105 protein-coding genes, 1 pseudogene and 1 riboswitch (2 of these 107 only partly in view) are annotated in these 111,630 nt (G+C 68.8%); of the genes and pseudogenes, 57 read left to right on the top strand and 49 right to left on the bottom strand.

What is annotated here, in order from left to right; all coding sequences use genetic code 11:
* Both ACO2Q1_RS08905 and ACO2Q1_RS08910 read right to left on the bottom strand, forming a co-directional pair.
* Positions 1-978 carry the 5' portion of a stimulus-sensing domain-containing protein gene (locus ACO2Q1_RS08905; protein WP_423329148.1) on the bottom strand. It extends 738 nt beyond the left edge of the window, so the window shows 978 of its 1,716 coding nt (coding positions 1-978); it begins with the start codon at positions 976-978; its stop codon lies off the left edge, out of view.
* The gene (locus ACO2Q1_RS08910; RefSeq protein WP_423329149.1) at positions 947-1,651 is read right to left on the bottom strand and encodes a response regulator transcription factor; all 705 of its coding nucleotides are present in this window, start codon (positions 1,649-1,651) and stop codon (positions 947-949) included. Before ACO2Q1_RS08910 ends, ACO2Q1_RS08905 begins: the two co-directional genes overlap by 32 nt.
* A 173-nt stretch (positions 1,652-1,824) precedes the next feature.
* Here ACO2Q1_RS08910 and ACO2Q1_RS08915 point away from each other — a divergent pair, with 173 nt between their 5' ends.
* Positions 1,825-3,537, top strand: a complete 1,713-nt coding sequence (locus ACO2Q1_RS08915) for a hypothetical protein (RefSeq protein ID WP_423329150.1) — start codon at positions 1,825-1,827, stop codon at positions 3,535-3,537.
* A gap of 7 nt (positions 3,538-3,544) precedes the next feature.
* On the opposite strand, the gene ACO2Q1_RS08920 is transcribed toward ACO2Q1_RS08915, so the two are convergent.
* The 4 genes from ACO2Q1_RS08920 to ACO2Q1_RS08935 form a co-directional block, all read right to left on the bottom strand.
* On the bottom strand, positions 3,545-4,732 hold the full coding sequence (locus tag ACO2Q1_RS08920) for an NAD(P)/FAD-dependent oxidoreductase (RefSeq protein WP_423329151.1): 1,188 nt from the start codon (positions 4,730-4,732) through the stop codon (positions 3,545-3,547).
* A complete protein-coding gene (locus ACO2Q1_RS08925) occupies positions 4,729-5,904 on the bottom strand; it encodes a benzoate/H(+) symporter BenE family transporter (RefSeq protein ID WP_423329152.1) in 1,176 nt (391 codons plus the stop codon). The genes ACO2Q1_RS08920 and ACO2Q1_RS08925 overlap by 4 nt, the downstream gene beginning before the upstream one ends.
* Positions 5,905-5,985: 81 nt before the next feature.
* Positions 5,986-6,579, bottom strand: coding sequence for a hypothetical protein (locus tag ACO2Q1_RS08930; protein ID WP_423329153.1), 594 nt, complete (start codon positions 6,577-6,579; stop codon positions 5,986-5,988).
* Positions 6,580-6,718: 139 nt separating this feature from the next.
* Complete coding sequence (locus tag ACO2Q1_RS08935) at positions 6,719-7,516, bottom strand: enoyl-ACP reductase FabI (protein ID WP_423329293.1); 798 nt, start codon at positions 7,514-7,516, stop codon at positions 6,719-6,721.
* Between the two features lie 222 nt (positions 7,517-7,738).
* Between ACO2Q1_RS08935 and ACO2Q1_RS08940 the strand changes: the two genes are divergently transcribed.
* Positions 7,739-9,331 carry an ATP-binding protein gene (locus ACO2Q1_RS08940; RefSeq protein ID WP_423329154.1) on the top strand — a complete coding sequence of 531 codons (1,593 nt, stop codon included), beginning with the start codon at positions 7,739-7,741 and terminating at the stop codon, positions 9,329-9,331.
* Positions 9,332-9,356: 25 nt separating this feature from the next.
* On the opposite strand, the gene fabB is transcribed toward ACO2Q1_RS08940, so the two are convergent.
* The 3 genes from fabB to ACO2Q1_RS08955 all read right to left on the bottom strand — a co-directional run bounded on the left by fabB (position 9,357) and on the right by ACO2Q1_RS08955 (position 11,882).
* The gene (fabB, locus tag ACO2Q1_RS08945; RefSeq protein ID WP_423329155.1) at positions 9,357-10,586 is read right to left on the bottom strand and encodes a beta-ketoacyl-ACP synthase I; all 1,230 of its coding nucleotides are present in this window, start codon (positions 10,584-10,586) and stop codon (positions 9,357-9,359) included.
* Positions 10,587-10,673: 87 nt separating this feature from the next.
* The gene (gene fabA, locus ACO2Q1_RS08950; RefSeq protein ID WP_423329156.1) at positions 10,674-11,210 is read right to left on the bottom strand and encodes a 3-hydroxyacyl-[acyl-carrier-protein] dehydratase FabA; all 537 of its coding nucleotides are present in this window, start codon (positions 11,208-11,210) and stop codon (positions 10,674-10,676) included.
* A 66-nt stretch (positions 11,211-11,276) separates the two neighbouring features.
* Complete coding sequence (locus ACO2Q1_RS08955; RefSeq protein ID WP_423329157.1) at positions 11,277-11,882, bottom strand: SH3 domain-containing protein; 606 nt, start codon at positions 11,880-11,882, stop codon at positions 11,277-11,279.
* A gap of 65 nt (positions 11,883-11,947) precedes the next feature.
* Between ACO2Q1_RS08955 and ACO2Q1_RS08960 the strand changes: the two genes are divergently transcribed.
* On the top strand, positions 11,948-12,934 hold the full coding sequence (locus tag ACO2Q1_RS08960; RefSeq protein ID WP_423329158.1) for a 2-hydroxyacid dehydrogenase: 987 nt from the start codon (positions 11,948-11,950) through the stop codon (positions 12,932-12,934).
* A 13-nt stretch (positions 12,935-12,947) separates the two neighbouring features.
* Positions 12,948-14,972 carry an alpha/beta hydrolase family protein gene (locus ACO2Q1_RS08965; protein WP_423329159.1) on the top strand — a complete coding sequence of 675 codons (2,025 nt, stop codon included), beginning with the start codon at positions 12,948-12,950 and terminating at the stop codon, positions 14,970-14,972.
* Here the strand turns inward: ACO2Q1_RS08965 and ACO2Q1_RS08970 are convergent.
* Positions 14,939-15,721, bottom strand: coding sequence for a HesA/MoeB/ThiF family protein (locus ACO2Q1_RS08970; protein ID WP_423329160.1), 783 nt, complete (start codon positions 15,719-15,721; stop codon positions 14,939-14,941). The two genes, ACO2Q1_RS08965 and ACO2Q1_RS08970, sit on opposite strands and share 34 nt — an antisense overlap.
* 30 nt (positions 15,722-15,751) lie before the next feature.
* A complete protein-coding gene (locus tag ACO2Q1_RS08975; RefSeq protein WP_423329161.1) occupies positions 15,752-16,156 on the bottom strand; it encodes a BLUF domain-containing protein in 405 nt (134 codons plus the stop codon).
* Between the two features lie 144 nt (positions 16,157-16,300).
* On the opposite strand from ACO2Q1_RS08975, the gene hslV reads away from it, so the two are divergent.
* Positions 16,301-16,870: an ATP-dependent protease subunit HslV gene (gene hslV / locus ACO2Q1_RS08980; RefSeq protein ID WP_423329162.1), complete on the top strand. Its 570-nt coding sequence runs from the start codon at positions 16,301-16,303 to the stop codon at positions 16,868-16,870.
* Between the two features lie 57 nt (positions 16,871-16,927).
* Here hslV and ACO2Q1_RS08985 read toward each other — a convergent pair whose 3' ends face one another.
* Positions 16,928-17,362: a hypothetical protein gene (locus tag ACO2Q1_RS08985; protein WP_423329163.1), complete on the bottom strand. Its 435-nt coding sequence runs from the start codon at positions 17,360-17,362 to the stop codon at positions 16,928-16,930.
* A 101-nt stretch (positions 17,363-17,463) separates the two neighbouring features.
* Positions 17,464-18,195, bottom strand: a complete 732-nt coding sequence (locus ACO2Q1_RS08990; protein WP_423329164.1) for a glycosyltransferase family 2 protein — start codon at positions 18,193-18,195, stop codon at positions 17,464-17,466.
* Between the two features lie 90 nt (positions 18,196-18,285).
* On the opposite strand from ACO2Q1_RS08990, the gene ACO2Q1_RS08995 reads away from it, so the two are divergent.
* A complete protein-coding gene (locus tag ACO2Q1_RS08995; protein ID WP_423329165.1) occupies positions 18,286-20,016 on the top strand; it encodes an ArnT family glycosyltransferase in 1,731 nt (576 codons plus the stop codon).
* Positions 20,013-20,930 carry a hydroxymethylglutaryl-CoA lyase gene (locus tag ACO2Q1_RS09000; protein WP_423329166.1) on the top strand — a complete coding sequence of 306 codons (918 nt, stop codon included), beginning with the start codon at positions 20,013-20,015 and terminating at the stop codon, positions 20,928-20,930. Before ACO2Q1_RS08995 ends, ACO2Q1_RS09000 begins: the two co-directional genes overlap by 4 nt.
* A 21-nt stretch (positions 20,931-20,951) precedes the next feature.
* Here ACO2Q1_RS09000 and ACO2Q1_RS09005 read toward each other — a convergent pair whose 3' ends face one another.
* A complete protein-coding gene (locus ACO2Q1_RS09005; protein WP_423329167.1) occupies positions 20,952-21,992 on the bottom strand; it encodes a winged helix-turn-helix domain-containing protein in 1,041 nt (346 codons plus the stop codon).
* Between the two features lie 98 nt (positions 21,993-22,090).
* Here ACO2Q1_RS09005 and ACO2Q1_RS09010 point away from each other — a divergent pair, with 98 nt between their 5' ends.
* Positions 22,091-22,633, top strand: coding sequence for a hypothetical protein (locus ACO2Q1_RS09010; protein ID WP_423329168.1), 543 nt, complete (start codon positions 22,091-22,093; stop codon positions 22,631-22,633).
* Between the two features lie 23 nt (positions 22,634-22,656).
* Here the strand turns inward: ACO2Q1_RS09010 and ACO2Q1_RS09015 are convergent, their stop codons facing one another.
* The 3 genes from ACO2Q1_RS09015 to ACO2Q1_RS09025 all read right to left on the bottom strand — a co-directional run bounded on the left by ACO2Q1_RS09015 (position 22,657) and on the right by ACO2Q1_RS09025 (position 24,117).
* Positions 22,657-23,010 carry a DUF1428 domain-containing protein gene (locus ACO2Q1_RS09015; protein WP_423329169.1) on the bottom strand — a complete coding sequence of 118 codons (354 nt, stop codon included), beginning with the start codon at positions 23,008-23,010 and terminating at the stop codon, positions 22,657-22,659.
* Positions 23,011-23,098: 88 nt separating this feature from the next.
* Positions 23,099-23,590, bottom strand: a complete 492-nt coding sequence (locus tag ACO2Q1_RS09020; RefSeq protein ID WP_423329170.1) for a VOC family protein — start codon at positions 23,588-23,590, stop codon at positions 23,099-23,101.
* Between the two features lie 23 nt (positions 23,591-23,613).
* Positions 23,614-24,117 (bottom strand): VOC family protein, encoded by a 504-nt coding sequence (locus ACO2Q1_RS09025; protein ID WP_423329171.1) that lies wholly within the window; start codon positions 24,115-24,117, stop codon positions 23,614-23,616.
* A 27-nt stretch (positions 24,118-24,144) separates the two neighbouring features.
* Here ACO2Q1_RS09025 and ACO2Q1_RS09030 point away from each other — a divergent pair, with 27 nt between their 5' ends.
* Positions 24,145-24,861, top strand: coding sequence for a winged helix-turn-helix transcriptional regulator (locus ACO2Q1_RS09030; protein WP_423329172.1), 717 nt, complete (start codon positions 24,145-24,147; stop codon positions 24,859-24,861).
* Here the strand turns inward: ACO2Q1_RS09030 and ACO2Q1_RS09035 are convergent.
* On the bottom strand, positions 24,858-25,073 hold the full coding sequence (locus tag ACO2Q1_RS09035) for a flagellar hook protein FlgE (RefSeq protein ID WP_423329173.1): 216 nt from the start codon (positions 25,071-25,073) through the stop codon (positions 24,858-24,860). The genes ACO2Q1_RS09030 and ACO2Q1_RS09035 overlap by 4 nt on opposite strands.
* Before the next feature lie 125 nt (positions 25,074-25,198).
* Here ACO2Q1_RS09035 and ACO2Q1_RS09040 point away from each other — a divergent pair, with 125 nt between their 5' ends.
* Both ACO2Q1_RS09040 and ACO2Q1_RS09045 read left to right on the top strand, forming a co-directional pair.
* A complete protein-coding gene (locus ACO2Q1_RS09040) occupies positions 25,199-25,726 on the top strand; it encodes a hypothetical protein (protein ID WP_423329174.1) in 528 nt (175 codons plus the stop codon).
* 25 nt (positions 25,727-25,751) lie between these two features.
* Positions 25,752-26,075, top strand: coding sequence for an Mpo1-like protein (locus ACO2Q1_RS09045; RefSeq protein WP_423329175.1), 324 nt, complete (start codon positions 25,752-25,754; stop codon positions 26,073-26,075).
* A gap of 2 nt (positions 26,076-26,077) precedes the next feature.
* On the opposite strand, the gene ACO2Q1_RS09050 is transcribed toward ACO2Q1_RS09045, so the two are convergent.
* On the bottom strand, positions 26,078-26,725 hold the full coding sequence (locus ACO2Q1_RS09050; protein ID WP_423329176.1) for a 3D domain-containing protein: 648 nt from the start codon (positions 26,723-26,725) through the stop codon (positions 26,078-26,080).
* A gap of 219 nt (positions 26,726-26,944) precedes the next feature.
* On the opposite strand from ACO2Q1_RS09050, the gene ACO2Q1_RS09055 reads away from it, so the two are divergent.
* The 5 genes from ACO2Q1_RS09055 (at position 26,945) to ACO2Q1_RS09075 (ending at position 31,139) form a co-directional block, all read left to right on the top strand.
* Positions 26,945-27,529 (top strand): glutathione S-transferase family protein, encoded by a 585-nt coding sequence (locus ACO2Q1_RS09055; protein ID WP_423329177.1) that lies wholly within the window; start codon positions 26,945-26,947, stop codon positions 27,527-27,529.
* A gap of 30 nt (positions 27,530-27,559) precedes the next feature.
* A complete protein-coding gene (locus ACO2Q1_RS09060) occupies positions 27,560-28,591 on the top strand; it encodes a S1/P1 Nuclease (protein ID WP_423329178.1) in 1,032 nt (343 codons plus the stop codon).
* An 8-nt stretch (positions 28,592-28,599) separates the two neighbouring features.
* Entirely contained in the window at positions 28,600-30,033 is a 1,434-nt protein-coding gene (locus ACO2Q1_RS09065; RefSeq protein WP_423329179.1) for a sulfotransferase, read from the top strand.
* Positions 30,034-30,069: 36 nt separating this feature from the next.
* The gene (locus ACO2Q1_RS09070; protein WP_423329180.1) at positions 30,070-30,834 is read left to right on the top strand and encodes an RNA methyltransferase; all 765 of its coding nucleotides are present in this window, start codon (positions 30,070-30,072) and stop codon (positions 30,832-30,834) included.
* A 62-nt stretch (positions 30,835-30,896) separates the two neighbouring features.
* Entirely contained in the window at positions 30,897-31,139 is a 243-nt protein-coding gene (locus ACO2Q1_RS09075; RefSeq protein WP_423329181.1) for a hypothetical protein, read from the top strand.
* 45 nt (positions 31,140-31,184) lie between these two features.
* Here the strand turns inward: ACO2Q1_RS09075 and putA are convergent, their stop codons facing one another.
* Entirely contained in the window at positions 31,185-34,331 is a 3,147-nt protein-coding gene (gene putA / locus ACO2Q1_RS09080; RefSeq protein WP_423329182.1) for a bifunctional proline dehydrogenase/L-glutamate gamma-semialdehyde dehydrogenase PutA, read from the bottom strand.
* A 122-nt stretch (positions 34,332-34,453) separates the two neighbouring features.
* On the opposite strand from putA, the gene ACO2Q1_RS09085 reads away from it, so the two are divergent.
* The 3 genes from ACO2Q1_RS09085 to ACO2Q1_RS09095 all read left to right on the top strand — a co-directional run bounded on the left by ACO2Q1_RS09085 (position 34,454) and on the right by ACO2Q1_RS09095 (position 36,519).
* Positions 34,454-34,915: an Lrp/AsnC ligand binding domain-containing protein gene (locus ACO2Q1_RS09085; RefSeq protein ID WP_423329183.1), complete on the top strand. Its 462-nt coding sequence runs from the start codon at positions 34,454-34,456 to the stop codon at positions 34,913-34,915.
* Positions 34,916-34,954: 39 nt separating this feature from the next.
* Positions 34,955-35,353, top strand: a complete 399-nt coding sequence (locus ACO2Q1_RS09090; RefSeq protein ID WP_423329184.1) for a hypothetical protein — start codon at positions 34,955-34,957, stop codon at positions 35,351-35,353.
* An 80-nt stretch (positions 35,354-35,433) separates the two neighbouring features.
* Complete coding sequence (locus tag ACO2Q1_RS09095; protein WP_423329185.1) at positions 35,434-36,519, top strand: glycosyltransferase family 4 protein; 1,086 nt, start codon at positions 35,434-35,436, stop codon at positions 36,517-36,519.
* 23 nt (positions 36,520-36,542) lie between these two features.
* On the opposite strand, the gene ACO2Q1_RS09100 is transcribed toward ACO2Q1_RS09095, so the two are convergent.
* A complete protein-coding gene (locus ACO2Q1_RS09100; RefSeq protein ID WP_423329186.1) occupies positions 36,543-37,511 on the bottom strand; it encodes a cell wall hydrolase in 969 nt (322 codons plus the stop codon).
* A gap of 119 nt (positions 37,512-37,630) precedes the next feature.
* Between ACO2Q1_RS09100 and ACO2Q1_RS09105 the strand changes: the two genes are divergently transcribed.
* From ACO2Q1_RS09105 to ACO2Q1_RS09115, 3 genes are read left to right on the top strand one after another with little or no spacing between them, the layout of a single operon-like run.
* Entirely contained in the window at positions 37,631-38,254 is a 624-nt protein-coding gene (locus tag ACO2Q1_RS09105; RefSeq protein WP_423329187.1) for a type II secretion system protein, read from the top strand.
* On the top strand, positions 38,241-39,305 hold the full coding sequence (locus ACO2Q1_RS09110; protein ID WP_423329188.1) for a general secretion pathway protein GspK: 1,065 nt from the start codon (positions 38,241-38,243) through the stop codon (positions 39,303-39,305). Before ACO2Q1_RS09105 ends, ACO2Q1_RS09110 begins: the two co-directional genes overlap by 14 nt.
* Entirely contained in the window at positions 39,274-40,353 is a 1,080-nt protein-coding gene (locus ACO2Q1_RS09115; protein WP_423329189.1) for a hypothetical protein, read from the top strand. The genes ACO2Q1_RS09110 and ACO2Q1_RS09115 overlap by 32 nt, the downstream gene beginning before the upstream one ends.
* Before the next feature lie 5 nt (positions 40,354-40,358).
* On the opposite strand, the gene ACO2Q1_RS09120 is transcribed toward ACO2Q1_RS09115, so the two are convergent.
* On the bottom strand, positions 40,359-40,922 hold the full coding sequence (locus tag ACO2Q1_RS09120) for a pilus assembly FimT family protein (RefSeq protein ID WP_423329190.1): 564 nt from the start codon (positions 40,920-40,922) through the stop codon (positions 40,359-40,361).
* The gene (gspG, locus tag ACO2Q1_RS09125) at positions 40,894-41,391 is read right to left on the bottom strand and encodes a type II secretion system major pseudopilin GspG (RefSeq protein WP_423329191.1); all 498 of its coding nucleotides are present in this window, start codon (positions 41,389-41,391) and stop codon (positions 40,894-40,896) included. Before gspG ends, ACO2Q1_RS09120 begins: the two co-directional genes overlap by 29 nt.
* Before the next feature lie 108 nt (positions 41,392-41,499).
* Between gspG and ACO2Q1_RS09130 the strand changes: the two genes are divergently transcribed.
* From ACO2Q1_RS09130 to ACO2Q1_RS09145, 4 genes are all read left to right on the top strand, one after another.
* Entirely contained in the window at positions 41,500-42,207 is a 708-nt protein-coding gene (locus ACO2Q1_RS09130; protein WP_423329192.1) for a hypothetical protein, read from the top strand.
* Positions 42,204-42,689 (top strand): hypothetical protein, encoded by a 486-nt coding sequence (locus ACO2Q1_RS09135; RefSeq protein ID WP_423329193.1) that lies wholly within the window; start codon positions 42,204-42,206, stop codon positions 42,687-42,689. Before ACO2Q1_RS09130 ends, ACO2Q1_RS09135 begins: the two co-directional genes overlap by 4 nt.
* Positions 42,690-42,809: 120 nt before the next feature.
* Positions 42,810-45,104 carry a secretin N-terminal domain-containing protein gene (locus tag ACO2Q1_RS09140; protein ID WP_423329194.1) on the top strand — a complete coding sequence of 765 codons (2,295 nt, stop codon included), beginning with the start codon at positions 42,810-42,812 and terminating at the stop codon, positions 45,102-45,104.
* Positions 45,105-45,145: 41 nt separating this feature from the next.
* Complete coding sequence (locus ACO2Q1_RS09145) at positions 45,146-45,652, top strand: hypothetical protein (protein ID WP_423329195.1); 507 nt, start codon at positions 45,146-45,148, stop codon at positions 45,650-45,652.
* Positions 45,653-45,679: 27 nt separating this feature from the next.
* Here ACO2Q1_RS09145 and ACO2Q1_RS09150 read toward each other — a convergent pair whose 3' ends face one another.
* Positions 45,680-46,342 (bottom strand): class I SAM-dependent methyltransferase, encoded by a 663-nt coding sequence (locus tag ACO2Q1_RS09150; protein WP_423329196.1) that lies wholly within the window; start codon positions 46,340-46,342, stop codon positions 45,680-45,682.
* 417 nt (positions 46,343-46,759) lie between these two features.
* Here ACO2Q1_RS09150 and ACO2Q1_RS09155 point away from each other — a divergent pair, with 417 nt between their 5' ends.
* From ACO2Q1_RS09155 to ACO2Q1_RS09180, 6 genes are all read left to right on the top strand, one after another.
* Entirely contained in the window at positions 46,760-48,346 is a 1,587-nt protein-coding gene (locus ACO2Q1_RS09155; protein ID WP_423329197.1) for a hypothetical protein, read from the top strand.
* A gap of 150 nt (positions 48,347-48,496) precedes the next feature.
* Positions 48,497-50,242, top strand: coding sequence for a GspE/PulE family protein (locus ACO2Q1_RS09160; RefSeq protein WP_423329198.1), 1,746 nt, complete (start codon positions 48,497-48,499; stop codon positions 50,240-50,242).
* Positions 50,239-50,919: a hypothetical protein gene (locus ACO2Q1_RS09165; RefSeq protein ID WP_423329199.1), complete on the top strand. Its 681-nt coding sequence runs from the start codon at positions 50,239-50,241 to the stop codon at positions 50,917-50,919. The genes ACO2Q1_RS09160 and ACO2Q1_RS09165 overlap by 4 nt, the downstream gene beginning before the upstream one ends.
* On the top strand, positions 50,916-51,833 hold the full coding sequence (locus ACO2Q1_RS09170; RefSeq protein WP_423329200.1) for a glycosyltransferase family 2 protein: 918 nt from the start codon (positions 50,916-50,918) through the stop codon (positions 51,831-51,833). The genes ACO2Q1_RS09165 and ACO2Q1_RS09170 overlap by 4 nt, the downstream gene beginning before the upstream one ends.
* Positions 51,830-53,032, top strand: coding sequence for a type II secretion system F family protein (locus ACO2Q1_RS09175; RefSeq protein ID WP_423329201.1), 1,203 nt, complete (start codon positions 51,830-51,832; stop codon positions 53,030-53,032). The genes ACO2Q1_RS09170 and ACO2Q1_RS09175 overlap by 4 nt, the downstream gene beginning before the upstream one ends.
* Complete coding sequence (locus ACO2Q1_RS09180) at positions 53,029-53,490, top strand: type IV pilus modification PilV family protein (RefSeq protein ID WP_423329202.1); 462 nt, start codon at positions 53,029-53,031, stop codon at positions 53,488-53,490. The genes ACO2Q1_RS09175 and ACO2Q1_RS09180 overlap by 4 nt, the downstream gene beginning before the upstream one ends.
* A gap of 4 nt (positions 53,491-53,494) precedes the next feature.
* Here ACO2Q1_RS09180 and ACO2Q1_RS09185 read toward each other — a convergent pair whose 3' ends face one another.
* Entirely contained in the window at positions 53,495-54,589 is a 1,095-nt protein-coding gene (locus ACO2Q1_RS09185) for a sulfotransferase family protein (RefSeq protein WP_423329203.1), read from the bottom strand.
* A 190-nt stretch (positions 54,590-54,779) separates the two neighbouring features.
* On the opposite strand from ACO2Q1_RS09185, the gene cysD reads away from it, so the two are divergent.
* The 7 genes from cysD to arfB all read left to right on the top strand — a co-directional run bounded on the left by cysD (position 54,780) and on the right by arfB (position 61,823).
* Positions 54,780-55,682, top strand: a complete 903-nt coding sequence (gene cysD, locus ACO2Q1_RS09190; protein ID WP_423329204.1) for a sulfate adenylyltransferase subunit CysD — start codon at positions 54,780-54,782, stop codon at positions 55,680-55,682.
* Positions 55,682-57,613, top strand: coding sequence for a sulfate adenylyltransferase subunit CysN (gene cysN / locus ACO2Q1_RS09195; RefSeq protein WP_423329205.1), 1,932 nt, complete (start codon positions 55,682-55,684; stop codon positions 57,611-57,613). Before cysD ends, cysN begins: the two co-directional genes overlap by 1 nt.
* Before the next feature lie 3 nt (positions 57,614-57,616).
* Positions 57,617-57,907 (top strand): DUF167 domain-containing protein, encoded by a 291-nt coding sequence (locus ACO2Q1_RS09200; RefSeq protein ID WP_423329206.1) that lies wholly within the window; start codon positions 57,617-57,619, stop codon positions 57,905-57,907.
* Positions 57,908-58,004: 97 nt separating this feature from the next.
* Entirely contained in the window at positions 58,005-59,492 is a 1,488-nt protein-coding gene (locus tag ACO2Q1_RS09205) for an amidohydrolase (protein WP_423329207.1), read from the top strand.
* The gene (locus ACO2Q1_RS09210) at positions 59,492-60,901 is read left to right on the top strand and encodes an amidohydrolase family protein (protein ID WP_423329208.1); all 1,410 of its coding nucleotides are present in this window, start codon (positions 59,492-59,494) and stop codon (positions 60,899-60,901) included. Before ACO2Q1_RS09205 ends, ACO2Q1_RS09210 begins: the two co-directional genes overlap by 1 nt.
* Before the next feature lie 50 nt (positions 60,902-60,951).
* Positions 60,952-61,416, top strand: a complete 465-nt coding sequence (locus ACO2Q1_RS09215) for a YaiI/YqxD family protein (protein WP_423329209.1) — start codon at positions 60,952-60,954, stop codon at positions 61,414-61,416.
* Entirely contained in the window at positions 61,413-61,823 is a 411-nt protein-coding gene (arfB, locus tag ACO2Q1_RS09220) for an alternative ribosome rescue aminoacyl-tRNA hydrolase ArfB (RefSeq protein WP_423329210.1), read from the top strand. Before ACO2Q1_RS09215 ends, arfB begins: the two co-directional genes overlap by 4 nt.
* A gap of 19 nt (positions 61,824-61,842) precedes the next feature.
* Here arfB and ACO2Q1_RS09225 read toward each other — a convergent pair whose 3' ends face one another.
* Both ACO2Q1_RS09225 and ACO2Q1_RS09230 read right to left on the bottom strand, forming a co-directional pair.
* Positions 61,843-62,919 carry a lipid A-modifier LpxR family protein gene (locus tag ACO2Q1_RS09225; RefSeq protein WP_423329211.1) on the bottom strand — a complete coding sequence of 359 codons (1,077 nt, stop codon included), beginning with the start codon at positions 62,917-62,919 and terminating at the stop codon, positions 61,843-61,845.
* Between the two features lie 175 nt (positions 62,920-63,094).
* Positions 63,095-64,990 carry a ribonucleoside-diphosphate reductase subunit alpha gene (locus ACO2Q1_RS09230; protein WP_423329212.1) on the bottom strand — a complete coding sequence of 632 codons (1,896 nt, stop codon included), beginning with the start codon at positions 64,988-64,990 and terminating at the stop codon, positions 63,095-63,097.
* 303 nt (positions 64,991-65,293) lie between these two features.
* Between ACO2Q1_RS09230 and ACO2Q1_RS09235 the strand changes: the two genes are divergently transcribed.
* Together ACO2Q1_RS09235 and ACO2Q1_RS09240 are read left to right on the top strand one after the other, a co-directional pair.
* Positions 65,294-66,082, top strand: a complete 789-nt coding sequence (locus ACO2Q1_RS09235; protein ID WP_423329213.1) for a phosphatase PAP2 family protein — start codon at positions 65,294-65,296, stop codon at positions 66,080-66,082.
* A gap of 91 nt (positions 66,083-66,173) precedes the next feature.
* Positions 66,174-66,357: riboswitch (yybP-ykoY riboswitch) on the top strand.
* Between the two features lie 17 nt (positions 66,358-66,374).
* Complete coding sequence (locus ACO2Q1_RS09240; protein ID WP_423329214.1) at positions 66,375-66,941, top strand: TMEM165/GDT1 family protein; 567 nt, start codon at positions 66,375-66,377, stop codon at positions 66,939-66,941.
* Here the strand turns inward: ACO2Q1_RS09240 and ACO2Q1_RS09245 are convergent.
* Together ACO2Q1_RS09245 and ACO2Q1_RS09250 are read right to left on the bottom strand one after the other, a co-directional pair.
* Complete coding sequence (locus tag ACO2Q1_RS09245; RefSeq protein WP_423329215.1) at positions 66,938-67,717, bottom strand: metallophosphoesterase family protein; 780 nt, start codon at positions 67,715-67,717, stop codon at positions 66,938-66,940. The genes ACO2Q1_RS09240 and ACO2Q1_RS09245 overlap by 4 nt on opposite strands.
* 157 nt (positions 67,718-67,874) lie before the next feature.
* Positions 67,875-68,654, bottom strand: coding sequence for a hypothetical protein (locus ACO2Q1_RS09250; protein ID WP_423329216.1), 780 nt, complete (start codon positions 68,652-68,654; stop codon positions 67,875-67,877).
* Between the two features lie 162 nt (positions 68,655-68,816).
* Here ACO2Q1_RS09250 and ACO2Q1_RS09255 point away from each other — a divergent pair, with 162 nt between their 5' ends.
* Positions 68,817-70,955: a response regulator gene (locus tag ACO2Q1_RS09255; protein WP_423329217.1), complete on the top strand. Its 2,139-nt coding sequence runs from the start codon at positions 68,817-68,819 to the stop codon at positions 70,953-70,955.
* Here ACO2Q1_RS09255 and ACO2Q1_RS09260 read toward each other — a convergent pair.
* Together ACO2Q1_RS09260 and ACO2Q1_RS09265 are read right to left on the bottom strand one after the other, a co-directional pair.
* The gene (locus ACO2Q1_RS09260) at positions 70,919-71,533 is read right to left on the bottom strand and encodes a tetratricopeptide repeat protein (protein ID WP_423329218.1); all 615 of its coding nucleotides are present in this window, start codon (positions 71,531-71,533) and stop codon (positions 70,919-70,921) included. The genes ACO2Q1_RS09255 and ACO2Q1_RS09260 overlap by 37 nt on opposite strands.
* Positions 71,534-71,609: 76 nt before the next feature.
* A complete protein-coding gene (locus tag ACO2Q1_RS09265; RefSeq protein WP_423329219.1) occupies positions 71,610-72,266 on the bottom strand; it encodes a glutathione S-transferase family protein in 657 nt (218 codons plus the stop codon).
* Positions 72,267-72,338: 72 nt separating this feature from the next.
* On the opposite strand from ACO2Q1_RS09265, the gene ACO2Q1_RS09270 reads away from it, so the two are divergent.
* The 3 genes from ACO2Q1_RS09270 (at position 72,339) to ACO2Q1_RS09280 (ending at position 76,084) form a co-directional block, all read left to right on the top strand.
* Positions 72,339-73,508 (top strand): serine hydrolase domain-containing protein, encoded by a 1,170-nt coding sequence (locus tag ACO2Q1_RS09270; RefSeq protein ID WP_423329220.1) that lies wholly within the window; start codon positions 72,339-72,341, stop codon positions 73,506-73,508.
* Positions 73,509-73,932: 424 nt separating this feature from the next.
* Positions 73,933-74,982 carry a ribonucleotide-diphosphate reductase subunit beta gene (locus ACO2Q1_RS09275; protein ID WP_423329221.1) on the top strand — a complete coding sequence of 350 codons (1,050 nt, stop codon included), beginning with the start codon at positions 73,933-73,935 and terminating at the stop codon, positions 74,980-74,982.
* A 13-nt stretch (positions 74,983-74,995) separates the two neighbouring features.
* Positions 74,996-76,084 carry an oxidoreductase gene (locus ACO2Q1_RS09280; protein WP_423329222.1) on the top strand — a complete coding sequence of 363 codons (1,089 nt, stop codon included), beginning with the start codon at positions 74,996-74,998 and terminating at the stop codon, positions 76,082-76,084.
* Here ACO2Q1_RS09280 and ACO2Q1_RS09285 read toward each other — a convergent pair whose 3' ends face one another.
* The 6 genes and pseudogenes from ACO2Q1_RS09285 to ACO2Q1_RS09310 form a co-directional block, all read right to left on the bottom strand.
* Entirely contained in the window at positions 76,085-77,155 is a 1,071-nt protein-coding gene (locus ACO2Q1_RS09285) for a substrate-binding domain-containing protein (protein ID WP_423329223.1), read from the bottom strand.
* Positions 77,156-77,238: 83 nt separating this feature from the next.
* Positions 77,239-77,997: a phosphonate ABC transporter, permease protein PhnE gene (gene phnE / locus ACO2Q1_RS09290; RefSeq protein WP_423329294.1), complete on the bottom strand. Its 759-nt coding sequence runs from the start codon at positions 77,995-77,997 to the stop codon at positions 77,239-77,241.
* 234 nt (positions 77,998-78,231) lie between these two features.
* Positions 78,232-79,080, bottom strand: a pseudogene (gene phnD, locus ACO2Q1_RS09295) (phosphate/phosphite/phosphonate ABC transporter substrate-binding protein); the annotation flags it as partial.
* A 64-nt stretch (positions 79,081-79,144) separates the two neighbouring features.
* Positions 79,145-80,155, bottom strand: a complete 1,011-nt coding sequence (gene phnD / locus ACO2Q1_RS09300; protein WP_423329224.1) for a phosphate/phosphite/phosphonate ABC transporter substrate-binding protein — start codon at positions 80,153-80,155, stop codon at positions 79,145-79,147.
* Positions 80,152-80,955, bottom strand: coding sequence for a phosphonate ABC transporter ATP-binding protein (gene phnC, locus ACO2Q1_RS09305; protein WP_423329225.1), 804 nt, complete (start codon positions 80,953-80,955; stop codon positions 80,152-80,154). Before phnC ends, phnD (ACO2Q1_RS09300) begins: the two co-directional genes overlap by 4 nt.
* 139 nt (positions 80,956-81,094) lie before the next feature.
* Complete coding sequence (locus ACO2Q1_RS09310; RefSeq protein ID WP_423329226.1) at positions 81,095-83,899, bottom strand: M16 family metallopeptidase; 2,805 nt, start codon at positions 83,897-83,899, stop codon at positions 81,095-81,097.
* 242 nt (positions 83,900-84,141) lie between these two features.
* Between ACO2Q1_RS09310 and ACO2Q1_RS09315 the strand changes: the two genes are divergently transcribed.
* A complete protein-coding gene (locus tag ACO2Q1_RS09315) occupies positions 84,142-85,407 on the top strand; it encodes a type III PLP-dependent enzyme (RefSeq protein WP_423329227.1) in 1,266 nt (421 codons plus the stop codon).
* A gap of 119 nt (positions 85,408-85,526) precedes the next feature.
* Positions 85,527-86,579 carry a 1,9-bis(guanidino)-5-aza-nonane synthase gene (locus tag ACO2Q1_RS09320; protein ID WP_423329228.1) on the top strand — a complete coding sequence of 351 codons (1,053 nt, stop codon included), beginning with the start codon at positions 85,527-85,529 and terminating at the stop codon, positions 86,577-86,579.
* Between the two features lie 85 nt (positions 86,580-86,664).
* Here the strand turns inward: ACO2Q1_RS09320 and ACO2Q1_RS09325 are convergent, their stop codons facing one another.
* Positions 86,665-87,258: a PadR family transcriptional regulator gene (locus tag ACO2Q1_RS09325; protein ID WP_423329229.1), complete on the bottom strand. Its 594-nt coding sequence runs from the start codon at positions 87,256-87,258 to the stop codon at positions 86,665-86,667.
* A gap of 158 nt (positions 87,259-87,416) precedes the next feature.
* Here ACO2Q1_RS09325 and ACO2Q1_RS09330 point away from each other — a divergent pair, with 158 nt between their 5' ends.
* The 4 genes from ACO2Q1_RS09330 to ACO2Q1_RS09345 all read left to right on the top strand — a co-directional run bounded on the left by ACO2Q1_RS09330 (position 87,417) and on the right by ACO2Q1_RS09345 (position 90,247).
* Complete coding sequence (locus ACO2Q1_RS09330) at positions 87,417-87,764, top strand: ribonuclease (RefSeq protein ID WP_423329230.1); 348 nt, start codon at positions 87,417-87,419, stop codon at positions 87,762-87,764.
* A gap of 188 nt (positions 87,765-87,952) precedes the next feature.
* Positions 87,953-88,444 carry a hypothetical protein gene (locus tag ACO2Q1_RS09335; protein ID WP_423329231.1) on the top strand — a complete coding sequence of 164 codons (492 nt, stop codon included), beginning with the start codon at positions 87,953-87,955 and terminating at the stop codon, positions 88,442-88,444.
* Between the two features lie 10 nt (positions 88,445-88,454).
* Positions 88,455-89,294 carry a PA-phosphatase gene (locus tag ACO2Q1_RS09340; protein WP_423329232.1) on the top strand — a complete coding sequence of 280 codons (840 nt, stop codon included), beginning with the start codon at positions 88,455-88,457 and terminating at the stop codon, positions 89,292-89,294.
* Entirely contained in the window at positions 89,291-90,247 is a 957-nt protein-coding gene (locus tag ACO2Q1_RS09345) for a right-handed parallel beta-helix repeat-containing protein (RefSeq protein ID WP_423329233.1), read from the top strand. Before ACO2Q1_RS09340 ends, ACO2Q1_RS09345 begins: the two co-directional genes overlap by 4 nt.
* 99 nt (positions 90,248-90,346) lie before the next feature.
* On the opposite strand, the gene aguB is transcribed toward ACO2Q1_RS09345, so the two are convergent.
* The 6 genes from aguB to ACO2Q1_RS09375 form a co-directional block, all read right to left on the bottom strand.
* A complete protein-coding gene (gene aguB / locus ACO2Q1_RS09350) occupies positions 90,347-91,219 on the bottom strand; it encodes an N-carbamoylputrescine amidase (protein WP_423329234.1) in 873 nt (290 codons plus the stop codon).
* A 46-nt stretch (positions 91,220-91,265) separates the two neighbouring features.
* The gene (locus tag ACO2Q1_RS09355; RefSeq protein ID WP_423329235.1) at positions 91,266-91,640 is read right to left on the bottom strand and encodes a four helix bundle protein; all 375 of its coding nucleotides are present in this window, start codon (positions 91,638-91,640) and stop codon (positions 91,266-91,268) included.
* A 30-nt stretch (positions 91,641-91,670) separates the two neighbouring features.
* The gene (locus ACO2Q1_RS09360) at positions 91,671-92,654 is read right to left on the bottom strand and encodes an agmatine deiminase family protein (protein ID WP_423329236.1); all 984 of its coding nucleotides are present in this window, start codon (positions 92,652-92,654) and stop codon (positions 91,671-91,673) included.
* Between the two features lie 158 nt (positions 92,655-92,812).
* Positions 92,813-95,323 carry a TonB-dependent receptor gene (locus ACO2Q1_RS09365; RefSeq protein ID WP_423329237.1) on the bottom strand — a complete coding sequence of 837 codons (2,511 nt, stop codon included), beginning with the start codon at positions 95,321-95,323 and terminating at the stop codon, positions 92,813-92,815.
* A 178-nt stretch (positions 95,324-95,501) separates the two neighbouring features.
* Positions 95,502-96,755: a capsular biosynthesis protein gene (locus tag ACO2Q1_RS09370; protein WP_423329238.1), complete on the bottom strand. Its 1,254-nt coding sequence runs from the start codon at positions 96,753-96,755 to the stop codon at positions 95,502-95,504.
* 280 nt (positions 96,756-97,035) lie between these two features.
* A complete protein-coding gene (locus ACO2Q1_RS09375; protein WP_423329239.1) occupies positions 97,036-98,199 on the bottom strand; it encodes an outer membrane beta-barrel protein in 1,164 nt (387 codons plus the stop codon).
* Between the two features lie 245 nt (positions 98,200-98,444).
* On the opposite strand from ACO2Q1_RS09375, the gene ACO2Q1_RS09380 reads away from it, so the two are divergent.
* Positions 98,445-99,350: an SDR family NAD(P)-dependent oxidoreductase gene (locus tag ACO2Q1_RS09380; RefSeq protein ID WP_423329240.1), complete on the top strand. Its 906-nt coding sequence runs from the start codon at positions 98,445-98,447 to the stop codon at positions 99,348-99,350.
* Between the two features lie 201 nt (positions 99,351-99,551).
* A complete protein-coding gene (locus ACO2Q1_RS09385) occupies positions 99,552-100,754 on the top strand; it encodes an acetyl-CoA C-acyltransferase (protein ID WP_423329241.1) in 1,203 nt (400 codons plus the stop codon).
* A gap of 1,118 nt (positions 100,755-101,872) precedes the next feature.
* On the opposite strand, the gene ACO2Q1_RS09390 is transcribed toward ACO2Q1_RS09385, so the two are convergent.
* Positions 101,873-102,598, bottom strand: a complete 726-nt coding sequence (locus ACO2Q1_RS09390; protein WP_423329242.1) for a helix-turn-helix transcriptional regulator — start codon at positions 102,596-102,598, stop codon at positions 101,873-101,875.
* Between the two features lie 334 nt (positions 102,599-102,932).
* Between ACO2Q1_RS09390 and ACO2Q1_RS09395 the strand changes: the two genes are divergently transcribed.
* Positions 102,933-103,541, top strand: a complete 609-nt coding sequence (locus ACO2Q1_RS09395) for a glutathione S-transferase family protein (protein ID WP_423329243.1) — start codon at positions 102,933-102,935, stop codon at positions 103,539-103,541.
* Between the two features lie 11 nt (positions 103,542-103,552).
* Positions 103,553-103,954 (top strand): DUF1398 domain-containing protein, encoded by a 402-nt coding sequence (locus ACO2Q1_RS09400; protein ID WP_423329244.1) that lies wholly within the window; start codon positions 103,553-103,555, stop codon positions 103,952-103,954.
* A gap of 7 nt (positions 103,955-103,961) precedes the next feature.
* On the opposite strand, the gene ACO2Q1_RS09405 is transcribed toward ACO2Q1_RS09400, so the two are convergent.
* The 3 genes from ACO2Q1_RS09405 to otsB all read right to left on the bottom strand — a co-directional run bounded on the left by ACO2Q1_RS09405 (position 103,962) and on the right by otsB (position 108,071).
* The gene (locus ACO2Q1_RS09405) at positions 103,962-105,392 is read right to left on the bottom strand and encodes an alpha,alpha-trehalose-phosphate synthase (UDP-forming) (protein WP_423329245.1); all 1,431 of its coding nucleotides are present in this window, start codon (positions 105,390-105,392) and stop codon (positions 103,962-103,964) included.
* Positions 105,393-105,471: 79 nt separating this feature from the next.
* Positions 105,472-107,268 (bottom strand): glycoside hydrolase family 15 protein, encoded by a 1,797-nt coding sequence (locus ACO2Q1_RS09410; RefSeq protein WP_423329246.1) that lies wholly within the window; start codon positions 107,266-107,268, stop codon positions 105,472-105,474.
* Positions 107,265-108,071 (bottom strand): trehalose-phosphatase, encoded by an 807-nt coding sequence (gene otsB / locus ACO2Q1_RS09415; RefSeq protein ID WP_423329247.1) that lies wholly within the window; start codon positions 108,069-108,071, stop codon positions 107,265-107,267. Before otsB ends, ACO2Q1_RS09410 begins: the two co-directional genes overlap by 4 nt.
* A gap of 202 nt (positions 108,072-108,273) precedes the next feature.
* Here otsB and ACO2Q1_RS09420 point away from each other — a divergent pair, with 202 nt between their 5' ends.
* Positions 108,274-109,269, top strand: coding sequence for a KpsF/GutQ family sugar-phosphate isomerase (locus ACO2Q1_RS09420; RefSeq protein WP_423329248.1), 996 nt, complete (start codon positions 108,274-108,276; stop codon positions 109,267-109,269).
* Positions 109,270-109,308: 39 nt separating this feature from the next.
* On the top strand, positions 109,309-110,568 hold the full coding sequence (locus tag ACO2Q1_RS09425) for a glycosyltransferase family 4 protein (RefSeq protein WP_423329249.1): 1,260 nt from the start codon (positions 109,309-109,311) through the stop codon (positions 110,566-110,568).
* 106 nt (positions 110,569-110,674) lie between these two features.
* Here the strand turns inward: ACO2Q1_RS09425 and ACO2Q1_RS09430 are convergent, their stop codons facing one another.
* Positions 110,675-111,630, bottom strand: partial view of an LLM class flavin-dependent oxidoreductase gene (locus ACO2Q1_RS09430; protein WP_423329250.1) — the 3' portion only. 52 nt of this gene lie beyond the right edge of the window; the window shows 956 of its 1,008 coding nt (coding positions 53-1,008); its start codon lies off the right edge, out of view; the stop codon is at positions 110,675-110,677.

The following is a 111,630-nucleotide window of genomic DNA, read 5'->3' on the forward strand; positions in this document are numbered from 1 at the left end:
CGTCTCCGTCATCGTCTCCAGAGATTTGGCCAGATCGCCGATCTCGTCGCGACGGCCCTCGAGGTCGGGCAGGGAGATGGCGCGCGCGCGCTGCATGCGCACAGCGTCGGCCGCCGCCGACAGCCTCAGGATCGGCCGGGCGACGAACAGATGGAGCAGGACGGAGGTCAGGATGCTGACGACCACGGCCACGAGGGCGAAGGGCAGCAGGGCCAGGCGCTGCGCAGCCAGAATCTCGGCGACATCGCCGCTTTCCAGGGTCAGGACGCCGAGGATCTGGTTCACGTGACGCACCGGAAGGGAGACGGACACGACCTGGCGGCCTTCCTCGTCGTGCCGGACGGTCTTCTGCGGCGCGCCGTCCAGAGCGGCGGTCACCTCTTCGTACAGTTCGGATCTCGCGCGACGTTCGCGCGTCGTCTCGTTCGAGAGCGTTCTCTCCGACTTCTCCTGGACGGGCGTGCCCGCAGGCCGGGCCGGGGGGAGGGGCCGGCCGGGGATGGCCTCGGTGACGGCATAGGAATCGGCGAAGGGACGCAGCAGATCCGCCGCTCCGCCGGAGATCGCCCCGGCGGAATCGGCGGCCAGAACGCCGTCGGCGTCGTAGAGTCGCGCGCGCTGGCCTTCCGGAATGAAGACGTCGCGGAGCAGCAGCGGCGACTTTTCAATATTGAACCGGGGGGTAGGGACGCCGACGGTATATTCCTTGTCGGCGAGCACATTGGCCAGGAGCTCCGCCTGACCCATGAGCGAATCCTGGCGCGCCTCGACCAGTCCGCGTCGCCATTCATTCAGCGCCAAGGCGCCCACCAGCAGGATCAGCAGGCTGATCAGGTTGAGGACGAAGATCAGCCCGCCCAGGCGCGAACCGCCGAAGCGGTTGAGCCGGCGCGTCAGGTCACGGCGGACCTGGTCCCGTTCCCGCGTCGCCCCCGACGCGCCGGGGTCAGCTTTCGCGGTACCGGTAGCCGACGCCATACAGGGTCTCGATCGCGTCGAACTCGGGATCGACGACCCGGAACTTCTTGCGCATCCGCTTCACGTGGCTGTCGATGGTGCGGTCGTCGACATAGACCTGGTCGTCGTAGGCGGCGTCCATCAGGTTGTCGCGGCTCTTCACGAAGCCGGGGCGCTGGGCCAGAGCCTGGAGCAGCAGGAATTCGGTCACCGTCAGTTTGACGGGGCGGCCGTCCCAGGTGCTTTCGTGGCGCGCCGGATCCATCACCAGCTTGCCGCGGCGGATCGCCTTGCCCGAGCTTTCGCCGGACGGTTCAGGCGCGCCGCCGTCGCCGCCCGTGCGGCGCAACAGGGCCTTGACCCGTTCGATCAGCAGGCGCTGGCTGAACGGCTTGTGGATGTAGTCGTCGGCGCCGAGGTTGAAGCCGAGGATCTCGTCGATCTCCTCGTCCTTGGAGGTCAGCATGATCACCGGCAGTTGCGACGTCTGGCGCAGGCGCCGCAGCACCTCCATGCCGTCCATGCGCGGCATCTTGACGTCGAGGATCGCGAGATCAGGCGGCGTGGCCTCCAGCGCCTCAAGGCCCGAGGCGCCGTCATGATAGGCGGTGATCTTGTGGCCGTGGCTCTCCAGAGCCAGGGAGACCGAGGCGACGATGTTCTCGTCGTCGTCGACAAGGGTGATGTTGGCCAAATCGGCCCTCCTCAGCGCGTCGCGGCCCGCGTGGCCGCCGGTTCGTCGCAATCTAACGCACGACAAGCGTAACCGTTCGCCGTGATCGCGGTGACATTAGGGCGTGGGGTCCGTCGGGCCAAGGGCCGGGCGCATGAACCCGGTCTTAAATCCTTTCGTGCCAGGGGAAGGGTATGGCGGGGCCGATCCATTACGAAGTCTATATCCGCAGGACGCCTCCGTCCGGCTGGACGCTGGCGATCGCGACGGAAGACCGCGCCCACGCGGTGGAGACGGCCGAGGAATTGCTCGGCAGCGGATCCGCAGCCGCCGTGCGTGTGACCAAGGAGACCCTGGATCCGGAGACGATGGAGTTCGCCAGCGTCACCATCCTGACCCAGGGGGCGCCGGAGCCGAAGCGGCGGCGCGCCGCCGAGGAGGCCGAGGTCGCCTCGATCTGCAACTCGCCCCAGGATCTCTACACGCCCATAGGGCGCGAACGCCTGAGCGCGGTGCTGGAAGACTGGCTGCGGCGCAACCGCATCACCGTCTATGAACTGCTGCATCGCGCCGATCTGGTGGAGCGGCTGGAAGCCTCCGGCGTGGAGATGCAGCACGCCATCCAGAAGGTGGCGGTCCCCGAGAGCCAGGCGTCCGGACGCAAGGTCCATGATCTGATCCGTCACTACCAGCGGCTCGCCGAGGCGGCCGTCGCACGGGTGATGACCGCCCATCGCCGCGAGGCCTTCGGTGACGCCGCACAGACGCCGCTGGCCGAGATCGCCGACCGTCTGGCCGGGCGGCCCGACGCCGCCTTCCTGATGGGCGGGACGCTGTGCCGGGCCACGGCGGCCGGAGCCGGACCCAGCGAACGGCTCGGTCTGCTGATGGACATGGCCGACCGCGCCCCGGCCGAAGGTCCGGGACGCGATCTGGTGCTGGGCCAGATCGAACAGTTCCTGAGCGACATCACCGCCCAGCCGACCGGCCTCGCCGGCATCCTCGGACCCGGCCTCACGCCGGGGGCCGCCCTGACTGCGATCGTGCGGATGTGCGCGCCGCACGAGGTTGAGGCCCTGATCCGGGCCGAGCCTCGGATGGGCCAGATGATCCCTGCCGTGGACGGGCCCGCCGGACGCCTGGCCCTGCGCCTCGCGGCGGGGCAGTTCCCGGCCCTCGCCCGCGCCCTCAGCCGAATGGTGCTCAGGGAGCTGGCCGGCACCAAGCGGCTGCAACCCGGAGACGCCCAGGGGGAGATCGCCGTCCTGCGCGCCCTCGCCGCCGCCCTGACCGCCGCCACCGGCCGCCTGGTGACGGCGGAGGAGGTGCAGGAGGCCTTCATCGAGCGGTCCCAGATGCTGGTGACGGCGGATTTCGTCGGGGCCTGCACCGCCGGTCTGGAGACCACCTTGCAGGAGGTCGAGAGCCTGACGCGGCTGTGTGAAAACGTCACCGGCGGTGCGAACAAGCGCGCCGCCGCGCGGTGGTTGTCGGCCAGCGTCACAAGCCTGAGATTCGAGACCGAAATGCGCGCGCCTGGCGTTCATCCGATACAGAAGCTGGCCGTCCTGGCCGGGCTCCAGCGATCGGTCCGCGCCTGTCATTTTTCCGAGACCGATCAGGAAGCCGTGCTCAATGCGATCGGGGTTCTGGGCGGACAGATCGAGGCGGACGCTCGCCTCGTGGCCCTGATGGCGCGGGCCGAGGCGCCTCCGCCGCAGAAGATCGCCGCCCTGCTGCGGCTTGCGGCGGGGCAGACCGCGCCGCTGGGTCCGGCGGCCGATCGGGCCAAGGCGGAGGCCCTGCGGCTGATGCGGACGCCCGAGGCGCGGACCTCCCTGGCCCAGGCGACCGACATCCTTCCCGAAATCCGGGGTCTGATGAAGACGGCGGGTCTGGCGGCCTGACCGCCTGTCAGCACGCCTGGCCGGCGGCCCAGCCCGACGCCCAGGCCCACTGGAAATTATAGCCGCCCAGCCAGCCGGTGACGTCCGCCGCCTCTCCGACCACGAACAGACCGGGGACCGATCTGGCCTGCATCGTCTTCTGGTCCAGGTCGTCAGTGTCGACGCCGCCCAGGGTGACCTCGGCGGTGCGATACCCCTCCGAGCCGGTCGGCTTGACCCGCCAGCGATTGACCGCCTCGCCGAGGGCGTCGAGGGTCCGGTCGGGCAGTTCCGCAAGCTTGCGCGGCGGCGTCGCTGTGCGCTCCACCACTGCGTCGGCGAGGCGGCGCGGGACGATATGGCCGAGCGCCGTCTGCACCGCCTGCTTGCCGTTTTCGGTCTTGGCGGCGCGGAGCAGGGCGGCGACGTCGGCATCGGGCGCCAGATCGAACTCCACCACCTCCCCCTCGCGCCAGTAGGAGCTGATCTGCAGCACCGACGGGCCGGACAGGCCGCGATGGGTGAACAGCAGGGCCTCGCGAAAGGCGATGCGGTCGTTGCGCGCCACGGTCTCCGCCGAAAGACCTGACAAGGGGGCGTGTCGGGCCAGGAAGTCGGGGTCGAAGGTCAGGGGGACGAGGGCCGGACGGGTCTCGGTGATCCTGAGGCCGAAGCGCCGTGCGGTCTCATAGGCCCAGCCGGTCGCGCCCATCCTGGGGATCGACTTGCCGCCGGTCGCGATCACCAGCGAACTGGCGGTGACGCCCGATCCGTCCGAGAGGACGGCGGAAAAGCCGTCGCCCCGGCGATCGACCGACGCGACGCCCGTATCGAGCCGAAGCTCGGCGCCGGCCTCGGTCATCTGATCGGTCAGCATACGGACGATCTGTTTGGCGCTGTCGTCGCAGAACAGCTGGCCCAGGGTCTTTTCGTGCCAGCGGATGCCCGCCCGATCGACGCGGGCGATGAAATCCTTCGGGCCGAACCGCTTCAGGGCCGAGGCGGCGAACCGCGGATTTCCGCCCAGGAACCGGTCGATGCGGTCGGCGTCCAGATTGGTGAAGTTGCAGCGGCCGCCGCCCGATATGCGGATCTTCTCGCCCGGCTTTGCGGCGTGATCGACGATCAGGACGCGGCGGCCGCGTCGCCCGGCCTCGATGGCGCACATCATGCCGGCCGCGCCGGCGCCCACGATCAGGACATCCACGGTCTTCATGCGCGCCTCAGGGTCAGCAGGCGGCGAACCGCGAGCACGGAAAAGCCGGCAACCAGCCCCCAGAAGGCCGAGCCGATCCCGAACAGGGCCAGGCCCGAGGCGGTGGCGGCGAAGGTCAGGATCGCGGCCTCGCGCGAGGGTTCGTCGCCGATCATCTGGGTCAGGGCGCCGGTCAGGGGGGCGATCAGCGCCAGCCCCGTGACGACCGCCAGCGCGGCGGGCGGCATGGCGATGAACAGCCCGGCCAGGGGCGCGGCGAACAGGGCGACGATCAGATAGAGTCCGCCATAAAGCACTCCGACGATCCATCGACGTTCAGGATCGGGATGGGCGTCAGGACCGATGCATATGGCGGCGGTGATGGCGGCCAGGTTGACGCCGTGTGCGCCGAAGGGGGCGGCGATCAGGCTGGCGACGCCGGTCGAGAGGATCAGCCGGTCGGCCGGGGGCGGATAGCCGGCCGACTGCAACACGACCAGCCCTGGCAGATTCTGCGCCGCCAGGGTGACCAGAAACAGCGGCAGTCCCAGACCGATCGCCGTCGCTGGATCGAACGTCGGCAGGATGGGCTCCAGATGGCCGAACAGGCCGGTCCCCGGCGGCAGCGTCAGCTGACCTCTCAGGGCCAGAACGACGAAGGCGACGCCCAGGACCACCGGCATGGCCCAGGCCGGACGCAGGGTCCGCATCACCAGAAAGGCGGCGATCAGACCCAGGGTCAGGGCCGCTTCCTGCGGCAGGACGACGAACAGCTTCAGTACGAAGGGCAGCAGCACCCCCGCCAGCATGGCCGAGGCGACGCCGGCCGGAATCCGCGCCGCCAGGCGTCCGAGCACCGGCAGCAGGCCGGTCAGAATCATCAGGCTCGCCGCGACGACGAAGGCCCCCACCGCCGTCGGCCAGCCGACCACAGGCCCGGCCGAGGCGGCCAGCAGGGCGGCCCCCGGCGTCGACCAGGCCAGGACGACGGGTATCTTCAGCCGCCAGCTCAGCAGCATGCCGGGAAGGGCGATGCCGAGGCACAGGGAGGTGATCATGGAGACGATCTGGCCCGATGAGGCGCCCAGCACCTGACCAGCCTGAACCACCAGGGCCACCGTGCCGCCGAAGCCGATCACCGTCGCCACAGCGGCGGCGGAAAGGGCGGAAGCGGGAAGACGCGGCGCGGTCATGCGACGCGCTTAGGGCGTCGCCTCATCCGGCGATAGCCCTTAACCTTGGCGAGCGCGGGGAATTTATGCTCCGACGAGTCGTCACAATGCGGGTTGTCGTTCCGCCCAGCAGTTCGCCAGACGCGTCTCAACCAGCTTTCCGAAGGCGGCGATCGCACCGCCATTGGAACTGATCGACATCTGGGCCGTCGAACCATCCGCCTGCACGGCTCGCCCTTCGATCGTATAGCCCTGTGCGTGAAGGGGAGGTGGCGTCGATTCAGGCATGCGGGCGCCCTCGGGCGGCAGGCCGTAAGCGCGCCCAGGATTGAAGCGGGGAGCGAACACCGCGTCCAAACCGGCGACCACGCCGATCAAGGCAGGGCAGGTCTGGGTATCTGCCCACCGGTCACGCAGTCCACTGTTGCCGCGTCGAAATCGCGCCGAATACAGGAGCGGATACCGGTCCGGCCGGATCGGGCGGGTCAGATCGACGCCGGAGAAGATGTCGATGGTCCATACCCCATCTTGGTCAGCAGACCTGATCGAGGCCACCTTGACGCCTTGGTCGATATGCTGGGGTGCGGATTGAGCTCGAGCCAATTCGCTTGTCGAAAGGCATGCGAAAACCAGCGCAGAGACCAGGGTGATCACGCGCTGGCCGTGCAAGGAAACAAAGGGCGAGATGGACGCCATATATGAGCCTCTCGCCAACTCGCTCGCTTCCTTTTTGGCAATCGGTGGGTCGGTCTTCGATCGTTCCAAAAAGGGTTAGAAGTTTCCGCGCCGCGTGTGGGTAGGATAATGGAAGAGGGGCACCCTATCGGCGGATAGCTTACCCCTCCTCGTCGCCGGCCAGGCCCATCATGTGGAAGCCGGCGTCGACGTGGACGACTTCGCCGGTGGTCGAGAAGCCGAGGTCGGAGACCAGCCACAGGGCGGCGCCGGCGACGCCTTCCATGGAGGTGTCCTCCTTCATGGCCGACATGGCGCGGCCCTGGGCGATCATGCCGCGACCGCCGGAGATGCCGGCCAGCGACAGCGTGCGCATGGCGCCGGCCGAGATAGCGTTGACGCGAATGCCCCTGGGCCCCAGGTCGCGGGCGATGTAGCGGGTCGCCGCCTCCAGCGCCGCCTTGGCCACGCCCATGGTGTTGTAGTTGGGGATGGCCCGCTCCGAGCCGAGGTAGGTCATGGTCACCAGCGACCCGCCGTTGGGCATCAGTTTCGAGGCGCGCCTGGCGACGTCCACGAAGCTGAAGGCCGAGATGTTCATGGCCAGCAGGAAGCTGTCGCGCGAGGTGTTCTCGACGAAGGAGCCCTTCAGTTCGTCCTTGTTGGCGAAGGCGACCGAGTGGATGACGAAGTCGATCGTGCCGAATTCCTTTTCCAGCTCGGCGAAGGCGGCGTCCATGGAGGCGTCGTCGGTGACGTCGGCCTGGATCAGCAATTTCGCGCCCACGCTCTCGGCCAGGGGACGAACGCGGCGCTCGAGACCCTCGCCCAGATAGGTGAAGGCCAGTTCGGCGCCCTGGGCGGCCAGCTGGGTGGCGATGCCCCAGGCGATGGAGTTGGCGTTGGCCACCCCCATGATCAGGCCCTTCTTGCCCTTCATCAGTTCGCCGGCCGGCATGTTCCAGGCGGATTCGGTGGCCATGGGTCGTCTCCTCACAGTTCGCCGCGAGGGTTAGCAGGGGATCGCTAGGGAAGGAAGCGTCGGGCCGGGCCCGGAGGCGCGGCGGCTGAAAACCGATCCGGATGCGGACATTATGTGATTGATCTGAAAGAAAAATATCATGCTGCGGGAAGGCGATGTTAAGCGCGCCGGTCTAGGTCGTGCGGCGTGGGGAGCCCGATGCGTATCGCACGTTACATTCAGCCGATTTCGCCGGTCGCGCCGGACACCGTCGGCGCGGTCGTCTTCGAGCGCTTTCAGGCCGAGCCGAACCTGATGGTGATCCCGGTGACCGATGCGGACGACCGGCCGCTGGGTCTGATCGAGCGCAACGCCTTCATGCTGAAGATGGCGGCGGCCTTCGGGCGCGAATTGTACGCCGGGCGGCCGGTGTCGGGACTGATGAACGCCCGGCCGGTGATCGCCGAGGCCGACGCCAGCGCCGACGCCCTGTTCGGCGCCTCGGATGAGGCGGACGCCAGCGCCCTGATGGGCGGCTTCATCGCGGTCCGCAACGGCCGCTACTGCGGCGCAGGCAGCACGCTGGAGATTCTCCAGGCCGCCAGCGCGGCCCACCGGGACCGGGCCGAGCAGATGGCGCGCCTGGCCCAGGACCTGGCGGCGGCCGAGGCCGAGGCCCGCGCCTCCAGCCGGGCCCGGTCGGAGTTCCTGGCGGTGATGAGCCATGAGATCAGAACGCCCCTGAACGGCGTCCTGGGCGTCGCGCGCGTGCTGGAGCGCAAGCTGACGCAGGAGGACCTCAGGCCCTATGTGACGGCGATGGTGGGTTCCGGGGAATCGCTGCTGGGACTGCTGACCGACGCCCTCGACATGTCGCGCGCCGAGGCCGGGGTGGCGCAACTGGACATCCAGCCCCTGGACCTGTCCGCCCTGGCGTCGGACGTCGAGGCCCTGTGGCGCGCCCGGGCCGAGGAGAAGGGGCTGCGGCTGATCCTGAAGACTGACATGGCGCAGGCCGCCTGGGTCATGGGCGACCGCGTCCGCCTGAAGCAGCTGCTCAACAATCTGGTCGGCAATGCGCTGAAGTTCACGGACCGCGGGCAGGTCGTCATCGAACTGAACGCGCGGCCTGAAGGGGATCGGATCGCCATCGTCGGCGCCGTGGAAGACACCGGTCCCGGCATCCCCGAAGGCACGGCCGCGCGCATCTTCGAGCCGTTCAACACCGGCGAGGCCGGCCGCACCGGCGCGGGCGCCGGGCTGGGCCTGACCATCTGCCGCCAGATCGTGGAGGCGATGCAGGGGCGGATCGCGGTGCAGGCGGCCCGCGACGGCGGCGCGCGCTTCATCTTCGGGATGACCCTGGATCGGGCGGAGGAGCAGGCGCGATCCGGGGCCGCGCCCGAGCCCACGCCGCACGAGACCCTGCATGTGCTGGTGGTCGACGACAACGCCACCAACCGCTTCGTGGCGACCAAGGTGCTGGAGATGTTCGGCTGCACCTCGGATGTGGCCGAGGACGGGCCGTCGGCGATCGAGGCCGCGCGACAGGGCCGCCATGACCTGATCCTCATGGACATCCAGATGCCGGGGATGGACGGGGTGGCGACGACCGGGCGCATCCGGGCGCTGGGCGGAACGGCGGGGGCCACGCCGGTCATCGCCCTGACGGCGAACGCGGCTGAGGCCGACGCCCGGCGCTATCATGCGGCCGGCATGGCGGCGGTGGTGTGCAAGCCGCTGGATCCGGCGGCGCTGCTGGACGCGATCCGCCGGGTCCTGGCTGTGCCGGGGAGCGCCGCGGCGGCCTGAGCGGCGGCGCCCAGGCGTTTCGGCGTCAGACCCTGGAGATCACCAGGGTCCCGTTGGTGCCGCCGAAGCCGAAGCTGTTCGACATCACAGTGGTCAGCTCGACGTCCTTGCGCTCGCGAAGGATGGGCATGCCCTCGAACTCGGGGTCCAGGTTTTCAATGTGGGCGCTCTCGGCGGCGAAGCCGTTGTTGAGCATCAGGATCGAGTAGATCGCCTCCCACACCCCGGCGGCGCCGAGCGAGTGGCCGGTCAGGGACTTGGTCGAGGAGATCAGGGGCATGTCGGCGCCGAAGACGTTGCGCACCGCGCCCATCTCCTTGGCGTCGCCGACCGGGGTCGAGGTGCCGTGCGGGTTCAGATAGTCGATACGGCGATCGCCGGCCATCTTCATGGCCAGCTTCATGCAGCGTTCGGCGCCTTCGCCCGAGGGCGCGACCATGTCGTACCCGTCCGAGTTGGCGCCGTAGCCGACGACCTCGCCGTAGATGGTCGCGCCGCGCGCCCTGGCCCGCTCATATTCTTCCAGCACGACGATTCCGGCGCCGCCGGCGATGACGAAGCCGTCGCGGTCCTTGTCATAGGCGCGGCTGGCGACCGAAGGGGTCTCGTTGAAGTTGGACGACATGGCGCCCATGGCGTCGAACATGTTGGACATGGACCAGTCGATGTCCTCGCAGCCGCCGGCGAAGACCACGTCCTGCTTGCCCCAGGCGATCTGTTCGGCGCCCGCGCCGATGCAGTGGGCCGAGGTCGCGCAGGCCGAGGAGATCGAATAGTTGACGCCCTTCATCTGGAACCAGGTGGCCAGAACGGCCGAAGGACCGGACGACATGGCCTTGGGCACGGCGAAGGGGCCGACGCGCTTGGGCGAGCCGCGCTCCATGGTCGTCTGGGCGGCCTGCAGGATGACCTGGGTCGAGGGGCCGCCCTCGCCGACGATCAGGCCGATCTTCTCGTTCTGGATCTCTTCCGCCGTCAGGCCGGAGTCCTTCAGCGCCTCTTCGAAGGCGATGTGGGCCCAGGCGGTGCCGTTGGAGAGGAAACGAGCGGCGCGGCGATCGACCAGCGGGGCCCAGTCCTCGGCGGTGTGTCCGAGGGCCGGCGGAGCCCAGACCTGGGAGCGGAAGCCGTATTTGATGTGATCGGGGGCCGCCTTCACGCCCGAACGCGCCTCGCGCAGGGAGGTCAGGACCTCGGACACGCCCGTGCCGATGGAGGAGACGATGCCCAGGCCGGTGACGACGACACGCCGCATGGAGGTTTCCTTCTTCCGGGACGCCGCAAGGGGGCGTCACGCCTTCTGAATCCCGCGTTGCCCGCGGTGTTGTCGAACGAGACTAGACTATTCGCCGGCGGTTTCGGAGGCCGTCGCGCCGAACAGGCCGACCCGCATGTCGTTGCAGGTATAGATCACCTGACCGTCGGCCTCGAGCACGCCGTCGGCGATGCCCATGACCAGCTTGCGATTGATGACCCGCTTCAGGTCGATCTTGTAAACCACCTTCCTGATGTCCGGCGTGACCTGGCCGGTGAACTTCACCTCGCCGACGCCGAGCGCGCGGCCGCGGCCCGGACCGCCGATCCAGCCCAGATAGAAGCCGACGAGCTGCCACATGGCGTCCAGACCCAGGCAGCCCGGCATGACCGGGTCCCCGATGAAGTGGCACTGGAAGAACCAGAGGTCCGGGTTGATGTCGAGTTCGGCCTCGACATAGCCCTTGCCGTGGGCGCCGCCGTCCGAGTTGATCGTGACGATGCGGTCGAACATCAGCATCGGCGGGGCCGGAAGCTGGGCGTTGCCCGGGCCGAACAGTTCGCCCCGGCCCGAGGCCAGAAGGGCGGCGTGGTCGAAGGACGACGGATATTGGGACTGGCTCAAGGCGGGCTCCGCGGAACTGTGGCGGCCCGGTTACACCAGCGGCCCGTCCGGCTCAACCTCGCTGCGTCAGTCCGCCCGACCGGTTCCGGCGGGACGACCGGCGTCGCACAGGGCCCGATCCTGCACCCCGAACAGGGCCGACTGGGGCGCCCAGCCGTGAACCTTGCGCCCGCCCAGGTCGCACCAGCCGTCGCGGCACTGGTCCAGGGCGATGACGGCGCGGGGGGCCAGGCGGGCCCGGACGGCGGCGTCCTCCGAGCGTCCGGCCCGGAGCGGAAGCTCCCGGTGCGACCGGTTGAAGACGGTGCGTCGGCCGGAGACGACGCTGCGGTGAACCCAGGCGACGGCCCCCTCGGGATCGCAGATCTTTCGCCACTCGCGGGTCTCGGCGATGACCTGGACCGGCAGGCCGGCGGCCCGGTACTCCCACAGAATGCGATGGTCGAGACCGGGGCCGTGCCGCGCCCGGACCTCGTCCGATTTCAGAGACAACCAGCGCGGCACGGGCTGGCGGGAGGGCGTGGGCCGGCCGTCCGGCATCACGGCCGTCGGTTCCGCCGCCGCGCCCAGCAGGAGGGCCGAGGCGGCGATCATCAGGGGCAGGGCGCGGCGACGTGGCGCGGCGACGCGCGCGTCGGCCCTTTTGATCCCGCTCGCAGCTTTGCTAGACACGCGTGACGACCCGTCGCGAGCGGCCCGATCCCACAGGTGCGGACCGCGTGAATTCCGAGGCCCAGATGTCCACCCGCAAGCTTAAGGTCGTGTTAACCCGGCGGCTGCCGGACGCGGTGGAAACCCGGATGCGGGAGCTGTTCGACGCTGAGCTGAATCTCAAGGATCAGCCGATGGATCGCGCCGCGCTGGAGGCGGCGGTGCAGCGCGCCGACGTCCTGGTGCCGACCATCACCGACGAGATCGACGCGGACCTGATCAACGGGGCGGGCGAGCAGTTGAAGATGATCGCCAATTTCGGCGCAGGGGTCGACCATATCGACATCGACGCGGCCGTGGCGCGCGGGATCATCGTCACCAACACTCCCGGCGTCCTGACCGAGGACACGGCCGATCTGGGCATGGCCCTGATCCTGGCCGTCAGCCGCCGCATCGTGGAAGGCGCCAATGTCGTCGCCGAGGGCAGGTTCCAGGGCTGGACCCCGACCTGGATGTGCGGGCGCAAACTGTGGGGCAAGCGGCTGGGCGTCGTCGGCATGGGCCGGATCGGCCAGGCCCTGGCGCGGCGGGCCAAGGCCTTCGGCATGCAGGTCCATTATCATAACCGGAAACCCGTCTCGGAGCGGATCGCCGAGGAGCTGGGCGCGACCTGGTGGGACGATCTGGACGAGATGCTGGCCCGGATGGACGTCGTCTCGCTGAACTGCCCGGCGACGAAGGACACCCATCACCTGCTGAACGCCGACCGCCTGGCGCGGCTGCAGCCGCACGCCGTCCTGATCAACACCGCGCGCGGCGAACTGATCGACGAGGCGGCCCTGTCGGAGGTGGTGGCGCGTCGCGGTCTGGCGGGCGTCGGGTTGGACGTGTTCGAGAACGAGCCGGCCATCCATCCGGGCCTGATCGGCCACCCCAATGTGGTGCTGTTGCCCCACCTGGGCTCCGCGACCCTGGAGGCGCGTCAGGACATGGGCGACCGGGTGATCCTGAACGTCATGACCTTCCAGAACCAGCACCGCCCGCCGGACCGGGTCATCCCGGCGATGTTGTAGTCAGGCGTTTGCAATGGATGAGATTGACACGGGCTGCTCGGGTCCTTCGCGCAGAACGGTTCTGACGGCCGCGGCCGCCCTGGCCGCTTTCACCTCGGCGGGGAAGGCCGTCGGCCAGACGGTGCGACCGCACGCGCTAAGCGACTTCTTCACTGACGACCAGACCCTGGACGTGGCCCTGTCGCCGGACGGCAGCCGCATCGCCATCATCAGGGAGTTGCGGTCCGACGGTCGTCGCCGGGCGGTGCTGGACCTGATTTCCGCAGACGACCCTTCGAGGCCGCCGGTGAGGACGCCGCTGGGGGACTTCGATTGCGAGGCGATGCAGTGGGCGAACGATTCCCGGGTCCTGATCCGCATCCTGGTCACGGCCGAGGTGAACGTCGCTCACGACACCGCCCAGACCCTGGTGCGGGCCGGGCGACGCGAGATCAGTTCGCGGCGCATGATCTCGGTCGATCCCGCGACCGGCGCGGCGGTGGTCCTGTTCGACAACGACCGCCGCCGCATGCGTCGGTCGCGGGAGCTGGGGCTGGTGGTCGATACCCTGCCGAACGACCCCGACAACGTCCTGATGATCTCCACGACGTCGGTCGGCATGGCCGCGCTCTACAGGGTCAATGTGATGACCGGCGCGGCGACGCAGTTCGAGCGCGGGGGAAACAAGACAGTCGGCTGGTCCAGCCATGATGGTGTTCCGGTGCTCCGCTACGACCTGTCAGGCCGCCGATATGATCTGATCGACGTCCTGGCGCGGCCGCCGGGCGGGACGGATTGGAAGCTGTTGCGCCGCCTGAGGCTTGAAGACGCGCCGGATTTTTCCTGGATTTCGGGAACGGACCGGCCCGGCGTTGTCGTCGTCTCGGCGCGTCAGGAAGGCGAGAATGTCGAATCCGTGCGCGAACTGGATCTCGGGACCCTGGCGTTCGGCCCGCCGATCGCGGCGCGGGAAGGCCATGACGCCACGGGCGGCCTGAGCGACAACAGGGGCCGCTACATGGCCGCGACCTTCTGGGGCGACCGGCTGGAGTATGAGTTCGCCGACAGGGCGCTGGCGCCGCACCACCGCGCGATGAATCGCTTCTTCGAGGACCGGTGCAATGTCGCGCTTGTGGGGTCCGACGCGAAGACCAATCGCCTGCTGGCCTATGTCAGCGGACCGCAGGAGCCGGGCGCCTGGTACCTGTATGACCGGACTGCGCGCAGCTTCGTCAACCTGACCGCCCGCACCATGCTCGAGGCCGGGCGCCTGGCGCCGATGGAGCCGCTGAGGGTCACGACCCGTGACGGCGCTGCGATCACCGCCTATCTGACGGCGCCTCCCGGCGGAGCGCCAGGGCCGTTGGTGGTGATGCCGCACGGCGGGCCGGAAGTGCGAGACACGGTGGAATGGGACCGGCAGGTTCAGGTTCTGGCCGCTCAGGGCTGGTGGGTGTTGCAGCCCAATTTCCGGGGATCAGGCGGCTATGGCGCAGCCTTCGCCCAGGCGGGATGGCGGCGTTGGGGCGAGCGGATGCAGGAAGACGTCGAGGACGCCGTGGCCCATGCGTTGAAACTGCGCGGGCTGGACGCCAAAAGGGTCGCGATCATGGGCGCCAGCTATGGCGGCTATGCGGCGCTGATGGGGGCGGTGCGGCGGCCGGACCTCTACAAGGCGGCGATCTCGATCTGCGGCGTGGGAGATCTGCCCGACATGCTCAACTGGGAAAAGGTCCAGGACGACGGTCCGGGCCAGCCCAGCTTCAACTTCTGGAGCCGTCGCATCGGCCAACCGGGCGTGGACGACGCCATGATGGTCGCCGCCTCGCCCCGCCGCCGGGCCGGAGAGATCGTTTGCCCCGTCCTGCTGGTCCACGGCGTCGATGACCCGGTGGTGCCGGTAAGCCAGTCGCGACGCATGCACGACGCCCTGCGTGCGGCGGGCAAGACAGTGGAGTTGGTCGAGGTGCCGGATGCCGGGCATGGCGACTGGGAGGACGCCGACGAGAAGGCGCTGCTCGAACGCTACGTCGCCCTGCTGTCCCGCGCCTTCGCCTGATCCGAACAGGCGCCGCACGTCGGATCAGCCGCCACTCGCACCGTGCGGCTCGTTCCCGCCAGGCCGTCGTAGAGCATCAGACGGCCGGTCAGGGGTTCGCCGGCGCCGGTGATCAGCTTGATCGCCTCCAGGGCCGCCATGGCGCCGATGACGCCGGTCAGGGCGCCCACCACGCCCACGCGGGCGCAGGTTTCGGCGTCGGGCGGGGCCTCGGGGACCAGGCACTGATAGCAGGGGCGGCCCTGGAACACAGCGACCTGGCCGGTCCAGCGGCCGAGGGCTGCGGAGACGAGGGGCTTTCCGCCGGCGACGCAGGCGGCGTTGACGGCGAAGCGGGTGCTGAAATCGTCCGTGCCGTCGATGACGAGGTCGTGGGCTGCGATCAGGGCGGCCGCGTTGTCAGGTGTCAGGCGCAGGCCGTGGCCTTCGACCGAGACGTGGGGGTTGGTCCGGGCCAGGCGGGCGGCGGCGGCCTGGACCTTGGGGGCGCCGATGTCGGCGTCGGAGAACAGGATCTGGCGCTGGAGGTTGGACAGGGCGACCGTGTCGTCATCGACCAGACCGATCGTCCCGACCCCGGCGGCCGCGAGGTACAAGGCCGCCGGTCCGCCCACGCCCCCCGCGCCGACGATCAGGACCCGGGCGGCCGCCAGCCTCTGCTGCCCGGGCCCGCCGATCTCCGACAGCACCAGATGCCGGGCGTAGCGTTCGACTTCGGCGTCGGAAAAGGGCGCGGGCGTTTGCGGCATGGCCCTATCTAGGGCTTGGGGGGCCGGATGTCAGGCGGCGGCGTCGAGGCGCTGCAGTTCGGTCAGCAGACTTTCGGCCTCGGCGAGGTCGAGGGAGTCCAGGCCGCGCCCGGCGAGCAAGGCCCGCCCGCCGGTGGTCATCGGCAGGTGGCGCATCGGCTCGTCGCCATAGCGGCGCGCGGGCGTGGGTCCGTCGGTCAGAAAGCGCAGGTTCGAGTGACGCGCGTCCGCCTTGAGCTTGCGGATCAGCCGGTCGAGGTCGACCCGGCCGCCCTCGATCACCTGCAGGAACCGACCTTCGTGGTGCAGCAGGGCGCCGAACAGGCGGTCGCGGCGATTGTTCACCGCCGACACGCCGAGGATTTCCGCGAGCGACTGCAGATTCGAGCCGACACCGGTGGCGGCGTCACTGACGTAGATCGCGCGTTGAAGCACCCGCGAGTCTCCCTGATGGCGAATGTCGGAAATTTAATGATGAATGGTACCGGTTACATTGGGTCAAAATATGGCGAAGCTGCCCCGTTTGGGAATGATATTGCAAAGCTTGAAGCCTCGAGCCCGCCACGCCATCTGCAAGCCATGGAACAGACGCGCTTTTCCGCCGACGCGGCGGCCTCACCCGGCTGGCACGGCACCACCATTCTGGCGGTGCGAAAGAACGGCCGGACCGTCATCGCCGGGGACGGCCAGGTTTCGATGGGGCCGACCATCGTCAAGGGCGCGGCGCGCAAGGTGCGCGTTCTGGCGGGCGGGCGGGTGCTGGCGGGCTTCGCCGGGGCGACGGCCGACGCCTTCACCCTGATCGAACGGCTGGAGGCCAAGCTGGAGCAGTATCCGGACCAGCTGGCGCGCGCCTGCGTCGATCTGGCCAAGGACTGGCGGACGGACCGCTATCTCCGTCGTCTGGAGGCGATGCTGCTGGTCGCCGACGCGAGCTCGATCTTCACCGTCACCGGCGTCGGCGACGTGCTGGAGCCGGAGCATGGGGTGGCGGCGGTGGGGTCGGGCGGCAACTACGCCCTGGCCGCGGCCCTGGCCCTGAGCGAGAATTCCGACCTCGACGCCGAGGCCATCGCGCGCAAATCGATGGCCATCGCCGCGAGCATCTGCGTCTACACCAACGGCAATCTGACGGTGGAGACGCTTTAAGCCCGGGCGCGATCTTCGCGACCCGGTCACTCACGTCATGAGGCGAGAGGGGGTGGGTCAGGCCCCGCCGCCGTTCGAGAAATCCAGGTCCCGCCTGGCGGCGATGATCGTCACGATGAACCCGGCCAGGACGTCCAGCATGACCATGGTCAGGATCAGGAAGAAGGTCGAGGTGGCGAAGCCCCGGATCAGCAGGAACTCCACCAGGCAGACCACGAAGACAATCAGCGAAAGGGCGTGATTGACGATCGCCACCTTCTGGCTGGACGTGGACTTCAGCAGTTCGAAGAACAGCAGGATCAGCGCCAGGAACAGGATCAGGTCGCCGACCCCCACGCTCCAGTTGGCGCCCGAGGTCATCGGGATGCTGAACACCGGATCGCGCAGGATCTCGTCGGCGGCGGCCAGGCCGCCCTGGCCCGAGGCGCCCCACAGGACGACGATGTTGTAGAGCACCACCGGGATGAGCAGCAGCGGCAGGGCGATCAGCATGACGGTTCCCCGAAGGCGACCCCTGGGGGCGCGACGGCCTTAAGGATAACGCGGCTCGCGGCCGACCGCCACGCCTGCTCGCGCGACGGGCGAATCAGGCCTCAGAACTCGGTGACGGCGCCCGGCCGTCGGGAGCGGGTCTTCAGCCACATCACGCCCTGCAGGTCCGACCAGGAGGCCATCAGCCGTCCCCAGTTGGTGTATTTCGACCGCCCGGTCTCGCGGTGCCGGTGATCGACGTCCAGATACCGGTTCTGGAATCCCTCGCGGATCATGAGGGCGGGCAGGTAGCGGTGGATGTGATCGAAATAGGGAAGGGCCAGGAAGGCGTCGCGACGAAAGGCCTTCAGTCCGCACCCCGTGTCGTCGGCGTCGTCGCCCAGCAGCCGTTTGCGGATGCGGTTGGCCCACAGCGAGGCCCATTTCTTGGCGCCGGTGTCCTGACGCCGGGCGCGGACCCCGCCGACCAGGGCCACATCGGGCGGCGCGGCGGCGAGGGCGTCGGCCAGGCGGGGGCCGTCGTGCGGCGGATTCTGGCCGTCGCCGTCCAGGGTGACGATGATCGGGCCGCGGGCCGCCAGCACGCCCGTGCGCACGGCCCGGCTCTGGCCCGCATTCGCGCCGTGGGCCAGCACCCGCAGGGTCGGCAGGTCGGCCATCGCGGCCCGCAGTTCCGCCAGGGTCGAATCGCGACTGGCGTCGTCCACGAAGATCATCTCGTAGCGGCGCCCGGCGAAGGCCTGGGCGATCTCGCGGGCCAGCGGCACGGCGGCGCCGGATTCGTCATGGACCGGAACGACGACGGAAATGTCGGGCGGGACGTCGGATGTCATGAGGGGCTTCTAGCGCAGCGGGAGGCCACGACAAACCATCGTGTCCGGCGCCGCTTCCGGCGACGGTGGCGAGCGTGATACGACGAGCGCATGAAGCGACCCGAACTGGATCATCTCATCGTCGGTTGGCGCGGGCCGCTGCTGGCGGGACTGCTGACCCTGCTGGCCGGTCTGCCGGGCCTGTTGCTGCTGCCGCCGCTGGACCGGGACGAGAGCCGTTACGCCCAGGCCACCTCGCAGATGCTGGAGACCGGCGATTTCGTCGATATCCGCTTCCAGGACGAGCCTCGGTGGAAAAAGCCGGTCGGCATCTACTGGATGCAGGCGGCGTCGGTCGCGGCGACCTCCAACGTCGAGGATCGCCAGATCGCGCCCTATCGCCTGCCGTCCCTGCTGGGTGCGGTGCTGGCGGCGGTGGCGGCGGCCTGGGCGGGCGCGGCCCTGTTCGGCAATCGGGCCGGGTTCCTGGCGGGCGCGATCCTGGGGACCACCTTCCTGCTGTCCAGCGAGGCGGGGATCGCCAAGACCGACGCCATGCTGTGCGGGGCCGTGACCCTGGCCATGGCCGGACTGGCGCGCATCTATATGGCGTCGCGGGCGGGAGAGACGCCGCAACGACCGCACAAGCTGATGTTCTGGATCGGCCTGGGGCTGTCGGTGCTGGTCAAGGGGCCGATCGGCCTGATCGTCATCGTTCCGGCCGTCCTGGCGCTCTGCCTGTGGGATCGCGATGCGCGCTGGCTGAAGCGGCTGGGCTGGGGCTGGGGGCTGCCGCTGACGGCGCTGATCGTCGGTCCCTGGGCCATCGCCATCACCATCGCAACCGACGGCGGCTTCTGGCGCGAGGCCATCGGCGGCGACCTCGCGCCCAAGATCGCGGGCGCTCACGAAAGCCATGGCGGATTCATCGGCCTGTATGTGCTGCTGGCGCCGCTGCTGTTCTTCCCGGCGACCCTGCTGTTGCCCGCCGCTGTGTCGGCCGGATGGCATCGGCGTGCAGAGCCGGCGATCCGGTTCCTGGTGTGCTGGGTCGTTCCCGCCTGGATCATCTTCGAACTGGCCCCGACGAAACTGGCCCACTACACCCTGCCGACCTTCGGCGGCCTGGCCATTCTCGCCGCCGCCGCCGTGGTGCAGCCGATCGGAAAGGTGTCGCGCCTCACCGGCGCCCTGCTGTCGGTCGTCGCCGCCGTGCTGATCTGCGGCATCGCCGTCTATGGCCTGACGGCGTTCGGCGGATCGACGGCCCAGACCTGGGCGGCGATGACGGTGGCGTTCGCGGCCCTGGCGGGCTTCGGCGGCGCCTTCCTGTTGCTGAACAGGGCGGCGGTCACAGCGGTCCTGACCGCGCTGGTCTGCGGCGTCCTGGCCCATGCGGCCCTGTCGGGAACCATCCGGCAGTTGCGGCTGCTGGCGGTGGCTCCGCAACTGGTCAAGGCCATGGATCGGGCCGGTCTGTCGCCGCGTCAGGGCCTGATCCCCGGACCGGTGGCCATCACCGGTTTTCATGAGCCGAGCTTTGTCTTCCTGACCGGACGCGACACCGAACTGACCGACGCGGCCGGCGCGGCGCGGGCCCTGGCCGAGGGCCGGCCGGTCTTCGTGGAGCGGGCCGACCGCACGGCCTTCCTCGCCCTCGTCGGTCAAGGCGGGATGACGCCTCGCGAGGTGGAGACCGTGCGCGGCCACAACTATTCCACCGGCGACGACGTGGCCCTGACCCTGTTCGCCCCGGCGCGACGCGCCGCCGTTCGCGCGCCGGCCGCCGCCGCGCCTGTCGCCCCGCCCGGTGCGTCGGCGGTCGTCGAGGCGGGTGAATGAGCCGCCGCATCGAGATCGTCGAGGTCGGCCCGCGCGACGGTCTGCAGAACGAGGCCACGATCCTGGATCCGGCGACGCGGATCGAGATGGTGCGGCGCCTCGAGGCCGCCGGCGCCCGGCGCATCGAGGCGGTCAGCTTCGTTCACCCCAAATATGTGCCCCAGATGGCCGGGGCGGAAGAGGTCATGGCCGGACTGGCGCCGGAGGCGGGCCGCAGCCGTATCGGCCTGGTGCTGAACGCCCGGGGCTATGACCGCGCCCTGACCACGGCGGTGGACGAGGTGAACGTCTCGGTGGCCGCCACCGACGGCTTCGGCCTGAAGAACCAGGGCCTGGACCGGGCCGGCCAGCAGGCGATGCTGGAGGAGATCATCGCCCGGCGTCACAATGCGGCGGCGGGCCAGGCAGCGCCCGGGTTGTCCGTGACCGTGTCCTGCGTCTGGGGCTGTCCCTTCGACGGCGAGGTGTCGGTCGATCAGGTCGCCGACGTCGTCGGCCGCATCGCCGCCCTGGGCGTGTCTGAGATCGGCCTGGCCGACACCATCGGTGTGGGCGACCCCTGGTCAGTTACCCGCAAGGTCGAGGCCGCGCGGAAGGCGGCGCCGGACGCCGTCTTGAGGCTGCATTTTCACGACACCCGCAACACCGGCCTGGCCAACGCCCATGCGGCGGTCGAGGCGGGGGTGGAGGTGCTGGACGCCTCCGTCGGCGGCATCGGCGGCTGTCCGTTCGCGCCGGGCGCCACGGGAAACATCGCGACCGAGGATCTGGTCTATATGCTGGAGCGGGCCGGGTTCGACACCGGCTATGATCTGGACGGTCTGATCGAATCGGCGCGCTGGATCGGCGAAAAGATCGGCCGACCCGCGCCCAGCGCCCTCAGTCGCGCCGGCGGTTGGCCCAGGGTCGGCTGATCCAGGGGAGCGGGAAGGCCGTCAATCCCGGCCCTGACGCCGCCAGGCCAGGGCGGCGACGACGCAGGCGCCGAACAGGGCGCCCTCGACCAGGCCGGTCGTGGTTCGGGTCAGGGGGCCCAGGCCGGCTTCTCCGAACAGGGCGCCGACGGCGTCGAGATGCAGGCGCGAGGCCGGGAACCGCTCCGACAGGGAGGCCAGGCTGCCGGCCATCAGGCGACCGCCCGACAGCACGATCAGAAGGGCGGCCGCGCCCGTGACCACGGCGCCGAGGGCGGATGCGCGCAGCGGCCCGGCGTCCTGGGCGCGCCAGGCCGCCGCTCCGACAGCGGCCCCGAGCAGCAACCCCTCGAAGGCCCCGGTGATCCGGGCCGGAGCCTGACCGAACAGCAGGGTGAAGGCGTCCATGCCGATCAGCCGGACCGCCGCGCCGGTCGCCAGTCCGCCCAGGCCAGCGCCGAGGATCGCGCGGGAGGTCAGTCGCGCCGTCCCGAAATCGGCGGCGGCCAGGCCCAGGCCGACGCCGGCCCCGCCCATCAGACCCACACCGCCGGTCAGGCAGGCGAGGACGGCCAGGGTCGAGACGCCTCCGCTCTCGGCGCCCAGGCCGACCAGCCCGTATCCGATCCCGCCGATCAGTCCGGCGATCAGGCCTCCGACCGACGTCGTGGCGGCGCGACCCAGGAACCGCCCCCACCGGACGTCGGCGGCGGGAATGTCGAGGGACGGCGGTCCAGCCGTCGGCCGGCTGTCGGCGTCCGTCCTGACCTCGGCGATGAAGCGATAGCCGTGCCGGGGCGCGGTTTCGATGAAGGTCGGCCGGACCGCATTGTCGCCCAGGATCCGACGCAGGGTGCGGATGCACTGGGTCAGGGCCTCGTCGGTGACCGGCACGCCCTTCCAGACCTCGGTCATGAAGCGGTCCTTGGCCACCAACCGGCCGGGTTCGGACGCCAGCAGGATCAGGGCGTCGAGGTACCGGGCGTTGATCGCCACCGGCGTCCCGTCGCGCGTCAGTCGTCGATCTTCGACATTCAGGGCGAACTCGGCGAAGCGGATCACCTCTCCCATCAGTTTTCAGCCCGATCTCAGATTTCCCTCATGCCGCTCAGCCCTCGCCGGCCGCATGACGACGCCTCATACCAACGGGAGACTAGGCGATGGCGACGGTGACGGAAATCCTGCGGCGCAAGACGACGTGGCGGCTGGCGATCTGGGGCGGAGCGGCGGCCCTGCTGGCGACGCCATGGATCGCGATGCAGATCACGGACGAGGTGGTCTGGACCGGGTTCGACTTCCTGGTCTTCGGCGTCATGCTCACGATCGCCGGCGGCCTCTGCGAGATCGGCCTGCGCCTTCCAGGCGGGCTGGCCTATCGCGCGGCCGTGGCGACGACGGCGGGGACGGGCTTCCTGCTGACGTGGGCCAATCTGGCGGTCGGCTTCATCGGCGACGAGGAGAACCCGGCCAACCTGATGTACGCCGCCATCCTCGCGCTGGTTCTGCTCGGGGCGCTGGCCGTGCGGTTCCGGCCCCGCGCCATGGCGGCGCTGACCGGCGTGGCGGCGGTCGCCCAGATGGCGGCGGGGATCGTCGGCCTGGCCATCGACACGCGCGTCGTGGGGCCGACGATCGTCTTCTCCGCCCTGTGGCTGATCGCCGCCTGGCTGTTCCGCATCGCCGCCGAGACCGCGAACGGATAGGCCTGGATCGGGCCCGACGCGTGTCAGGCCGATTCGTCGAAGACCACGTCGAAGCCGCCCCACATCATCCGCTTGCCGTCGAACGGCATGTCCATGTCCTGCCAGGCGGGGTCGGATTCCATCGTGCCGAAACAGGCGTCTGCGGTGGCCTTGTCCGGCCAGATCAGCCACGAGAAGACGACGACCTCGCCGGGCTCCAGCTTCACGGCCATGGGGAAGCTGGTCAGCTTGCCGTCGGGCACGTCGTCGCCCCAGGTCTCGACATGTTTCAGAGCGCCGTATTTCCTGAACAGCGGCCAGGATTTCGCGGCGGAGGCGATGTAGCGATCCTTGTCCTCAGCCTTGACGGGGGTCAGGAAGCCGGAAGCGTAGGTCATGGCGGTGTTCCTCTCGGGTGGCTCTGCTGTGAAGGTTGTGTGGGCGTCATCTTGGCGGGACGTGCGTTCGCCGACTTGTATGAAGACGTCAGCCCGCCGCGTCGGCGGCGGCCTCGAGGGCGGCGATGTCGATCTTCTTCATCGTCATCATGGCGTCGAAGGCGGCCTTGGTGCGGGCCGGCTCAGGGTCGCGATAGAAGGCCATGAGCCGGCGAGGGGTGATCTGCCAGTTGACGCCCCAGCGGTCCTTGCACCAGCCGCACTGGCTTTCCTCGCCGCCGTTGTCGACGATGGCGTTCCACAGGCGATCGGTCTCGGCCTGATCGTCGGTGTAGATCTGGAATGAGATCGCCTCCGACTGGGGGAACATCGGCCCCCCGTTCAGGCCCATGAAGGATCGTCCGGCCAGGGTGAACTCGACCACCAGTTCGTCCCCGGCCTGGGTCGACGGATTGTCGTTGGGACTGGCGATGGTCGCGTCGATGCGGCTGTCAGGCAGGCCCAGCGACATGTAGAAGTCGGCCGCTGCGCGCGCCTGGCCGAGGTCGTACCAGATGCAGGGGGTGATCTTGTCGGGCATGCGATCGCTCCTTGTTGACGAGGTCAGGCGGGTTCAAACGCCTCTGCGCCTTGTGCGGCGGCGGCGGGGTCCATCCACATCACTTCCCAGATATGGCCGTCCGGGTCGGCGTAGCTGCGGCCGTACATGAAGCCGAAGTCCTGGGTCGGGGTCGGGTCGATCGCACCGCCGGCGGCCTGGGCCTTGGTCACGCGAGCGATGACGTCGTCGCGGCTGTCCTCCGACAGGCACAGCAGCACCTGGGCCGAGGCGTGGGCGTCCGGGATGGCGCGGTCGGTGAAGGTGCGCCACTTGTCGTGGGTCAGCAGCATGACGTGGATCACGTCCGACAGGACGATGCAGGCGGCCGTGTCGTCGGAGAACATCGGGTTCTTCACCCCGCCGACCGCTTCGTAGAAGGCGACCGAGCGGCTCAGATCAGTGACGGGCAGGTTGACGAAGATCATCTTGGGCACGGCGTTCACTCCCTTCGGGTCGTGGCGACGTTCAGGACCATAGCGTTCCTCGCCGCCTTCGGTTGCTGACATTGGCGATAAAGATTATAATAGTCAACCATGAAGTTAGAAAAACTAACCAAAGAGGCCGGAGGGCGGAGCGGCCGGCGCTATCACGACGCCTGCGGGGCGGCACACGGGCTGGACCTGGTGGGCGAGCGGTGGGCCCTGCTGGTCGTGCGCGAACTGATGTTCGGACCGCGCCGGTTCGGAGACCTGAAGGGCGATCTTTGCGGGATCTCGGCCAATGTGCTGACCCAGAGGCTGGAGGGGCTGGAGGCGGCCGGGATCGTGCGTCGCCGCAAATTGCCGCCGCCCGCCTCGGTCCAGGTCTACGAGCTGACCGGTTGGGGCTATGAGGCCCAGCCGGTGTTCGAGGTCCTCGGCCGCTGGGCCGCGCGATCGCCGCAGCATGATCCGAGCCTGCCGATCAGCGCCGTGTCGGTGATGATGTCGCTGAGGACCATGTTTGACGCGGACGCCTGGCGGGCGTCGGGCGGCGAAGAGCTCGACGTCGGCTTCGTGTTCGGCGAGCAGGCGTTTCGGGCGCGCATCGCAGACGACGAACTGAGCAATGTGCGGGTCGAGGGCGAAGCGGCGCTCGCGGATTGCGCTGTCGTGTTTGTCGGCGCGCCCGTCGCTGTGCCGCAGTTCGTCTATGGCAAGCGGCCGCTGGCGGAGATGGAGGCTGAGGGCAGCCTGGCCGTCACGGGCGATCGGGCGGCGACGGACCGGTTCCAGACCTGGTTCGGATTGCCGGAGAAGGCGGGGGCTTAGGCCAGCATATCCAGCAGCGTCCCGGTCATCTCGTCGGCCGTGCGCAGGACAGCGACGTTGGCCCGAAGTTCGGTCCTGGCGGTCATCCGCTCGACGGCTTCGCCGGCCAGGTTCGCCAGCGGATCGACCGCCGTGCGGGCGGCCGAGGCGTCCAGTCGGGCGAAGGCGGCGTTGACGCCGGAGGCGGCGCTGGAAACGGCGGAGATCGACATGGCGCCAGTGTGAGGCCGCGCGGTGAATCGGGTGTGGGGAAAGGCGGTTAATCGCGTCGCGCGATCCGAATCGACAACGCCGTTCGCCGCGCTATGGTCGAGCGGGGCGATGGGAGGGATGCGGGATGATCAGCCTGGCGCATCTGAAGACGCGGTTTGGCCAGTACGCGGCCCTGTGGCTGGGCGGGTTCCTGTTCAGCGGGGTCTGCATCCTGATCGGCATGGCCTTCGCCGACCTGATGGACGCGACGGATATGGTCCTCCCGCTGGCGCTGATCGGCGTCGGACTGGGTCTTGGCCTGGGGGTGATCCTGACCCTCGTGTCGCGTCAGACCCTGGGAACGAAGCTGGCGGTGGTGATTCTGGCGCTGCTGCTTCTCTTGCCCCTGCTCTGGGCGCCGGTGTCGGCGGCGGCGGTGATCGCCTTTTTCGCCGATCGGGCCATCGAATATTCGGGCGCCTACGCCGCGTTCCAGATCGGGGTGTCGCGCGTTCTGTTTCCGGTGGCCGAAGGGTTCGGCCAGGGCGATGTGCTGGGTTCGGTCTGGAGCGGTTTCCAGGTGGTGGCCAGCGTGGTCGGGTTCGCCTCGGCCCTGGTCAAGCTGTGGCCGTCGATCCGGCGGCTGCTGGGGCCGGAACCGGCCGAAACCTGAGAGAGCGGAGGCGTCGCGAGATCCCATGACCAGTCAGTTGCAGCCGGGCGAACGATACCAGAGCTTCGCGGCCTTCTACCCCTACTATATCCACGAGCATTCGAACCGGACGTGCCGGCGGATCCATGTGATCGGGACGGGTCTGGTGATCCTGGCGTTTGCGGCGTTCCTGCTGACGTTGAACGCCTGGTGGCTGCTGGCCATGCCGCTGATCGGCTACGGCTTCGCCTGGGTCGGGCATTTCTTCTTCGAGAAGAACCGGCCCGCGACCTTCAAATATCCGCTGTGGAGCCTGATGGGCGACTTCCGCCTGTTCTTCGAGACGGTCGGCGGCCGGCGGAAGTTCTGACCTTACTGGCTGACGCCGGCCGAGGTTTCGGCGGAGGCCATCTGAACGCCACGCACCTGGGCCGGGCGGGCTTCCCAACTGGGCGGGCAGCCGTCGAACCGACCGGCGTCGGCGATGGTCAGGGTGCGCATGTTCAGGCGCTGGGCCGGGCGCATCGAGGCCCGGCCGTGGCCGGTGTAGAGGTCGATCTTGGCGCCCTTGATCGCGCCGCCGGTGTCCGAGGCGTACCAGTAGCCGTCATGACGGGTGCCGTCGGCCAGACGCAGACCGACCGTCTCACGGATGAACAGGCGGGTGCGACGCGGGATGTGGCGCGGATCGACCGCGACGGTGCGCATGGCGATGGGACGGCAGCCCAGGGAATCGTTGCCCGTCGCCCCGCCGCCGCCCGCATGATAGAGGCGCGCCGAAGCCTGCCAGTCGGGATCGCCGCTCATCAGTTCGGACTGTTCGGTCGTGAGATCGGCCGGGGCCGCCTCCGCTTCATCCGTCGTCGCCGTGAAGGAACCGCTCCGGGCGTCGGCCGTTTCCGCATCGGACGCCTCGGCCGCGAGAACGGCGGCGTAGGCGACAGGTTCGCTGGAAGCGGACAAGGGCGCGGCGCCCAGGACGGACGCGGCGAGAGCGGCAGCGACGGCGGCGGCGCGCATGAGGCGGACTCACGGAGGCGCCGGCGGGGAGGCGTACCGGCCGAGGCTGAATGATGCGCGCCTGTGGCGACAATGTGGCGCGGCGCTGCCCGTCTCAGCAACGCCTTGATTCATCCACAGATGAGGCGCGGCGCGATGAATGCCCACGCTTTCCGCTTGGGTTCAGGCGAGGGTCAAACTATCAGTATTCGCGATCCCTGACGACTTGGACTGATCGCGATGTTGACTGTTTTCGGAGATATTCGTTCCGGCAACTGCTTGAAGGTCAAGTGGTTGCTCGACCGCCTTGGGCGAGATCACCAATGGGTCGAGACGGACATCATGTCCGGGGCGAGCCGCACCCCGGAATTCCTGGCGATCAACCCCGCCGGCCAGACGCCGACGGTGGTGCTGGAGGATGGGCGACCCCTGGCCCAGTCCAACGCCATCCTGCTGTATTTCGCCGAAGGGACGCCCTTCATTCCGACAGACGCCTATGCGCGGGCGCGGATGATGGAGTGGCTGTTCTGGGAGCAGTACAGCCATGAGCCCTATGTCGCCGTGGCGCGGTTCCAGCGGCTGTATCTCGGGAAATCCGCAGAAGAGATCGAGCCGCGCCTGATGGAGCGGGGCCGGGCGGCGCTGGAGCGTCTGGAGGACGCCCTGGCCGGTCGGGACTGGCTGGTCGGCGACGCCCCGACCGTCGCGGATCTCGCCCTTGTCGCCTATACGCGGGCGGCGCATGAGGGCGGCTTCGACCTCACGCCCCTGCCGAATCTGCGCGCCTGGATTCAGCGGGTGGAGGCGGCGTTCGCGATCGGCTAAGCGGGAGGCGTTCTTCTGCGGAGCCTGCCCATGAAACGCCTGTTCCTCGCCGCCGCCTGCGCCCTGGCCTTCGCCGCGCCCGCCGTCCAGGTCGAGGCCTGGGGCAACACCGGGCATCGCCTGATCGGCATGGCGGCGGTTCGCGCCCTGCCGGACGATCTGCCTGCCTTCCTGCGGACGCCCGAGGCGGCGGCCGAGGTCGGTGAACTGTCGCGCGAACCCGACCGCTGGAAGGGCGCGGGCCAACCCCACGATCGCGAGCGCGACACCGCCCATTTCGTCGATATGGACGACGAGGGCCGGATCATGACCGACAAGGGCATGTCGATCGACGCCCTGCCGCGGCTGAAGTCGGAATATGACGCCGCGCTGCAGGCGGCGGGCATCAGCGTGAACGACGCGGGCTACCTGCCCTACGCCATCATGGACGGCTGGCAGCAACTGGTGCGTGACTTCGCCTATATCCGCGTCCTGACCGCCCAGGCGGCGCGTGAGACCGATCCGGGCAAGAAGGCCTGGTATCTGGCCGACCTGAGGCGGCGCGAGGCCCTGACCCTGCGCGATCTCGGCGTCCTGTCCCACTATATCGGCGACGGGTCGCAGCCGCACCACACGACCATTCACTACAACGGCTGGGGCGACTATCCGAACCCGGAAGGTTTCACCAATTCGCGCCAGACTCACGGCCAGTTCGAGGGTTCGTTCGCCAGTCGCGTCGCCAGTCTCCAGGCCGTCGAGGCGGGGATGACGGCGCCCGCGCTGGACGGCTTCGACCTGCGTCGCCGAACGGCGGCCTATCTGAAGACGACCCTGGCCGAGGTCCTGCCGTTCTATCGGCTGGAGAAGGCCGGCGGTTTCCGGGATGTCGACGGGCGGCCGGATCCGCGCGGCGCGGCCTTCACCGTGGCGCGTCTGTCGGCGGGCGCCAGCGAACTGCGCGATCTGACGGTGCTGGCGTGGCGCGCCTCGGCTGGCGCCTCGATCGGCTGGCCGGCCGTCAAGGTGGCCGAGGTCGAGGCCGGGACGACCGATCCCTGGCTGTCGATGATCGGCGAGGACTGAACCCCGTCGTGAGCCAGCAGGCCGAAGCCCATCTGCGTCGGGCCCAGGCGGCCCGCGCCGCCGGGCGGGCGGCGGAGGCGGCGGAAGCCTATGAGGCCCTGCTGGAGATCCGGCCGGACCTGTCGGACAGCTGGTTCAACCTCGCCCTGATGCGGCGGGCGGCGGGTCGGCCAGAGGCGGCTCTGGACGCCTATGCGAAGGCCCTGGCGCGCCGGGTGTCCGGGCCGGAAGAGGCGCACCTGAACCGCGCCGTCATTCTGTCGGATGATCTCGGGCGTCCGCAAGATGCGGAGGCAGAACTGCTGCGCGCCCTGGCGCTTCGGCCGGACTGGGTTCCGGCCCTGCTGAACCTCGGCAACCTGCATGAGGACCGGGGGGAGCGGGACGCGGCGCGGGCGACCTACGCCCGGGCGCTGGACAGGGCCGGGCCGCAGGAAAGGGCGCTGGTCCTGGCCCGGCTCGCCAACGCCAGCCGGTTCAAGACTCCGGACGACCCCCTGATCGATCGCCTGCGGCAGGTGCTGGCCGCCTCGGTCGGGGCGACGGATCGCGCCGAGCTGGGCTTCGCGCTGGGACGGGCCCTGGATGAGGCGGGCGCCTACGACGCCGCCTTCGACGCCTATTCGGCGGCCAATGCGGAGGCGCGCCGGTCGACCGGCGCCCGCTACGACCGGGCGGCGCAGGAGGCCTTCGTGGGTCGCGCCATCGCCGCCTTCGACCGGGCCGAGACGGGAGGGGGCGGCGATCGGCCGCCGGTCTTCATCCTGGGCATGTTCCGCTCGGGATCGACCCTGGTGGAGCGCATTCTGGCGGCGCACAGCGGCGTGGTCTCCGGCGGCGAACTGGGCCTGCTGCCTGGGCTGGTGCGGCGCATGGCCGATTATCCCGAAGCGGCGGCGGCGGCCGACCCGGGGAAGCTGGAGGCCTGGCGTCAGGCCTATCTGGACGGCGTGCGGACGGCGCGGGGCGCGTCCGGTCTGGTCACCGACAAACGCCCGGACAACTTCCTGCATGTCGGCCTGATCAAGCGTCTGTTTCCCGATGCGCGGATCATTCACACGGTGCGCGACGCTCGCGACGTCTGCCTGTCGAACTTCTTCCTGCACCTCGATCCTTCGATGGCCTGGGCGATGGATCTGGAGGACGCGGCGCACTGGCTTGGACAGCATGACCGCCTGACGGCGCACTGGAAGACGCTGTATCCCGACATCCTGACGGTGCGGTACGACGATCTGGTCGGTGATTTCGAGGCCCAGGCGCGACGCATCCTCGACTATTGCGGCCTGGCTTGGGAAGCAGGCGTGTCGGATTTCCACTCCGCAGCGGGCGCGGTGCGCACGGCCAGCGTCTGGCAGGTGCGCGAACCGATCTATCAGCGGTCCGCCGGTCGATGGCGCAACTATGAAGCCCGGATCGGAAAGCTGATCGACGCGCTCGGCTGAGCTTCACCCGCCGACCCGGACGGCATAAGGGGAGGCATGGTCCCTCCTGTCGTCATCCTCGATCGCTCGCAACTGGCCGACAACATCGGCGCGGTCGCCCGCGTCATGGCCAACTTTGGTCTCGACCGGCTGCGGCTCGTCAATCCGCGTGACGGCTGGCCCCAGGATCGGGCCTGGGCCACGGCCTCGGGCGCCGACTGGGTGCTGGAGGGGGTCGAGGTGTTCGAGACGGTGGCCGCCGCTATCGCCGACCTGACCACCGTGTTCGCCACCACCGCCCGGCCTCGCGAGACGCGGCTGCCGGTCATCACCCCGCGCGAGGCGTCGGGACAGCTGTATGACGAGGCCCAGTCGGGGCGCCGGGTGGGCCTGTTGTTCGGCGGCGAGCGGGCCGGGCTGGAGACGACCGACATCGCTCTGTGCCAGGGCATCGTCACCATTCCGATCGACCCGAAACATCACAGCCTGAACCTGGCCCAGGCCGTGGCGATCAACGCCTATGAGTGGCGCACGCGCGTTCTGGATGCGCCGCCGCCTCGTTTCCGGGAAGGCGACCCACCCGCGTCCAACGACCTGCTGCTGGGCATGTATGAACATCTGGAGCGGGAGCTGACCGAGGCCGGCTTCTTCCATCCGCCCGAGAAGTTCCGCTCCATGAGCCAGAACCTGCGCGTGATGCTGGGCCGGTCCCGGCTGACCGAGCAGGAGGTGGCGACCCTGCGCGGCGTGGTCGCCGCACTGTCGCGCGGGCGTGGTCAGAGGCTGGCGAAGATGGCGGCCGAGAAGTCCGGCCAGACCTGAGCCGCAGCCCCTCTCCTTGTTGTCACGCTGAAACCCAAGGCGGAGTTCGGGGTTGAGGCTGCATGGCCCTCGATCTCGACGAACTTCTGGAAGGCGCGCCGTCCTATGGCGTCATCGACGCGAGGGACGGCTATCTGATCTACTCCCGCGCCGGCCACCAGGACGCGTTCGACAGGCTCGCCGCCGAGATCGAGGCGTCCGCAGGCGCGTTCGAGGTGATTCCGCTGCGAGAGGACGGCGATCGTTGCGACCGGCTGTTCATCGCGCCCCTGAACGAAGGAAAGTCGTTCGCGCCACGGCGTTAGGGCGAGACCGCTTCGGATGCGTTCGCACCCGAAGCGGCGTCCGCATCAGAGGTTCAACAAGGCCGGGTCGCCGCCCTGGGCGGAGATGTTGTTGCTGATGGCCTTCTCCGCGGCAAAACGGATCAGGCTGTTGGGGCCGCCCGCCTTGGGACCGGTGCCGGACAGACCCTCGCCGCCGAAGGGCTGGACGCCGACGACGGCGCCGGTGATCCCCCGGTTGATATAGACGTTCCCGGCCGGGACCAGTTCGACCACCTCGGCCGCGAAGGCCTCGATGCGGGAGTGGACGCCGAGGGTCAGGCCATAGCCGCGCGAAGCCAGCTTGCCCGCCACCGCCTTCAGGTCCCTGGGCGCATAGCGGTAGATGTGCAGGACCGGACCGAAGACCTCGCGTTCGAGGAAGTCAGGGGTCGGGATCTCGGCGATGGTCGGGGCGAAGACGTGGCCTTTCGCGCCTTCAGACACGACGGCGCGGGCGATGACCTTTGCTTCGCGCGACAGGCGCTCCACGTGGGCGTCCAGCACCGCCTTGCTCTCGGCGTCGATGACCGGGCCGATGTCGGTGGAGGGATCGGCGGGGTCGCCCACGACCTGAGCGGCGAGTGCGCCCTTCAGACCCTCGATCAGGGCGTCGGCGGAATCCTTCGGCGCATAGAGGATGCGCAGGGCCGAACAGCGCTGGCCCGCGCTTCCGAAGGCGGAGTTGATCACGTCGTCGATCACCTGTTCCTTCAGCGCCGTGGTGTCGACGAACATGCCGTTCAGACCGCCGGTCTCGGCGATGAAGGGGATGATGGCGCCGGGGCGGGCCGCGAGGCTGCGGTTGATGGCCGAGGCGGTGTCGGTGCCGCCGGTAAAGGCCACGCCGTCCACGCCCGGATGGTTGACGAGGGCCGCGCCCACCGTCTCGCCGCGTCCGGGGACGAGGGCCAGAAGGTCGGGGTGGAGGCCGGCCTTGTGATAGAGGCGCACGGCCTCGGCGGCGATCAGGGGGGTCTGTTCGGCCGGCTTGGCCAGCACCGCATTGCCCGCCGCGAGCGCCGCCGCGATCTGGCCGGTGAAGATGGCCAGGGGGAAGTTCCAGGGGCTGATGCAGGCGAAGACGCCGCGCCCGTGCAGGACCAGCTGGTTCACCTCTCCGACCGGCCCTTTCAGCGTCTCGGCGCCGCCGAACTGCTTCTCGGCAAGAACCGCGTAGTAGCGCAGGAAGTCGGCGGCCTCGCGCACCTCGGCGACGCCGTCGTTCAGGGTCTTGCCCGCCTCGCGGCTGAGCAGGGCGACCAGACGGTCCATGTCGGCCTCTAGCGCGTCGGCCATCGCCCGCAGGACGGGGGCGCGGCCGGACCCGCCGAGACGATCCCAGCGGATCTGGGCCATGGCGGCCTTGTCGGCGGCGGCCTCGATGTCGGCGGGCGTCGCCTCGGACACATGGCCCAGGACGCGGCCGTCGAACGGGCTGAGCACGTCCTGCGGATTGGTCCCGGCCTTCAGGGCGCCGCCGATGATGGGGCCGGAGGCGAAGCGTTCGCGATCGACCTTCTCCAGGGCCTCGGCGTGGCGGGCGCGGTCGGCGGCCTGGGAATAGTCCCGGCCCATAGAGTTCTGGCGGTCCATGTACATGTCCTTGGGCGTGGGGATCTTGGCGTGGCGGTCGGGGTGAGCCTCGACGGCCGAGATGGGGTCGCCGGCGACGGCGGAGGCCGGCACCCGCTCGTCGAGCAGGGCGTGGACGAACGAGGAGTTGGCGCCGTTCTCCAGCAGGCGGCGCACCAGATAGGGCAGCAGTTCCTCATGTCCGCCGACCGGAGCATAGGCGCGGACGGTCAGCGATCCCGTATCTGGGCCGAACTGGTCGCGGGCGGCGTCATAGAGGGCCTCGCCCATGCCGTGCAGGCGCTGGAACTCGATCTTCACGCCCGCATCCCGCGCCATCCGGTGCACGGCCGCCAGGGAGTGGGCGTTGTGGGTGGCGAACTGGGCGTAGAGGTCCGGCGCGGCGTCGATCATGGCGCGGGCGCAGACGAGGTAGTTCAGGTCGGTCGCGGCCTTGGTGGTGAAGACCGGATAGTCCTCGCGGCCCCCGACCTGTGCGCGCTTGATCTCGGTGTCCCAATAGGCGCCCTTGACCAGACGCACCATCAGGCGGCGATGGGCGCGGCGGGCCAGGTCGGCGACGCGGGTGATGACCTCGTGGCCGCGCTTCTGATAGGCCTGAACCGCCAGGCCCAGACCGGTCCAGTCGCGCAGGTCCGGCTCATGCGCCAGCCGGTCCAGCAGCTTGAGCGACAGGGCCAGGCGGTCGGCCTCCTCGGCGTCGATGGTGAAGTTGATGTCGTGGCGTGCGGCGATCAGGGCCAGACGCAGGATGCGCGGATAGAGTTCGTCCCAGACGCGGGCCTCATGCGTGGCCTCATAGCGTGGGCAGAGCGCCGAGAGCTTGACCGAAACGCCGTGGCCGACCTCGGGCCCCTGTCCTTTCGCCGTCCGGCCGACGGCTTCGATGGCCTCGGCGTAGATATGCTCATAGCGTTCGGCGTCTTCGGCGGTGCGGGCGCCCTCGCCCAGCATGTCGAAGCTGCACAGCCAGCCCTCGCGGTCGGCCCGTTTCAGGGCCGCGCCGATGGTGCGGCCGACCACGAACTGTTCGCCCATGATCTTGACCGCCGTGGCCACGGCCTGACGGATGACGGGCTCGCCCAGACGTCCGGCGATCCGCTTCAGGAAGCCGGGCAGGTCGGTCTTGGCCTCTTCATCGGCGTCGACCAGCTTGCCGGTCAGCATCAGGCCCCAGGTCGAGGCGTTGACGAACAGGCTGTCGGAATTGCCGAGGTGAGAGGCCCAGTCGGCCGAGCCGATCTTTTCGGCGATCAACCGGTCGCGGGTGTCCTCGTCGGGCGTGCGCAGCAGGGCCTCGGCCAGACACATCAGGGCCAGACCCTCGCGGGTGCCGAGCGAGAATTCCTGCAGGAAGCTTTCGACGACGCCCTGTTTCTTCTGGCTGCGGCGGGCGTGTTCGACCAGTTCGACGGCCTCGGCCACCACGGCGGCGCGCCCTGCGGCGTCGAAGGGGATGCGGGACAGGTTGGCGGCCACGGCCTGACGCTCGTCGGCGAACTTGCCGGCGTCGAGCGTATCCCAGTGGGCGTAGGGGCCGGCGTCGAAGCTTTTTGGGTCGAAAGTCGAGGACGTCATATGCGGCGAACCTGTGAAAGCGACTTCTATGATCGGCGTCGTATAGGAGCGGTCTGGCCGAAGGTGCTTTGTATGATGTATCCCTGAGGCGAAGATCGTTCGGTGAAAGGCCGTCTGTTCCGATGATCGAAATCGACGCCACCGACCGGCGCATCCTGCGGGTGTTGCAGGAAGACGCCCGCATATCCAACGCCGAACTGGCCCGTCGGTGCAACCTGTCTCCGGCCGCCTGTTTCGAACGGGTGAGGCGTCTCAGGGATAAGAGCGTCATCACCGGTTATGCGGCGATGGTCGACCCGGCCCTCGTCGGACGGGACCTGCTGATCTTCGTCGAGGTCCTGCTGGACCGGACGACCGGCGATGTCTTCGAGGCCTTCGCCACGGCCGTGCGCCGCCAGCCCGAGGTGCTGGAATGCCATATGGTGGCGGGCGGGTTCGACTATCTGATCAAGGCCCGCGTCGGCGACATGGACGCCTATCGCGCCTTCCTGGGGGATGTTCTGGTTCGGATGCCGGGCGTGCGCGAGACCCGGACCTATGCGGTTCTCGAAGAGGTGAAGTCGACGACGGTGTTGCCGCTTTAGACTTCGCAATCCGGCGTGACTCGATCGGAGGAAACGACCTTGCGTCAGTTGATCATCTGTTTCGTCGCTGTTCTGGCCACGGGGTGCGTCGCGCCGTCTGAAAGGCCGGCGCACGAGACCTTCCTGTTTGACGGCAACCTGGTGTCGATTGCTGGTCAATCCAGCACCGCGAGTATCCGTGTCGAAATCACGGGGCAGGAGGGGGATGCCCGGCCTGTCGCCTACGCAATCACGAGCGGTTGCAGGCTGTCCGGAATTTCAATGGACGGGACGCATTTCAACGGCAGTGAACGACTGTCCCGATGTTCGCTGGTCGAGGTGGAGACCCTCGCACGGCTCGAAGCCATGCTGTCCGGCCCGTCTGAGATGAACCTTTCCATCGACGCAGCAGAGCTTGTCACTCCCGGAGGAAGTATCCGGTTCGAGCGGGTCACGTAGGAGGAATCCTCCGTCTCGCCAACGTCATCGCGACGCGCTAGACCGTTGCGTCCGATCAACGGCGGAGCCTCCCGGCCCAAATGCGCATCGTTCTGGCCACCGACGCCTGGGAGCCCCAGGTCAACGGCGTCGTCCGCACCCTGACCCGGATCGTGGCCGAATGTCGGGCCATGGGTCACGAGGTCGAGGTCATCGAACCCAGCCAGTTCAAGACCATTCCGTGCCCGACCTATCCCGAGATTCGCCTGGCGCTGGGCGCGGAGGAAGAAATCCGCGAGATGCTGCGGGCGTTCGAGCCGGAGGCGGTGCACATCGCCACCGAGGGGCCGATCGGCATCGCCATGCGGCGCATCTGCGTGGAGTGGAAGCTGCCGTTCACCACCAGCTATCACACCAAATTCCCGGAATATGTCTCGGCCCGGTTCCCGATTCCGGTCCAGGTCGGTTACGCCTATATGAAGTGGTTTCACAAGCCGTCCGGGCGGCTGATGGTGGCGACCCCGACCCTCCGCGACGAGCTTGTCGAGCACGGGTTCAAGAACGTCTCGCCCTGGTCGCGCGGCGTGGACACCGAACAGTTCAATCCGGACCTGGCGCGCATCTATGACGAGCTGGGCGGCAAGGACTGGCCTAGGCCCTTCTTCCTCAACGTCGGCCGGGTGGCGGTCGAGAAGAACATCGAGGCCTTCCTCGAAACCGACCTGCCCGGAACCAAGATCATCGTCGGCGACGGCCCCGCCCGCGCCGATCTGGAGGCCCGCTATCCCGGGGCGAAATTCCTCGGCGCGAAATTCGGCGAGGAGCTGGCGCGGTGCTTCCGCGACGCCGACGTCTTCGTCTTCCCCAGCTGGACCGACACCTTCGGCCTGGTGATCCTGGAGGCCATGGCGGCGGGCACGCCGGTCGCCGCCTTCCCGGCGCACGGGCCGATCGACATCATTCCGGGATCGAACGCCGGGGCGATCGACGACGATCTGAAGACGGCCTGCCTCACGGCGCTGGAGTGCGATCGCGGCGCGGTGCGCGCCTATGCCGAGAAGTTCAGCTGGCGCGCGTCGGCCGAACAGTTCGTCCAGAACCTGACGCCCCAGCCCGAGCCCGAGCGGGTGCGGTTCTGGCGTCGGCTGCGTCGCATCGCCCGTCTGCGGCGCCGCGCGGCGGCCTGACGACGATCAACGTCCGGCGCCGCTCAGCGCGCCGGGATAGGCTCTCCATCCAGGTTGACGAATACCAGCCCGCCGGATTTCGGCGTCTCGACCGGCGTTTCATCGGCGCCCGGATTGCGATGGCCGGGCTTGGGCGCGCCATAGAAGATATGGGCCCCGATGCGTCGGACCTGCTCCAGCCTTTGACCCCAGGTCGGACGCACATAGTGGGCGTGGTAGTTCACCGAACTGCCCGGCAGGCTGACGCTCGACCGGCCTTCGTACACCTCGCGCGCGATCCGTTCGGCCCGCGCCCAGGCGGTCATATTGACCCGGCCCCGGCCGATCGAACCGTCGCAGGTGAAGGTGAACTGACAGGTCCGGCTGTTGCGCTGATAGACCACCTGACAGACGTCGCGCGGATAGCGGCCCGAACGCGACCGGTTCATCACCACGGCGGCGACGGCGGCCTGGCCCTCTTCGCTTTCGCTGCGCGCCTCGTAGTAGATGGCCTGGGTCAGGCATTCGACCGGATTGTTCGGCACGACCGGCGGCGTCTTCAGGTCCAGGCGAGGGCGGGTCAGGCTGCCCAGGTTGAAGCCGGACGTCCTTTGCGGCGGAGGCGCGAAACGCGGCGCGGCCTCGCCGCCCCAGGTCAGGCCTGCCACCGTCGGGCCGGCGGCCGGGCCCGCAGCGGCGGGCGGCGTGGCCTGGCGCGATCGCGGCCTAGCGGCGGGGCGGGGCGCGGCGCGGTCTCGCGTGGCGGCGGCGACCGGACGGGGCCGGGCGTCGGACAGTCGGCGGAAGCGCCCGTCCTTCACCATGGCCTGCAGGCGACGATCAAGCTCCGCCCGGCGTTCCGCATCTGTCGGGGCGGCGGACCGGGCGGCGATGGGCGAAACGGTCGGTGCGGCGCGCGGCGCGGGATCGGCCCAGGCGAGCGGCGTCAGGACCGCCGCAGCGGCCGCCACGGCGATCCCGCCGGCAGCGATGACAGGAAGGGCGACGCGCATCCCGGATCCCCGAAAACTCGTGAAAGGCCATACCAGACCGCCCCCTGAAGCGCCAAGCGCGGCCGTGTCGGGCCCGACGCGCGATTGCGGGGCGCGATCCCGACGACTATGCAGACGCCATGGACCGACGCCCCCGCCGGCACGGCTTTTCCCTGATCGAGGCCCTGGTCGTCCTCGCCATCAGCGGCATGGCCCTGGCGATCATCTTCTCGATCGGCGTGAACGCCGGCGACGCCGGCTTCGCGCTCGGCCGCCGCGCCCTGTCCGCGGCGGACCAGGACGTGGCCGTCAGCGATCTCCGCAGTCTGTTCCGCAGCGTGCTGGTCCGACCGGCGCGGGCGTTCCAGGACGGCGTGGACCGCCCGATGATCGGCACGCCGGAGCGGTTCGAGGCCGACGCCGTCGCCGAACGCGCGACCCAGTGCGCCCCGATTGGCTGGTCCGGGCGGCTGGTTCTGACCATCGTCCGGCGCGGTCAGGAGCGCGTGCTGGTCTGCGAGGCCGGCGCACGCCGGACCGAACTACTGGTCAGTCGCGCGCCCGGCGCGGCCCTCAGCTATTCACGCGACGGACGGACGTGGACGCGCAGCTTCACCGACGCGCCTCCGTCCGACGCCGGGTCACGCCCCTTGCTCAGCGAGGTCGTCTATGTGCGCTTCCAGGGCGGCCCCGGCCTGGATGTCGTCGATCGCGCCGTGTCGGGACGGCCCGAAAGCTGGATTCGTCCCCTTGTCGAATTCTGAGCCCGTGGCCGTCGTCAGTCTTCCGCGCCCCGGCTTCGCCCTGCCGGCGGTTCTGGCCGTCACGGGCATGGTCACCCTCATCTTCATCGTGGCCATGACGGCGCTGCAGAGCCTGAACGCCGAGGCCGCCTCGGCGCGGTCGCGGGTGCGGTTCATGCAGAGGGCCCTGACGGTGGAGGCCAATCTTTCCTACATGCTGACCACTGAGCCCTTCTCGTCGCGCGGCCTGCTGATCGGCGCCCCCCGCACCCAGGACCCCATGCAGGCGTTTCTGGAGGGCGAGGAACCGGAGGCCAGCCGACCTACCGGCGAAGTGCGGCTGGACGGTCGACCCTATCTGGTCGAGGCGGACGGCGCGATGCTGGTGCGTCTGCAGGATCAGGCGGGTCTGGTCAATCTGGCCTATCTGACCCCGGAACAGGGGGACCGGCTTCTGGCGCGGGTCGGCGCCGACCCCGCGTTCGCGCGGGTGATGCGGCAGCGCGTGGCCGACTATGTCGATGCGGACGCCCTCAGCCGTCCCGGCGGCGCCGAGGCCGAAGACTATCCGGCCGGCGCCGCGCCGCCCAATCGCCAGTTCGTGCGCCCCGATGAATGGCTGTCGGTTCTGGGGGCCCGCGACGCCGTCGATCCGCGTCGCTGGCGGGATCTGCGCGACAGTCTGGTGGTGGACCACACCCTCGACCGGATGAACGTCAACACGGCCTCGGCCGCCGCCATGGAGGTGCTGTTCGGCGTCCGGCCGGATCAGGCGCGAATCGCTGTGGAGCGACGGGAGACGGCGCCCTATCTGTCGTATGAAGCGTTCGCCTCCATCGCCGGCGCCGCCGATCAGGGGCGACCCGATGCGGTCTACACCTTTCCCGGCGGCAAGGTGGTGTTGATCCTGCGCGACGGCGTTTCGCCCTGGATCTATCGCGCGCGCGTGTCGCTGACGCCGAGCGGCCTGGAGCGTCCGCTGTGGATCGACCAGACGGATATGCTAGAAGCGCCTCGCAGACAGGCCGCAGACACCCGAAATGTCCCTCGACTTCCTTACGCCCCGCGTTGAGCGGCTGTCCGCCGCCGGCGCGTGGACGGTGGAGCACGCCGGCGGCGCGCTCGGCCGGTTCCGGTCGCCCGTCGTCCTTCTGGCGCGGGAGCTGACCGCCTTCTCCCGCTTTCCGGCCGCCCATCTGCCGCGCAGCCGTCGCCGCCAGGCCGCCCGGCTGCACGCCCGGGCCGCCGCGCCCTACGCCGAGGCGGCGTCCCTGCTGACGCCGTCGGGGCCGGACATCGACGTCTGGTGGTGGGACGCGGACCGCGTCTCGGCCCAGGTCCAGGCCCGCTTTCCCGGTGTTCGCGCGGCCCTGCGTCCGGAAACCCTGGCCCAGCCGGCCGGTGACGGATGGCGGATCGTCGCCCTCGCCGACGGCTATGAGGCCCAGGCCTGGCGCGAAGGTCGGCTGATCGCCTCCAGCTGGCGCCGGGATCGTTTCGACGCTTCGGCCTGGAACGCCTTCGCAAGGGCGCAGCGCGACATGGAGGACGCGCCCGTCGCGCCGCCCCCGCCCCAGCGCCTGCCCATCGACTGGGACGGCCCGGCGTTCGCGTTTTCCACGGCGGACGTCACCCGCGAACAGGTGATCGGCGCCCTGGGCGGCGGCCTGGCCCTGGTGGCTGTGGCGATCGCCCTGTTCCTGACCGGCCAGGGGCTGCGGCTCAAGGCCGACGCCGAGGAGATGGAGGCCGAGACCGTCGAGATCGCGGCGACCACGCCGGGCGGCGCTACCCTGGCGGACCTGGAAGGCGACCGCCGCATCCTGGCCGCCTATCGCCAGATCGAGGAACGCACCAGCCCTCTCAGCGCCGCCGGCGCCGCCATCGGCGTTGCGACGCTGCATGACCTTTCCCCCATCGGTCTGGAGGCGACGGAGGAGGGGCTGCGTCTGACGCTGCCCTATTCAGCCCTGTCTTCCGCGGATCTGGTGATCGCCGACCTGGTCGAGTCCGGCTATTTCCACGATGTCCGGCCGCGCACTGACGCCCAGAGCCAGACCCTGGCCATCGAGATGAAGGTGCGTGAGGCCGCTCCGCCGCTCGGCGCGGCCGGCGGCTGAGGCGTTCAGGTCGCAGGCGCGGGGCGCGTGTCGGTCGCGGCCTGTCGCAGGAACCGGCAGTCGCCGCCCGACGTCCGCAGCGTCATCACCACCTGATCATCCTTGACCAGATTGGCCGTCGTCGCGCCGCAGACGCCGCCGCCCGCAATATCCAGCGCCGGGGCCAGGGTGTATCGCCAGGGCGCGCGCAGCAGGATGCGTCGGGGATCCGCGGCGCCGGACGTCTCCCCGGTCAGAGTCGCCGTCGTGATCGGTCGCGCGAAACCCGCATCCGAGGCTGACGACGCCGGCGCCTCCGGGCCTGGACCCGGGTCGATTAGCTGCAACGGCAGGCCCGTGCGGTTGGCTTCGCGCCTCAGATCGTAGACGCCGCGCTGAAACTCGAAGAACACGGCGTGGGCGGCCGTCTGGTCCATCATCCGCGAGGTGCTGGGCATGACCACGGCGACGGCCAGGGCCATGATCGCCAGCACCACGAGAATCTCGATCAGCGAATAGCCGGCGCGCCGCGCCTCCAGAGCCCGGCGTCCGGCCGCCGGATCAGCTGCGGTCCGAGGAGACGTCGGCATTGATGCCCGATCCGCCGGGCTGACCGTCGGCGCCGTAGCTGATGACCCGGGCCCGGCCTTCCGGCGCGCCGGGCGTGCCGTCGGCCGCGGCGGACGGGGCCATGTAGACGTAAGGCCGCGCCCACGGATCGGCCGGCAGGGCCTTGTCCAGATAGGGGCCGGACCAGCCGGCCGTCGTCTGCGGATCGGCCTGCATCAGCAGGTTCAGCCCTTCCTGTTCGGTCGGCAGGCGGCCGATGTCGAGCCGCATCGTCTCCAGCGCGCTTTCCAGCGCGCCGATCTGCAGCCGGGCGGTTTGCGCCTTGGAGCGGTCCAGCTGGGCGAACAGGCGTGGCCCGACGACCGAGGCGATCAGGGCGATGATGGCCAGAACGACCAGGATCTCCAGCAGGCTGTAGCCTTCCCGGCGCCCGGCGCGGTCGTCCCGGCGAGACTTCGGACGCTGGATCAGACGGGTCGAAACGCGCACTTGCTTGATTCCATGACCTGTTGTGGCGAGCGGACGGCTGCTATAACGCACGGCCTTGCGCCCGTCGACGTGAAACGACCTGAGCGCGGCCTAGCGACGGGACGGTTCTTGCGCGAAGTTCTTGCCGGATTCAGGGCGACCGCCCGCCAGCGGACGCAGGCGGTGGTCGCGCGGCTGGCGCGCACGACGCCGCGCGAACGCGTGCTGCTGGCCGTCCTCGTGCTCGGCGCTCTGGTGTACGCCCCCATCGCCGCTTCTGACTGGCGCACCCGTCAGGAGGACCGTTATGTCGCCGCCCTGACCGACCGGGCCTCGGCCGAGCTCGCCGCAGCGGCCGCCCGACGCATCCGCGCGGTCACGGCGGACCAGGCGGCGCTGGAGGACATGCGGACCTGGGGCTTCGAGGCCCTGAACGCGCCGATCGCGGCGGTCGAGATCGAACAACGCCTGTTGCGTGAGGCCGAACGGGCCGGACTGACGGCCTTCGTCATCTCCATGGATTCCGAGCCCGAGGCCGAAGGGCCGACGCAGTGGATGGAAGCCGAGGTCGAGGCCGACCTGCGCTGGACCCCGACCTTCGCCTTCATCGATGCGGTCGCGGCTTGGCCTGAGGGCTTCCGGGTCACCCGTTTCGCCTATGACGTCGGCACGGTCTCCTACGCCCAGCAGCTGGCCGGAGCCACGGCGCCGTCCGGCAAGCTTCGCCTGGGCCTGGCCTTCCCGGTGAGGCTGGCGGAGATCGCCGTCGCTCCTGCGCCGGGCACGGCCGCGGCGGGCGCTTCGGGCGAAGGCGACTTCGATGTGGGTGCGCCATGACCCGCTGGTTGCCCGTCCTCGCCGGTCTGGTGCTGACGATCGCCTTGCTGTGGGGCTGGCTGTCTCCCGGTCGGCCCGAGGCGCCGCCCGCCGTGACGCGAGGCGCCGGTGGCGGGGCGAGCGACGCTGTGCTGCGTCCCGGCGAGACAGCCGCCGCCGCCATCCGCTTCCTCAGAACTCTGAGAGCAGATCCGCCGCCTCCGCCGCCGCCGCCGCCCCCTCCGCCCCCTCCGCCGCCGCCACCGCCGCCTCCGCCGCCCGATGTGGCCGTCGTTTTCCGCCAGGCCCTGGTGGGCGTGCGCCGCGATCCGCAGACCGGCGCGTTCGGCGCCCTGGTCCGGGATTCGACCGGCGGGCCGCAAATACGCCGCATGGCCGTCGGAGACCGGTTCGGAGACGGCTGGCGGATTCGGGAGGTGTCCCAGTTCTCCGTGGTTCTGGAAAATGGACGCGAAACGCGGGTGATCCGGGTGTTCGGCTAGACCCGGAACGGAGTCCCGGCCGGGTTGGACGGCGTCCATCCCGACCGGTTTCGCTCTGGGTAAGCCTTTTGGGTTAATGATGGGCGTCCGGCGAGACGGCGCGGGGGCGCAGGAGCTTCGATGACTGGAATTGCGAACCGAACAGGTGCGGGCCGGGGCCGCTCGGCGGGATCCGGACTGGGGCTGCGCGCGGCCGTCTCCGCCGCGCCCCTGCTCCTGCTCATGGGATGTGCGGGGTTTCCGGCCCTGACGACCGGCGAGGTCAGCATGCGCGACCCCGCCGTTGACGGCGCTTCAGAAACAACCGGAGCGGTCAATGACGGCACCGAGCGTCGCCCGACCCAGAGACTGGAGATCGCCGGCGCCCGCCCGGCCGTCCAGGCGCGCCAGCCCGCCACCCAGGCCCAGATCGACGCCCTGGTTCCGGATGCGCCGGTCGACGCCGTGCTGTCGCCCCAGCCGATTCCCCAGTTCGTGGCGACGGTCTTCAATCTTCTGGAGTTGCCTTACACCCTCACCGGAGACGTGGCCGCCCGCACGGAGATGATCGCGGGCGGCACCGGCGGGAATCTGTCCAAGCGCGCCCTGCTGCGCGTGACCCAGCAGGCCCTGCGCCAGTATGGCGTCGACATCTACATCGACGGTCAGACGGTGACGGTCGGGAATGCAGCGGCCGCCCCCGGCGCGGCGGTCACACGCGGACGTAATTTGCCGACCACAGGCGGGCAGGTGGTGCAGTTCTTCCCGGTCCAGACGATCGAGGTGAACACGATCCAGCCCTTGCTGACCGGTCTGTTCAACAATCCTGGCGGCAATGTGCGGGTCACGCCCGACATCCCGACGAACACCCTGATCATTGCCGGGACGGGACGAGAGGTCGCCCAGTTCGTCCGGGTGCTGAGGGAACTGGATCAGCCGAGGTTCGCCGGCAGTCAGGCGTTGCGGGTCGAGCCGGTCTTCCTTTCCGCCGAGCAACTGGCGACGAGTCTGGAAACGGTCCTGAAGACCGAGGGTTACCTCGTGTCGAACAATCCGACGGTGCCCCGGTCCATCGCCATCCTGCCGTTTCCGCAGTCGAATCAGGTCCTGATCTTCTCCATGGAGGCGGAGTTGCTGGATCGTATCGACGACTGGGTCGCGGAACTGGACCGTCCGGCGGCGCTCGGGGACAAGGCGACGACCTTCGTCTACCAGGTGCGCAACACCGACGCCGCCTCGATCGGCAGCCTGGCCATCGGCCAGCAGCCCCAGACCGCCGAGATCCAGGCGCCGGTCGGGGTCCCTGGAACGCCGCCAGCGACGCAGAATACGGGCCGATCGACCGGGACCTCGTCCGGCGCCGCCGGAGCGAACGGGGCTTCAGGATCCGGCTCGGGCGACTTCCTGGGCGGACGGGTCCTGACCGATCCGATCGGCAATCGCATCCTGTTCACCGGGACGGCGACCGAGTACGCCCAGCTGCGCACCCTGCTGACCACCCTGGACGTTCCCGCGCCCCAGGTGGTGATCGAGGTGATGATCGCCGAGGTCACCCTGACGGACGCGACCAGCCTCGGCGTCAACCTGTTCGGCACGGACCAGCGCGGCGACGGTCTCGCCACCGGTTCGACGGAGGGCATCGAAATCGGCGGCGGCTCGTTCCGGTTCACTTTTGTGGGGCCGGATTATCGCGCCGCCCTTGTCGCCAATGCGTCCAACAACCGCGTCAATATCCTGCAACGTCCGCAATTGGTCGCTCGAAGCGGGGAGGCGGCGCGTTTCCAGGTCGGCACGGACGTGCCGATCATCACGTCCCAGGCGGCGTCGGACTCCCAGACCGGCGGCTCGACCGACATCCTGCAGAGCGTCCAATACCGCCAGACCGGCACGATTCTGGAGATCAAGCCTGTCGTCTACGGCGATCGGGTCGATCTGACGATCAGCCAGGAGCTCTCGTCGGCCGGCGACGCGCCGTCGGGCATCGCCAGTCCGACCATTCTGAACCGAAGCCTCAGCACGCGGATCGCCGTCCGTGATGGCTGGACCGGCGTCCTGGGAGGCCTGATCGGCAACAACTACACCAAGATTAACACAGGCGTGCCGTTCCTGAAGGACGTGCCTGTGGTGGGGTCGGCGTTCCAGAATAATCGCGTCACCGGCGAGCGGACCGAACTTCTGCTGCTGATCACCCCCTATATCGTGCGCGGTGACGAGGATATGGCGGACTTCGCCGAGCGGTATTCCGAAAGCATGGACGCCGCATTCCGCACCGGTCGGGGCTGGTCCTACACCCTGACGCCGTGGTCGGGCGGACGCAGGTTCCGGGGCATCGGCCTGGATCTGCCCAGCCCGGACGCCGCGGGCGACACGCCGTCACTGTTCCCGCGGCGCGGGCGTGAGGCGCCGCCGGCGGCGGCGGACGAAGCGGTCAATTGAATTCGGTTCGCCCCAAGCGGTTCGTCAGTATGAGAAGCGTCGTGTCCCCTAGCATTTTCCCTGTCATTCTTTCGTTCGTCGTCCTGTTGTCCGGCGCCGTCCAGGCGCAGGAGCCGGTCGCCGAGCCGCCGGCTGCAGCGTCCGCGCCGGTGAAGTCGGCGGAGGAGCTGGCCATCGAAGCCCAGGCCCGGGCCTTTTCCGCCAGCACCCAGACTATGCAGGACGAGATTGTCGCCGCCTGGCCTGACGGGGATTTCGAGGCGATCCTTCAGCCCCGTCGCGAAGAGGCGGGGGCCCTCGCCGACCGGATGGAGGCGTTTCTGCGCGCCTATGCGGCCACTCTGGACGGCGAGGCCCGTGCGGCGGAGGATGCGAGGACCACTCGCTCCATCGCGCACGTCAGGCAGTTGCCCGACCTCATCGGCCAGGTCGTGATGCGGGGGCTGAAGGCGCGTGACGAGGCCGCAGCGGCGCTTCCGGCGGACACCCCTGACGCCCCGCCTACAACGCCGGCGCAGACGGCCTCCGGCGATCCTGACGAAACCTGACGACGAGGGCTCTGGCCGTCGTGTGGCTCAGACCCTGGTGAAGCGGGCCATCTGCTGGTTTCGCGGGTGGCCCCAGTCGCCGATCCAGTCGAACCGCCAGCCGTCAGGCGCGGCGCCGGCCAGGGCGCCCTGGCTGAAATGGAACGGGTCGCGGTCCGGGTGGCTGACGATCCCGTGCGGATGCTCGAGCCGCGCCTGGCTCGCCTCGCCCTCGAACACCGAGAAATAGAAACGGCCGCCGGCGTCCATCTCGGAGCCGAGCCGGTCCAGGCATCGTGTCAGATAGTCAAGCGTCAGATGTGTGAACAGCGACACCGCCAGGGCGAAGTCGAACCGTCGCCCGAACGCCACGTCGAAGTCGTCTGTGACTCTCAGATGATGGCGCGGCAGCCGATCGGCCAGACCGGCGGGCGTGATCTCGTTGACGTATCCCGCCTCGATCAGGGCCGCGGAAATGTCGACCCCATAGTAGTTTCCGGGATCCAGATAGGCCGTCAGCGGCACGCCGCCCCTCAGGGCGCCGCACCCGATGTCGATCATGGCGTGATGCGGCGCCAGCCCCTGGGCGATCAGGAAATCGCGCTGCAACGGGCCGATCGCATCCCACATGCCGCCCACGACTCCGCGGTGGCCGCCTTCCTGGATGCGGGCGACATTCAGGGCTTCGTCGAAATAGCGATTGATGGACATGAAATCTCGTCGGCGGGAGGACTCGGCTTTTCCGACAGAAACGTCAGAAACGCCATAGGCGGGCGACTCGCCCTGCGAGCGCCGCATTTCACGCCCATTTCGCCTGTTCGGCGAACCGGGTCCGGCCCGTGCGGAATCGATCGTGCGTCGTTCATATGCACAAGTGTGTCGACCATCCGTGACGCGAAAGCCTCAGTTGGTCCGATTAATGAGCCAGATCACGGATTCGCCGAACGAATTGCCGGGTCCGCCTGGGGGGCTGAGACCGTCAATCGCCCTTGACGCCCCTGTTTTGCCTAGGATACAAACCCAACGCCGTGGGCGCAGCCATACCTCAATCGAGGTGGGAACTGTGGCCGGAAGGCGTTTAAAACTGGCTTCGTCCACACATTGCTTCTCTGAGGGGACCTAATCCTGATGACTAAGAAAATTCTCATGGCTGCGACGGCTGCGGCCGCCATGGCCTTCGCCGGTGCGGCTAGCGCTCACACGCTGGCGTACCGCACTGCCGCGACGACCAATATCAACGGCAGCCCCGTTGTTACGGGCTCGGCCACCAGCGGCACGGGCGGCGCCTTCACGGCCTACAAGCTGGCGAATGAGTCGACCCTGACCGCGCCGACCTTCGCCGTCTTCGAGCTGGTCGCTACCCTTTCGGGCGCTCCGGTCAGCACCTTTCCGTCGGGCAACAACTTCATCGACATCAACCTGACCGGTGGCACGTTCCAGAACGCTCTGCCGTCGTCGTCGGTCGTGGCTCCGGGCTGCACCGTGGTTCTGTCGTCGGGCGGCGGCGCGGGTCAGACTACCGCCAGCTTCCTGATCTCGTCGGCTGGTGGCGGTTGCTCCTTTGTCAACCTCGATCTGCCGATCGCTCCGAACCCCGGTTCGCCGGTCTCGGTCTCCACGACCCTGCGCACCGAGTTGAACAACCCGATCGACCCGGATTCGACGAACGCCACGGCTCCGATTCCCACGGCGCCGAACACTGAGATTCTGCAGGTTGTGTCGCGCGGCAGCGCCTTCAACTCCGTCGTAAACGGTCTCACCACGCGTGATACCGCTGGCGTGGCGGGCGCTCTGGACGACACCTTCGCCACCCTGACGGTGACCCCGGTCTACACGACCTTCAAGGTCGGCGCCCCGGGCCACACCGGACCGGAAACGGCTACTGTCGCTCAGCTGGGCACGGTCGAAGTTCTGGTCGATGAGACCTTCTACCGCGACCTGGCCAAGAACAATGTTCTGGCGGCTCACGTCACGGGTACCACCGTCGTGACCACCGGTTCGTTCTCGGCCTTCAACGGCGCGGGCGGTTCGGTCACCCTGGGCGGCCAGGCTGCTGTCATCAACGCCGCCGCCAGCACTGCGACCAACACCAACACCCCCGGTCTGGTGGCGGTCGGTGCGGCTGGCGCCGTGGTGTCGCCGGCGGCCTTCATCGTCGGCCGCGAAACGGCTCAGACGCCGATCCAGGACTCGACCTATGCCGTGACCGGCAGCTACACGCTGAACCCGGCGTTCTACATCGCCAGCGAAGCGATCTCGGGCAGCTTCGAGCGTATCGGTCGTGACGGCACCAACGTCGTCGTGCCGTGGCTGAACAGCTCGAACGTCGAAGGCGCTACCGGCACCACCAACATCATCCGTCTGGGTAACACCGGCACGGCGGGTACGGGTCCGGTCTACGTCACGGCTCTGAACTCGGTCTGTCCGGCTGGTTTGACCTGCGCCACGCCTCCGGTTGGCGCGGTTCAGATCTTCGACGGCATCCCGGCGGGTGGCGAGCGTGTCATCAGCACGGCGACCCTGTCGGCCGCCGGCGCCCTCGGCCAGTTCGGCCGCGGCGACGTCCTGGTCACGATCGAGGCTCCGGCCAACACGATCACGGCCCGTCGTTACGCCACCCTGCCGAACGGCAGCGTGACGGAAGTCGCCAACGGTACGGTCGCCAGCGACCAGACCGGCGACAGCATCAACAACGGCGGCGCTGACGTGCCGTAAGAAAATCCCCTCATCGGGATTTGGGAAGGGAGGGCTTCGGCCCTCCCTTTTTCTTTTGGGCTCAATCTCTTCGCGACGATGCGTGGCGACCGTGAGGTGCGTCGGCGTGCGAAATGCACTATGACGGGCCACGCTCAACCGGGGCCGCCCTTGTCCGATACCGCCTCCGAAACCCTCCTGCCCGCCTTCCCCGACGTGCCCAGAGCGCGTCTGCGCCTGGGCGAACTGCTCGTCGAGCGGGGCCTGGTCCGTCCGTCGGACGTCGAAAACGCCCTGACGCTTCAGGCCCAGAACGGCGGCCTGCTGGGCCTGAACCTCGTCCGCCTCGGCGCGATCTCCGAAGCCCAGCTGCTGGCCGTGGCCTCCGAGCAACTGGGCCTGCCGGTTCTGGCGGCCGAAGACGGCCCCCGGCCCGAACAGATTTCCGCGCTTCTGGAGGAACTGCGCGCCCCGCTGTCCTGGTGGGCCGACATCGGCGCCGTGGCCTGGCGCGCCGATGACGGCGGGGCCCTGAACTGCGCCGGCGTCCAGCCGTCCGACCCCCAGATCGCCGAACGCATCGCCCAGCATACGGACGAGCCGGTGACCTACTGGCTGGCGGGGCGCGGCCTCATCGAAGCCTTGACCCAGGACATCAGCGCCGCGCCGGCCGGACTGGGCGGCGACGCCCTTCTGGGCGCCGGGGCTGACGCCGCGCGCTTGCGCGAACTCGCCCAGGAAGCGCCGACCATTGACTTCGTGAACGGCGTCTTCGCCGAGGCCCTGAGCCGGGGCGCCTCGGACGTCCACGTCGAGCCCTATGAGGACCGCTTCCTGGTCCGCATGCGGGTCGACGGAGTCCTGACCACGGTCCGCGCCGCGCCGCGCGCCAACTTCGAGGCGGTCGCCTCCCGCATCAAATTGCTCAGTCACATGGACATCGGCGAGCGCCGATTGCCGCAGGACGGTCGCCAGTCCATCCGGGTGTCCGGGCAGGAAGTCGATCTGCGGGTCTCGACGCTGCCGTGTTCCTGGGGCGAATCGATCGTGCTGCGTCTGCTGGGCAAGACCAGCCGGCTGCCCGAACTTTCCGAACTGGGCGTCTCGCCGGACCAGGAAAAGAAGCTCCTGAACCTCGCGGCCCACCCCAACGGCGTCCTGCTCATCACCGGCCCGACCGGCTCGGGCAAGACGACGACCATCTATCGCCTGCTGACCCATCTGAACGACGGCGAACGCAAGATCATCACGGTGGAGGACCCGGTCGAACTGGACCTGCCGGGCGTGATCCAGGTGCGCGTCCGGTCCGAGATCGGCCTGACCTTCGCCGCTGGCCTGCGGTCGATCCTTCGCCAGGACCCCGACGTGATCATGGTCGGCGAAATTCGCGACCCCGAGACGGCGCGGATCGCCGTTCAGGCTGCCTTGACCGGCCACCTCGTGATCTCGACCGTCCACACCAACACGGCCTTGGCGGCAGTGCCGCGTCTTCTGGATCTGGGCGTCGAGGACTATCTGCTGACTGACGTGCTGCGCGGCGTCGTGGGTCAGAGGCTCGTGCGTCGGCTTTGCGACTGCGCCCGACCGTCCACGGCGGAAGAGGCGACGGCTCATGAAGCGGCGTTTCCGGCGCACCTGCGACGCTGGACCGAGGGCGAGCCGGCGAACTGGCGCGAGCCTGTCGGCTGTGCACGCTGCGGCCAGTCGGGTTTCTGCGGCCGGGTGGGGGTCTATGAGATCGCGCCCGTCAGCGAGCCGTTGGGGCGGGCGCTGCGCGAGGGCGCCGACGAGGCCAGGCTCACAGACCTGGCGCGAGAGGACGGCTTCATCAGCTTCGCCGAGGACGGAGCCCTGAAGGTGCGGCGCGGCCTGACCGCCTGGACCGAGGTTCACCGCATCGCCGGGGGCGGCGAGTGAGCCTCGCGCCTGTCGCCGTCATCGGCATGCACCGATCAGGGACCTCCTGTCTCGCCGGCTGTCTCGAGAACCTGGGCCTGACCCTTGGCGAGGTGATCACAGAGGCGCCGCATAATCGCCGGGGCAACCGGGAGAACCCGCGCCTCTGGCCGGTGCACGACGCTGTGCTCGCCCGCGTCGGCGCCAGCTGGGACCGTCCGCCGCTCGAACCGATCGCCTGGACCCGCGACGAGATCGCTGGCCTCCGGTCGGTCCTGGCCGACTACGAGGGTTTGCCCCGACCCTGGGGGTTCAAGGATCCGCGCGCCACGGTGCTGCTGGACGGCTGGTTCGAAGTGTTTCCCGACCTGCGGCTCGCCGCCTCGATCCGGCATCCCCTGGCGGTCGCAGGGTCGCTGAGGGCCCGCGACGGCTTCGACCCGGCGGCGGCCTTCGCCGCCTGGCGCGGTTACAATCTGGCCGTCCTGCGTTGGCGCGGAGCGATCGCCTTCCCGATCATCGACTATGACGCGCCCGACTATGAGGTCAGGGTCCGGCGCGCGGCGGCCGCACTCGGTCTCGACGCACAGGCGCCGATGCCGTTCCGATCCGACGAATTGAACCATCAGGGCGAACAGCCGGAGGCCCCGCAGGAGGTGCGGCCGATGTGGCGCGCCCTGCAGGCCCTGGCGGCATGACCGGGCCTCGTCTGTCGATCGTCGTCGTCGGCCACGACATGGCGCGTGAACTTCCGCGCACGGTCCGGTCCCTCCTGCCGCCCTATCAGCAGGGCGTGGCGCCCGGCGAGGTCGAGATCTTCGTCATGGACAGCAGGTCGACTCCCCCTGTCGATCCGGCCTGGTTCGCCGATCTGCCGGGGGTCCAGGTGCGGCGCGTCGACAGCGGCGGCCTGTCGCCCTGTCTGGCGGTGAATCTCGGCGTCGCCTGCAGTCGCGCACCTCTCGTCGCTGTGGCCATCGACGGCGCCCGAATGGCGTCGCCGGGCCTGGTGCGGGCGTCGCTGGAAGCCCTGGCTGTGGCGCCCGACGCCATCGTCGCCACCCTCGGCTTCCATCTCGGTCCCAAGGTTCAGCAGGTCTCGGTCACCGAGGGCTATGACCGCGACGAGGAGGACCGCCTGCTCGCGGGCATAAACTGGCCCTCGGACGGCTATCGGCTGTTCGAAATCTGCGCGCTGGGCGAAAGCTATGCCCAGGGTGCCTTCGAAGCGCCGCCCGAAACCACCTTCTTCGTCATGTCCCGCGCGAGATTCACGGCCCTGGGCGGCTTTGACGAAGGATTCCGCAGCCTCGGCGGCGGATTCGCCAACTACGACTTCTTCGACCGGGCGACGTCGGATCCGGACAAGCCTCTGGTCATGCTGGTGGGCGAGGGGACCTTTCATCAACTTCACTACGGCGCGACGACCCAGGCTGGCGGCGTCGCCCGCCAAGTCGGCGACGAGGGCGCCCTATGGGACCAGTACGCCAGCGAGTATGAACGACTGAGAGGGCGTCCCTATCGGCGGGCTCATCCGCCGGTGAGGCTGTATGGCGCCGTCACCCATCCCAAGGCGCGGGCCCTGTTCTTCCCGCCGGAGACCTCGGCGTGAGCGTGGACTTTCAATATGAGGCGGTCGGCCGGGACGGCCGCGTCGCTCGCGGGGTAGTCACCGCCGAGACGGAAGCGGCGGCGATCCGCCGGTTGACGGCGGACAGCCTGACTGTGCTGAAGATATCCCCGGCGGTGCGTGAACGCGCGGCGGTCCGAAATCGTGACCTGCGTCCGGCGGAGCGCGTGCTCGTGCTGCGTCAGCTCGGCCTGATGCTGGAGGCGGGCGTCTCCCTGCTCGAGGCGCTCGACACCGTGGCCCAGGGCATGCAGGCGGCCAAGGGGCGCGCCCAGTTCCAGGCGGCGATCGCCGCCCTGCGACGCGGGGATTCGCTTGGCCGCGCCCTGGAGGAGAACGTGCCGGGCTTTCCGGAATACCTCTACGCCATGGCCCGCGTGGGCGAGGCGTCCGGCCGGGTCGCCGAGGTCCTCAAACAGGCGGCCGAGCAGATGGCCTATGAGGATCGCCTGAGGAAGGAGTTCGGCAACGCCATGACCTATCCGGCCTTCCTGCTTTGCGCGGGCCTGGCGGCGGTGGCGTTCATCTTCACCCAGGTGGTGCCGCGGTTCGCCGATATGGTCGGCGAGGACCGCAGCAATGTTCCGGCGGTCTCTCGTTGGGTGCTTTCGGCCGGCGAGTTCGCCAACGCCCACATCGGTCTGGTGGGAATCGGTCTCGGCGTCCTGATCGCGGCGGGCGTGGCGGTGGCCGTGAATCCGGCGGTGCGCAGCCGGGCCTATCATCTGGCGCACCGCATGCCGGTCGTCGGCGGCGTGATTCGCGCGCGCGAGATTTCATCCTGGGCCCGCCTGACCGCCTTCGCCCTGAACAACGGGGTGCCGATCCTCCAGGCCGCCGCTCTGGCGCGGGCGGCGGTGCCGGACGGCCCCTTCCGCCATGGGCTGGATCAGCTTGAGACCGATCTGAAGTCGGGCCTGACCCTGGACGCCTCTTTGGCCACCCACACCCGGCTGGAGGCCATGGATCTCAGCCTGTTGCGGGCTGGCCAGCGCTCGGGCGCCGTCGGGGCGATGTTCGGCTTCATGGCCGACAACTACGAGAACCGCCTGCGCGACAGCATGAAGCGCCTGACCTCCCTGCTTGAGCCGGCGGCGATCGCCGCCATCTCCCTGATCGTGGGGTTCGTTGCCCTTTCGCTCGTACTCGCCCTGTCCAGCGTCTACGAGGGCGTGGTGTGATCCGGCGCGGCTCGGATTGCGCTCCAGAGCGGTCCAGCCGTTCGGGTTTCAGCCTGATCGAGGCACTGGTCGCCCTGACCATCGCCGCCCTCGTGCTGGGCGCCCTGTTCGAGCTTCAAATCCAGATGGTGCGCGGTCAGCAACGCGCCGCCGAGGCCATGGCGCAGGTTGCGGCCCAGGAAAACGCCCTGGCCCTGACCCGCGACCTGAATCCGCTTCAGCAGCCGGCCGGCGAAATCGTGCTGCCGGAGGGCGGCACGGTGCGCTGGACCAGTCGGGCAAAGACGCGCAGCGGGACCAACTCCGGGTTCCCAACCGGCCCCGGACAGTTCCAGGTCCAGTTGTTCACTGTGACCGTCGAAGTGGTGCGGGAGAACGGCAGGCCGACGCCGCCGTTGCAGTTCGATCGGCTGGGTTGGCGGCGTCAGTCGCCCGGGGGCGGCGGGGACGGGACCTGAGCGGTCATCCGTTTCGAATCAGCGCCCGGGTCGAACGACGCAGTCGCTCCTCGTAGATTCGCCGACGTTCCTCGGCCACGGCGACGGCCGAACCGGCGGCGTCGCGAGCGGCGTCGCGCTCGACCCGCATCGCCTCGGTCGTCTGGCGCTCCATGTCCAGCAGCGCCTTCAGCCCCTCCAGCGACCGGAGATAGTCCGCTCGTTCCGCCGTCGACGGGCCGACGCCTTCAGATTCCCGCGCCCGGCGCAGATCCGCCGCGACCGCACGGCCGAACAGATCGCTGGCCGTTTCAAAGCGGTCGCGGATGTGGTCGAGACGCGTCAGCGCGGCCTTTTCCCCGTCGCCCCGGGCCGCAGAGACGAGACAGGCATAGGCCTCGGTGGCCCAGGCGTGGTTTTCAGGCGCGGTCGCGAGCGTTTCGTCCGCAACGACCTGATTCCTCAACCCAAGGCTCAGATAGGATTCGATCTCGGGCGCGCGGGACAGGTCCAGCGGCTCGCCCGTCAACGCCGTCAGCGGCGCCAGGGCGCCGCGCCAGTCGCGCATGAAATCGTTCCAGGGCAAAAGCAGCCGGGCGCCGCCCCGCGTATCCCGTTCGGCGTCGAGCACGTGGCGTAGCCAGAGGGCCAGGCCCTGGGCCACATCCATGCCGTTGCGCGCCTGCAATGACCCCGCCACCTCCATGGGGGACCGCAGAGGCAACAGATCGATGCGGCGATAGCCGAGCGATTCCAGAACGCCGCTCCAGACCCCGCCGAGGCGACATAGCCGGGGGTCCTTCAGGACCAGGGTCGGAGCGCCGTCGAACTCCTGACGCAAGGTCTGGGCGATCTCCTCGCGGAAGTCCGCGAGCACTGAAGGCTCCAGCCCAGCGGGGTCGAATCGCCGCCAGTCCGACCACCATGAGCCGCCCGCCTCGAGGATTCGGTCGTTGAGCTCGCCGATCAGCCGGCTTTCGAAGAAGCCGCGGGGATTGTCGTCGGCGGCCTCCATCTCGTGACGCGGACGCGCGGCGCCGAGGCGCGCGAGCGTTCCGGCGACGGAAGAGGTGCCGCTGCGGTGCATCCCCAGGACGACGAAGGCGATCTTGGCCGACATGGGGCTCAGATAGCATGTTCCGCCGTCGGCAGAAGCGGTTCGTTCGGTCGAGCCGCTGGCGATCGGAATTCCACGGTCGCGCCGATCTCGCCCCCGGGGGTGTCTGGGCCGAATCGGAATCTGAGTTCGGATTGATTCAATCCGCGCCCAATTTGGTCTAGGCAGAGCCGGGAATTCTCGACGGACCTGCATGCCCACGCTCAGCCATCTCGATCGCCTTGAGGCCGAAAGCCTGCACATCCTGCGCGAGGCCGTGGCCGAGGCGGAGCGCCCGGTCATGCTCTATTCGGCGGGCAAGGACTCTTCGGTCCTGCTGCATCTGGCGGCCAAGGCCTTCTGGCCGTCACGCCCGCAGTTTCCGCTGCTGCATATCGACACGACCTGGAAGTTCCGGGCCATGTACGCGATGCGCAACCGGATGGCGGCCGAACTCGGCTTCGATCTGATCGTGCATCGGAACCCCGAAGCCCTCGCGGAGGGGATCAATCCCTTCGACCACGGGTCGGCCCGACACACCGATCTGTGGAAGACTGAAGGCCTGAAACAGGCGCTGGACGCAGGTGGTTATGATGTCGCCTTCGGCGGCGCCCGACGTGACGAGGAAAAGAGCCGCGCCAAGGAGCGGATCGTCTCGGTCCGTTCGCCCGGCCACCGCTGGGATCCTCGCGCCCAGAGGCCGGAGCTGTGGCGGCTCTACAATGTGCGGCGCGCCCAGGGCGAGACGCTGCGGGTCTTCCCCCTGTCCAACTGGACCGAGCTGGACATCTGGCTCTACATCCATCGTGAGAACATTCCGATCGCCGACCTCTATCTGGCGGCGGAGCGGCCGGTGGTGCGGCGCGGGTCCATGCTGATCATGGTCGATGACGACCGGATGCCGCTGGAGCCGGGCGAGGCGCCGCAAATGACCTCGGTCCGGTTCCGCACCCTGGGCTGCTATCCGCTGACGGGGGCGGTCGAGAGCACCGCCGCGACGGTCCCGGACCTGATCCGCGAAACCTTGTTGACCCCGACGTCTGAGCGCCAGGGCCGGGCCATCGACCACGACCAGTCCGCCTCCATGGAGAAGAAGAAGCAGGAGGGCTATTTCTGATGGTCGCTTCCGCAACCCAGTGGCGGCCGCAGGACGGGGTCGATGACGTCCAGGCCTGGATCGCCGACCAGACCTCGCGCGAGGTGCTGCGCTTCATCACCTGCGGCTCTGTCGACGACGGCAAGTCGACCCTGATCGGCCGGCTGCTTTACGATTCCCGCAGCGTTCTCGACGACCAGATGGCGACGCTGGAGGCGGATTCGAAACGCATCGGCACCCAGGGCGGGGCGCTGGACTTCGCCCTGCTGGTCGACGGCCTCGCGGCGGAGCGCGAGCAGGGCATCACCATCGATGTGGCCTATCGCTATTTCTTCACGGCCCACCGCGGCTTCATCGCCGCCGACACGCCGGGGCATGAGCAATACACCCGCAACATGGCCACCGGCGCCTCGACCGCCGACGCGGCCGTCATCCTGATCGACGCCCGCAAGGGGGTTTTGACCCAGACGCGGCGGCACAGTTTCATCGTCTCCCTGATGGGGGTGAAACGCGTTTTGCTGGCGGTCAACAAGATGGACCTGATCGGGTTCGACCGGGCGCGGTTCGAGGCCATCGTGGCCGACTATCGCGCCTTCGCCGAACGGATCGGCCTGGAGGTGACGGCGGTCCCGGTCTCGGGACTGAATGGAGACAATATCGCCGCGTCGAGCGCGAACACGCCCTGGTTCGACGGCCCCAGCCTGATCGGCTGGCTGGAGACCGTCCCGATCGATAGAGATGGCGCGTTGGATGGGCCCTTCCGCATGCCGGTGCAGTGGGTCAATCGTCCGAATGCGGATTTTCGGGGCTTCTCCGGATTGATCGTTTCGGGTGCGGTGCGGCCCGGCGACCGGGTGCGGATCGAGCCGTCGGGACGGACCACCACGGTGGCCCGCATCGTCACGCGCGACGGCGATCTGGATCAGGCCCGCGCCGACCAGTCCGTGACCCTGACCCTGTCGGACGAGACCGACTGTGCGCGGGGAGACGTCATCGTCACGGCCGATGACCCGCCCCAGGTCGCGGATCAGTTCGAATGCGACCTGGTCTGGATGGCGGAGGCGCCGCTCCTGCCCGGCCGCGCCTATGGGCTGAAAATCGGAACGCGGACCGTCCTGGCCCAGATCATGGACATCAAGCATCGCATCGACCCGGACACGCTGCAGCCCCTGGCGGCGCGCGAACTGGGGCTGAACGACATCGGTCGCTGCACCCTGTCGCTGGATCGCCCGATCCCGTTCGATCCCTATGAGGTCGCGCCGGACATGGGCGGCTTCATCCTGACGGATCGTCAGACCGCCGGCACCCTGGGCGCGGGGATGATCCGCTTCGCTCTGCGGCGATCACAGAATGTGCACTGGCAGGCGCTGGATGTGACGCCGGCGGCCCGCGCGCGCGCCCTGGGCCAGGCGCCCGGGGTCATCTGGCTGACCGGCCTGTCGGGCGCAGGCAAGTCGACGATCGCCAACCTGGTCGAGAAACGCCTGCACGCCGAAGGGCGCGCCACCTTCCTTCTGGACGGCGACAACCTGCGGCATGGCCTGAACCGCGACCTGGGCTTCTCCGAAGCCGACCGGGTGGAGAACATCCGGCGCGTGACCGAGGTCGCCCACCTGATGACCGAGGCGGGGCTGATCGTTCTGACCGCCTTCATATCTCCGTTCCGCGCCGAACGCCGCGCCGCGCGCGATCGGTTTGCGGAGGGCGCCTTCCTGGAGGTCTTCGTCGATGCGCCCCTGTCGGTGGTCGAGGCGCGCGATCCCAAGGGCCTCTACGCCAAGGCGCGGGCTGGACGCCTGGCCAACTTCACCGGCATCGACAGTCCCTATGAGCGTCCCGAGGCGGCTGATCTGGTCATCGACGCCGTCGCCACTTCGCCCGAGGCTGCGGCCGAGGCCATTGTGGCCGCGATCCGGGATCGGGGCTGGCTGGCGCCCCCGTCGCACGACTGATCTGTGGCCGACCTCTTCATTCGTCTCCAGCCGGGCGCCCGACACGACCGGGTCGACGGCTGGGCTCGCGATGCAGAGGGACGCGAAGTGCTTCAGATCCGACTGCGCGCCCGCCCCGTCGAGGGGGAGGCGAACGCCGCCCTCGTCCGCTTTCTGGCCGAGTCAGCCGGCCTCCCGAAATCGTCCGTGGCCCTGGCGCGCGGCGATCGCTCGCGGCTCAAGCGGCTGACGGTGCAAGGCGTGGATGACCTCGAGCTCCGGGCCCGGCTGAACGCCGTCATGGCCGAACGCTGAAACGCTTTGACGGGGCGGGGCATAGCCGGTTCTATGCCGTCCGTTAAGTGGGTCTGGGGCGGCTGCGGCGGCCCTCGGGGAATCGAGAGGGGTTAGAATGATCGACCGTCGACTGCGGGGCGTCAGCCTTGCGGCCATGGCCTGCGCCGTGATGGCGCTGGGGGCCTGCGCCACGACCGGGACCGGTAAACCGGCAGGGTCCGCCGCCGCCGAGACGACGCCCAAGCCGCGCGTTCTGGCCACAGGGCTGGACGCCTCGGCCAATCCCGATCCCTTCCCCTCGACCTATCGGCCCCTGCCGAGCCAGAACATGGCCATCGTCGGCGCCACCGTCTTCGACGGCGCGGGACGCAAGATCGAGAACGGCGTGGTCGTGGTGTCCGACGGAAAGGTCCAGGCCGTCGGCGGCGCCGACACCCCGGTGCCGGCCGGTTATCAGGTCGTCGATGCGCGCGGCCGCTACGTGACCCCGGGCGTCATCGACGTCCATTCCCACCTCGGCGTCTATCCGTCGCCAGGCGTGACGGGCATGAGCGACGGCAACGAGGCGACCAGCCCCAACACCGCCCAGGTCTGGGCCGAGCATTCGGTCTGGCCCCAGGACCCCGGCTTCAACACCGCGCGGGCCGGCGGGGTGACCACCCTGGGCATCCTGCCGGGTTCGGCCAATCTGTTCGGCGGACGCGGCGTGACCCTGCGCAACGTACCGGCGATCAGCGTCCAGCAGATGAAGTTCCCCGGCGCGCCCCACCTGCTCAAGATGGCCTGCGGCGAGAACCCCAGCCGGGTTTACGGCGGCCGCAACCAGAGCCCGGCCACCGGCATGGGCAATGTCGCCGGCTATCGCGCCGGATTCATCGCCGCGCGCGACTACAAGGCCAAGTGGGACAAGTGGCGCGACACCGGCAACGGCGAGCCCCCGACCCGCAACCTGCAGCTTGAGACCCTGGTCGGGGTTCTGGACGGCTCCATCCTGGTCCAGAACCACTGCTATCGCGCCGATGAAATGGCGCTGATGCTGGATGTGGCCAAGGAGTTCGATTTCCGCATCCGCACCTTCCATCACGCCATCGAGGCCTACAAATTGGCGCCGCGCCTGGCGCGCGAAGGCGTCTGCGCCGCCATGTGGTCGGGCTGGTGGGGCTTCAAGATGGAGGCCCTGGACGCCATCGAGGGAAACGCCGCCCTGGTGGATGCGCCGGAAGGCTCCTGCGCCGTGATCCATTCCGATGATCCCGAGCTGACCCAGCGCCTGAATCAGGAAGCCGCCGTCTCTCTGGCCGCCGGCCGCGAGGCGGGCCTGAACATCCCGGAGGAGCGGGCGATCGGCTGGTTCACCCTGAACGCCGCCCGCGCCATCGGCATCGACAGGGAGACGGGCTCGCTGGAAGCCGGAAAGCGCGCCGATGTCGTGATCTGGAGCGCCAATCCGCTGTCGGTCTACGCCCGCGCAGATCAGGTGTTCATCGACGGAGCCAAGGCCTTCGACCGGTTTGATCCCGCCTATCAACCGACGTCCGATTTCGAACTGGGCCAGCCGGGCTTCGGCCTGGCCGCTGCCGGCGTGAACGAGGGAGCCCGCTGATGTCGCGCAAAGTCCTTCTCGCGGCTGCGGCCGCCCTTTCCCTTTCCGCCTTTCCCGCCTTCGCGCAGGACGGCCTTCAAGCAGCGCGAAGCGCGGTAGGCCAGATCGACTTTGTGGCGATCACCGGCGGCAAGGTGCTGACCGGAACCTCCGTCATCGAGAACGGCACGGTGGTCATCCGCGACGGTCGTGTCGTCTCAGTCGGAACCGGCGCTGCGCCGGCGGGAGCCCGCGTCATCGATGCGCGCGGCAAGACGGTGTCTCCGGGCATCGTCGCGGTCGACGCCGGCCTGGGCGCCCAGGAAGTGTCCTCGGTCGGCGGCTCCAGCGACCTGGCCAACGGCTCCAACAGCATCGGCGCTTCGTTCGATGTCTCCTACGGTCTGGACCCCTGGTCCTTCACCCTGCCGGTGGCGCGTCTGGGCGGCATCACGCGCGCAGTCGTCGTGCCGGCTCATGCCGGCGGCGGCGGCGGCTTCTCCAGCCACCAGGACGATGGCGACCACGGCGCCCACGACTTCGCGGGCATCGGCGGCGGCGGCCTGCAGTCGCCGGGCCTGTTCGCCGGTCAGGCGGCCGTGGTCCATCTGGGTCAGGGAACCGACATCCTGGTCAAGCCGCGCGTGGCCATGGTCGCCCCCTTCGGCGAGGCCGGGGCGGGGATCGCCGGGGGCGCCCGGGGCGCCCAGTTCGTTCAGTTCAAGGAAACCCTGGCCGAGGTGCGTCTCTACGCTCGCAACAAGGCGGCCTATGACCGCGCGGCCCTGCGCGGTCTCAGCGTCTCGCGGGCGGATCTGGAAGCCCTGATCCCGGTGGTCGAGGGCCGCATGCCCCTCATCGTCACCGTGCACCGCGCGGCGGACATCCAGCAGGTGCTGCGCCTGGCCCGTGAGGAAGGCTTGAAGGTCATTCTGGACGGCGCCGAGGAAGGCTGGCTGGTCGCCGATCAGATCGCGGCCGCCCGGGTTCCGGTTCTGGTCAACGCCATCGCCAACCTGCCCGGCGACTTCCAGCGTCGCGCCGCCCGGATGGAGAACGCGGCCGCCCTCAACGCCGCCGGGGTGGTCATCGCCATCAAGGGCAATGAGGGTTCGGTCCACCGCGCCCGCGAGGCTCGCTACAACGCCGGCAACGCCGTGTCGCACGGCCTGCCCTATGAGGCGGCCATCGCGGCCCTGACCGTCAATCCGGCGCGGATCTTCGGCGCCGACGGTCAGTATGGACAGTTGGCGCCGGGCGCCGCCGCGGATGTCGTGGTCTGGACCGGCGATCCGCTGGAGCCGCTCAGCCGGCCGACCGCCATCTTCATCGACGGCAAGGAACAGCCCCTGACCAGCCGCCAGACCGAACTGCGCGACCGCTATCTGAGCGGGGGCGAGAGCGTGCGGCCCGTGGCCTATCCGCAGTAGGAATGTCCATCTCCCTCCCCCCAGCGGGGAGGGAGATGTATGAGGGCAGGATGACCGCGCCCCGCATCTTCATCGACGCCGACGCCTGTCCGGTGAAGGACGAGGTCTACCGTGTGGCCGAACGCTATGGGCTGAAGGTGTTCGTGGTCTCCAACGGCTGGATCAACACGCGCCGCGACGCCTTTATCGAGCAGGTGGTGGTCGACGCCGGACCGGATGTCGCTGACGACTGGATCGCCGAACGTGCGGGGAAGGGCGACGTGGTCATCACCTCCGACGTCCCACTGGCCGACCGCTGCCTGAAGTCGGGCGCCCAGGCGCTGAAGTCCAATGGACAGGCGTTCAGCCCGGACTCTATCGGCTCAGCCCTCGCCGGGCGGATGGTGGGGGAGCACCTGCGCTCCATGGGCCTTCAGACCTCCGGCCCACCCCCATTTTCCAACGCCGATCGATCCCGGTTCCTCCAGTCGCTGGACGCCGCCGTTGTGCGCGCCAGGAAGGCCTTGGCGGGATGACCGTCCGCGTCGAGACCCTGGAATCCGAACTGGAGTTCCGGTTCTACCGCGCGGGCGGACCCGGCGGGCAGAACGTCAACAAGGTCGCCACGGCGGTGCAGATGCGGTTCGATGTCCGCAACTCGCCGTCTCTGACCGAGCGCGTGCGCGAGCGTCTGATGAAACTGGCCGGGGCGCGCCTGACGCTGGACGGGGTCATCGTCATCACCGCCGTGCGGTTCCGCACCCAGGAGCGCAACCGCGCCGACGCCATGGCCCGGCTTCAGGAACTGATCGATCAGGCCTCGATGGTTCAGGCGCGTCGCATCGCGACAAAGCCCACGCGCGCCTCCAAGGAGCGGCGGTTGCAGGGCAAGTCGAAACGCGGCGATATCAAGAGCGGCCGGGGAAAGCCGTCCCTGGATTGAGGACGCATTGAATTGAGGGTCAGCGGTCCGGCTTGATCGACAGCTGGAAGGCCACGAGACCCTCGGACACGTCGCGATCGAACCCTTCGCCGCCCCGCAGGCCCTCGGCCTCGATTTCGCGATAGACCACGCCGAACGAGCCCTGCATGTCCCCCTTGCGATAGGCCACGCCGATCGAGGCGTCGCCGAGGAAGGATCCGGAATCGTGGCTCATGCCGGACCGGGCGTAGTCGCCGTCGCGGGTGCGGGCGAAGTTATAGCCGACCGCCCGGCCGGAGCCGGCGGCATAGACGTACCACCTGGCGCGATCGCCGAAACGCTCGGACCCCTTGGGCGCCACATTGTCCATGCCCGATCCGATCCGCAGAGTCGCCCCGGCCTCGGCCGTGCCGCCGCTGTCGCCGACCCCGACCCCGGCGTGGGGCGTCAGGGTGACCTCAAGGCCGGAGGCGGTATAGCCGCGCGCGGCCTCCCAGCCCCGGGTGTAGCTGACGTCATAGCTGTCGACCTCGAACGCCGCGGAATCGAGGGCCGTGGGGAGGACAGGCGCGCCGTCGGCGCGGCGCAGGCCGCCACGGGTCGTGAGGCGCAGCCGATCACTGTGGCCGTCGCCTTCGCGCCAGATGTCGCGCCGCTCGATCGCCGCGATCTCGCCGAGGCGTCGGCCCTCGAAACGCTCCGCCGGTCGGGCGTCGTCGAGAAAGTCCACGCGCGGTCCGAACGCCGCCCGGGGTTCTTCGGCGACCGCATAGGTCGTGGCCGTTGGACGGGCGTCATAGAGGGCGGGCCCGGCCGCCAGCGGCGCTGGAGCCGGCGCGGCGCCGTTCAGGCGTGAGGTGGCGTTGCGGGCGCCGGCCGTCTGTCGGGCCGGCGCGGCGGCTTGCGGTCGCGGCGTCTCGGGCGCCGGGGACGCCCGACGGGCGGCTATGGCGGATAGCTCCTGGGCGCGGGCCCATTCCGGCGTGAAGGGGGCGGGAGAGGTCGTATCCCGCGACTGGGCGGACGCGGCGCCGGCCGCCGATCCGGCGGCGGCGCAAAGGATCAGCATCGCCAGAAGGCGCCGTCCGTCCCGCACATGTCCGTCCCTTTGCTTCAACGGTCCCTTCCCAGTCCGTTTCAGTCCCTGCCACCGTGACTCGGAACGGCCTCGAACGCCAAGGACAATTTCTGGTCGCATTTCGAATGCGTGGAGACCCTGTGGGTTCCGGATAACGAAAACGGCCCGGACGCGAACGTCCGGGCCGCAATTTCTCCTGACGAGGGTCGCCGCCTCACTGGCAGGCCAGGCACTCGTCGTAGTCGGTGCGGGCGATGGAGAAGAGGTCGGGCTGGTTCGGGTCCTTCTCCTCGTCCGCAGCCTTGCCCTCGGCGCCGGCGAAAGCGGCGCGCTGCACCGACTTGGAGCGCAGATAGTAGAGGGACTTCACGCCCCGCTCCCAGGCCGACCAGTGCAGCATGTGCAGGTCCCACTTGTTGACGTCGCCGGGGATGAAGAGATTGACCGACTGGGCCTGGCAGATTTCCGGCGAGCGGTCGGCGGCCAGTTCGATCACCCAGCGTTGATCCAGCTCGAAGGCGGTCTTGAAGATCGACTTCTCGTCGTCGTTCAGGCCCTCGAGGTGCTGGACCGATCCTTCGTGCTCGAGGATGGAGTTCCAGGTCTCATCGGTGTTCATGCCCTTGAGCTGGAGCAGTTCCTCCAGGAAGGGGTTCTTGACGGCGAAGGAGCCCGACAGGGTCTTGTGGGTGTAGATGTTGGCCGGGATCGGCTCGATGCCCGCGCTGGTCCCGCCGCAGATGATCGAGATCGAGGCGGTCGGGGCGATGGCCAGCTTGTGGCTGAACCGCTCCATCACGCCGCGCTCGGCCGCGTCCTCGCAGGGGCCCTTCTCCTCGGCCAGCAGGCGGCTGGCCTTGTCGGCCTCGCGGCGCAGGTGCTTGAACAGACGCATGTTCCAGCTCTTGGCCATGGCGGACTCAAAGGCCACGCCCTGCATCTGCAGGAAGGAGTGGAAGCCCATCAGGCCCAGGCCCACCGAACGTTCGCGCTTCGCCGAATAGACGGCCGCCTTCATCGCCGGCGGGGCGCGGGTGATGAAATCCTCCAGCACATTGTCCAGGAACCGCATCAGGTCCTCGATGAAGCGCGGGTCCTCGCGCCATTCCAGGAACTTCTCGGCGTTGACCGACGACAGGCAGCAGACCGCCGTGCGGTCGATGCCCAGGTGGTCCCGGCCCGTGTGCAGCATGATCTCCGAGCACAGGTTCGACTGTTTGACCGACAGACCCAGGTCGCGCTGATGCTGCGGCATCTGCCGGTTCACCGTGTCGGAGAAGATCAGATAGGGCTCGCCCGTCTGCATGCGGATTTCGAGAATCTTGGTCCACAGGTCGCGAGCCGCGACGGTCTTCCTGACTTCGCCGGTCTTGGGGGACTTCAGCTGGAAGGTCGCGCCGGCCTTCACCGCCTCCATGAACTCGTCGGTGATGTTGATGCCGTGGTGCAGGTTCAGGGACTTGCGGTTGAAGTCGCCCGAGGTCTTGCGGATCTCGAGGAACTCCTCGATCTCGGGGTGATAGACGTCCAGATAGACGGCCGCCGAGCCGCGACGCAGCGACCCTTGCGAAATCGCCAGGGTCAGGCTGTCCATCACGCGGATGAAGGGGATGATGCCCGAGGTCTGGCCCGCGCCCTTGACCTTCTCGCCGATCGAACGGACGCCGCCCCAGTAGGTGCCGATGCCGCCGCCGTTGGAGGCCAGGGCGACGTTCTCGTTCCAGACGTTCTGGATGCCGTCCAGCGAATCACCCACCGCGTTCAGGAAGCAGGAGATCGGCAGGCCCCGGTCCGCGCCGCCGTTCGACAGCACCGGCGTCGAAGGCATGAACCACAGTTTCGACATATAGTCATAAACGCGCTGCGCATGGTCGTGGTCGTCGGCGAAGGCCGTGGCGACGCGCGCGAACATGTCCTGATACGACTCGCCGGGCAGCAGATAGCGATCCTCCAGCGTCTTCTTGCCGAAGTCGGTCAGCAGGTCGTCGCGGCTGCGATCCAGCTCCAGGGACCGCACCACGGACAGTTGCGGGCGGGCATGGGCCTCCTCCCGCGCGTCGCCGGAAAGCGAAGCGAAATCCGTGGTTTTGAGCGCCTCTAGACCGGCCATGTCGTCTTCGTCCTGAACAAAAAAGTCTGAATGCGCCGTGTGAGGGCGACCACATCATCTTGTGGCCGAACCGCCCCCTCGGTCCAGATATAGGGCGCAGATGGTTGATGAGAGGTCAACGGACTTGACGATCACAATGTGGCCGAATCACTTCCGGAACCGGGGACAGGCCTGTGGGTGAATCCCGTAACGACGCCATGTCAGGGGTGTGACGGCGCCGCTGGGACTCGCCTGGCGGGCGATCACGATGGCGTGAATCGTCGCAGGCGGGAACGCGGCCGCCAGCTTGGCCGTTGGCCGCCCATGAACGAAACTATCCAGAATCCCAAGCCTACACTGGCCGCTCGGGTCTTCAGGGCCGCGCGCGGCGAGATCGCCGCCCTGGCCGCCCTGATGATCGTGGCTCTGGGCGTCCTGAGTTTCATCGAACTGGCCGACGACATGACCGAGGCCGACGGCCAGGTGTTCGACGGCGCGGTGCTGATGGCGCTGCGCCCGTTCGTCGACGATCCGGGGCGGCCCTGGGGGCCATGGTGGCTTCATGAGGCGGCGGCTGACCTCACCGCCCTGGGCGGGGTGGCGGTGCTGGGCCTGTTCGCCCTGGTGGCGGTGATCTTCCTGATCCTGCAACGCAAGCGGTTGTCGGCCCTGCTACTGGTTGTGGGACTGGCGGGCGGCGTCATGCTCAGCGAAGGCCTGAAGGCGACGTTCGAACGCGAGCGCCCGCCCGCTGTCTATCAGGCGGTGGAGACGATCAACGCCAGCTTCCCCTCCGGCCACGCCCTGCTGTCGGCCGTCTTCTATCTGACGCTGGGGGTGATGCTGACGCGGGCCTTCTCGCAGCGGCGGCTGAAGGCCTATGCGCTCGGCGTCGGAGTGCTCCTGACCATGATCGTCGGCCTGACCCGTATCTATCTGGGCGCCCATTGGGCGTCGGACGTCTTCGCCGGCTGGAGCGTCGGCGCCGCCTGGGCCATGACGCTCTGGCTGGTCTCCTGGGCCGTGGCGCGCCGCCAGCGCCGCGCCCATGCGGCCCTTCAGGACGAGGCGGACGCCGATGCGCCGGAAGTTTCCGCCAGTGTGTCGAAATGATGTGTTCGGACGGCCTTTCAGCCTCGGCTGAACCCTGACCATGTTGGGAATCGTTCGCACTTGCCGTCATGTTGCGGCGCCGCGTAAGGCCTCGTTCGTCATCGGGGAGTAGCCGCTCGCAGCGTTCAGCGAGACCCGCGTCAACAGACTTCCTCTCCCGGAGAGGATGGCGCGGGACGGTTCTGTCTTCAGGATCTCGGCAAGACCGCTGACGTTCGCAGGGACCTTGCGCGGGGCCCGGCTGCGAACGTCTCTGGTCTGTCCGCCGAGGCCCCCGCGAGTTGAATGTCTGGTGGAAGCTTTCCTCGTCTCGACCGGTCTCGTCGCCATCGCGGAGATCGGCGACAAGACCATGCTGCTGGCCATCGCCCTGGCGGCGGCCTGGCGAAGGCCCATGCCGATCATCCTCGGCATCCTTGTCGCGACCCTGGCCAATCACGCCTTCGCCGCCCTGGCGGGCACCCTGGCGGCCCAGTATCTGGGCGGCCCGTGGATGAAGTGGGTGGTCGGCCTGGCCTTCCTCGGGTTTGCGCTCTGGGCCCTGATTCCCGACACGCTCGATGACGACGCGCCCCAGACCACCATCAAGACGGCCTGGGGGGTGTTCTGGACGACGACCGCCGCCTTCTTTCTGGTCGAGATGGGCGACAAGACCCAGATCGCGACGGCGGGCCTGGCCGTGCGGTTCGAGAACTTGCTCCTGGTCGTCGCAGGGTCCACGCTGGGCATGATGCTGGTCAACGGCCCGGCCGTGTTGCTCGGCGAGACGGCGGCCGGGAAGTTTCCGCTCAAATATATCCGCTGGGCGGCGGCGGCGGCTTTTGCGGCGACCGGCGTCTGGGTGCTGCTGGCGGGTTAGACCTCGAACACCCGGTAAGGCGTGTCGCCCAGCGTTTTCAGCACGGGCAGGGCCACATTATAGACCGGCGTGCCCCGATTGGTTCGCCCTTCCGGCGCGCCGCGATGGGCGTGACCGTGCACCACCAGACTGACGTTGTCATAGCGGTCTATGGTCTCCGCCAGCCGGGATGAGCCGAGGAAGGCGTGGATCTCCGGCGGCTCGCCGACCACCGTATCGACCACCGGCGAATAGTGCAGCAGCACCACCGACCGCTCTGTCCGCAACATGCGGATCGAGTTCTCGATCAGGTTGGCGTCCTCGACCGCCGCCTGGACGAAGGTCTTGATCGGGCCCTCGCCGAAGGACGAGAGCATGTACCGACCGAACCCCCCGACGAAGCCTTTGCCGCCGGCGAAGCCGACGCCGTCGATCTCATGCGCGCGGCCGTCCAGCATCTTCACGCCCGCGTCGGTCAGCATCCGGCTGACCTCGTCCGGTTGCCCGCACTCGTGCTCGTGATTGCCCAGCACCCCGACCATCGGGATACGACAGGCCTTCAAATCCGAAAGCAGGTTCTCCACCTCCGGCGTCTTGCCGTAGTTGGTCAGGTCACCGCACAGGCACAGGACATCGGCGTCGTCGCCCACGCGCTCGAACAGGTCACGAAACGCGCCGCGCGTGGTCTCGCCGACATGCAGGTCGCCCACAGCGGCGACGCGCATGGCCTTCCGGGGGCCGGCCTCCATCCCCGGCTGCGGGGTCTGGCCGTCTTCTCCGCGAGGCGAGGCGGACATTCAAATGTCTCCCAGGCGAGCGTGGGGGGGCTGCTGCGGCATGGCCGGTGGCGGACGTCGCGGCCCCCACGACTCAGGTTCGCGCCGCGCCTCCCTCCACCAGGCCGGCGGATCGCTCCGGCGGCGTCCGCCGGGAACACCCGCCGGGCGCGGTTCGTCAGTGGACGGGGTCATGGCGTTCCTCCAGCCCCTTGCCCACCACATCGCCGAAGCCCCATTCAGCGACGTCGCAGACATAGTCGCGCGCGCTGAACAACCGCCCGCGACACACCTTCACCCGCGGCGCCGGCAGGTCGACCTGGGCCCGCAGCCGTTCCGAAAGCTCATGCATCAGCCAAGCCGGAACCCGGCCCCGCTCCGTCGGATAGGCGAAGCGGAAATTGACCAGATGCGCCAGGAGCACCTCCCAGTAGAGGTCCATCTGATCAAGCAAGCTCTTCCAGTCGATGGCGTCCGACTGCTTCAGGATGATGTGGTTCACATCGGCGCCGTCATAGCGATAGCGGTCCTGAATGAAGACCTTGGACAGGATCAGGGCGGTCGGCGGGGTGATGCCGACCTCGTGGCCATACACTTCGATGACGTCGCCGCCGAACCAGCTGTCGTTGACGGCGATGACGCCGTTGGACATGGCGAAGATCACATCGAAGAAATGGCGCTCGTCCTTCCAGACCTTGGCGATCCAGCGTTCATCCTCGACGTCCGTGCGATAGCCGTGGGCCTGGAAGAAGGCGAGGATGCGCGGGTAGTCGCCGGGTTTGCAGAAGACATCCAGATCCTTGGTCGGTCGGCGGATGCCCGTATAGGCCGTCACCGCGTATGTGCCCGACAGCAGGAAGGGGACGCCGCTTTCCTTCAGAAGCCTGAGGCTTTCCTCATAGAAGGACACCGCCTCTTCCGGCGGATGGAAGCAGGGGTCGGCGACGACGTCTGACATTGAACCTCGCAGTGCAGCCCGTACGGAACGGGCCGGTCGGGCCGCCGGTTCCGTGCGGCGGATCGTCTGACGTCGTCGGAAATTCCCTATCGGGAGGGCACCGGTTTCTTAACGGTATGACGGTTAAGCCCGACCTGTTGTGGGACGGTCGTGGGGGACCGAATGCACGGTCGCTGGCGACTGTTCAGACATGAGGCTGCGCGAAGGTCGGGACCCGGTCCCCTGACCTTCCTGATCCTCTATGCCGCCGCCCTGGCGGTCGGGACCCTGTCGACGCTGGCGTTCGGCGCGGTGGTGTTCTGGCCGGCCAATGCGGTGATGATCGCCGCCCTGCTGATGCTGCCGCGACGTTCGGCGGCGCTGGTTCTGGTCGCCGGGGTCGCGTTGAACCTGCTGAACAATCTGGTCCGCGGCGACCCGATGCCCTTCTACTTCATCAATGTGGCGATGAACGCCGTCGAGGCTGTGCTGGCCGCCGTCGTGGCGCGTCGGGTCAGCGGTGCGGCGCTGGACCTGAGCCGTCCGGGACGCCTGGCCCGTTTCGGCCTGCTGGCGGTCGCCCCGTCGGTGGCGGCGGTCACAGCGATCTCCGTCGGGATCGCCGTTGTGTTGAGGGATTATGGTCGCGACGAAGCCCTGTTCGTGACGCAGCGGTATTTCATGGTCGAGGCGCTGGGGGCGATGATCGTCACCCCGGCCCTGGTGATCCTGGGGCGAGGGGGACTGCGCCTGGCGGACGAAGACCGTCGCCGGTTCGAGGCGCCTCTCCTGATGACCCTGCTGTTCGCCGTGACGACGGCGGTGTTCAGCCAGACCGCGGCTCCGTCCGGCTTTCTTGTGCTGCCCTTTTTGCTGTTGGTCGCCTTCCGTCTGACGCCGTCGTGGGTCGCCGTCGCGGTGATCGGCGTGGCCCTGATCGCCGGGGCGGCCACCGCCCTGGGCGCCGGGCCCCTCGCTCTGGCCCGTCTGCCCGATATTCCGGCCCTGTTCGGGCCGGGCGGGACGGTCGCCCATCTGGCCGTCTATTACCTGTTCATGCTGGTCGTGGTGGTCACCGCCCTGCCGATCAGCACCTTCACGACCCAGCGTCGCCGCCTGATGGCCCGACTGCGCACCCGCACCGCCGCCGCCCATGCCGCGCGCCGTCAGGCGGAGCGGTCCGAGGCCGCCAAGTCCCGCTTCCTGGCCCTGATGAGCCATGAGATGCGTACGCCGCTGAACTGTGTGATGGGCTATGCCGAGGTGACGGCGGCCGACCCGATCCTGCCGATGATGGTGCGCGATCGTGCGACCCGCATCGGCGAGGCCGGCGAACGCCTGATGGCGATGATCGACGACGTGCTGGAGGCCTCCAGCGAGGACGACACCGTCGTGGTCGCGCCGCTCGACCTCGCCGGTGTCATCGAGGCGGCGCTCCAGCCTCGTCGCGCCGTGGCCGAGGCCAAGGGCCTGGTCATCGTCGTGGACATCCGGCCTGACGCGCAGACGCCCCTGATCGGCGACCGGCGGCGGCTGGTCCTGGCCCTGGGGCGGCTGGTCGACAATGCGGTGAAGTTCACCGCGCGGGGCGAGATCGTGGTGCGCGCCGATCGCCTGGACGGGCGCACGCTGATCGCCGTCAATGACACCGGTTGCGGCCTGGATCTCGAAGAGATCGACCGCCTGTTCGAGCCTTTCGAACAGGGCGACGCCTCGATCACCCGTCGCCACGGCGGCGCCGGGATCGGCCTGGCCGTCGCCCGTCGCCAGGCGCGGTTGATGGGCGGCGACATTCATGTTTCCGGCAGGCCGGGCGAGGGCGCGACCTTCACCCTGGATCTTCCGCTCGAGGACGCGCAGGGCGTGACCACGACCGCCGAGGCGGCGCCTCAGACGCTGCGGGTGCTGGTGGTCGACGATCACGCCGCCAATCGCGAAGTCGCCCGGCTGATGCTGACGGCCATGGGCTGCGAGATCGATCAGGCGGAAGATGGAGACGAAGCCATCAGCCTGGCCCGGACCGGCGGCTATGACCTGATCCTGATGGACGTCCGCATGCCGCGCGTGGATGGGCTGTCGGCGACGCGGTCGATCCGCGCGCTGGAGGGCGCCGCCGGCCGCACTCCCATTCTCGCGGTCACCGCCGATGCCATGCCTGAAGACGCTGTGCGGTGTCTGGCGGCGGGGATGGACGGCCACCTGGCCAAGCCCATCTCCTTCCACGGCCTGGCTCAGGCGATGAACCAGGCCTTGACCCGTGCCGAAGCTGACGGGGCAGGCAACGACTATTGGGCGGCGGACAGCCGCCGGGCCTCGGCCTGATCGGCGTTGGCCTGGGCCGTGTTGCCCATGCGACGGTGAACGATCCCCCGATTGTTCCAGGCGTGGTGGATGCTCGGATTCAGACGGATGGCCTCGTTGTAGTCGGCGATCGCCTCGGCGTGTCGGCCGGAGAAGGCATGGGCGTTGCCACGATTAACATAGGCGTTCGCATACCCCGATCGCTGGGCGATGGCCTGGGTGAAGTCGCGCACGGCGTCGTCATACCGTTGCAGGTGGTTGTAGGCGGTTCCCCGATTGTAGAAGGCGATCGGATAGACCGGTCGCAGGGTGATGGCCTGGGTATAGTCCGTCACCGCCCTTGCGTTGTCCCCGGCGTCCACCCAGGCCCGGCCGCGGTTGTAATAGGCCATGGCCATGTCGTTCTGACCCATCCGGCCGCTCTGGATCAGGCGGGTGCAGGCGTCGACCTGTTGCTGGGGCGTGTAGCCGGAGCCGGTCACGGCCGAGCAGGTGGTCTGGTCCTGGACCAGCGACGGCTGGGCGGTCGCCACGGATGCGAGGCCGATGACGGCCAGGGCGGCGAGGGCGGTCGGCAGGGATTTGGCGGTCCGGAACATCAGGTCTCTCCATGTCAGACGCCTCAGGGTGAGGGGTCTGGTCCGGCGGGACCACTGACCGAATCCGACGACGGGATCAGGCGGGGTCGGCGTAGACGCCCCGGAACGGGAATCGCCGCGCCCAGAAATCCTGGAGTTGGGGCAGGGCGTCTACGCGCCGCACGACCTCGCCCATGCGCGGCGCGACGGCGTGGAAACGGGGTCTGAGGGGACGCCAGCGGCTGACGACGGCGACATAGAGGTCCAGCACCGTCAGGTCGTCGCCCAGCAGGAACCGGCCGGGCGTCAGCTGTGACTCCATAACCGACCAGCAGTGGGAAATCCGGTCGGCTGTGCGCGCCGTGATCTGCGCCTGCGCCTCGGCGTCGTCCCCCACCAGCCGGCCGGGTTCGTCACGGATCCAGTACATCGAATAGATCGAGGCCGGGATGAAGCTCATCCAGCGCAGGAACTGGCCCCGGCGAGGGTCGCCCGGCGCCGGCGCCAGGCGGGCGTCGGGGAACCGCTCGGTCAGCCAGATCAGGATGGCGGCGCTTTCGGTGATTGTCTCGCCCTCGGGCGTGACCAAGGCCGGGATCTGGCGCATGGGGTTGGCGCCGGCGACCTTGTCGCGCTGGGCCTCGCCCTCCCAGGTCGGGGCCTCGATGACGCGGTACGGTCGGCCCATCAAGGTCAGGGCGGCCTCGATCGGAACCGAGCCCGAACCGGCGGCGCCGTAGACGGTGAAGCTCATCGTCGCATCCTCCGGCTTTTCCGAGCACCTTCGGAAGGCTATGCGAACGAGCGAGTGCAGGGGAGGTTCAAAATGCGCCGGATCGCCGTCATCACCCTTCTGGCGGGATTGCTCGCAAGCGCCGCCCCGGCCGTCGCCCAATCTACCGCCCCCGCTACCGCCCCTGCCGCGCAGAGCGCCGATCCGGGCGTGCTGTTCTGGACGCCGCAGCGGCGCGAGGCCGATTTCCGGCGCATGGCGGAGATCGTGCCGCATGCGGTGGTGAAGGCGTCGGAGACGCCGCGGGCCCTGGTCGCGGGCGCGCCGCTGGACCTCGACGTCGACGCCTTCATCGCGGCCGAACGGGTCGCGGGCCTGATGGTCATCCAGGACGGCAAGGTGAGGCTGGAGCGTTACGGCCTGGGCATGACGGCCGACGATCCCTGGGTGTCGTTCTCCATGACCAAGTCCCTGACCTCGACGCTCGTGGGCGCCGCGATCCGCGACGGCCATATCGGCGGGCTGGACGATCAGGTGGTCGCCCATCTGCCGGAGATGAAGGGCAGCGCCTATGACGGGGTCACCCTGCGCCAGCTGCTGACCATGACCTCGGGCGTGGCCTGGAACGAGGACTATACCGACCCGAACGCCGACGTGGCGCGCATGCTGGTCGTGGCGCCCGATCCGGGCGTGGACGCGACGATCAGCTATATGCGGCGCCTGCCGCGCGCGGCGACGCCGGGAACCCGCTGGCACTACAACACGGGCGAGACCAATCTGGTGGGGGTGCTGCTGGCCCGCGCGGTCGGCAAGCCCCTGTCGCAATATCTGTCGGAGACGATCTGGCGGCCGGCAGGCATGGCGCGGGACGGCCAGTGGCTGCTGGATGCGGGGGGCAAGGAGGTCGGCGGCTGCTGCGTCTCCGCCACGTTGCAGGACTGGGGCCGGGTCGGGATGCTGCTGCTCGATCAGGGCCGCATCGACGGCCGCGCCGTCACGCCCGACGACTGGTTCGGAATGGCGACGCGCAAACAGGCGGACATCGGCCTGCCGGGGCGGGGCTATGGCTTCCAGTGGTGGACGACCGACGCCGGAACCTTCGACGCGCGCGGCATCTTCGGCCAGATGATCCACGTCGATCCGGAGCGGCGGCTGGCGGTGGTCATCCTGTCCGCCTGGCCCGTGGCCACGGGCCGCGAACGGTCGGCGGCGCGCGATGCGTTTCTGGAGCGGGTGCGGCAGGCGGTGGACGCGGGGGGATAATCAGCAGGCGGTGCTTTCCCGCGAATGACTTTCCCTCTCCCTGTTGGGAGAGGGATTGAGCGCACGGCGGCGCAGCCGTCGTCCTGGCGCTCAAGGGTGAGGGGACGGACGGTGGAGTCGGCGTGAGCCGTCGCAGGGGCCGTGAGACGGCTTCGCGACTTCTGTACCGTCCCCTCATCCGCCCCTTCGGGGCACCTTCTCCCAACCGGGAGAAGGGAGAACGAACGCGCGCGAACTTTTGCTTTCCTCACTCTTCGAAACCATCCCCCGATCTGTCCCCATCTGCGGGGCATGAAAACACCACATATAGCGGTCTCGGAAAATGTGATCGCTAAATAGCCGCATTTCGGCTTGGCGCCGGGGGCGTCCGGACGCATGGTGAACGCCTCGATTCCGTCTCCCCGTTTCGCATCAGAGCGCCCCGATGAACGCACACGCCATCATCAAGCCCGGAACCGCCGGCCTGCTGACGCCCTCGGCCGCCTACAAGCCGTTCCGCTATCCGTGGGCGTTCGACATGTGGAAGAAGCAGCAGCAGGTCCACTGGATGCCCGAGGAGGTGCCGCTGGGCGAGGACTGCAAGGATTGGGCGGCCAATCTGAACGACGGCGAGCGCAATCTGCTGACCCAGATCTTCCGCTTCTTCACCCAGGCGGACATCGAGGTGCAGGACAACTACATGGAGCGGTACGGCCGCGTCTTCAAACCCACCGAGGTGAAGATGATGCTGGCGGCGTTCGGCAATATGGAGACCATCCATATCGCCGCCTACGCCCTGCTGCTGGAAACCATCGGCATGCCCGAGGCCGAGTTCGGCGCCTTCATGGAATACGAGGCCATGAAGGACAAGCACGACTACATGGGCCAGTTCGGGGTCGATACGGACGCCGACATCTGTCGCACCCTGGCCATGTTCGGCGGCTTCTCCGAGGGGCTGCAGCTGTTCGCCTCGTTCGCGATGCTGATGAACTTCCCGCGCCAGAACAAGATGAAGGGCATGGGCCAGATCGTCAGCTGGTCGGTGCGCGACGAGAGCCTGCACTGCGAGGGCATCATCAAACTGTACCACGCCTTCAACAAGGAGACGGGGGCGGTGACCAAGTCGGTGGCCAGCGACATCGTCGAATGCTGCCGCACGGTGGTGGACATGGAGGACAAGTTCATCGACCTGGCCTTCGAAATGGGCTCGGTCGACGGCATGACCCCCGAGGACATCAAGAAATACATCCGCTTCATCGCCGACTGGCGCCTGCGTCAGCTGGACCTGCCGGAACTGTACGGCGGCTCGCGCGAGAACCCGCTTCCGTGGCTGCAGGCCCTGCTGTCGGGCGTCGAACACGCCAACTTCTTCGAGGCGCGCGCCACCGAATACTCCAAGGCGGCGACGCAGGGGTCGTGGCACGGCGCCGACGGCGTCTGGACCGAGTTCGACAAGATGCTGGCCCGCCGCGACATGAGCATGGTCGCGGGCTGAGAGGGGCCCGGCGGTGACGGATGACCTGTTCTCGTCCGTCACGCCGACCGCGGCCCCGCAGCGGACCGATCCTCGCCGCACCGGGCCGGTCCGGGTCGCCCTGATCGGTTATGGTTTCGCCGGCAAGACCTTCCATGCGCCCCTGATCCGCGCCGCGCCGGGGATGGAGCTGGCCCTGGTGGCGACCAGCCAGCCGCAGGTGGTGGGCGCCGATCTGCCGGGCGTTCGCACCGCCGCCAGCCTGACCGAGGTTCTGGCCGATCCCGGGATCGAACTGGTCGTCATCGCCACGCCCGACGCCGTCCACGCCGAACAGGCGACGGCCGCCCTGAACGCCGGCAAGGCGGTGGTGGTCGACAAGCCCTTCGCGCTGGAGCTGGCCGACGCCCGCGCCATGGTCGATCTGGCCGCTGCGCGCGGCCTGTTCCTGTCTGTGTTTCAGAACCGCCGCTGGGACGCCGACTTCCTGGCCCTGAGGCGCGAGATCGAGCGCGACCGTCTGGGCCGGATCGTCCTGGTCGAAAGCCGGTTCGATCGTCACCGCCCGGTGGTGCGCGATCGCTGGCGCGAGGCGCCCGGCGGGGGCGTGTGGATGGACCTGGGGCCGCATCTGGTCGATCAGATGGTGGTGCTGTTCGGCCGTCCGACCTCGATCACCTGTCGGCTGGCGACCCAGAGGGACGGGGGAAAGAGCCCGGACTGGGCCCATGCGGTGCTGGACTATGGGCCGCTCCAGGTCGTGCTCAACGCCGCCATGGTCATCGCCGCGCCCGAGGTCCGTTTCGCCGCCCACGGGACCTCGGCCAGCTGGCTGAAGGCCGGGCTGGACGTGCAGGAGGACCAGCTGAAGTCCGGCATGACGCCCGGCGCGCCCGGTTGGGGCGTTGATCCCCGGCCCGCGACCTGGGTGGACGGCGACACCGGCGCCCGGTCAGCCGCGCCGGGACCCGCCGGCGACTATCCGGCCTATTACGCCGCCGTGGCGCGGGCCCTGAAAGGGCAGGGGGACAACCCCGTGCCGCCGGATCAGGCCCTGACGGTGATGGAGATTCTGGACGCGGGCCGCGAGAGCGCGCGAACGGGGCGGACGATCAGCCTGTAACTATTTGGCCGGCCGCGACATGGTCGTCAGCTGGGTCGCCACGGCGCGCTGTTCGGCCAGTTCCGGCGCGGGCAGGGGCACCAGGCCGCGGTCCTGCAGATAGCCGCCGCGTCCGGCCGAGGCGTCGGACATGAACTCCTGCAGATACTCGCGCAGGCCCGGAATGACGCCGACATGCGCCTTCTTCACATAGATGTAGAGGCTGCGGGCCAGGGGGTAGGAGCCGTCGGCGATGGTCTCGGCCGAGGGCGCGATCCCGTCGATGGTCTCGGCCTTCACCGTGTCGAGATTCTGTTCGAGGAAGGAAAAGCCGAACACGCCCAGCGATCCCGGCGTGCGGGTCAGGGTCTGGAGGATGGCGTTGTCGTTCTCGCCGGAGTCGATCCAGGCGTTGTCCTCGCGGATGGTGTGGGCGACGGCCTCGAACCGGTCCGCGTCGCTTTCGGCCAGGGCGGCCCCGGCCGGAACCAGCTTGGCCCCCGGCGTCATGCCCAGCTCCAGGAAGGCGTCGCGCGTGCCCGAGGTCGGGGGCGGGCCGTAGACCTGGATGCGCTGTTCCGGCAGGCCCGGATTGACGTCGCGCCAGGTCCGCTTGGGATTGATGACGAAGCGGCCGGTCGCGTCGGGGACCTCGCGCGCCAGGCCTTCATAGAGGTCGTTCAGTTCGAAGTTGAAGCTGTTGCCCGTGCGCGCCGTGGCCACGACGATGCCGTCATAACCGATCTTCAGCTCGATGACGTCGGTGACGCCGTTCTTGACGCATTCGTCGAACTCGGACGCCTTCATGGGGCGCGAGGCGTTGGCGATGTCGGGGGTGGTGGGGCCGACGCCCTGACAGAAGGCCTTGATGCCGCCGCCGGTGCCGAGAGACTCGACGCGCGGCGCCGACATGCCCGGATTGCTGCGTCCGAAGTTCTCGGCCACCCGGGTGGCGAACGGAAACACGGTCGAGGATCCCGCCGACCAGATGCCGGTGCGACGCCCGCCGCCCTCGCCGCTGCACGCGCCCAGGACCAGGGCCAGGGCGGCCGCGCCGAGAGCGGCGACGGAGACGGTGCGGGCACGGATCATCGCGGGCGGTCCTGATGTCGAGGGATCACGCCGCTCTAGACCAGAGATTTGTGACGCTTTTCCCGTGGCGCGCCCGCGACCGATCAGAGCAGCCGCTTGCGCATCGCCTGGCTGAGCATGTCGATCAGGGTCACGGCGACCACGATGATGATGGCGATCATGGAGACGGTGCGATACTCGAACGCCTGCAGGCTTTCGAACAGCACCTGGCCGATGCCGCCCGCGCCGATCAGGCCGAGGATGGTGGCGGCGCGGCTGTTGGACTCGAAACGGTAGAGGGCGAACGAGGTCCACAGGGGGGCAACCTGGGGTATGACGCCCCAGGCGATCTCGTGCAGGCGACCGGCGCCGGTCGCCTTGACCCCTTCGATGGGCCCCTTGTCGATCGACTCGACCGCCTCGGAGAACAGCTTGGCCAGAACGCCGGCCGTGTTCAGGCCGATGGCCAGAACCCCGGCCAGAGGCCCCAGGCCGACGGCGACGATGAACAGGGTGCCGATGACCAGGTCGGGGATCGAGCGCAGCAGATCCATAAAGCGTCGTACAGGCCAGACCAGCCATGACGGCGAGAGGTTGCGCGACGCCATCAGGCTGAGCGGGACGGCCAGGAAGACGGCCAGGAAGGTGCCCCACAGGGCGATCTGGACCGTCAGCCACATCTGACCGACGAGCGGCTTCCAGTTGGTGAAGTCGGGGTTCAGGAAGTCGCGGCCGTAGTTCCGCATGTTCTCCGAGTTGGAGAAGATGTTGACGATGTTCGGCAGGTCCACCTTGTTGAAGGCAGCCAGAAGGATGATGGCGAAACCGCCCCACAGCAGGGCGTCCAGCGACCAGGCGGCCATGGACTTTTTCGGCGCCGCCGGAATCTGATCCGGAGCCAGGGTCGGGGCCGCGCGGCGCGGCAGGGTGTTCAGGGCGATGGCCGCGATCGCCAGCAGACCGATCAGGGCGAAGGGCAGGATCTGACCCGTGCGATCGGCCGCGCTGGTCGGCGGGGCGACTTCGCTGGGACGACCCTCGCGTCGGGCCTGGTCGGCCTTCATCTCGCGGATGGGATCGAGATAGGAGTTATCGGCGGCGCGGAACTGGGAATAGTTCAACCCCTCCATCACCTGGCGCTGGCGCTCGGCGTCCGGGCCGAAGCCCTGGCCGTAGGTGGTGAAGAACTGTTTGATCCGCGCCTTCAGCGCCGGCGGCAGGTCGGACCGCAGGACGATGCCCGATTCCGGGATCGGCGGCGAATCCCAGATGACCTCGATCTGATCGGCGATCTGGGGGTTCTGGCGGCGCAGGAAGATGGTGTTGACCGAGTTGGAGGTCGCGACGTCGACCTGGCCGTTGGCGACGGCGAAGGAGTTGGCCTGGTGGTTGGCCGACCGCACGGTGGCGAAACAGGTGCGCGGGTCGATGTTCCGGGGCCCGAAGAAATAGGTCAGGGGCGCCAGGGTGCCCGAGGTCGACTGGGCGTCGCCGAGGCCGAAGTCATACTGTTTGCCGCACTTCACGACATCGTCGACCGTGATGCCCGAGCCCTTCTTCACGATCAGGGAGGAGGTGTAGGAATCCTTTCCCTCGCTGTCGACGGTGCGGGCGATGACTTCGCCGCTGGACCGGTCGATGGCCTGGACGGCGGGCAGGGCGGAGAACCAGCCGATCTGGGCCTGGTTGGCGCGCATGGCCTCGACCAGGACCGAATAGTTGGAGCCGAAGATGGGCTCGACCGGAATGCCGATGTCGCGTTCCAGGTCGTCCAGCAGGGGCTGCCACAGGGGGCCGGATGAAGCCTGGCCCTCGGCCGACAGGATGGTGAAGACGATCTTCTCCGGCGCCTTGGTCTGGGCCTGGGCGGGCGCGGCGACGAGGCCCCCGGTCAGGACGGCGACGACGGCCGTGAGAGCGGCGAGACAGGAACGAAGGCGGATCATGCCCGGACTTTCCGATGCGCGGTCCCGCGAGGGGAGCCGACGTTGGCGTTCATGGTTTGAAAGGTCACGGCTGGACCTCGCGTTTGGCGCGCAGGGTCCGCAGCTCGCGTTCGGCCTGGGCCGCAGTCGCCCGGTCGCCCGAGGCGCGGGCGGCGGAGAGGGCCTCGTCGGCGGCGATCTCGCGCACAGGGTCCAGATAGTCGCCGTCGGCGGCGACGAAGCGGGAATAGCCCAGGCCGGAGAGGACGCGACGCTGGCGCTCCGCCTCGACGTCGTCGCCGCGCCCGTAGGTCAGGAAGAAGCCGCGAATCTTTTCCTTCACGACCGGGTCCAGATCGCCGCGCACCACGATCCCGCCCTCGGGCAGGGGCGGGGAGCGCCAGATCTCCTCGATCTCGCCGGCGATGGTCGGGTTCTGCTGCGCCAGGGCGTTCAGGGTCACGGTGTTGGTCGCGGCCACATCGAGAATGCCGGAGGCCACCTCGCGCGCATGGCGCTCGTGGTTGTCCGGGCGCACCGAGAGGAAGCAGGTTTCGGGACGGACGCCGCGTGGATTGAACAGGAAGACCTGGGGAGCCAGGGTCGCCGAGGTCGACTGGGCGTCGCCGACGCCGTAGTCCAGCCGCCTGCCGCAGGCCATCACGTCCTCGAGCGTCACGCCCGAGCCGCGCTTGACGATCAGCACGGAGTTGTAGCTGTCCTGGCCGCTGCGGTTGACGGTGCGGGCGATCACCTCGGCGTCGGCGCGGTCGATGGCGTCGATGGCCGGGCGGGCGGACAGCCAGGCCGCCTGGACCTCGCCCCGCTCCATCCCGTCGATCAGGGCGGCGTAGTCGGCGGCGAAATGGGCGTCCACGCGGGCGCCGATGGCTTTCGCCATGTCGTCCAGCAGGGGCCGCCACAGGGGCTCGGCCGAGGCCTGGCCCTGGGCCGACAGGATGGAGAAGACGACGGTCTGGCGCTCGGCCGGAGCTTCGCGGCGGCCGCACGACGACAGCCCCAGACCGGCAAGGCCGAGGGCGGCGACGGCGAGAACGCCGGCGCCGAAACGCCGCGCCGCGCCGGCTGTCCTCATGCCTGGGTTTCCCAGAAGGCGTCCTGGTATTCCGGACCGTAGATGTCGATCAGGGTCGGGGTGTCCAGGCCGGACGACGGGCCGTCATAGACCACCTTGCCGGACTTCAAAGCCACGACCCGCTTGCAGTAGCGGATGGCGTAATCGACCTGGTGCAGGGTGACGATGACGCCCAGGCCGTCGCGTTCGTTCAGCTCGACCAGAAGCTCCATCACCTTGCGCGCCGAGACGGGATCGAGCGAGGCGACGGGTTCGTCCGCCAGGATGGCGCTGGCGCCCTGGACGATGGCGCGGGCGATGGCGCCGCGCTGCTGCTGGCCGCCCGACAGGGTGTTGGCTCGCTGGGCGGCGTAGTCGGAGACGCCCACGCGATGCAGGGCGGCCATGGCCTTGTCCTTGTCGGCCTGGGGCCAGGCGCCCAACAGGCCGCGCCAGCCGGGCAGGCGGCCGAGGGCGCCCAGCATGACGTTGGAGAACAGGCTTAGGCGGCCGACGAGGTTGAACTGCTGGAAGATCATGCCCAGCTTGCCGCGCGCGCCACGCACGTCGCCGGTCAGGCGGCCGTTCTTCTGGACGGTCTGGCCGAACACCTCGATCACGCCCTGGCCGCCGTCGATTGACTGCAGACCGGTGATCGACCGCAACAGGGTGGATTTGCCCGAGCCCGACGGACCGATCAGGGCGACCATCTCGCCGGCGCCGACCTCGACCGAAACCTGGTCCAAGGCCTTGCGGGCGCCGAAGGTCTTGGAAACCCCCTTCACCGAGGCGACGGGAGCGGTGGCGACGGCAGTGGTCATGAGGCGCGCGGGGGAGCTGTTACGGGACCGCCGCGAAACCCTGCTGGGACCCTCGAGGCAAGTCTTAATGGCACGGACGCCGCGCCGGCGTCCAGCGCGGCGTCCCGTCGCCGCCGGCTACGGGCCGGCTACGGGCCGGCTACTGGGCGACGCGCACCTCGATCGGCAGGCCCAGGCTCTCCAGCTGCGGGCGCACGACGGCGGCGTCGCCGACCACCACCCAGGTGAAGGCCGCCTGGCCCAGAAGCCGCCGCGCCTCGGCGTCCAGCTGGGCCGGCGACATCGCGGCGTAGCGCGGCGCCAGGGTCTCCCAATAGTCGTCGGGTCGTCCGAACAGGGCGTTGGACCGCAGGGCGTTCAGCACGGCCGACGATGTCTCGAACTGGCCCGGCAACTGGCGGATGTTGGCGTTGACGATCCGCTCGCGTTCGGCCGGGGTCACTCCGCGATCCGACAGGAAGCCGCGATACTGGTCGATCAGGACCTGGATCGATTCGCCGGTGCGGTTCGACTGGACGGGCGCCGAGATCAGATAGGGGACCTGCTGCTCCAGGTTCTGGGCCGATCCGCCCAGGCCGTAGGACCAGCCCCGCGTCTCGCGGATGTCCTGGTTGATGCGCGACAGGAAGCCCTGGCCGATCGCCTCATTGGCGGCGTTGAAGGCGACGCGGTCGTCCTTGCCGCTGACCGGCAGGACCAGGGCGCCGAGAATGATCGACTGGGGCGACTGAGGCCGGTCGATCAGGACGATGCGCGACTGGGCCGCGGCCGCCGGCGCCGTGAACGGCTTGGCCCCCTTGGGACGGGCGGGGGCGCGCCAGTCGCCGAGGCCCGCGTTCAGGGCCGCGACCACCTCGCCGAGGGGACGATCCGAGACCACGAAGATCTGAGCTGCGTCGGGCCGGATCCAGGTCTGGTGGAAGGCGGTAAGATCATCCCCGGTCAGCGCCTCGACCGCCGCCTTGTCGCCCTGTCCGGAGAAGGGCCGGCCATAGGGGTGGGCGGCGCCGTAGGCCAGGGCCGGCCAGGCGCGGGCGCCCATTCCGCCGGGCGAACTCATCTCCTGGGCGATGCTCGCCAGTTGCTGGGCGCGTCGGCGTTCGATGTCCGGCGCGGCGAACCCCGGATTGCGGATGACGTCGGCCGCCAGTTCGACGGCGGCGGTCAGGTTGGCGCTCGGCGTGGTGAGACTGATCAGGGTCCGGTCCATCGAGGCGCCGGTTCCGATCGAGGCGCCCAGACGTTCTTCCTGCTCGGCGATCTGGACGGCGGTGCGGCTCTTGGTGCCTTCCTTCAGCAGGCCCAGCATCAGGGTCTGGGTCCCCAGCCTGTCGGCCGGATCGGCGGCGACCCCGGCGTTGAACTCCACCGTCACGCGGGTGATCGGCACGGTCGTCGATCGGGCGTAGATCACCTCCATGCCGTTCGAAAGACGCGCGCGCTCCACCGTCGGGAAGTCCAGCGGCTTCATCTCGCCGATCCCCGGCATGGGCGCGCGAGGCGTGACGGGCAGGGGCTGGGCCGGCGCCGGGGGCGGGCGATTGTCGGCCGCCTCGGCATAGGCCTCGCGCTCGCCGGGATCGACGCGGATCGCCAGGGTCGGACGCGTCAGCCAGCGCCGCATCGCCGCCTGGACCGAGGCGGGCGTGGCCGCGCCATAGGCCGCCAGCTGCTTGCGGTAGAAGCCGGGATCGCCGGCGTACAGCTCGCCCTCGGCCAGGCTGACCGCCTTGCCGGAAAAGCCGCCGGTCGGCTCCAGCGACTGCAGGCCCTGCGACAGGGTCTGGGTCACGGCGCGCTGGACTTCGTCGGCGTTGGGCCCATCGGCGATGAACTGGGCCATCAGCTGATCGAGCCGTTCGGACACGACGGCCGCGTCCTGGCCGGGTTTGATGTCCACGCTGACGATGAACATGCCCAGCCGCTGGAACGGCATGTAGCTGGTCGAGACCGAGACCGCCGTCTGATCGCCGCGCACCAGGGCGTTGTCCAGTCGCGAACTGGCCAGGCCCCCGAACACCGAGGCGGCGACGTCCATGTCCGCCGATTCCGGCGCCAGAAGGCCGGGCACGGCCCAGGCCCGCATCAGCCGGGTGTTCGGCACCCGGTCATGCAGGGTCTTTTCCACGCGGGACGGCAGGGTCGGGATGTCGGCCTGGGCGGGCTCGTTCTGGGCGCCGCGCGGGATGTGGCCGAAATACTGCGCCACCTTCTCCCGCGCCGTGGCCAGGTCGATGTCGCCGGCCAGCACCAGGACCGCATTGTTCGGGCCGTAGTTGTCCCGGTGCCATTGGCGCAGGTCCTCCAGGCTGGCGGCGTCCAGATCGGCCATCGAGCCGATGGTCGAGTGGCGGTACGGATGGCCTTCGGGGAACAGGGTCTCCAGCACCGTGTAGAAGACCAGGCCGTAAGGCTGGTTGTCGCCCTGGCGCTTTTCGTTCTGGACGACGCCGCGCTGGTTATCGAGCCGTTCCTGGCTGAGCGCGCCCAGCAGGTGGCCCATCCGGTCGCTCTCCATATAGAGAGCCTGGTCGAGCGCCGAGGTCGGCACGGTCTGGAAGAAGTTGGTGCGGTCGAACCAGGTGGTGCCGTTCCAGTCGGTCGCCCCCATGGCGCGCAGCGGCTCCATCAGCCCGCCGGGCACGTTCTCGGTCGGGTTGAACAGGCCGATGTGCTCGAAGAGGTGGGCGAAGCCGGTCTGGCCCTTCGGCTCGTCCTTGGAGCCGACATTGTACCAGGCGTGGATCGCCACCACCGGCGCCTTGCGGTCGGTATGAACGACGACGCGCAGGCCGTTCGGCAGGGTGAATTCCTCGAAGGGGATGTCGACGCTGCGGGCGATCTCCGCAGGGGCCACCTGGGCGGCGGCGGGCGGGGCCAGAACCGGCGCGGCTCCGGCCGCGACAACAAGCGCGAGCGCGCAGGCGAAGGTGGTGCGACGCATGGTGTGATCCCTCCCGATCCGATCCCGCGGGACGGTATCAGCGAGCCCTGATCCGGCAAGTTACGGCTCTGTCATCCGGCGACGCTGTCCGGCGCCTCCTGGGTGCAGCCCCCGCCCCGAAAAAACCACTTTACATGACAGTCGGACGGCCCCATATCGCGCGCTCCGGCGGACCCCGTAGGTCTGTAGTTCTGCGCCGCTAACGCCGGTCTGGGTTAACAACTATCAGGGGGTTACGTGAATTGCGCACGTACCAGCTTCCCCTGGACCTGGTCCGTGAGCGGTCTCCAGAGCGTCCTGTCGCCCTCGTGCGGCCGCGCTCTGTTTCCGTAGCGGCGCGCTGGTTCCAGGATAATCTGAAGGCCGACGTCTTCTATGCGGTGAAGGCGAACCCCTCCGCCTGGGTCATCGAGACCCTGGTCGAGGCCGGCGTGAACGCCTTTGACGTGGCCTCGGTCGCCGAGATCGAGCTCGTTCGTTCGGTCGCGCCCGATGCGCGCCTGGCCTTCATGCACCCGGTCAAGAGCCGGTCGGCCATCACCCGCGCCTATTTCGACCATGGCGTCCGCACCTTCTCGCTCGACTGCGTGGAGGAACTGGACAAGATCCTCGACGCCACGGGCGGCGCGGCGGACCTGAACCTGATCGTGCGTATGGCCGTTTCGGCCGACGGCGCGGCCTATACCCTGTCGGGCAAGTTCGGCGTGTCGCCGGACCAGGCGCCGGCCCTGCTGCTGGCGGTTCGTCGGGCGGTCAAGGACGGTCTGATGGGCGTCAGCTTCCACGTCGGCTCCCAGTGCATGCGGCCCAGCGCCTATGAGGCGGCCATGGCCCAGGTCGGTCGGGCCATCTCGCGCGCCGGCGTCATCGTCGACGTCGTGGACGTGGGCGGCGGCTTCCCGTCGGTCTATCCGGGCATGGTGCCGCCGGACATGAGCGAATACGCCGACGCCATTCATCGTGGCTTCAACGAGATGCCGGTCACCCACACCACCGAGCTGTGGTGTGAGCCAGGTCGCGCCCTGGTCGCCGAGTCGTCGTCGGTCCTGTGCCGTGTTGACCTGCGCAAGGGCGACGCCCTCTATCTGAACGACGGGTCGTACGGCTCGCTGTTCGACGCGACCCATTCGCGCTGGCCCTTCCCGACCAAGCTGGTCCGGGACGGCGAAAGCTCGACTGAGTTGAAGGCGTTCCAGTTCTACGGCCCGACCTGCGACTCGATCGACCACATGCCCGGACCGTTCTGGCTGCCGGCCGACATCCGTGAAGGCGACTTCATCGAGATCGGCATGCTGGGCGCCTATGGGGTGGCCATGACCACGGGCTTCAACGGCTATGGCGAGCATGATCTCGCCGTGGTCGAAGACGCCCCGATGGCCTCGCTGTACGGCCTGGCCCCGCGCTCCATCCCGACCGTGCGCACCACGGCCGAGGAGACGGCGCGCAAGGTCGTGCGGCTGTCGCGTCCCAAGGGGAAGGCCGGCCAGCGCAAGAAGGCGCGTCGGTAATACGGCCCCGCTGACGCGAAAGCGTCGCGAAGGCGTTCAATAAAGCAGCGGCCCGTCGCTCCGTCCGGGCCGCTGCATTTCCATTCGACGGGCGCTCAAATCAAAGGGAAACCCTTGCAATGAACGCTCCCGTTCAGTCCAACACCAAGGCCGAACTGCTCCAGAACACCGTCGAGCACGTCGACATCACGTCCTACGACGCCCGTCCGATCATCGACAGCATGCGCAAGATGTCGTTCTCGTCGCGCGACACCGCCCGCGCCGCCGACATCTTCAACATGGCGCTGGAAGACAAGACCTGCTCGCCGTGGCTGATCCTGGCCGGATCGACCTCGGCCGGCGGCTGCATGCACGTGTACCGCGACATGGTGAAGTTCGGCATGGTCGACGCGATCGTCGCCACCGGCGCCTCGATCGTCGACATGGATTTCTTCGAGGCCCTGGGCTTCAAACACTATCAGGCGGCCGGGCCGGTGGACGACAACGTCCTGCGCGACAACTACATCGACCGGATCTACGACACCTATATCGACGAGGAAGAACTCCAGGCCTGCGACCACACGATCCTGGAGATCGCCAACCGGCTGGAGCCGCGCGGCTATTCCAGCCGTGAGTTCATCTGGGAGATGGGCAAATGGCTGTCGGAAGGCAACGCCAAGAAGCCCGGCAGCCTGATCCAGACCGCCTATGAGGAGGGCGTGCCGATCTTCTGCCCGGCCTTCGTCGACTCGTCGGCCGGCTTCGGCCTGGTCAAGCATCAGAAGGAGCGGGCCGCCGCCGGCCAGCCCTATATGATGCTGGACGCCATCGCTGACTTCCGCGAATTGACCGACATCAAGATCGCGGCGGGCACCACGGGCCTGTTCATGGTCGGCGGCGGCGTGCCGAAGAACTTCGCCCAGGACACCGTCGTCTGCGCCGAGATCCTCGGCGTCGAGGCCGACATGCACAAATATGCGGTCCAGATCACGGTCGCCGACGTGCGCGACGGCGCCTGCTCCTCCTCGACGCTCAAGGAAGCCGCCTCCTGGGGCAAGGTCTCGACCACCTATGAGCAGATGGTGTTCGCCGAGGCCACGACGGTCGTGCCGCTGATCGGGTCCGACGCCTACCACCGCGGCGCCTGGAAGAGCCGCACCAAGCCGCGCTGGGCCAAGCTGTTCGGGAAGTGAATTCCGCCTCGACCAATCCCGGGGGGCAGGCAAAAACAGAAGGGGTCGTGGGTGACCACGGCCCCTTTTCCATTCAGGTCGGGGTTCAGCCCTCGCTGATCTCCCGGACCGCCTTCATCAGGGCCTCGACCACCTTGGCGGTCTCCGGATCGGTCCAGCTGCCCGGCTTCATCACGACCGCCTGTTTCAGCGTCAGCATGGCCTCGCGTACGACGTCGGGCGTCTGTTCGCCCGACACCCGCCGCGCCACCAGGGCCATGCGCTGGCGCACGCCCTCGACCGCCGCCCGGTTCTCGTTCAGCCAGGTCTGACCGGCGGCGGTCAGGGAAAAGACCCGCTTGCCGCCCGCATCTTCCTCGCCGGCGATCAGGCCTTCGTCGGCCAGCATCGCCAGGGTTGGATAGACCACGCCGGGGGAAGGGGCGTAACCGCCGCCGAACAGGGCCTCGATCGCCTTGATCAGATCATAGCCGTGACGCGGCTGTTCCTCGATCAGCGACAGCAGGACCAGCCTCAGGTCGCCGGGCCCGAACATCCGGCGTCGGCCGCCCTGATGACCGCCTCTTTGGCCGTGGCCGGCGAAGCCTCTTCCATACCCGCGACCGCCCTCGCGGGGGCCGGCATGGCCGCCACCCCAGCCGCCGGAGCCCTGGTGCGGTTCGCGGCCGCGGCCGCGCATGATGTGGTGTCTGTGTGTTTTCTTCATTTTCATGTGACGGAAGATATATCTTTCGTGGCGTTACACAAGCTACAAAAGATATATCTTTGAAAATTGCGGAACCGCCGGCCTGTCCGTGCCTTCCTCATGGCGACACGCGACAGAAGAGGATGTTCGCCATGGCGGATCACGCCCGGACGAAAGACGCACTGACCGAAGACGCCCGTGAAGCCGAGGCCATGGGCGAAAAGCCCGACCTGGGCGTGAAGCGCGACGCGCTGATCGAGGCCCTCGAGGGCTCGAACCTCGGCTCGGACACGCGGGCCGGATCGTTGCGCGGCGGTTCGGTGTCCGGCTCCGATGATGACCCCGACCAGCGCAGGATCGACCAGGCGCTGGCGGACGTGGGGCGGACGACAGGCGAGGCTAGGACGCCCGGTTCGGTCGAGAGAGAGGACGTCAAGAACACCGGGGCTGGCCCCGGCGAGACGCCTGACGGGCGCAAGGGCGGCGCCTCGACCGGCTGACCCGCCTCTGATGCTGCGCCGCGCCGGTGGCGCGGTCCTGCCTTGTCCCCGCCGCAACAATGGGCCAACGTGGTTGACAGCGTTCGGGAGAAGGCCTTGAGCTTTCGACTGAAAATCATCATCCGGAACCCGATCCGCGCGCGTGGGCGCGACCGGCGGGGACCACAGTGGCGGAAACGGTGCGGCCCATGCGGTCAAGACTGGCGGTGATCGTCCTGATCGGGACGGCGGCGGGTCTGGTGTCTTGTAAGGGCGCGGAGTCCTCGGCCACGACGCCCCCCGGTGCGGCCGATGCGGTGGTCCAGGCCCCCGCACCGTCGCCTGCCGCACCGACAGCCGAGGCCCCTCGCGATGCCGACGCGCCTGTCCCCGCCGCCGAGAGCGGCGCCCCTGCGTTCGCCGTGGTCTATCCCGGCGGTCGGGTCGAAACGGCCACGGACGAGGCCGCGCCGACAAACGCCCTGGCGTTCACCACCGAGGCCACGCCCGAGGAAGTGGTGGAGTTCTACCGGCGGAAGGCGGTGACCGCCGGTCTGTTGCCGGTGATGTCGATGAACCAGGGCGATGTGCGGGGCTATGGCGCGTCGGACGCTGACGGCGGGACCCATCTTCGCGTCCTGGCCCACCCCGATGAAGCCGGGCGCACGGCGGTTCAACTGTCCTGGACGGACGGAGGCTGAGAGCGACATCATGGGGGTACGGGCGCGTTTCATCGGTCTTGCGGGTCTGACGGCCCTGCTCGGCGGTTGCGCCGGGACGTCGGGTCCGGCGGCGCTGCCCATGGCGGCTCCGGGCCCCGACAAGGGATATCTCCCCGAGGCGCGGCTGTTCCGATTGGCCGACGCCGTTCCACCTCCGCCGACGCCCGGTTCGGCCCTGGATCTCGACGACCGCGCCCGGTCAGACGCCTATCGTGTCCTGGCGGGCGGCGACCGCTGGCTGCTGGCGACGGCGCATGCCGAGGTGCGGCCGGAGCTGGCGCGTCAGCATTTCGACTGCGCCCTGGGGGTGCGCTTTCAGGGGCAGGTCACGCCACGCCTGTCCGCCCTGCTGGCCAAGGTCCTGCATGACGCCGATCATGCCGCGGAACGCATCAAGGCTCGCGCTCATCGACCCCGGCCCGTCGCCGATGATCCCGAGCGGGTTCCGTGTCAGCGCGTCACTCCGGCCGGGCGACAGACGGGGTCCTATCCCTCCGGCAGCGCCACGGTCGGCGCGGCCTACGGGGAGGTCATGGCCGCCGTCGATCCCGGCCATGCGGCTCAGGCGCGCGAGATCGGTCGCCAGATCGGCGTCAGCCGCGCCGTCTGCGGCATGCACTATGATACGGATGTCCGGGTCGGGATCGACCTGGGGCGCGCGGTCGGCGCCGCCATCGTCGCCAGCCCTGCGTTCCGCGACGATCTGAGGGCGGCCCAGGCGGAACTGGCCGCCGTGCGGGCCACCGGTCTGACCAACCCCGGCTGTATCGCCGAGGCCGCGACCCTGGCCCTGCCCCTGCCGGCGCCGACCCCGCCAGCGGGCGCATGATCGCCCTTCTGCTGTCGGTCCTTTCGCTGGACAGCCAGCCGGCCGGCGCACGCGCCTGTGCGGCGAGCGAATTGCGCGAACTGACGGCGGACAGCGCTGTGCCGTATTCGCTCGCCTGCCGGGCGTCATTGAACGGAGGGCGGGTCGTCCGGCCGGTCCTGATCCAGGGGGGCGAGGCGTCCGGGACCGGGATTGATTGCGGCGGCGGCTCGATCGGCCAACCCGGCGCCCAGGTCACGACGCGCCAGCCGACCGTGGCCGTCTGGTCGCGAGCCGAAGGCGGCGGCTTCTCGCGCCCGCATGACGTCTTCCTGAGAAATTGCACGATCCACGGCGCGGTGCGTGTCTGGGGCATGGGGGCGGGCGGCTCGATGTCCGACCTGCGCGACAGCTCCCGCACGGCCAGCCATACGGCGGCGGCCCAGGCGGCGGCGCCTTCCGGCGTCGTGCTGGAGCGGATACGCTTCCTGGGGACCGGCTCCATCCCGCTTTATGTCGGGCCGGGGGTGACCGGGCTGACGGTGCGGAATTCCAGTTTCGCGGGTCGGTCGGTGTCAGTGGCTGTCTATCTGGACGCCGAGAGCGCCGGGAACGTCATCGCTGACAACGACTTCAACATCACCACGGCGCGCGAGCAGCTTGCGGTCGACGGATCGGCGCGCAACCGCATCGTCGGCAATCGATTCGCCCTGGGTCGCCGCGGCGGGATATTCCTCTACCGCAACTGCGGCGAGGACGGCGTCATCCGGCATCAGACGCCGTCGGACAACATCATCACCGACAACAGCTTTTCCGGCGTCAACTGGATCCGGCCGCAGACGGTGGTGGTCGGCGCCCGTGAGGGAAACCGCCGCTACTGCGCCGACGATCGCGGCTGGCCATTCGGCTCCAGCGTCGACGACGGCGACAAGGCGACGGGCAATGTCGTCGCGCGCAACCGGATCGTGCGGTAGCAGAATGGTGAGTCGTGAATAGTGAAGAGTGAGTGAGGCTTGGTCAGGGGAGCCCCTCGAGTCCGGCCCATCCCTCACCATTCACGACTCACTTTTCACTCAGCTCGCCGGGCGACCAGACGCGAGGGCCCCGTAAAGGTCCGTTCGCCGGTCGCGGAAGAAGCCCCAGGCGGCGCGGTGTCGGTCCAGGAAGTCCAGGTCGAAGGTGTGCACGATCACACCCTCTTCCCGATTCAGGCTCTGGACCAGATCACCGCGATGGTCGGCGATGAAGGAATGGCCATAGAAGGTCTGGCCCGCGTCGGTCACCTGTTCGTGGCCGATGCGGTTGGCGCCCACCACGGGCACGACATTGGACACCGCGTGGCCCTGCATGGCCCGCCGCCAGGGCGCGGCGGTGTCCAGGGTGTCGTCATGCGGTTCGGTGCCGATGGCGGTCGGATACATCAGGATCTCGGCCCCCTGCAGCGTCATGGCCCGTGCGGTCTCGGGGTACCACTGGTCCCAGCAGATGCCGACGCCGATCCGGCCGAAGCGGGTGTTCCAGACCTTGAAGCCCGTGTCGCCGGGCCGGAAATAGTATTTCTCCTGATAGCCGGGACCGTCGGGGATGTGGCTCTTGCGATAGACGCCCATCAGCGACCCGTCGGCGTCGATCATGACTAGCGAGTTGAAATAGTGGGGCCCCTCGCGCTCGAAGATCGAGACGGGGATGACGACGCCCAGTTCCTTCGCCAACGGCTGAAGCTGGACCACGGCCGGATGCTCGCGCCACGTATGGGCCGTGCCGAACCATTTCTCCTCCTGCGAAACGCAGAAGTAGGGTCCCTGGAACAGTTCCGACGGCAGGATCACCTGCGCGCCCCTTTCGGCGGCCTCGCGGATCAGGGCGACGGTCTTGTCGATGTTGGCCTGGATATCCTCGGACGCATACGAGGTCTGGATGGCGGCGACGGTGACGGTGCGGGTCATTGGGCGGCCCTCGGGTGAAGAGTGCTAGTGAGCGAGAAGTGAGCGATCATCGACGTTCCTCAAGTGATCGAAGGAGGCCCGTCGTCATCCTGCCGAGTTCGAGCAAATCGTTGAGGATGGCGCGATAAGTCGGTTCATCTAGGTAGTCGAGCCGACGGGCCACAATCAGCAGGGTTTCAAGCTCCGCTAGAGAACCTCGGGCGATTCCAACGAAGTGTGCGAACTCGCCCGGCGTGCGCCTGCCCGCACCTTCCGCGACATTCGCTGGGACAGACACGGCTGCGCGGCGAACCTGACTGATCAGTCCGTATTGCTCATGTTTCGGCCAGCCAGCCGTCACCCGATAGAGAGTTTCCGTCACGTCTAGCGAGATCTGCCAGAGCTTCAGGTCTCTATGGCTTCGAGGAAGTTCGTTGCTCACTTCCTGCTCACTAGCACTTTTCACCAAGTCTCACGCAGGCTGCTGCTGAGAAATGCAGTGAAACGAACCACCTCCGCTCAGGATGGCGATCGAAGGCAAGGGGATGATCTCGCGGTCCGGGAAGACGGTCGCCAGGCCCTCGCACGCCAGGCGCGCCGCCGTTTCGTTGCCGTAGGTCGGTACGATCACCGCGCCGTTGGCGATGAGGAAGTTCATATGGCTGGCGGGGACCGGTCGCTCGTCCTCGTCCAGCACCAGGCCGGGGGAGGGGAGGCGCAAGGGCGTCAGGCCCGCGGCGGCGATCGCGGCGGCGGCGGCGTCAAAGGCGTCGGCGTTGGGATCCTTGGGTCCAAAGGCGATCGGGACGGCAACCACGCCCGGCGCCACGAACCGCGCCAGATTGTCGACGTGGCCGTCGGTGTGGTCGTTCAGCAGGCCGTCGCCCAGCCAGACGACACGCTCGGCGCCCAGCGACGCCTTCAGGGCCTCTTCGGCGACGGTTTCGGTCCAGCCGGCGTTGCGGTTGCGGTTCAGGACACACTGGCGCGTGGTCAGGATCGTACCCGCGCCGTCGTGATCGACGGCGCCGCCTTCCAGAATGAAGTCGTTCCGGGTCAACGGCACGCCGGCATGTTCGCCGATCTGGTCCGCGACGGTGTCGTCGAACTCCAGCTCATACTTGCCGCCCCAGCCGTTGAAGCGGAAGGCGGAGGCGGTCGCTGAACCGGCGCCGAAGATCGGTCCGGTGTCCCTCAGCCAGATGTCGCCGAAGCGACCAGCGACCACCTCGACGCCGGCCGCATCGGCGAACCGCGCCCGGGCGTCCGCCAGAGCTTCGTCGTTGCCGACCAGAAGTCTGACCTGTTCCCGGCCGGGCCCGGCCAGGGCGCGGACCAGGGCCTCGACCTCGGCCTGGGCGGGCGCCAGATTGTTTTCCCACAGGTCCGCATGGCTGGGCCAGCCGACCCACATCGCCCGGTGCGGCGCCCATTCGGCAGGGATGAAGGCAGTCATGGCGGCGCGGTCCTCAGGGTGCGCCGAGAAAGGCGCGAAAGCCGGTCCAGATAGACATCGGGGGGCCTACCTTCAACCACAGGCGCATGACGCCGCCGGAAACGAAAAGAGGCGGCCCCTTTCGGGACCGCCTCCAGTTCGTTTGACTGAGCCGTAGCTTAGAAGCTGTAGCGCAGGCTCGCCATGATCGTGCGCGGAGCGCCGACGCCGGCGAACGGGCGGCTGTAGCCCAGCTGGCCCGGGGTCGCCGAGGCGCGGGTGCCGAGGTTCGAGTAGTACTTCTCGTCGAACAGGTTGGTGACGTTCACCTGCAGATAGGTGCCGTCCAGACCGAAGGTCGAGAAGTCGAAGCGGGCGTCCGCATCCACCACGGTGTAGGCGTCGGTCTTCAGGTCGTTGACGTCGGTGACCCAGCGTTCACCGGTGTACTTGCCCTGGATGCCGGCCGTGAACACCTCGTTGAACTGGTACGAGGCGCGCAGCGAGAACATCTGCTCCGGGGTTTCGACCTGCTTCTTGCCCTTGGTCTGCAGTTCGGCGCCGGCGGCGTTGTAGACGTAGTTGTCCTGCAGCTCGCTGTTGGTGAAGGTCGCCGAGGCGTACAGGTTCAGGTTCTGGACCGGTTCCCAGCCCACCGAGGCTTCGAAGCCGGTGGTGTCCACGGCGCCCACGTTGCGATCGACGAACTGACCGAGGTCTTCATCGAAGGTCGAGACGATGCGGTTGTCGAACTGGTTGAAGAAGGTCGAGGCCTGCAGCACCAGGGTCGACATGGTGTAGCGGTAACCCAGGTCGATGTTCTTCGAGGTTTCCGGCTGAACCGTCGGGTTGCCCAGCGAACCGTCCGCAAAGCGGGTGGTGGCGTACAGGCTGTCCGTGCGCGGCGCCGACAGCGACTCATTGTAGCTGCCGTAGACCGAGTGGCCCTGGCCGAAGCGGTAGCTGGCGCTGACGTTCGGCAGGATGTCGTCATACTTCACTTCGCGCGAGAAGGGCGCGATGTACTGGGTCGTGCCGCGGCTGGCGAAGGTGACGTTGCCGTTGGCCAGGGTCGCGTTCGGCGCTTCCGAGGTGCAGAGCACGTTCGACGAGGCGTTCTGCGTGAAGCAGTACTGGTTCAGCTCGCGCTTGAAGAAGGGCGCGCGGACGCCGAGGTTGATCGTCAGCGCCTCTTCCAGGAAGCGGCCGCGATATTCCAGCGAGAACTGGTTCAGCTGGGCGATCGACTTGCGGTCGCGCGAACGCAGGGCGTAGCCGTCCAGGTTCACGACCCGGTTGTCCTCGTCCTTCAGGCCGCCGAACACGTCGACGAACACCGGGGCGCTCGGGTTGGTGAAGTCCACCATGCCGTAGTGGCCGGACTGACGGTGACGACCCCAGTCGAACGCATAGGCGGCGCGCAGACGGTGGTTGTCGTTCAGGTCCCAGATCAGCGACGAGTTGACGCCGTAGCGGTGGGTGTTGGTGTTGGACGGCGTCATGACGCGGACGCGGTCCAGGGTGTCGCCGTCGCCGTTCAGATCGACGCCGCCCGTGGTGCGGCCGGCGCGGATCAGCGCATCGGTCTCGGACAGGACGGCCTGCTGGGTGCCGCCGTTGGCGCGGACGTACTGGAACGACGGGTCGACCGTCAGGATCAGGCCTTCACGCAGGGTGAAGCGCGAGTTGCCGCGGATGTTGCCGGTGTTCGACGGGTTGATCCGCAGGCCCCAGTAGCCGGTGCCGTTGGCGTCGTTGTCCGCCGTTCCGTTGCGGAAGGTCGGGGCGACGTAGGTACGGTCGAAATCGACGTTCCAGCCGAACGGGCTGGTCTCGACGTCGCTGACGCAGACGACGGTCTGGGCGACGTCGCAGAAGCCGGTCGCCGTGGCCAGGTTCGGGCCGTTGTAGTTGTTGTTGCGGTTCTCGTTGTAGTGACCCGAGATGGCGATGAAGTCGCCGTTGTCGCCCAGCGGCTGCCAGATGCGCGCGTTGTACTGCTTCTTCTCCAGCTCGCCGATGCCCTTGAACTTGTCATAGTTCTGGTAGCTGGCGGCGAACCAGGCCGAGGTGCCCCAGGGGCCGAACTCGCCGGTGTCGACCAGACCCATGATGCGGCGATAGGCGAAGTCGCCCAGCGAACCCTGGACCCAGCCGCCGAAGTCCGACGACGGACGACGCGTGACGTAGTTGATGGTGCCGCCGGTTGCCGAAGCGGTCGGGCTGTCGACGTCGGTCGAGCCGGTGTTGACCGAGGCGCGCTCGATCAGTTCCGGGTCCAGCTGCTGGTTGGTGTAGGTGGCGTAGTTGCCGGTGTCGTTCAGCGGAATGCCGTCGAAGGTCAGCGACACGCGGTTGCCGTCGAAGCCGCGCAGGCGGATGTTGCCGCCCGACGAGCCGTAGGGGTCGGCGTTGGTGAAGCTGAGGCCCGGCGTCAGGTTCAGGGTCTGCAGGATGGTCTGGCCGGCCGCCTGGGTCGCGATGAACTCCTGGCCGATGGTGTTGCGGGTCTTGGCGATGTTTTCAGCCGTGGCCAGGCCGCCGACGTTGGCGGGGCCGCGCGAACCCGTGACGATGACGGCCTCGACCTCGGTGGCTTCCGTGCCGGTCGATTGGGCCGAGGCGGCGCCGGCGGCCATCAGGCCGGTGAAGAGGGCGGTCGTCGCCCAGAACACGCGTTTGCGGTTCATCATTGTATCTGTATCCCCAGATGGTGAACGGGCGGAGGCCCACGGGCCAGAGCGAGTCTGGCCGGTCGAAATCGGGCTTCCTCTACGTCCGCAGTCGGAACGTCGGGCGACAGTTATATGACACTGATATGACGGCGACCGAAGGTGACCGGGGCGCCACAGTCGGCGCCCGGAGGCGTCAGGGCTCGACCGCGAACCGATCGGCGAGAGCGCGCGCGGTCGGCAGCATCGAGCGGGGCTCGTGATAGTTGCCGTTGATCTGGGTCCGGGTGATCACATGGGCGCGGAACCGGGCGAACAGGGACGGTTCGGGCGGCTCCGGCGCCGTCCAGAAGGCGTCAAGCGGCTTCTGGTCCGTCAGGCCCTGGAAGTCGAAGAAGGCGCGGCCCAGGGCCTTGACCGGGGTGCGGAAACCGAGGGCCGAGAGGGCGGCCGTCGAATTGTTGACGATCATCCCGCGCGACAGGCGGCATAGCTGCGCCATGTTGCCGCCGTCGATGAAATCGACCCGGTCGGCGAGATTGTGCTCAAGGGCCAGTCCCAGGGTCAGCTGTTCCAGGTCGATCAGGCCGGGGTCCAGTGGATGGTTCTTGACGACCAGGCGCGCTTCGGCCGGGGCGTGGGCCGCGAAGCTGGCCATGATCTCGGACATGAAGGCGGCGTTGTCCGCATATTTCGAGTAACGCAGCAGCTGGGCGTCGCCCTCGCGTTGCAGGCAGACGATGAAGAACGGACCGCGACGGGCGATCAGGTGGGCGCTGATGCGTCGGCGCGACTGGAAGGCCAGGCGGAAATAGCGGCGGATGTGCCCGGCGCACTGCATCCATGGCGGCTGGGTGTAGGGCGCGCGATAGCGGGGATAGAGCCAGCGCCCCGGAAGCTGGATCAGATGGTGCAGGCTGATATTGGCGACGTGGTAGGGCAGAATTCGCCCGACATGCCGGACTGGCGGCAGGTCCGGCGCCGGGGCGTCATATCCCCTGCGATCGCGCGGCAGGGCGCTCGAGGCGTTGACTCCGTTGCGCTCCACCGTGATCCAGTCGGGGCGGAAATAGCCGTTCTCGAGCACCCACAGCCGCGCCGCATAGCCGGAGGCGTTACGGATCGCCGCCTGGTTGTAGGGGCCGCCCTCGCCGAACACGACGACGTCGGTGTAGTCGCCGATGATCGACAGGAAGCGGCTTTCCCATTCGGACGCCCGCCCCTTGAAGCGCAGGCCGTCCCGACGGCGCCAGTAGAGTTCGTCCCCGGCGTTCATCAACACGCGATCGACTTTCGCCCCGCGCTCTTCCAGGGCTTCGGTCAGGACGCGGCCGAAGGGGCCGAACGGGGCCGTGACGATCAGGAAGCGACGGCCGTCCAGCCCTGCGGCCGGGGCCTGCGGCGTTTCGGCGGCGACGTCGATGTCCTGGGGATCTGGGCTGGCGAGCAAACCGTACACTTCCTTCGCCGTGTTCAACGACTTCCTAGAGGTCCGGCGAAGCGGGAGCAAGCGAACAGACGCCGAACCCGGACGGTCGTCAGAGGTTGTCGGACGAACGGCCAAGGCCGGCGCGGGGTTTCATCCGACACGCGAATCCTGCCGTTCGCGACGCCGGCTTCGTGCGTGCATTGGCTCAGACATGGAAACGCCGGCGCGGGGTTGGCCCGGCCGGCGTTTGAGTTGGGGTGCGTTCGGGGGAGGGTTGGACCTCCCCCTGGCGCTTTGTGTCTTAGAAGTTGATGTCGATGGTGGCGCGACGGTTGAGGGGTTCGCGCACGCCGTCGGCGGTCGGACGAGCGAGTTGGGTCTCGCCCTTGCCGTCGAGGGAGATGACGCCGCCGTTGACGCCTTGGGCGACCAGGGCGTCGGCCACGGTGCGGGCGCGACGGTTGGACAGGCCGACGTTGTAGGCGGCCGAACCCGAGGTGTCGGCGTGACCGACGACCAGCACGCGGGTCGGTTGACCGGTGCGGGCGTAGGCGGCGGCCTGGCTGATGATGGAGGAGGCCTCAGCCGTCAGGTTGGAGCGATCCCAGTCGAAATAGACCACGAACTGACGCGCGGCGGGCTTGGCCGGCGGCGGCGGCGGGGTCGGACGGACCGGCGGCGGAGGCGGCGGGGGAGGCGGCGGCGGGGGCGGCGGCGGCGGGGGCGGGGGCGGCGGAGCCGGCTCGGCGCCGAACGCATAGCGCAGGCCCAGGGTCACGGTGTGGCTCTGGTCGTAGTCGCCCTCGAAGACGCCCTGGTTGTAGGCGGCCAGACCGGCGAAGCTGTTGAACGAGGCGTCGCCCGTCAGATAGCGGTAGGTCAGGTCGATGTTGGCGCGGTCGCCGACGGCCCAGGCCAGACCGGCGATCGCCTGGGCGGCGAACTCGGTGGAGGAGTCGTCGATGCCGAAGCCGACCAGACGGTTGTGGCGCAGGGTGCCGACGATGTCGCTGTTGACGCGGTTGACGCCGACGCCCAGGCCGACGAACGGACGCAGGGCCCAGCTCTCGTCGCCGAAGTCATAGATGACATTGGCCATCAGGGTGGTGGAGGTGATGTCGCCGTCCGGGGAGTGGCAGGCGCCCGTGGCCGGGGTCACGTTGCAGATGCCGGCGGCGCCGCTGACGGCGCGGACCGTGGCCACGTCGCCCGAGCGGTAGCCGCCCTCGAGCTCGACGCGCCAGTTCGGGTTGAACCGGTAGCCCAGACGCGCGAACGCCGCCCAGCCGTCGTTGACGTCGAAGTTCCAGTTGTTGCCGGTGATCTGCGATTCCGCGTTGATCGGGTCCGACATGTGGTGATAGCCGGCGTCAACCGCGCCATACCAACCGTCCGGCTCCGCCGACGCCGCACCGGCGACGGCCAGGCTGGCGATGGCGACGCTTGCAAGAAGCTTCAACCTCATTTTGTCCTCATATCCCTGTTTGCGTTGACCGCCGGCTCTACCGTGAGGCTTGACCCGCGCCTAGCCGTCCAACGGCGTGGATCGGCGACGGTTCCGCAATTCCGCACGAATGTGGCGACTGTGGCGCCTTTTCAACACTCCTTCGGCGGGGTTTCGCCGCTTGCGTAAGAGGACCTATTGGCTTCCGCTGCGGCGCCGTTCTAGATTGGGTGCAGCGCACAACAAAGCTCGGGAGGCATGAGGTCATGGCAATAAGGTTCGATGGACGTGTGGCGATCGTCACGGGCGCCGGCGGCGGCCTGGGTCGGGAGCACGCCCTGGCGCTGGCGGCGCGTGGCGCGAAGGTGTTGGTGAACGACCTGGGCGGCGCCCGGGACGGAACCGGCGCCTCGGCGACGGCGGCCGAGGCCGTTGTGGCGGAAATCGAGGCCGCCGGCGGCGAAGCCATGGCCAACGGCGCCTCCGTGACCGACTTCGACGCGGTCCAGGCCATGGTCGATGCGGCGGTCGAGCGTTGGGGACGGGTCGACATCCTCGTCAACAACGCCGGCGTCCTGCGCGACAAGACCTTCGCCAAGATGACGCTGGACGACTTCCGCTTCGTCATGGACGTGCACCTGATGGGCGCGGTCAACTGCACCAAGGCGGTGTGGGACGGCATGCGTGAGCGCAACTACGGCCGCATCGTCATGACGACCTCGTCGTCGGGCCTTTACGGCAACTTCGGCCAGTCGAACTACGGCGCGGCCAAGATGGCCCTGGTCGGCTTCATGCAGACCCTGTCCATCGAGGGGGCGAAGAACGACATCCGCGTCAACTGTCTGGCGCCGACGGCGCACACGCGGATGACCGAGGATCTGGGCGCCGCCCTGCCGCTGGAGCATCTGGGGCCCGAGCTGGTGTCGCCGGGCCTGCTGTATCTGGTCAGCGAGAACGCTCCGACCCGCTGCATCCTCGGCGCCGGCGCCGGGGGCTTCGAACGGGCCTATGTGACGATGACCCAGGGCATCCGCGCCGTGGGCGAGGATGCGCCGGAACAGATCGAGGCGCGCTTCGCCGACATTTCGGATCGCGACGGCGAGGTCGTGCCGGACAGCGGCATGGCCCAGGGCGTGATCGAGCTGGGCAAGCTGCAGAAGGCCCTGGCCTAGGTCCGGCCGGGCCGCCACGGCCGGCGCACGGCCCGTGAAGCCTCCTGGCTTGACGGGCCCTTGCCTTGACGCGGCGGCAGGCGCGTAAGTCTGAATGATCGCTCGACCGGCCGGAAGACGCCGGACAGCACCCCAAAAGGAAACCCGCGCTGAAACCGCGAGGCGCCCTGCGCCGAGCGGCAGCGCCAGCAGGAGCCTCCCATGCGTGAAGCCGTCATCGTCTCCACCGCCCGCACCCCGATCGGCCGCGCCTATCGCGGGGCGTTCAATGACACCCAGGCCCAGCAGCTTGGGGGGCACGCCATCCGGCACGCCGTCGCGCGCGCCGGCGTCGATCCCGCCGAGATCGAGGACGTGGTCATGGGCGCGGCCCTGCAGCAGGGCTCGACCGGCACCAACATCGCCCGTCAGGCGGCCCTGGCCGGCGGCTTGCCGGTGACGGTCGCGGGCATGAGCCTGGACCGCCAGTGCGCCTCGGGCCTGATGGGGATCGCCACGGCGGCGAAACAGGTGATCTTCGACCAGCAGAAGATGGCTGTCGGCGGCGGGCTGGAGAGCATCTCGCTCGTCCAGAACCAGCACATGAACCTGTATCGCGGCAAGGACGAGGAGCTGCTGAAGACCGTCCCGCACATGTATATGTCGATGCTGGAGACGGCCGAGGTGGTGGCCCGCCGCTATGGCATATCGCGCGATCGCCAGGACGAATACGCCCTGCGCTCGCAACAACGCACCGCCCAGGCCCAGGCCGAGGGCCGGTTCGACGCCGAGATCGTGCCGATGACCTCGACCATGCTGGTCACCGACAAGGCGACCGGCGAGACCTCGAAGAAGGAGGTCACCCTGTCGAAGGACGAGGGCAATCGCGCCGATACGACACTGGAGGGGCTGAAGTCGCTGAAGCCGGTGTTCGGCTCGGGCGAGGAGATCCAGCAGGGCGAATACATCACCGCCGGCAACGCCTCCCAGCTGTCGGACGGCGCCTCGGCCAGCGTGATCATGGAGGCCGGAGAAGCGGTGAAGCGGGGGCTGCAGCCGCTGGGCGCCTATCGCGGCATGGCGGTGGCGGGCTGCGAGCCGGACGAAATGGGCATCGGTCCAGTGTTCGCCGTGCCGAAGCTGCTGAAGCGTCACGGCCTGACCGTCGAGGACATCGGCATCTGGGAGCTGAACGAGGCGTTCGCGGTGCAGGTGCTGCATTGCCAGGACGTCCTCGGCATCCCCGACGATCGCCTGAACGTCTCGGGCGGCGCCATTTCGATCGGCCACCCGTACGGCATGTCCGGCGCCCGGATGACCGGCCACGTCCTGATCGAAGGCAAGCGTCGCGGCGCCAAATACGGCGTCGTCACCATGTGCATCGGCGGCGGCATGGGCGCAGCGGGCCTGTTCGAGATTTACTGATCCGGCACGGTGAACAGCCGCGCCCATCACCAGGAATGTCGACCCGAAACGCTGGCGTTTCGGGCGGCGGCGCAGCGGGCCTGTTCGAGATCTACTGACGGGCAAGGGGAGCCGTCGGGCTCCGTCCAGCCCTTTTCGTCATCCTCGGGCTTGTCCCGAGGACCCATGGATGCGCGCGGTGGAGCGGTAGATCGGGGACGCACGTCATCGCAGCAGCTCGTGCAGCGGTCGGGATGGGCCCTCGGGACAAGCCCGAGCGTGACGGGAGTGGGTGTGGGTTTCCCCCTCCACCGCTTCGCGGTCCGGTCGTCGGGTCGCGTGCGATCCTTCTCCAGGCGGGGGGATTTCCCCCCTCCACCGCTTCGCGGTCCCCCTCCCCCAAGAGGGGGAGGAGAAGGCGTGCGTCGTCGGCTTCACGGCGGGGGCCTGAAGGGTGCGGGAGGGGCGGAGCGCCGGGCCTCGCCCGGTCTGTAGGATAGAAGTACCGTTTTCGACGAAGGCCTGATGTCGCTCCGCGCGGGACCTGGACGGGAGGAGCGACGGGGGGCGCTGATTGGCGCCGGCGTCGAATAGCCCCCCGGCGGGCGGGTCGGCCGGCGCGGCCGATCCCCGGAACGGTCGGGATTTCAACTCCGACCCAGCCTCGGCTCCGAAAAGGTTCCCCTCCGCGGTCGAGGCGGCGAGGCCCGTGTGACCAGACCCCGCCCCCGCTGTCTCGCCTCCACCGCCCGCAGGTCGCCGGCCGACGGCCCTCCCGTGCGGCGGAGTGGGGGTATTATGGGGCAGGTCTCACCTGCGCCCGGAAGAGGGCCACATGTTTTGGGGAAAGGTGAGGGAAATCAGCGAATCCGGGTGTTGAAGTGTGATGGAAGACCGCCCTCTGCCAGACTCCTCCCTCTCCCGGTTGGGAGAGGGATTGAGCGCACGGCGGCGCAGCCGTCGTTCTGGCGCTCAAGGGTGAGGGGACGGACGGTGGGGTCGGCGAAGCCGCATCACGGGCGGTGCGACGGCTTGCGCCGAACTCCAAACCGTCCCCTCATCCGGCCCTGCGGGCCACCTTCTCCCAACCGGGAGAAGGAAGGGGGGTGACCGAACCTCTCCCGACAGGACAAGTCCAATCAGGGGGCGTGGGCGTCGGTGCGGGAGAGGTAGGCGCGGTGTTCGGCCTCCATCATCGCCGTCCAGCGGGCGCGGAGCTGGGCGGGGCGGGCCGGGTAGCGGTCGTCGAGGAAGACGGCGTCGCGAACCCGGTCGGTGCGGAAGGTGCGGAAGTCGTCGCGTGTTTCGCACCAGCAGACGAGCAGGCGGGTCGTCTCGCGATAGCCGACCAGGATGGGCCAGACGACGCGCCGGCTCTCGCGGCCCTGTTCGTCGGCGTAGTCGAGGCGCAGCTTGCGGCCGGCGCGGATCCAGGCCCGGACCTGGCCCATGTCCAGTCGATCGGCCTCCGCCGGCTTCCAGACCGGGCCGGAGCTGACCGCCGGCTCCAGCACCACGGGACGGAGGCGATCTGGCACGGTCGCCGCGATCTTGGCGATCAGGTCGCGGGCGGCGCGCGCAAGGGCCGGATCGCCGCGTCCGGCCACCCACTGGGCGCCGAGCACCGCCGCCTCGATCTCGTCGGAGGTCAGCATCAGGGGCGGCGTGTCGAAGCCGCCGTCCAGCACATAGCCGATGCCCGCCTCGCCCCGGATCGGCACCCGTTGACCCATCAGGGCGGCGATGTCGCGATAGACGCTGCGTTTGGAGGTCTCGAGCTCCACGGCGATGGCTTCAGCCGTCAAGGGGCGCGAGCTGCGGCGCAGCAGCTGGACGATCTGGAACAGGCGGTCGGCGCGTCTCATGACATCTCTTGGGCGCTATCGCTCGCGACGCGGTCGCTCGCTGCTTGAGCGCGTTCTTTCCTTAATTCTGGCGCTATCGCTCGCCGCGCGGCGGCTCGCTGCTTGAGCGCGCTTCCCACTTCTTCGGGCGACAGCGCGCGCTGCATGAGCGCATTCCTTCCTCGTTTTTCGACCGTCATCGCGGCGTGGAAACCACTCTGAACCTACGCTGCTGACAGCATGCTGGCAGCAGGGTGGCAGTAATCAATCCCTGTCGCCGGGGAGGGCTCGGCGGCTTTGCGCTGATGCAGCGAGCGACCGCGTCGCGAGCGATAGCGCCCAAGGAGGGTAGCCCATGCTGACGCTTTTTCATGCGCCGTGGTCGCGGTCGTCGCGACTGGTCTGGTTGGTCGAGGAACTGGGGGCCGATTGCGACATCCGCTATTGCGACATCGTTCGAGGCGACGGGACCGGCGCGAGGGATCCGGGCAATCCGCATCCGGACGGCAAGGTTCCGGCCCTGACGCATGACGGCGCCCTGATCACCGAATCCGGCGCCATCGCCGTCTATCTGAGCGGCCTGTATCCGCAGGCCGGACTGGGATTTCCGGTCGGATCGACCGAGCGCGGGCGGTTGCTGACCTGGATGTTCTGGGCCTCGGGCGAGATGGAGCCGGCGTTCTGGAGCGCCATCAGCGGCGAGATCGACGCCGACCCCCTGGCGCGGCGGCGTTATGACCAGGTGTGCGACCGCCTGATCGAGGCGCTGTGGGAGGGGCCGTGGCTGATGGGCGACCGGTTCACCGTCGCCGACGTCATCATCGGCAGCGCCCTGATGTGGGGACGCCGGCATCTGCCCGACAGTCCGGTGTTCGACCGCTATATCGCGCGACTGAACCAGCGGCCAGCCAAGATCCGCGCCGACGCCCGCGACGGGGACGTCGCCCTGACGCGCGCGGCGTGAGGGAGATGAGGATGACCGACGAGGTCGTGGATGTCGCCCGCCGTTGCCTGGACGCCGCCGAGACGGGCGCGATGAGCTTTCCCGAGATCGTCGGCGCCCTGGTGGCGGCGGGGGTCGAGAGCTATCGCGTCGACTTCCGCCGCGCCCGGGCGGCCTACTATCGCGCGGACGGGAGCGCGTTCGAACTGGCCGCGCCGTTCGAACCGCCGCCGGTGGCCGAAGCGTTCGACGCCGGAGCGCTGCGCGCCGCCATCGCCGAGGCCCAGGCCGGGGCGCCGGGTTACACCTATCCGGGGTTCCGACAGAAGGCGGCCGCCGCGGGATGCGCCGACTATCTGGTGTCCGCTCCCGGCCGGCGGGCGCTCTATGTCGCACGGACCGGGGAGACCCACGTCGAACGGTTCCCGGACTGAGCCGGGCTCAGGCGGCGTCGGGCCGCGCGGATCGGGATCCGGCCTCGTCGCCGTTCGCGGCCACCGGTGCGGCGCGCAGGGCGGCGACATAGGCGTCGCGCCAGACCGAGACGTCGGTGTCGCGCACCACCTGCATCAGGGCCTTCCATTTCCGGATGCGTTCCTCGCGCGGCATGGTCAGGGCCTTGTGGATGGCGTCGGACAGCTCCTCGCGGCTGAACGGATTGACCAGCAGGGCCTCGCCCATCTGTTCGGCGGCGCCGGCGAAGCGCGACAGGATGAGGACGCCGGGATCGTCCGGATTCTGGGCCGCGACATATTCCTTGGCGACCAGGTTCATGCCGTCGCGCAGGGGGGTGACCAGGCCGAGCCGGGCGGCGCGATAGATGCCCGCCAGCTGGTCCCGGCGATAGGTCCGGTTCAGATAGCGGATGGGCTGCCAGTCCATGTCGGCGAACTCGCCGTTGATCCGGCCGGCCAGGGCGTCGAGCCGGGCGCGGATGTCCTGGTAGGCGTCGACCTCGTCGCGGCTGATGGGCGTGACCTGGACCAGGAAGACGTCGCCATGTTTTTCGGGATGGTCCTGGAGGAACTGTTCGTAGCCGACCATCCGCTCCTCCAGCCCCTTGGAGTAGTCGAGCCGGTCGACCCCGACCATCATCGAGCGGAAGGCGGACGAGGCGGCCATCCGGTCGTAGGTACGCACGCCCAGCGGCGAATCCCGCGCCGCCAGGAAGCCGTCCACGTCGATGCCGATGGGGAAGACGCCGGTCTGGACCCGGCGGCCGAAACACTCCAGCCCGCCCTCGCCGTCCAGTTCGCCGCGCGCCTCGGACACCACATAGTCGCGGAACAGATCCAGCCACTCCTCGGTGTGGAAGCCGACCAGATCATAGGCGAACATGGATTCGACCAGCCGCCGGTGGTGCGGCAGGGTGACCAGCAGCTGGCGCACCGGCCAGGGCGTGTGCAGGAAGAAGCCGATCCGGTTCGTGACGCCGAGGCGGCGCAGGTGCCAGGCGATCGGGATCAGGTGATAGTCGTGGACCCAGATCAGGTCGTCAGGCTGGACCAGGGGCGCCAGGACCTCGGCGAAGCGGCGGTTCACCCGCTCGTAGCCCTCGCCGTAGGACCGCTCATAGGCCGTCAGATCGACGCGATGGTGGAACAGGGGCCAGAGCGTCTTGTTGGCGTAGCCGTTGTAGTATTCCTCGACGTCCTGGGCCTCCAGATCGACCAGGGCGACCTGGACCCCGGCGCGGTCCTCGAACTTGGGCTCGCCGGTGAAGGTCTCGACGGTGTCGCCAGACCAGCCGAGCCACAGGCCGTCATAGGCCTTCAGGGCGGCGGAGAGGGCCATGGCGAGCCCGCCTGCGGAGCCCGCGGCAGGATCGACCGGCGCGGAGACGCGGTTCGAGACGACGATAAGACGAGGCATGGCCCGTCAAACGCACAAGCTTGGCCTTGGATGCAACGCGATGTCGTGATCGAACTGTGATGACAGGTGATCGGCGGCGTCAGCGCACGTCCGTCCAGGAGCGGCTGAGCAGGACCGCGCAATTGATGATGCCGACAAGCGAATAGGTCTGGGGGTAGTTGCCCCAGAGCTCGTTCGTCTCCAGCGCCAGATCCTCGCTGAGCAGGCCGGCGTGGGTGCGGTGCGACAGCATCTCCTGGAAGATCTCGCGCGCCTCCTCGATGCGGCCGTTCTGGTGCAGGGCCTCGATGAACCAGAAGGTGCAGAAGTTGAACGCGGTTTCCGGCTCGCCGAAGTCGTCGGGCTCGACGTAGCGGAACAGATAGGCGCCCTTCTTCAGATCGCGTTCGATGGCGTCGAAGGTGGCCACCTGGCGTGGGTCGAGGGCGTCGAGGAAGCCCAGATCGACCAGTTGCAGCAGGGAGGCGTCCAGCTCACGACCGCCGAAGCTGGCGGCGAAACGGCCTTCATCAGGCAGGAAGGATTCACGTTCGATCCGTTCACGGATGATATCCGCCCGATCACGCCAGGTCTCGGCCCGCTCACGCAGGCCCAGATGGTCGGCGGCCTTGGCCAGGCGGTCGCAGGCGGCCCAGCACATCACCGAGGAATAGACGTGCACCCGGGCTATGGTGCGGAACTCCCACAGGCCGGCGTCGGTCTGATCGTGCATGGCGAAGGCGCGTTCGCCGACCCGCTCCAGGGCGTGGAAGTCGTCCACCGTGCCGGGGCGGATCAGGCGGCTGTCGTAGAAGCTCTGGACCAGGGGCAGGACGATCTGGCCGTAGACGTCGTGCTGGAGATGTTCGTGGGCCTGGTTGCCGACGCGGACGGGCTTCATGCCGCGATAGCCTTCGACGCTCTCGACGATGCGCTCGCCGATGCCGGGTTCAAGCCCGACGCCGTAGACGGGCTGGACGTGGCCGCCCTGGGCGTCATCGACGAGGTTCCGCAGATAGACGAGATAGTTCTCGAGGATGTCCACCGCGCCGAGTCGGTTGAGGGCGCGGACCGTGTAGTAGGCGTCGCGGATCCAGCAGTAGCGGTAGTCCCAGTTGCGGCCGCTTTCCGGGAACTCGGGCACCGAGGTGGTCAGGGCCGCGACGATGGCGCCCGTCTCCTCGTGCACGCACAGCTTCAGGGTGATGGCCGCGCGGATCACGGCCTCCTGATAGTCGAGCGGGATGTAGAGGGTGCGGACCCAGTTGCGCCAGTAGGCGACGGTGCGGTCGAGCGCCGCCTGGACGCCGGGGCCGACCTCCTGGTCATAGCCTTCGTCGGGGCCGAGGAAGAAGCTGTAGGGCCGCTCCAGCCGGAAGGTGCGTTCGGCCAGGACGTGCGACACCGGGCAGTCGGTGGTCAGCCGCATCGTCAGGTCGGCGCAGATGTAGCGGATGTGGTTGGAGCCGGAGGTCGCCTCGGCGCGACGGCCGCCCCAGTCGGCGGCGGGGCGGAGACGGATCGTGACCCGCGGCGATCCGGCCAGCGGACGGATGATCCGCCCGAAGGCCAGCGGTCGATAGGTGCGGCCGTGCTTCAGGTGGCGGGGCGCGAAGTCGATGATCTCGACCGCCGCCCCGTCTTCGGCCGTCAGGACGGTGCGCAGGACCGGGGTGTTGCGGACATAGGCCTGATCGACCCGCTTTAACCCGTCCAGTTCCACGGACCAGAAGCCGTGGTCGGGCGCGTCGCCGTCCATCAGGGCCGAGAAGACCGGATCGCCGTCCACGCGCGGCGCGCAGGCCCAGACGAAACGGCCGGAGCGGTCGATCAGGGCGCTGATGGCGCAGTTGCCGATCGGGGCGAGATCGAGCGAGGGGCGGGGATCGGTGATCATGCGGCGTCTCCCTCGGCTTCCAGGGTGTCGGAGACGCGGTCCAGCCAGTCCAGCACGGCGTCGGGATCGGCCAGGCCGTGGCGAGCGCGGGTTTCGCGCGGCGGCCCGACCAGGACGCCGAAGCCGCCCAGGGCCTCGGCGGCGGCGAAGGCGTGCTCATCGGTCAGGTCGTCGCCCAGCATGATCGGGGTGGCGCCCATGAACGGCGCCTCCTGCATGAAGGCGGTCAGGGCCGTGCCCTTGTCGGCGCCGGGAGTCTTCAGCTCGACCACCAGTATGCCGGGCTGGACGCGCAGGCCGTGCCGCTCGGCGATGTCGCGGGCGGCGGCCAGGGCGTCGGTCTCGTGCCGCGGGCCGGCGCGGTAGTGCAGGCCGACGGAGACGCCCTTGCGTTCGACGATCAGGCCGGAACGATCCTCGGCGAAGGCCGTCAGTTCGGCCTCGGCGGCGGCGACGCCGGGCGCGGCCTCAATGTCGATCCGATCGCCGTTGGCGCGGCGCCGGGTCAGGCCGTGGACCCCCGCCGCCGCCGGAGAGGCGCCGTCGGCGATGCGGTCGATCTCATCCAGGGTCCGGCCGCTGAGAACGGCGACGCGCCCGCCCAGGGCCGCGACCAGACGGGTCACGGTCGCGGTGCGGCGCGGATCGGCCACGACCGCCTCGGGCGTGGGGGCCAGGGGCGCCAGAACGCCGTCCATGTCGAGGAAGATCGCCGCACGGCCGGTCGGAAGCGGCGGCGGCGCGAGGCGGCGCGGCGCGGTCTCCAGGACGTCAGTGACGGACGATCCGGTCAGGCTCGGCATGATTTCTCCATGATGCAGCGGCGCTCCCCGGCGATAGGAACGCACGAACACGGCAAAGGTTGAGCGGAAAGCCGTCGCGGCCTCGCCATTGCGCACAGCCGAGGATTGGCGCAATTCGTTCGGAAAATCAGAAAGGCTCGCGCGCCGGACGACAGACTCGACCGAATGGCGCAGAACGACGGGCCGTCTTCCAGGAAGTTTCATGTTCCCCGATATCCAGTCCTCCACCCCCGAACAGGTCGCCGCCATGACCGACCGGGCCCGTCAGGTCACCCAGTTGAACATCGAGGCGCTGCAGGCGCTGGAGCGGTCGATCGACGCCGGGCTGGCCCGGGCCTGTGACGTCATCCTGTCGCGGCCCGGCTATGTGGTGGTCACGGGCATGGGCAAGTCCGGCCACATCGGCGGCAAGATCGCCGCCACCCTGGCTTCGACGGGCACCAACGCCTTCTTCGTCCATCCGGCCGAGATGAGCCACGGCGACCTGGGCATGCTGCGCCACGACACGACGCTGCTGGCGATCTCGGCCTCGGGCGAGAGCCGGGAACTGCGCGACCCCCTGACCTTCTGCCAGCGCAACCGCATTCCGGTCATCGGCATGACCCAGAGACCGAACAGCCTGCTGGCGCGGATGTCGGAAGTGGCCCTGGTGATGCCCAATGTGGCCGAGGCCTGCCCCAACGGCCTGGCGCCGACGACCTCGACCCTGATGACCCTGGCCCTCGGCGACGCCCTGGCCATGGTGCTGATGGACCGGCGCGAATTCACGGCCCAGGATTTCGGCCTGCACCATCCGGGCGGGTCGCTGGGCATGAGTCTGCAAAGCGTCCGCGAATGGATGGGGGACGTCTATTCTCCGCCGCCCAGCGTGCCCGAAAGCGCCACCTTCGCCGAGATCGTTTCGGCCATCACCGAGGGGCGCAAGGGCGCGGTGGCCGTGGTGGCGGAAGACGGGGCGATGACCGGCATGATCACTGACGGCGACATCCGCCGCGCCTTCACCCGCGACACCTCGTCGGTCGCCGCCACCGACATCATGAGCCGCACGCCGATCACGGCCCATCCGGACCAGAGGATGAGCGACGTCGTCGACATGCTAACCGCCAACAAGATCTCCAACGTCTTCGTGGTCGAGGACCAGAGGCCGACGGCCATCATCCACGTCGCCGAACTGATGCAGGCGGGCTATATCGCCTGATCCCCACGCGGAGCGCGGGCCCCGCGAGACCGAAGCCGAATGACGACCGACATCCTTTTCGACGCCAGCCGGTTGATCAGCCGCACCGAACGCGACGCACCGACCGGGGTGGATCGGGTGTGTCTGGCCTATGCGGAATGGGTGCTGGACCGGCCCGACCTGCGGCTGGTCCCGGTGCGGAGCCGTCATGACCGGCTGGTCGCCGTGGACGCCGACTGGTTCGCCGACGTCGTGCGCGATCTGCGGCGCCGGTGGACGCGCGGGGCGCCGTCCGGCCCCGTATCGGTCTCCGAAGATGAGGCTCGACTCTTCGCCGTTCTGAACGCCGAGACGACCGGCCGCGTCTCGTTGCGCAGCCCCGTGATCGAGCCGGGCCGACCCGACAGCGCGCCCCGGCGACGGCTGAGGGTGATGCGTCAGTTCCTCAGGTCGCAGAAGACGACGGAGATCCCGACCGGCCGGTCCTATTTCAACGTCGGCCACACCAGCCTGAACACGCCGGAAATCCTGACCTCGCTGAAGGCGCGGGGCGTGGCGTCGGTGGTGCTGTTGCACGACCTGATCCCCATCACCCATCCGGAATACTGTCGGCCCGGCGATGACGCAAAGCACCGCGTCCGCGTGCTGAACGCCCTGACCCACGCGTCCCGCATCCTGGTGAACTCCGAATACACGGGGCTGGAGCTGAGGCGGTTCGCCGAGGCCGAGGGCCTGACGCCGCCGCCGATCGACGCCATCCACCTGGGGCTGGAGCCGGGGTTCCAGGTCACGGCGCCGGCGCAGACGGCGCGGCCGTATTTCGTCCATGTCGGCACCATCGAGGCGCGCAAGAACCTGGCCTTCCTGCTGACCGTGTGGCGGCGGCTGTGCGAGCGGATGGGTGAGGCGACGCCGCAACTGGTGCTGGTCGGGCGCTGGGGCTGGGAGAACGAGGCCGTGCTCGACCATTTCGAGCGGTCGCCCCAGCTTCAGGGAAGGGTGCATCAGGCGGCCGGCCTGGGCGACGAGGCCCTGGCGCGGTTGATGGCGGGGGCGCGGGCCGTGCTGGCGCCGTCGTCGGTGGAGGGATTCGATCTGCCGGCGGTCGAGGCCTCAGCGATGGGGATTCCGCTGATCGCCTCGGACATCGCGGCCCATAAAGAACTGGTCGGCCACGCCCGGCTGATCGATCCGCTGGACGGTCCGGCCTGGCTGTCGGCGCTGGAGGCGGCGACGCGGAAGCGGCCGAAGGCGCCGGCCTACGCCGCCCCGACCTGGCCCGCGCATTTCGCCGAGGTCGAGCGGCGGGTCGGAATCTAAAGCCTGATCGGTTGAGGTGGAATCGCTCCGCGATCCCGCCGATGCCGTGAATCAGGCCCCAGGGATGGCTGGACCGAAATCTGAGCTGTGTTGGACGGCGTCCCACTCAGCCGATTTCGGTCTGGGCCGCCAGCCCCGTCGCCTCGGCCAGGATCTCGATCGAGCGAACGCGGGCGGCGTGATGCCAGATCTGGCTGGTGACCATCAGTTCGTCCGCCCCGGTGCGGCCGATGAAGGCGTCGATCCGCGCCTTGACCGTCTCGGCCGAACCCACGGCGCTGCAGGCCAGGGCGGCGTCGATCATGCCGCGCGCGGCGGGATCAAGGCGCGCCTCATAGTCGGCGACCGGAGGCGGCAGCTTGCCGGGCCGGCCGGAGCGGAGGTTGACGAAGGCCTGTTGCAGCGAGCTGAACAGGGTGCGGGCCTCGGCGTCCGTCTCGGCGGCGAAGACGTTGTAGCCCAGCATGACATAGGGGCGGTCCAGCCGATCGGACGGCCGGAAGGTCGAGCGATAGACGTCCAGAGCCCGATCCAGTTCCTGCGGCGCGAAATGGCTGGCGAAGGCGTAGGGCAGACCCAGGTGGGCGGCCAGCTGCGCCCCGAAGGTGGACGAGCCCAGAATCCAGATCGGCACGTCCTGCCCCTCGCCCGGATTGGCGCGGATGCGCTGGCCGTCCTGGGCCGGGGCGAACCACTGCATCAGCTCCATGACGTCCTCGGGAAAGCGATCGACGTCCCCGTCCAGATGGCGACGCAGGGCGCGGGCGGTGGCCATATCCGTGCCCGGGGCGCGACCGAGCCCCAGGTCGATGCGGCCCGGATGGAGGGCGTTCAGGGTGCCGAACTGTTCGGCGATGACCAGGGGCGCATGGTTGGGCAGCATGACCCCGCCGGCGCCGACGCGGATCGACCGGGTCGCCGCCGCCACCGCCCCGATGACCACCGCGGTCGCCGCCGAGGCGATGCCGGGCATGTTGTGGTGCTCGGCCAGCCAGTAGCGGTTGAAGCCCAGGCGTTCGGCGTGACGCGCCAGATCGACGGTGTTGGCCAGGGACCGGGAGA

The sequence above is a fragment of the Brevundimonas sp. VNH65 genome (assembly GCF_049445955.1).
Taxonomy (GTDB): Bacteria; Pseudomonadota; Alphaproteobacteria; order Caulobacterales; family Caulobacteraceae; genus Brevundimonas.

Bases quoted from the DNA above. Each gene is read 5' to 3' on its own strand.
- ACO2Q1_RS09155 (WP_423329197.1), top strand. From the start codon at position 46,760: ATGACTAAGAAAATTCTCATGGCTGCGACGGCTGCGGCCGCCATGGCC.
- putA (WP_423329182.1), bottom strand. From the start codon at position 34,331: ATGACGTCCTCGACTTTCGACCCAAAAAGCTTCGACGCCGGCCCCTAC.
- ACO2Q1_RS09340 (WP_423329232.1), top strand. From the start codon at position 88,455: ATGGGGGTACGGGCGCGTTTCATCGGTCTTGCGGGTCTGACGGCCCTG.
- ACO2Q1_RS09420 (WP_423329248.1), top strand. From the start codon at position 108,274: ATGTTCCCCGATATCCAGTCCTCCACCCCCGAACAGGTCGCCGCCATG.
- ACO2Q1_RS09250 (WP_423329216.1), bottom strand. From the start codon at position 68,654: ATGTCAGACGTCGTCGCCGACCCCTGCTTCCATCCGCCGGAAGAGGCG.
- otsB (WP_423329247.1), bottom strand. From the start codon at position 108,071: ATGCCGAGCCTGACCGGATCGTCCGTCACTGACGTCCTGGAGACCGCG.
- ACO2Q1_RS09285 (WP_423329223.1), bottom strand. From the start codon at position 77,155: ATGATCCGTGCCCGCACCGTCTCCGTCGCCGCTCTCGGCGCGGCCGCC.
- ACO2Q1_RS09335 (WP_423329231.1), top strand. From the start codon at position 87,953: ATGCGGTCAAGACTGGCGGTGATCGTCCTGATCGGGACGGCGGCGGGT.
- hslV (WP_423329162.1), top strand. From the start codon at position 16,301: ATGGAACAGACGCGCTTTTCCGCCGACGCGGCGGCCTCACCCGGCTGG.
- ACO2Q1_RS09310 (WP_423329226.1), bottom strand. From the start codon at position 83,899: ATGCGTCGCACCACCTTCGCCTGCGCGCTCGCGCTTGTTGTCGCGGCC.
- cysN (WP_423329205.1), top strand. From the start codon at position 55,682: ATGGTCGCTTCCGCAACCCAGTGGCGGCCGCAGGACGGGGTCGATGAC.
- ACO2Q1_RS09205 (WP_423329207.1), top strand. From the start codon at position 58,005: ATGATCGACCGTCGACTGCGGGGCGTCAGCCTTGCGGCCATGGCCTGC.
- ACO2Q1_RS08920 (WP_423329151.1), bottom strand. From the start codon at position 4,732: ATGAAGACCGTGGATGTCCTGATCGTGGGCGCCGGCGCGGCCGGCATG.
- ACO2Q1_RS09275 (WP_423329221.1), top strand. From the start codon at position 73,933: ATGAACGCACACGCCATCATCAAGCCCGGAACCGCCGGCCTGCTGACG.
- ACO2Q1_RS09380 (WP_423329240.1), top strand. From the start codon at position 98,445: ATGGCAATAAGGTTCGATGGACGTGTGGCGATCGTCACGGGCGCCGGC.
- fabB (WP_423329155.1), bottom strand. From the start codon at position 10,586: ATGCGGCGTGTCGTCGTCACCGGCCTGGGCATCGTCTCCTCCATCGGC.
- ACO2Q1_RS09140 (WP_423329194.1), top strand. From the start codon at position 42,810: ATGACTGGAATTGCGAACCGAACAGGTGCGGGCCGGGGCCGCTCGGCG.
- arfB (WP_423329210.1), top strand. From the start codon at position 61,413: ATGACCGTCCGCGTCGAGACCCTGGAATCCGAACTGGAGTTCCGGTTC.
- ACO2Q1_RS09245 (WP_423329215.1), bottom strand. From the start codon at position 67,717: ATGTCCGCCTCGCCTCGCGGAGAAGACGGCCAGACCCCGCAGCCGGGG.
- ACO2Q1_RS09070 (WP_423329180.1), top strand. From the start codon at position 30,070: ATGGTCCCTCCTGTCGTCATCCTCGATCGCTCGCAACTGGCCGACAAC.
- phnC (WP_423329225.1), bottom strand. From the start codon at position 80,955: ATGACCACTGCCGTCGCCACCGCTCCCGTCGCCTCGGTGAAGGGGGTT.
- ACO2Q1_RS09320 (WP_423329228.1), top strand. From the start codon at position 85,527: ATGAACGCTCCCGTTCAGTCCAACACCAAGGCCGAACTGCTCCAGAAC.
- ACO2Q1_RS08940 (WP_423329154.1), top strand. From the start codon at position 7,739: ATGCGTATCGCACGTTACATTCAGCCGATTTCGCCGGTCGCGCCGGAC.
- ACO2Q1_RS09040 (WP_423329174.1), top strand. From the start codon at position 25,199: ATGATCAGCCTGGCGCATCTGAAGACGCGGTTTGGCCAGTACGCGGCC.
- ACO2Q1_RS09215 (WP_423329209.1), top strand. From the start codon at position 60,952: ATGACCGCGCCCCGCATCTTCATCGACGCCGACGCCTGTCCGGTGAAG.
- ACO2Q1_RS09010 (WP_423329168.1), top strand. From the start codon at position 22,091: ATGGCGACGGTGACGGAAATCCTGCGGCGCAAGACGACGTGGCGGCTG.
- ACO2Q1_RS08935 (WP_423329293.1), bottom strand. From the start codon at position 7,516: ATGCCGGCCGGCGAACTGATGAAGGGCAAGAAGGGCCTGATCATGGGG.
- ACO2Q1_RS08985 (WP_423329163.1), bottom strand. From the start codon at position 17,362: ATGCTGATCGCCCTGCCGCTGCTGCTCATCCCGGTGGTGCTCTACAAC.
- ACO2Q1_RS09400 (WP_423329244.1), top strand. From the start codon at position 103,553: ATGACCGACGAGGTCGTGGATGTCGCCCGCCGTTGCCTGGACGCCGCC.
- ACO2Q1_RS09235 (WP_423329213.1), top strand. From the start codon at position 65,294: ATGAACGAAACTATCCAGAATCCCAAGCCTACACTGGCCGCTCGGGTC.
- ACO2Q1_RS08995 (WP_423329165.1), top strand. From the start codon at position 18,286: ATGAAGCGACCCGAACTGGATCATCTCATCGTCGGTTGGCGCGGGCCG.
- ACO2Q1_RS08925 (WP_423329152.1), bottom strand. From the start codon at position 5,904: ATGACCGCGCCGCGTCTTCCCGCTTCCGCCCTTTCCGCCGCCGCTGTG.
- ACO2Q1_RS08965 (WP_423329159.1), top strand. From the start codon at position 12,948: ATGGATGAGATTGACACGGGCTGCTCGGGTCCTTCGCGCAGAACGGTT.
- ACO2Q1_RS09345 (WP_423329233.1), top strand. From the start codon at position 89,291: ATGATCGCCCTTCTGCTGTCGGTCCTTTCGCTGGACAGCCAGCCGGCC.
- ACO2Q1_RS09410 (WP_423329246.1), bottom strand. From the start codon at position 107,268: ATGATCACCGATCCCCGCCCCTCGCTCGATCTCGCCCCGATCGGCAAC.
- ACO2Q1_RS09015 (WP_423329169.1), bottom strand. From the start codon at position 23,010: ATGACCTACGCTTCCGGCTTCCTGACCCCCGTCAAGGCTGAGGACAAG.
- ACO2Q1_RS09055 (WP_423329177.1), top strand. From the start codon at position 26,945: ATGTTGACTGTTTTCGGAGATATTCGTTCCGGCAACTGCTTGAAGGTC.
- aguB (WP_423329234.1), bottom strand. From the start codon at position 91,219: ATGACCCGCACCGTCACCGTCGCCGCCATCCAGACCTCGTATGCGTCC.
- ACO2Q1_RS09025 (WP_423329171.1), bottom strand. From the start codon at position 24,117: ATGTCAGCAACCGAAGGCGGCGAGGAACGCTATGGTCCTGAACGTCGC.
- ACO2Q1_RS09035 (WP_423329173.1), bottom strand. From the start codon at position 25,073: ATGTCGATCTCCGCCGTTTCCAGCGCCGCCTCCGGCGTCAACGCCGCC.
- phnD (WP_423329224.1), bottom strand. From the start codon at position 80,155: ATGAGGACAGCCGGCGCGGCGCGGCGTTTCGGCGCCGGCGTTCTCGCC.
- cysD (WP_423329204.1), top strand. From the start codon at position 54,780: ATGCCCACGCTCAGCCATCTCGATCGCCTTGAGGCCGAAAGCCTGCAC.
- ACO2Q1_RS09210 (WP_423329208.1), top strand. From the start codon at position 59,492: ATGTCGCGCAAAGTCCTTCTCGCGGCTGCGGCCGCCCTTTCCCTTTCC.
- ACO2Q1_RS09260 (WP_423329218.1), bottom strand. From the start codon at position 71,533: ATGTTCCGGACCGCCAAATCCCTGCCGACCGCCCTCGCCGCCCTGGCC.
- ACO2Q1_RS08970 (WP_423329160.1), bottom strand. From the start codon at position 15,721: ATGCCGCAAACGCCCGCGCCCTTTTCCGACGCCGAAGTCGAACGCTAC.
- ACO2Q1_RS09270 (WP_423329220.1), top strand. From the start codon at position 72,339: ATGCGCCGGATCGCCGTCATCACCCTTCTGGCGGGATTGCTCGCAAGC.
- ACO2Q1_RS09395 (WP_423329243.1), top strand. From the start codon at position 102,933: ATGCTGACGCTTTTTCATGCGCCGTGGTCGCGGTCGTCGCGACTGGTC.
- ACO2Q1_RS09095 (WP_423329185.1), top strand. From the start codon at position 35,434: ATGCGCATCGTTCTGGCCACCGACGCCTGGGAGCCCCAGGTCAACGGC.
- ACO2Q1_RS09425 (WP_423329249.1), top strand. From the start codon at position 109,309: ATGACGACCGACATCCTTTTCGACGCCAGCCGGTTGATCAGCCGCACC.
- ACO2Q1_RS09075 (WP_423329181.1), top strand. From the start codon at position 30,897: ATGGCCCTCGATCTCGACGAACTTCTGGAAGGCGCGCCGTCCTATGGC.
- ACO2Q1_RS09045 (WP_423329175.1), top strand. From the start codon at position 25,752: ATGACCAGTCAGTTGCAGCCGGGCGAACGATACCAGAGCTTCGCGGCC.
- ACO2Q1_RS09385 (WP_423329241.1), top strand. From the start codon at position 99,552: ATGCGTGAAGCCGTCATCGTCTCCACCGCCCGCACCCCGATCGGCCGC.
- ACO2Q1_RS09105 (WP_423329187.1), top strand. From the start codon at position 37,631: ATGGACCGACGCCCCCGCCGGCACGGCTTTTCCCTGATCGAGGCCCTG.
- ACO2Q1_RS09325 (WP_423329229.1), bottom strand. From the start codon at position 87,258: ATGCGCGGCCGCGGCCGCGAACCGCACCAGGGCTCCGGCGGCTGGGGT.
- ACO2Q1_RS09170 (WP_423329200.1), top strand. From the start codon at position 50,916: ATGACCGGGCCTCGTCTGTCGATCGTCGTCGTCGGCCACGACATGGCG.
- ACO2Q1_RS09050 (WP_423329176.1), bottom strand. From the start codon at position 26,725: ATGCGCGCCGCCGCCGTCGCTGCCGCTCTCGCCGCGTCCGTCCTGGGC.
- ACO2Q1_RS09265 (WP_423329219.1), bottom strand. From the start codon at position 72,266: ATGAGCTTCACCGTCTACGGCGCCGCCGGTTCGGGCTCGGTTCCGATC.
- ACO2Q1_RS09365 (WP_423329237.1), bottom strand. From the start codon at position 95,323: ATGAACCGCAAACGCGTGTTCTGGGCGACGACCGCCCTCTTCACCGGC.
- ACO2Q1_RS09135 (WP_423329193.1), top strand. From the start codon at position 42,204: ATGACCCGCTGGTTGCCCGTCCTCGCCGGTCTGGTGCTGACGATCGCC.
- ACO2Q1_RS08960 (WP_423329158.1), top strand. From the start codon at position 11,948: ATGTCCACCCGCAAGCTTAAGGTCGTGTTAACCCGGCGGCTGCCGGAC.
- ACO2Q1_RS09230 (WP_423329212.1), bottom strand. From the start codon at position 64,990: ATGGCCGGTCTAGAGGCGCTCAAAACCACGGATTTCGCTTCGCTTTCC.
- ACO2Q1_RS09030 (WP_423329172.1), top strand. From the start codon at position 24,145: ATGAAGTTAGAAAAACTAACCAAAGAGGCCGGAGGGCGGAGCGGCCGG.
- ACO2Q1_RS08990 (WP_423329164.1), bottom strand. From the start codon at position 18,195: ATGACATCCGACGTCCCGCCCGACATTTCCGTCGTCGTTCCGGTCCAT.
- ACO2Q1_RS09115 (WP_423329189.1), top strand. From the start codon at position 39,274: ATGTCCCTCGACTTCCTTACGCCCCGCGTTGAGCGGCTGTCCGCCGCC.
- ACO2Q1_RS09120 (WP_423329190.1), bottom strand. From the start codon at position 40,922: ATGCCGACGTCTCCTCGGACCGCAGCTGATCCGGCGGCCGGACGCCGG.
- ACO2Q1_RS09405 (WP_423329245.1), bottom strand. From the start codon at position 105,392: ATGCCTCGTCTTATCGTCGTCTCGAACCGCGTCTCCGCGCCGGTCGAT.
- ACO2Q1_RS09390 (WP_423329242.1), bottom strand. From the start codon at position 102,598: ATGAGACGCGCCGACCGCCTGTTCCAGATCGTCCAGCTGCTGCGCCGC.
- ACO2Q1_RS09060 (WP_423329178.1), top strand. From the start codon at position 27,560: ATGAAACGCCTGTTCCTCGCCGCCGCCTGCGCCCTGGCCTTCGCCGCG.
- ACO2Q1_RS09360 (WP_423329236.1), bottom strand. From the start codon at position 92,654: ATGACTGCCTTCATCCCTGCCGAATGGGCGCCGCACCGGGCGATGTGG.
- phnE (WP_423329294.1), bottom strand. From the start codon at position 77,997: ATGGCCGCCTGGTCGCTGGACGCCCTGCTGTGGGGCGGTTTCGCCATC.
- ACO2Q1_RS09255 (WP_423329217.1), top strand. From the start codon at position 68,817: ATGCACGGTCGCTGGCGACTGTTCAGACATGAGGCTGCGCGAAGGTCG.
- ACO2Q1_RS09150 (WP_423329196.1), bottom strand. From the start codon at position 46,342: ATGTCCATCAATCGCTATTTCGACGAAGCCCTGAATGTCGCCCGCATC.
- ACO2Q1_RS08930 (WP_423329153.1), bottom strand. From the start codon at position 6,579: ATGGCGTCCATCTCGCCCTTTGTTTCCTTGCACGGCCAGCGCGTGATC.
- ACO2Q1_RS09020 (WP_423329170.1), bottom strand. From the start codon at position 23,590: ATGCCCGACAAGATCACCCCCTGCATCTGGTACGACCTCGGCCAGGCG.
- ACO2Q1_RS09330 (WP_423329230.1), top strand. From the start codon at position 87,417: ATGGCGGATCACGCCCGGACGAAAGACGCACTGACCGAAGACGCCCGT.
- ACO2Q1_RS09100 (WP_423329186.1), bottom strand. From the start codon at position 37,511: ATGCGCGTCGCCCTTCCTGTCATCGCTGCCGGCGGGATCGCCGTGGCG.
- ACO2Q1_RS09375 (WP_423329239.1), bottom strand. From the start codon at position 98,199: ATGAGGTTGAAGCTTCTTGCAAGCGTCGCCATCGCCAGCCTGGCCGTC.
- ACO2Q1_RS09185 (WP_423329203.1), bottom strand. From the start codon at position 54,589: ATGTCGGCCAAGATCGCCTTCGTCGTCCTGGGGATGCACCGCAGCGGC.
- ACO2Q1_RS09000 (WP_423329166.1), top strand. From the start codon at position 20,013: ATGAGCCGCCGCATCGAGATCGTCGAGGTCGGCCCGCGCGACGGTCTG.
- ACO2Q1_RS08915 (WP_423329150.1), top strand. From the start codon at position 1,825: ATGGCGGGGCCGATCCATTACGAAGTCTATATCCGCAGGACGCCTCCG.
- ACO2Q1_RS09085 (WP_423329183.1), top strand. From the start codon at position 34,454: ATGATCGAAATCGACGCCACCGACCGGCGCATCCTGCGGGTGTTGCAG.